This is a genomic window from Hydrogenoanaerobacterium saccharovorans (assembly GCF_016901815.1).
Classification (GTDB): domain Bacteria; phylum Bacillota; class Clostridia; order Oscillospirales; family Ruminococcaceae; genus Avimicrobium; species Avimicrobium caecorum.
Map to the genome: position 1 here is coordinate 1 of NZ_JACSNR010000010.1, position 112,825 is coordinate 112,825.

The following is a 112,825-nucleotide window of genomic DNA, read 5'->3' on the forward strand; positions in this document are numbered from 1 at the left end:
GGTTCGATTCCGGTCGAAGGCACCAAAAATAAGCGGGTTTAGCTCATCTGGTAGAGCGCCACCTTGCCAAGGTGGAGGTAGCGAGTTCGAGCCTCGTAACCCGCTCCATTTTTTTATTTGGCGTTGGCGCCATAGCCAAGTGGTAAGGCAGAGGTCTGCAAAACCTTCACCACCGGTTCAAATCCGGTTGGCGCCTCCAAAGAGATCCTGGTTTCGCAAGAGACCAGGATTTTTCTTTTGCCTTGCAATTTTATACCAACCAGTGGTAAAATTCATGCATCAAAATCCTTCCGGATTCACACTATACAAATGAATCCATTCTGAAAGGAAGCGATGATATGAAAAAAATAATGGCAGTTTTGCTGGCAGCACTGATGATGATGAGTCTGGCTGGCTGTACCCAGAATCAGGCGGGGAATGAATCTTCCTCTTCAGAGCAGGAGAGCTCCTCGGTGGCGGAAGTTCAGCCTCCGGTCGTGGCGGACGCAGCCCTCTACCGGGGGACTGTGACCGAAACCTCAGGCCAGCAGCTGACCGTAGAACAATATGACGGTCGGGATTATGGGGAAGTGGTCATTGTTTTCACCCTTCCGGAAGAGGTGGAGAACACCTTCCAGGAGGGAGAGTATGTGGAGATTTACTATGGCGCGCTCAAGGAGTCGGCTCCGGCCCAGGCTGATGCCATCTCGGTGAACAAGCTGGCAGATCAGGCTGAATCGGTGGTGACCAATGGTATCATCAAGGAAGTGACTACCAGTGAGGACGGCACTGTCACCGATCTGCTCCTGACCGATTCCAATGGGCAGGAAGTGGTGTTCCACATCAGTGAGAGCACACAGAGATCTATATGAACGCTGAGGACCTCAAGGAAGGCACAGAGATCAGCGTGCTGCACAGCGGTGCGTTTACCATGTCCCTGCCGCCCCAGGGCAACGCACTGGAGATCAGCCCCTGGCGGTACCAGCGGGAAGCGGCAGACGGCCAGGTTACAGAGTAAGCAATCACACAGGATACAGGGGAGAGGAGCATGGAGCACATTATCCATTCCATAGAGCCGGTATTTGATACGGAGTCCCGGGTTCTGATTCTGGGCACCATGCCGTCGCCCAAGTCTCGGGAGGTGCAGTTCTACTACGGGCACCCGCAGAACCGATTCTGGCGGGTCCTGGCGGCGGTGCTGGGGGAAGAGCTGCCCCAGTCTGTCCCGGAAAAGAAGGCCATGCTGCTGCGGCACCGGATCGCCCTGTGGGACGTGTTGGCAGAATGTGAGATCACCGGTGCATCCGATTCCAGCATCCGCAATCCGGTGGCAAATGATCTCTCTGTGATTCTCGACCATGCGCCGGTACAGGCAGTCTTTACCACCGGGGCGACTGCCTGGAAGCTGTATACCAGGCTGCAGAAACCCCATACCGGAATCGAGGCGGTACGGCTGCCTTCCACCAGCCCGGCTAACTGCGCTGTGAAGATGGAGGCACTGACCGAGGCTTACAAAGCGATCCTGCCCTGGCTGGAACCGGGCACATAGATAAAACAAAAAGGACGAGGAATGAATCCTCGTCCTTTTTTAGTTGGATCAGAGCCGGAATTACTTGGCTTTGTTTACGATCTCAACAGTATCTCTTGCAATGAGCAGCTCCTCGTTGGTGGGGATTACCCAAACCTCAACCTTGGAGTCGTCAGCAGAGATCTTCTGCTCGCCGCGTACCTTGTTCTTCTCTTCGTCGAACTTGATACCCAGGTATTCCATGTTCTCGCAAACTTCCTTACGCAGGTTGCCGTCGTTCTCGCCGATACCGCCGGTGAAAGCGATTGCATCAACGCCGCCCATAGCAGCAGCATAGCCGCCGATGAACTTCTTGATCTGGTATACCAGCATGTCCAGAGCCAGCTGAGCTCTGTGGTTGCCCTCGCCAGCAGCAGCGATCAGGTCGCGGCAGTCGCTGGAGATACCGGATACACCCAGGAAGCCGGACTTCTTGTTCATGATGTCAGACATCTCATCAGCAGTCAGGCCTTCCTTGTTCATCAGGAAGGTAACGATGGAGGGGTCGATGCCACCGCAGCGGGTACCCATGATGAAGCCGTCCAGAGGGGTCAGACCCATGGAGGTATCCAGGCACTTGCCATCCTTTACAGCAGTAATGGAGCTGCCGTTGCCCAGGTGGCAGACAATCAGACGGTCCTTACGGCCGGTCAGCTCAGTGTAGCGGCCGGAGATGAACCGATGGCTGGTGCCGTGGAAGCCATAGCGACGGATGCTGTACTTCTCATAGTACTCATAGGGGATGGGGAACATGTAAGCCTTTTCGGGCATGGTCTGATGGAAGGAGGTATCGAATACCGCAACCATGGGGGTATCCTTGCCGAATACTTCCTGGCAGGCCTTCATAGCGGTAGCCTGCGGAGGATTGTGCAGAGGGCCGAGGTCACGGAAAGCAAAGATATCCTCGATAACCTGATCGGTTACCAGAGTGGAAACCTTGTACTTCTCGCTGCCGTGGAGCACACGGTGACCAACAGCATTGATCTCATCCATGCTGTCGATAACCTTGCCTTCGCCGGTGGTCAGCATATCGATCAGAGCCAGGAAAGCCTCCTTATGGGTGGGGAAGGGCAGATTCTTTTCTACCTTCACACCATCTGCTCTCTTGTGCTCGATGCGGCCGTCCACGCCAATGCGCTCGCACAGGCCCTTAGCCAGAACGCTCTCGTCAGTCATATCAATGAGCTGATACTTCAGCGAGGAGCTTCCTGCGTTGATTACCAAAACCTTCATTGGGTAATTCCTCCTACTAAATTTTGTGATCTTGGATAAATAGCTTGACACTATATTTCACTATTCTATATTATAACACTGTAAAATAAAATTCAAGCATTTTGCGAGAGAAAGGGAGAAACCGTGAGGATTGCTGTAATAATCGCTGAATACAATCCGTTTCACAACGGACACGCTTACCATATTGCCCAAACCCGGAAAAACGGCGCTACACACATTGCTGTGGTGATGAGCGGCAATTTTGTCCAGCGGGGAGAACCGGCTTTCCTGGAAAAACATGTCCGTGCCCGGGCAGCACTGTCCGGCGGAGCGGATCTGGTGCTGGAACTTCCTCTTGCATTTGCCTGCGCTCCGGCCCAGCGGTTCGGACTGGGCGCTGTCTATGTGGCAGAGAAGATGGGCTGCGTGGACATGCTCAGCTTCGGCAGTGAATCCGGGGACCCTGCCCGTCTGGAACAGGCGGCAGCAGTGCTGGACACCCCGCAGTTCCGGGAGGCCCTGGCCCGGGAGCTGGAGTCCGGCGCGCCCTACCCGCAGGCAGTGAGCCGGGCTATGGAGCGGTGCGGCAGCGGCTTTGCCGGGCTGACTGCCTCACCCAATGATACCCTGGCGCTGGAATATCTCCGGGCGCTGCGTCAGCTGGGGAGTAAGATCCGTCCGATGGCAGTGCGGCGGGCCTTTGTGGAGCACGATGCTGAGGAGGCCGCAGAAGGCTTTGCCAGCGCCTCTCGGCTGCGTGCCCTTGCCCAGCCGGAGGAGATCGCCGCCTATGTCCCGGAGGCGGCAGCGCAGCTTTACCGTGCTGAACTGGAGGCCGGACATACCCCGGACCCCCAGCGGCTGGATGCGGCGGTTCTGGGGGTACTGCGCCGGCAGCAAAGAGAGGAGTTCTCCCGGCTGCCCGACCTCTCCGAGGGGATCGAAAACCGTTTCTGGAACGCCATGCGCAGCGGCAGCAGCATGGAGGAGATCCTCACTCTGGCAAAGACAAAACGCTATCCCCATGCCCGTCTGCGCCGCATGATGATGCATGCCTTCCTGGGCGTCACACGGGAGATGGCGGAGGAGCTGCCGGCCTATCTGCGGGTGCTGGGCGCCAACGAACGGGGCAGGGAGATCCTCTCGGTCATGGCGGGGACAGCCCGCCTGCCGGTTTCCGCATCGCTGGCAGAGCTGGAACGCTCCGGCCCTGCAGCGGCAGAACAGGCCCGGCTGGAGGCGATTTCCACCGACCTTTATCAGGGGATTCTGCGGTGTCCGGGCCCCTGCGCGACGGATTACACTGCACCGGCGATCTGGAATGCATGAAATGTTTCACTTTACTTCGCAAAAATCAGTGATATAATGGAACTACATATTTTTTTGAAGGAGTGATATAAAATGGACCAGCTGCTTACTCTGCTCTCCGCAGATGCCAGACTCACCAATGCCCAGCTTGCTGCGGCGCTTTCTATATCGGAGGAGGAGGTCGCCGCACGGATCGCGGACTATGAGGAACGCAAGATCATCAAGGGCTACAAGGCCATCGTGGACTGGGACAAAACCGACCGGGATTATGTCAACGCCCGGATCGAGCTCAAAGTCACTCCGCAGAAGGGGATGGGCTTTGAGGAGATCGCCGGCATCATCGCCCGTTTTGACGAGGTGGAAAGCGTCTATCTGATGAGCGGTACCTGTGATATTGCCCTCACTGTTACCGGCAAGACTTTCAAGGATGTAGCCATGTTCGTGGCACACCGTCTGGCACCGCTGGATTCGGTGCAGTCCACTTCCACCAGTTTTGTACTGCGCACCTATAAGGAACTCGGCGTCTTTGTGTCGTTCGATGAGATGGACGAAAGAGAGGTAGCCACCCTGTGATTGACTATAGCTCCCTTTTGTCCGAGAAGGTACAGGAGATCAAACCTTCTGGGATTCGCAAATTTTCCGAACTGGCTGCCGAGATGGGAAATGTGATTTCCCTGGGTGTCGGTGAGCCGGATTTTCAGACTCCCTGGGCCATCCGTCAGGCCGGCATTGAATCGCTGGAACGGGGCCGTACCCACTATTCACCCAACGCCGGTTTCCGGGAACTCAAGCAGGAGATCGACCGCTATTTGGAACGCCGCATGGGGCTTTCCTATTCCGAAGAGGAGACCATGGTCACCATCGGCGGCTCTGAGGCCATCGACATGATGATCCGCGCGGTGATCGATCCCGGCGATGAAGTCCTGATCCCCGAGCCCTGCTATGTATCCTATGATCCCATTGCCCGGCTGACCGGGGCGAAGGTTGTAAGCATTCCCACCCGGTTCGAGGACGATTTCCGCCTCACTGCCGAGGCACTCAAGGCAGCTATTACGCCCAAGAGCAAGCTGCTGATCTTCCCCTATCCCAACAACCCCACCGGCGGCATTATGGAGCGGGAGGATCTCGAAGCCATTGCGGAAGTGCTGCGGGATACCAATATCCTGGTGCTGTCTGATGAGATCTATGCCGAGCTCACCTATGGCGGCAAGAAGCATGTCTCCATCGCCTCCATTGACGGAATGCGGGAGCGCACCATTGTGGTCAACGGCTTCTCCAAGACCTATGCCATGACCGGCTGGCGTCTGGGTTATGCTGTCGGCCCGGCTCCGCTGATCCGGGAGATGATCAAGATCCATCAGTTTGCCATCATGTGCGCGCCTACCACCAGCCAGCTGGCAGCGGTTGAGGCGCTCCGCAGCTGCGATGAGGAAATCGAAGCCATGCGGGACGAATATGATATGCGCGGCAAGTACCTGGTGGGTGAGCTCAACCGCATTGGTCTGGAGTGCTTCCAGCCCCAGGGTGCTTTCTACGTGTTCCCGTCCATCCGGCGCACCGGTCTGAGCAGCGAGGAGTTCTGTGAGCGCCTGCTGCGGGAGGAACGGGTCGCTGTGATTCCCGGTTCCGCTTTTGGCGGCTGGGGCGAGGGACACATCCGTATTTCCTATTGCTATTCGCTGCAGCATCTGAAGATCGCTGTACGCAAGATCGAGAAATTCCTCAAAAAACTGGAAAGGGAAAAGCATGAAAACGGTCAAGGTTAAATGTCCGGCAAAGCTCAATCTCTATCTGGATATTACCCATCGCATGCCCAATGGGTACCACATCATGGAGATGGTGATGCAGGCGGTGAATCTGTTTGATACCGTCTATCTCACCCTCAACGACACCGGGGAAGTGACTCTCTCCATGGAGGACAGTCCCATCCCGGCAGACCAGACCAACATTGCATGGCGCTGTGCCCGGCTGCTGCTGGACGAAACCAAATCCCGCTATGGGGTGGAGATCCGCATCCACAAGGAGATCCCCTCGGAAGCCGGACTGGGCGGCGGCAGTGCCGACGGCGCCGGAGTCCTGGTGGGACTCAATGCGCTGCTGGGCTCTCCGCTCAGGACGGAACGCCTGATCGAACTGGGTGCCCGGGTCGGCTCGGATATTCCATTCTGCATCCAGGGCGGTACTGCCATGGTGCGGGGTTACGGCGAGATCCTCGAGGCACTGGAGCCCCTGGACGACTGCCGTATTCTGATTGCCAAGCCGGCGAAAGGAGTGCCCACAGCGGAGTGTTTTGCCCGCTATGATGCCTCTGGCAAGCCGTACGGGATTCCCGGTACGCCGCTGATCAAGAAGGCGATCAACGCCGATGACCTGTCGGCAGTGTGCAAGCTGCTCTATAACGCCCTGGAGGAGGCCGCTGACCTCCCGGAGGTGCAGGAGATCCGGCAGATCATGCTGGAATCGGGCGCAGCCGGAAGCCGGATGACCGGTTCCGGGTCTGCGGTATTCGGGATCTTCCCCCGCAGCGAACAGCTGGAAAACGCCTCCCGCACTCTGAAAAAGCTGGGTTATTATACCCGCCGGTGCAGCCCGGTGGAATATGGCGCCACCATCACTGAATAATTTCCATTGATCAGTGCATACTTCTGGTATTCATTACCGGAATGGATGCACTGATTTTTCTTTTTGAAGGGAGTTTTTCATTGTGAAAATCCACATCGGCCGGCTGGAGCTGGCAGCTCTGATCGGGTTGGTTATCACACTGGGGGGGTCCTCGGTGACTGGCTTTATGCAGGACTGCGCCGAGCTCCGGCAGGAGGTGCTGCGCATTCATATTCTGGCAGATTCAGACCGGGAGGCCGACCAGGCTGTCAAGCTGCAGGTGCGGGATGCCGTGCTGGAGGCGATCAATCAGGATTTCAGCGGCGACGGAACTCTGGAGGGGACCATTGCCTGTCTGGAAGGGGAGATGGGCCGCATAGAGGAAACAGCCAACGAAGTCCTGGCAGAGGCGGGCATGCCCTATCAGGCTAAGGCGGAGCTGACCGAGATGTATTTCACCACCCGGGAGTATGAGCGTGATGGCAGTACCTTCAGTATGCCTGCCGGGCGGTACCAGGCCCTGCGGATCACCCTGGGGAGCGGGGAAGGGCATAACTGGTGGTGTGTGGCCTACCCGCCCATGTGCATTGATGCCGCTGTGGAGGGACAGGCCGCGATGGTGGAACAGGAGATCCTGGAACTGGAGCAGACTCCGGTCTACAAGCCCAAGATGGCTCTGGTGGAGTGGGTGGAATCGCTGCGGGAAGCATGGGAACAGTGATACGGATTTTGCCGGAAACGCTTGACGGGATCAGCCTCGGTATTATATCATGGTAACCAGAAAACAAAAGGAGTTGGATACTATGAACTTTTCTGCTGCGGAATATACCCGTCAGGTACAGGAGGCGGCTGCCTATATCAAGGAGAAGCTGAACGGGCGCAAGCCTGAGATTGCCATTACACTGGGTTCGGGACTGGGAGACCTTGCCGAACAGCTGACCGATGCGGTGCAGATTCCCTATGGGGACATCCCGCACTTCCCGGTATCCACTGTCGCCGGACACAAGGGACAGTTTGTGGTGGGAAAGCTGGAGGGACGGGAAGTTCTCTGCATGCAGGGACGCTTCCACTATTATGAGGGCTATGACCTCAAGCAGGTGACCCTGCCGGTGCGTGTGATGAAGCTGCTGGGGATCGGAACCCTGATCGTCACCAATGCTGCCGGCGGCATCAATACCGGATTCCGTCCGGGCAATCTGATGCTTATTGAGGACCACCTCAACCTCACCGGAGAAAACCCGCTGATCGGCGAAAACCTGGAGGCATTCGGTGAGCGCTTCTTTGATATGACTGTGGCCTATGACCGGGAATACCGCACTCTGGCTGAAAATCTGGCTGCGGAGATGGATATTCCGCTGCAGAAGGGCGTCTATGCCTGGCTTACCGGTCCCAACTATGAGACCCCGGCTGAGATCCGCTATCTGCGCACCATCGGCGCCGATGCGGTGGGTATGTCTACCGTGCCGGAAGTGCTGGTGGCACGGCACTGCGGTCTGCGGGTCTGCGGTATCTCCTGCATTACCAACCTGGCTGCGGGTATGGGCGAGGGACTGCTCTCCCACGAAGAGGTCAAGGAAACCGCAGACCGGGTCAAGGTTGATTTCATCCGCCTTGTCACAGCCCTGACCAGCCGGATGTGAGGAAGTACAGTGGTACGCCCGGCTGTGGAATCGGATCGGTGGCGCATTGCGGAGATCCTGGTCTTTGCCAAACGCATGGCTTACCGTCCGATTTTTCAGGACGATTTTTACTCCTTCCATCTGCTCAATGTCCATGACACCGCACAGGAAGTTGACCCGTCTGCGGCGCTGGTGTGGGAAGAGGATGGCATCCTCAAAGGAGTCCTCACCTTCGGTCCGGCACGGGATCAGGACTGCCTGGACTGCTGTGAAGTATATGAGCTTTACATAGATCCATTCTTCCAGCGGGAGGGGATCGGTGGTCGCCTGATGGGTGAAGCACTGGCGAAGACCCGGAATCAGCCGATGGTGCTCTGGTGTCTGGAGCCCAACAGGGCTGCCCTGGATTTCTATCACAGCCAGGGCTTCTGTCCGGATGGCACCCGCAGGCTGGTGGAGGGTACCCCGGTATGGGAGATCCGCCTGCGCCGCCCTGCACCGGAACCGTTTTAACTGAATCAGATCCCGGATATCCCCTGTGTTTGCAGGGGATATTTATTTTTATCGGGAAAGGGTGCAGAATCCGGGAGCCTGGCACGGACAGTGATGATTTTCAGCATGAAAAGCTGACTGAGGCGGGACAGGCGGACGCACTGAGCCGGAAACAGACGCATAAGATGACAGTGTACCGCACTGCGGTACCAATCCACACGATCCTGCCGGTGATGACCGGTTTTCTCCGTCCGGGGCCAAAGCAGATGATTAGACTGCCAGGTCCCGGGGAATGCTATAGCTGTAAGCCGGTATCAGCGGCGGAAATGAAAAAATTCGGAGCGTGATGGAGCGTGACTGTCAAACGAGGTGAAATATACTATGCGGATCTCAGCCCGGTGGTGGGATCGGAGCAGGGCGGTGTCCGTCCGGTACTGATTGTGCAGAACGATGTGGGCAACCGTTACAGTCCCACTGTGATCGCTGCTGCCATCACCAGCCGGCAGGATAAAGCCAAACTGCCCACCCATATCGATCTTCCGTCCGGAGGCTGCGGCCTTTCCCGGGATTCGGTGGTGCTGCTGGAGCAGATCCGTACCATAGATAAACAGCGTCTTCGGGAAAAGATGGGCAGCCTGGATGATACGGCAATGAGCCGGATCGATCAGGCCCTTTCAGTGAGTTTCGGACTGCGCGGCGGTCCCAGACATTCCTGACGCAAAAAAATCCCTCTGGAAATCTTCCAGAGGGATTTTCTCATATACGAAGGGATCAGTTGTTGCGGTCCAGCCAGATGGATGCAATCTGCAGGGCAGGGTAGAGGCCTTCCCGTTCCGCACGCTTTACAATGCGGTCCTTGGGGTTGATGGTGGGGTCAGTTGCCATGCACTGGACAACGATCTTGTTAGCCAGTTCCTCATCGCCGTCCTTCACAGTGGACACGATATTCATCAGTACCACATAATCCTGACCGGGATCACCATAATAGATGGTGCGACCACTGCGGACCAGAGGTCTGCCGCGATACATGGTATATTCACTCTTTTCATTTTTCACTGCCATATTGAATTCCTCCTGTATCTTGAATGTTCTGAATATACATAAAAACCTGGGGTCTGATTGGTAACTGAAAACAACTGTTCATGAAATGAGATACTTATGTAGTATATATTATATCATATTTCCCGAGAAAGGTAAAGAAACCTGCCGATGAAAATTTCCCTGTGCCGGGAACGGAAATATCTTCCGCTGTATACAGGAAAGAAAACCGTCCATGCTAAAAAGGAAGCCAGACAGAGAGGAGGAAGAATATGATGATCGACAGAATTTCCCTGCTGCTTGTTATCATCGGCGCCCTGAACTGGGGCAGCGTAGCCTTGTTCCAGTTGGATCTGGTGGCCTACCTGTTCGGCGGCTCCGACGCCATGATCAGCCGTGTTGTCTATGCACTGGTTGCACTGGGCGGCATCTGGTGCATTTCTCTTTTGTTCCGGGAACCGTCTGCCCGTCAGATCCAGGATCACTGATCCGGGGCCGGGCAAAAAAGCCTTTAGCTTCTGAGTGGCTAAAGGCTTTTTTCATGCTTCCATTTTCCGATATACCGGGGCCGGAACTGATAGATATAGGCACTGATGAGCCCGGTCAGGGCTTTGTCATAATAAAAGAACATGAAGTTCCCCGCACCCAGCAGGAAGTAAAGCCCATACGGTCCGTATTCCATCATTTCATCAGCTACATACTGCATGCCCAGGAACTGAATCATCAGGAAGTATACCAGCACCATCATGCCGTTGAACAGGATATACTTCACAGCCAGTTCCACCGGGCGCAGACGGATCTGCTCGATCAGCCCCTTGAGGATAGGATAGTATCCGAAGAAGAAGATAAAAACCAGCGCCGCTTCCTTGTCCGGAGCGATAAACAGGCTGAGCAGCGATACACTCACATAGACCATGACCGCTGTGGCCCGGTTCAGTTCCAGTACGACCACCACCAGCAATGTCCCTGCCATGGCAGGCAGGGCATAGGTGGCAAAGGGGAATACTCCGGTGAGAAACATCAGCAGCAGGCAGAGGGAAGAGGCAATTCCGCCTGCGGCAATCTGTTTGCTTTTGGACATTGACAGCGCCCCCTGTCAGCAGCAGCGGATGAGGTCGCCGCCCATGCATTCACAGCAGCAGTCAGCGCAGATCAGGGAGGTGCAGAGGTCACAGGAGCTGCAGCCGGGATTTCCGCCGTAGGTGTAGGTGCGGTATCCGCCGGCCGGCCGGGCATTCTGGCGCTGCCACATCATCTGATTGAGCGCAGCGGTATACTCCATATTGTTGGGGTCCATGCGGTTGGCAGTCTGGAAATGCTTCATGGCCTCCTCCAGCCAGCCGCGCTTGTAATGGATCACACCCTTGAGATAATGCCACTCCGCATTGCGTCCGCTCTGGGGAATGCCCTCCAGCAGCTCGTCGGCCTCAATGATCTTGTTGAGGTTGATGAGCCGGCGGATGTCACCGAATTCCCCGGCATTGTAGCTGCTGTTATAGCTGTTGTAGCCGGCAGAGGAGGAATTGCCGCCTCCATTGCCCCGGGATACCCGCATCGACTGGATCATGTCGTAGGCTTCATTGATCTCCCGCATTTTTTCCTCTGCCAGGTCAGCCAGAGGGTTGTTGGCATAGTTATCCGGGTGATATTTTTTCGCCAGCTGCCGGTATGCCGCCTTGATCTCATCATCACTGGCATTGGGGGATACTCCCAGAACTTTGTAGGGATCAGTCATATTGTTTTCTCCTTCTTGGATACTATGGAATCAACCGTTTCCTTCATTCCCTGATAGAGAATATTGGCAAGGATCGGTTCAAAGCGTTTGAGTTCCAGCAGCTCAAAGGTTTTGGCTGCTTCGGCAATGGTCAGATACAGGGTGCCGATGGCATTTTCGATCTGCTCCGGCCCGGCGGACTGACCGACCAGGAAGGGATTGTAGTTGTCCTTTTCCCGGTCGTCCTCCAGATCGTCCAGGGCGTCGCAGAGATAGACATACCGTCCCATCAGGTATCCCAGCCGCTCCAGCACCCGCTTCTGCATCGGGTCGTCCGACAGGGTAGAGAGCAGTCCGCTCAGAACCCGTGCGGTAGGTTCGCTGGCAAGGTCCGCGGAGGCGGTGCCGGCGGCTTCAGTTTCAGCCTGCAGGCGCATGTTGTCCCCGATGAGCTGATCCAGCTCCGGTTGGCGTCCGGCTGCCTTCTGATAGGCCAGGCGTGCCGCCGGGTAGAGTGCCGCCGCCCGGAGCCGGCTGACAGTCCCGTGATCCTTGAGATCGTCCTCCAGCTTGTACCAGAGCATCAGCACGGCACAGTCACAGCAGCGGCTCTGGATTTCTCCGAGGTCTGCCATGATGCAGCTTTTCAGGGGATTGGCGGCACATTTGCGCCGGGTGTAAACCGGCTTGTCCTCCGCCAGAGCCATCATCAGTGCGGCAAGGAAGGTAAAATCAAAGCTCAGGGTCATCCGGGCAGCCGGACCGTATTCCCGGCCCAGTTCCCGGCAAAGCCCGCAGTAGATGGCCTTGTATGTTTCATACTCACTGATTTTCATGTCCGGTTTGTAGACACGGATATATCCAAACAAAAGCAGCCCTCACAGAAAATTGATCGTTTCAGACAGATATTTTAACTCAGTTCTGCAATAAATTGTACTATAAAGCAGGAGATAATTCATGAAATTTCTATGAACTGGAAGAACGCTGCCAGATTTTCCACCGGAACGGCCCTGGGGACCGTCCTCCGGATGACGAGCAGATTGCCAGCTTACAATTTTCAGGAGGATTTCCTGATTTTTCATGGATTGGATACAGATTTGATACAGAAAGGAATTGCAAGTTCAGGCCGGATGTAGTATGCTGTAAATGTCGAAATGCATTTTTCGACAGAATTCTGTAAAGCCGTCAAAGAGGTGATTGAATGAACTTTGGAGAAATGATGTCGGCTTTTCTGTGGCTGGCGGCGGCGATCATTTTGGCAATCGTAGAGGCGAACACGGTGCAGCTGGTGTCCATCTGGTTTGCGGTAGGCGCTCTGGCTGCAATGGTACCCGCGATCATCGGCATGGACTTTACAGCACAGTTTGCGGTGTTTACTGTGGTGTCCATTCTGGTGCTGGCAATTACCCGTCCGTTTGTCAAGAAGAAGCTCACGGTCCAGAAAACCGAAACCAATTCCAGGGCGCTGATCGGAAAGGTTGCCAAGGTGATCCAGCCGATCGATAATCTTCAGTCCCAGGGACGGGTCATGGTGGAAGATATGGATTGGAGCGCCCGCAGCGAGAACGGCGAACCGATCGATGTCGGAGAAGAAGTCCTGATCAAAGAGATCCAGGGCGTCAAACTGATTGTGGAGAAGATCTATTGATTGTTCCTGCCGGACAGTCAATAAAGAATATGGAGGGATTTTATTTATGCCGCAGTTGATTATGTTTCTGATCATTCTTGTCCTGATCGCTGTTGTAGTGGCACGCAATGTAGTCATTGTGCCGCAGGCAGCCGAGTATGTGGTGGAGCGTCTGGGCTCTTACAGCACCACCTGGGAAAATGGCCTGCACTTCAAGCTCCCGTTCATCGAGCGGGTTGCCAAGCGTGTCAGCCTCAAGGAGCAGGTAGTGGACTTCCAGCCCCAGGCTGTTATCACCCGTGATAATGTCACCATGCAGATCGATACCGTTGTGTTCTTCCAGATCACCGATCCCAAGCTCTATACCTATGGCGTAGAGCGTCCCATTTCGGCAATCGAGAACCTGACTGCCACCACCCTGCGTAACATCATCGGTGAGATGGAACTGGACCACACCCTGACCTCCCGTGATGTCATCAACAGCAAGATCACATCCACTCTGGATGTTGCCACTGACAAGTGGGGCATCAAGGTCAACCGGGTTGAGCTCAAGAACATTATTCCGCCCAGTGAGATCCAGGATGCCATGGAGCGCCAGATGAAGGCTGAGCGTGAAAAGCGTGAGTCGATCCTGCGTGCGGAAGGTGAGAAGCAGAGCCAGATCCTGGTAGCGGAAGGTAACAAGGAGTCGGAGATCCTGAAGGCAGAAGCTGAGAAGGAAGCCGCAATCCTGCGTGCTGACGCCGTGCGTGAGCAGAAGATCCGTGAGGCCCAGGGTGAAGCTGAGGCGATCAAGATGGTACAGCAGGCACTGGCTGAGAGTATCAAGGTCATGAATGAAGCCGCTCCCACCGAGCAGGTGCTGACTCTCAAGAGCCTGGAAGCCTTTGCAAAGGCTGCGGATGGTCGGGCAACCAAGCTGATTATCCCCAGCAATATCCAGTCCATTGCAGGTCTGGCAGCTTCGCTGAAGGAAGTTGTGGATACAGATGCAAAGCCGAAGGCATAAATTGTCTATTGGTAAAAACTGACGAATCCTGACAGAAATTTTTATTGAGTATTGCGGACCTCTACAATTCTTTGGTGTTTGCTGACCCTGAGATTGAAATGTGTGCAAAAATCATGTAAAATAAGAATAGAGTTTCTGAGAAGGGAGCGAATTTCGGCAATGATCGGAATCGGAATGTACAATTGTGGATTCGGTCAGGGCCGGAGTGCAGCCTTCCCGGGAATGCTGTCCAATCTGCTGTAATGATAACAGGCCGTGGCGTAGTGCGCCATGGCCTTTGTTATTTGTACCGGAAACAGGTAAATCCGGTCGATTGCAGCAATGGAAAAACAGGGAAAACAGGTAACAAAAACAAAAGGAGAAACAACATGATGAAAAAAGTTGCAGTGATCATGGGCAGTGACAGCGATCTGCCGGTTGTTCAGGGCGCGATCAGCAAACTGCGGGAGTTCGGTGTGGAAGTTGAGGCACATGTCATGTCGGCCCATCGCACTCCGGAGCAGGCAGCTGCCTTCTCCAAGAACGCCCGGGAAAACGGCTTTGGCGTTATCATTGCCGCAGCTGGCAAGGCTGCTCATCTGGCAGGCGTACTGGCTGCACACACCACCCTTCCGGTCATCGGAATCCCCATCAAGTCCTCTACTCTGGATGGTCTGGATGCCCTTCTGGCTACTGTTCAGATGCCTTCCGGCATTCCGGTTGCCACCGTTGCCATTGATGGTGCGGAAAATGCCGCTATCCTGGCAGTACAGATGCTCTCGCTGAGCGAACCGGCTCTGGCTGAAAAGCTGGATGCCATGAAGCGCAGCATGGAGGAAAAGGTACTGGCTAAGGATGCTGCTCTGGCAGAGAAACTGGCATAACAAATCAGGCGTTTTTTACGGAAAGGCAGGAGGATACAATGGGAATTCATGAAGAATGCGGTCTGTTCGGCATCTATGACGGCTCTGCTTCAGCCAATGTGGCACTGAGCACATATTATGGACTGTATGCACTGCAGCATCGTGGTCAGGAGAGCTGCGGCATTACAGTCAACGATGATGGCATACTCACTTCTTATAAGGATGTGGGTCTGGCCCATGAAGTTTTTGACCAGGACCGGCTGCTCTCGCTGGGGAAGGGCAAGATGGCAATCGGTCATGTCCGTTATTCGGGCGACGGCGTTGCCAACCGCCTGAATGCCCAGCCGCTGATGGTGCGCCATATCAAGGGGCCGCTGGCTGTGGCTCACAACGGCGCACTGATCAATGGTCATGAGCTCAAGGAAGAGCTGGAGATGACCGGCGCCATCTTTCACACCACCTGTGATGCGGAGATCATTGCCTATATGATCACCCGGGCGAGACTGGCTTCCAAGTCCATCGAAGAGGCTCTGGAAATTGCCATGACCAAGCTCAAGGGTGCATACTCTCTGGTCATCATGTCCCCCAAGAAGATCATTGCGGCCCGTGACCCCCAGGGCTTCCGTCCGCTCTGTCTGGGCACCATTGACGGCGGCTATGTAGTAGCCTCCGAGACCTGCGCTCTGGACAGCATCGGCGCCAAGTTCCTGCGGGATGTGGAGCCGGGTGAGATCGTGATCCTGGACGAAAACGGCCTGCGCAGCAACCGCACCCACTGCGGCGGCAAGACCGGACTGTGCGTCTTTGAATATGTTTACACTGCCCGTCCCGACTCGGTGATCGATGGTGTCAGCGTTCATGCTGCCCGTCTGAAGGCCGGTGCGATCCTGGCTCAGGAGCATCCGGTGGAGGCAGATGTGGTCATCGGCGTACCGGATTCCGGTCTGGATGCAGCCCTCGGCTATGCCCGGGAGAGCGGCATTCCTTACGGCATCGGCTTTATCAAGAACCGCTATGTAGGCCGTACCTTTATCCTGCCCACTCAGGCGGAGCGTGTGGAAGCTGTCCACATCAAGCTGAATGTTCTGGCAGATACCGTCAAGGGCAAGCGTGTCATCATGGTGGATGACTCCATTGTTCGTGGTACCACCAGCGCCAATATCGTCCGGATGCTCCGGGAGGCCGGCGCCACCGAAGTCCATATGCGGGTTTCCTCGCCGCCGTTCATCAATCCCTGCTACTTCGGCACCGATATTGATGACAAGGACAAGCTCATTGCCTGCAAGATGTCCATTGAGGAGATCGGCAAGCAGATCGGCGTGGATTCGCTGGGCTACCTGAGCGTAGACGGCATCAAGCGCATTGCTGAAGGCGCCCACTGTGATTTCTGTACTGGCTGCTTTACTGGCGTGTATCCCATCGAAGTGCCGGAGAAGATGCCGGTGGACAAGTTTTGCTACAAAATCAGCGAAGAAGTCTGACTTTATAAAATAACAGCCGTAAAACGGCAGAACGGAGATCGAATATGAGCAGTTACAGCGACAGCTATAAAGCAGCCGGTGTGGATGTTACAGCTGGTTACCGGGCTGTGGAACTGATGAAGAAGCATGTGGCCCGGACCGTCACTTCCGGTGTACTGGACACCATTGGCGGATTCGGCGGTATGTTTGAACTGGATCTCACCGGTATCGAAAAGCCGGTGCTGGTATCCGGTACCGACGGTGTCGGCACCAAACTCAAGATCGCGTTTCTGATGGATAAGCATGATACAGTGGGCATCGACTGTGTTGCCATGTGTGTGAATGATGTCATCTGCTGCGGTGCCAGGCCGCTGGTATTCCTGGACTATATTGCCCTGGGCAAGAATGTTCCGGAAAAGGTGGCAGAGATCGTTTCGGGTGTGGCAGAGGGCTGTGTCCAGGCTGGCTGCAGCCTGTCCGGCGGCGAGACCGCTGAGATGCCCGGCTTCTATCCCGAGGACGAGTATGACCTGGCTGGCTTCACTGTGGGCGTTGTGGACAAGTCCCGGATCATCGACCGGGAGCGGGTTCAGCCCGGCGATGTGATCCTGGGTCTGTCCTCTTCGGGCGTTCATTCCAATGGCTTTTCGCTGGTGCGCAAGGTCTTTGACCTCACCTCCAAAGAGGCAGTGGAGCGCTTCTATCCCGAGCTGGGCAGCACACTGGGCGAATGCCTGCTGGCTCCCACCAAGATCTATGTCAAGCCCATGCTGGAACTGATGCGTCAGGTACCGGTCAAGTCGGTGTCCCATATCACCGGCGGCGGTTTCTACGAGAATATCCCGCGGGCGCTCAATGACCGTGTCACTGCCCGGATCGACAAGGCATCGGTACCGGTACTGCCCATCTTCCGTCTGCTGCAGAAAACCGGCGGCATCAGTGAGCATGATATGTTCAACACCTTCAATATGGGCGTTGGCATGTGCGTGATCGTGGCTCCTGAGGATGCGGATCGTGCCATGGAGATCCTGCGCAGCCAGGGCGAACAGGTCACTGTGATCGGTGAAGTGGTTCCCCGTGGAGAAAGCGAGATTGAGATATGCTGAAGATCGCGGTACTGGTATCCGGCGGCGGCACCAACCTGCAGGCGCTGATCGATGCCCAGAAAGCAGGGAAGAACCCAAACGGCAGAATTGTGCTGGTGGTTTCCTCCAACAGCAAGGCCTATGCGCTGGAGCGGGCCCGTCAGCACGGCATTGAAACCGCAGTCCTGCCCCGGAGAAAATATGCCACCACCGAGGACTATGATCAGGCGCTGCTTGCCCTGATGCAGGAGCATGAGATCGACCTGATCGTTCTCGCCGGCTTCATGTGCATTCTGGGCAGCACCTTCACCAGAGCCTATGACCGGAAGATCGTCAATGTGCATCCGTCGCTGATCCCGTCCTTCTGTGGGGATGGGTTCTATGGACTGCATGTGCACGAAGCGGCGCTGGCCTATGGCGTCAAAGTGACCGGCGCCACTGTACATTTTGTAAACGAAGTGACCGACGGCGGGCAGATCATCATGCAGAAAGCCGTGGAAGTCCTTCCGGACGATACCCCTGAAACGCTGCAGCGCCGGGTGATGGAGCAGGCCGAATGGGAGATCCTGCCCCGTACCGTGGCGATGATCTGCAGCGGAGAGATCAAGTAACCCAATAAAATACTGGAAGAAAGGTCGATCAATATGAAAAAGAGAGCATTGCTCAGTGTTTCGGACAAGACTGGCATCGTAGAGTTTGCCCGTCAGCTGGAAGAGCTGGGATATGAAGTGGTTTCCACTGGTGGTACTGCCCGCACTCTTCAGGAGAATGGCATCGCTGTCACCGGTATTTCGGATGTGACCGGATTCCCCGAGTGCCTGGATGGTCGTGTCAAGACCCTGCATCCGGCTGTTCATGCCGGTATTCTGGCGATGCGCTCCAATCCGGAGCACATGGCTCAGCTGGAAAAGCTGGGCATTACCCCCATTGATGTGGTTGCCATCAACCTCTATCCCTTCAAGCAGACCATCCTCAAGGACGGCGTCACTCTGGAGGAGGCCATCGAGAACATCGACATCGGCGGCCCGACCATGATCCGTGCTGCCGCCAAGAACTGGCAGGATGTAGCTGTGATCGTTGACCCCGCTGATTATGACAGCGTCATTGAGGGGCTCAAGGCCGGCGAACTGAGCCGTGAGACCAAGTTCCGTCTGGCAGCCAAGGTATTTGAGCACACCGCTGCCTATGACGCCCTGATCTCGAACTATCTGAGAAAGCAGATGGGCGCCGATCCCTTCCCGGAAGAGCTGACCCTGACCTTTGAAAAGGTACAGCAGATGCGTTACGGCGAGAACCCGCACCAGAACGGCGCCTTCTACCGGGAGATCGGCAAGGCAACCAACACCCTGGCTGCCGCCAAGCAGCTCCACGGCAAGGAGCTCTCCTACAACAACATCAACGACGCCAACGGCGCACTGGATATTCTCAAGGAGTTCGGCACTGAAAAGCCCTGCGCTGTGGCTGTCAAGCACACCAATCCCTGCGGCGTAGGTATCGGCGAGACCATCCACGAGGCCTATCTCAACGCCTACAACAGCGACCCCGTTTCCATCTACGGCGGTATCGTAGCCCTGAACCGCAAGGTGGACATGGAAACCGCGGAGGAGCTGGCAAAGATCTTCCTGGAGATCATCATTGCTCCCGGCTTTGACGAGGATGCCTATGAGCGCCTTGCCAAGAAGAAGAACATCCGTCTGATGGAGCTGCCGGACTGCGCCAAGCCCAACGAACCCGGTACTCTGGATATGAAGAAGGTAGTCGGCGGCCTGCTGGTTCAGGAGCTGGATACCAAGCTGCTGGGTGATGAGCTAAAGGTTGTCACCAAGCGTGCTCCCTCGGAAGAGGAGATGGAGCAGCTGCTGTTCGCCTGGAAGGTGGTAAAGCAGACCAAGTCCAACGCCATCGTTCTGGCAAAGGACAGCGCTACTGTGGGCGTTGGCCCTGGACAGACCAACCGTGTAACCGCGCTGGATCTGGCTATCCGTTATGCCGGCGACAAGGCCGAGGGTTCGGTCATGGCTTCGGATGCATTCTTCCCGTTCTCTGACTGTGTGGAGCTGGCTGCCAAGCATGGCATTACTGCCATCATTCAGCCGGGCGGTTCCATCCGGGACGAGGACAGTATCAAGGCCTGTGATGAAGCTGGCATTGCCATGGTATTCACCGGCACCCGTCACTTCAAGCACTGAGTCAGGGGAGGATCAAGTCTGATGAAAATTCTGGTAGTTGGTTCCGGCGGACGGGAACATGCCATTATCCGGGCGCTCAAGAAGAGCCCCAAGGCGGAAACGATCTATGCTCTGCCGGGCAACGGCGGTATTGCGGCAGATGCCATCTGTGTGGAGGGCAGTGCCACCGACATCGACCGTGTTGTGAGCTTCTCCAAGGATAACGGCATCGACTTTGTCGTAGTTGCACCGGATAACCCGCTGGTACTGGGCATGGTGGATGCGCTCAACGAGGCTGGCATCGCCACCTTCGGCCCCCGTGCCAATGCGGCAATCCTCGAGGGCAGCAAGGTCTTTTCCAAGAATCTGATGAAGAAGTACGGCATTCCCACTGCCCGCTATGAGACCTTTGACGATGCCCATGCGGCAGTTGCCTACATCGAGAAGATGAATGAATACCCCGTTGTCATCAAGGCGGACGGTCTGGCTCTGGGCAAGGGTGTTATCATCGCCCAGAACTTTGCCGAAGCCCAGGACGCAGTCAAGTCCATCATGGAGGACAAGGCATTCGGCGCCAGCGGCAACCACATTGTTGTGGAACAGTTCCTGGAGGGCGTAGAGGTTTCGGTTCTGGCTTTCACTGATTCCAAGACAGTCAAGCCGATGATCTCTTCCATGGACCACAAGCGTGCAAACGACAACGATGAAGGCCTCAACACCGGCGGTATGGGAACCATCGCTCCCAACCCGCACTATACCGATGCCATCGCTGCGGAGTGCATGGAGAAGATCTTCCTGCCCACCATCCGTGCCATGGAACAGGAGGGGAGACCCTTCAAGGGCTGTTTGTACTTCGGCCTGATGCTCAACAAGAATGGCCCCTATGTGATCGAGTACAACTGCCGGTTCGGCGATCCCGAAACCCAGGTGGTACTGCCCCTGCTGGAGAGCGATCTGCTGGAGATCATGCTGGCAACCTACCATGAGACCCTGGCTGATATGGAGATCCGCTGGTCGGATAAGAGCGCTGCCTGCGTGATCCTTGCCAGCGGCGGCTATCCGGTCAAGTACCAGACTGGCTATGAGATCCATGGTCTGGATGCAGACGGTCAGTGTGAAGGTGCTGTGGTATACCATGCCGGCACCAAGCAGTCGGATGGAAAGTATCTGACTGCCGGCGGACGGGTTCTGGGCGTCACCTGCACAGGTGATACTCTGGAGCTGGCTCTGGAAGCCGCTTACAAGGCTGTAAAGAATATCAGCTTTACAGATATGCACTACCGTCACGACATCGGTAAGAAGGCACTTTCGCCGGAAAAGTTCTGATCCGGCGTTTCTGAAATACACAAAGCCCGCAGGTTTTGAAAGGAAATCCTTTCGGCCTGCGGGCTTTGTGCTGTATTGGGATAATTAGGATTGGGGGGCAGAGGTTACGATGTGGTAGTAGGTCCGGGCGGTGATGAGATAGACTCCGGTATAGAAGCCCAGGAACACCAGGGCGGAAACTGCCACACAGCCGATAAAGAGCGGCGTGTTGTGCATTTCAAACAGGGTCATGATCTTCTGCAGGGCAGGGAAGGCAAAGGCAATGTGTACCAGCGCCACAATGATGGGCAGGAAGAAGACCATCTGTACCTGCCGGCGGATGGAGGTGCGCACTTCTGCGTCACTGAGCCCCACCTGCCGCATGATCCGGAAACGCTGGCGGTCCTCATACCCTTCGGTGATCTGCTTATAGTAGATGATCAGCACGGTGGTGATGAGGAAGAGAGCCACGAAGAACAGTCCCACAAAGAGCAGGCTGCCATACATACTGTAAAAGTCGGTGCGGGCTTCGCTCTTGAAGCGGGTTCCGAAATTGCCCTCGGAGCAGTTCAGGTGGTCATACAGATTCTGCTGGAACAACCCGGCATTGACCGCCTCAATGTCGTAGTCAAACCAGAGCACATAGCTCAGGGTGGCGGATTCGTCCATCTGGCGGGCCCGCATCAGGGTATCCTTGTCCCGGAAGAAGAAAATCGGGTTGGAAGAGGCGCCGGTCTGGGTCAGATAGGTATTCAGGGCGTCCGATTCCGGAAGGGTGACAACGGTGAAATTACTGCCGTCGATCTGAAGGGTCATGCCCTCGGTGAAATCCTTGGTATGGAAGACCAGCACTTCCTGGTCAGAGAGGGTATAACTGCTGCCCAGCTCTGCATTGAGCTCATCCAGCAGGCGGTACTCCAGAGTCCGGTTGATCTGGCTTGTTTCATGGGTGCTGGTGATGACACTGCCGTTCTGATGCACATAGACAACGCATTTGGTTACTGTGATGGGGTCAAGCAGCTCCATATCATAGGACTGGGCTATCTCCTGGGTTGCCGCCAGAAGATCCGGCTCGGGCTCTTCCGCATACTTGTTGCGGTAGACAGTCACCGCGACCTCCCGGGGATAGAGGGAATCGAGCATATCCTCCTCGCCAATGTAGAGGCAGACACAGGAGGAGATGGTCACCAGCACAGCCGAGGCCAGAATGCAGATGTTTGCCAGACCCACAGCATTCTGCTTCATACGGTAGAGCATGCCGGACACATTGATGAAGTTATCCGGACGATAGTAAAACCGGCGGTTTTTCCGCATGGCTTTGAGCACCACAATGCTGAGGGCCGAGAAGATGCAGTAGGTGGCGATGATAACCAGAATCGTAGCCGGCAGGAAAATTGCCAGCACCATGGAGGGGTCCTGTACAGTCAGAGCCAGAGCATAGCCGGCGGTGAGGGTGCAGGCGCCGGTCAGCGCAATGAGCCAGCGGGACCGGGGCTCCTGCTCACCCTGGGAGGTGCGCCGGAGGATCTCGATGGGGTCGCTGCGGAAGATGCGGATCACATTGCGCAGCAGAACGATGCCCCAGGCCGCCAGGAAGAGGTAGACCGTGATATTGACAGCGCCCATGGGCACCCAGATTTCCAGGTCCACCGGCAGGCGGGTGATATTGAGCAGCAGCAGGTACATCAGCTGGCTGAACACAGCGCCGGCAAGGATTCCGCAGATGAGGCTGCCGATGCAGGAGAAGAGAATCTCCCAGAACAGCAGCAGACAGAGGTTCCCTTTGCCCAGCCCCAGTACCGAATAGAGTCCGAATTCCCGGGAGCGCTGCTTGATCACATAGCCATTGAGGTAAAAGAGGATCAGCACTGTGAGCAGGCCGCAGACCACCGAGGAGAGCATCAGCAGGACGGACATGGAACCACCGCCCTTAATGCCCGAATTGCCGACAATCCAGGTCATGGAGGAGAGAATATAGAAGAGCATCACCATCAGGGAAGCCGCCAGCAGATAGGGGACATAGAGGATCTTGTTGCGGCGCATCCCCGAAACTGCCAGCCGCGGATAGAAGAGAAAACTACGCATTGGTCCGGCCTCCTGTGGTGATGAGGGTCAGGGTGTCCACGATCTTCTGATAGAACTGATCCACGGTCAGGTTTCCACGGTACAGCTGATGGTAGACAATGCCGTCCTTGATGAACAGTACCCGCCCGGCATGGCTGGCAGCCCGGGTGGAATGGGTCACCATCAGAATGGTCTGACCCTGGCGGTTGATCCCCTCAAAGATGCGCAGCAGGGTTTCGGTGGATTTGGAATCCAGGGCACCGGAGGGTTCATCCGCCAGAATCAGCCGGGGATTGGTGATCAGGGCCCGTGCCACTGCCGCACGCTGCTTCTGTCCGCCGGAAACTTCATAGGGGTAGTGATCCAGCAGTTCGCCCAGTCCCAGCTGTTCGGACAGCATCTTCAGACGGCGGTCCATCTCCCGCAGGTCCATCCGATCCAGCACCAGCGGAAGCAGGATATTGTCCCGGATAGAGAAGGTGTCCAGGAGGTTGAAATCCTGGAATACAAAGCCCAGGTTCTTCCGGCGGAACTCCGCCAACCGCCGTTCCGGAATGGTGGAGAGTTCCTGGCCCTCCAGACGCACAGTACCGCTGGTGGGGCGGTCCAGTGTGGCAATGATATTGAGCAGGGTGGTTTTTCCGCTGCCTGACTCGCCCATGATGGCTGTGTATTCGCCATTTTCGATGGTGAAATTCACATCCGCCAGGGCCTGTACGGAATTGCCGCCGTACCGGGCTGTGTAGATTTTTTTGAGGTGGTTCACTTCAAGCAGCGACATAGTCAGTTCTCCTTAATGATGACAGCATTCAGATAGATTTTCTCCTGAACCGGCACCCGGTTGTGTGCCAGAATGGAATCGACTTTCTCTTCGGTGATCTTATCACAGCGCAGCATGCGCTCCAATACCTGTTTCTGCCGTTGGGCAGCCAGCTCCGGAGAGGCATCCAGCGAATAGACAGAGGGTGCATTGGGAATCCCAGCCAGAATGGTTGCTTCCCAGTCATTCATCTGACCGGGCTCCTTTCCAAAATAGCCCCAGCTGGCAGCGGCAACTGTTTCATAGCCGCTTCCGAAGTTGATGGAGTTGACATAGAGCGACAGGATGGTATCCTTGTCCAGCTCCCGTTCAATCTTCAGCGCCATGAATACCTCCGCAATCTTACGGGTCAGGGTCTTTTCCTGGGTAAAGTACTCATTCTTCGCCAGCTGCTGGGTGATGGTGCTTCCGCCTTCCGCAAAGGAGAGGGTCCGCAGGTCATTGAACGCAGCCCGTCCGATGGCAAGCAGATCCACGCCCGGGTGGGAATAGAACCGGTGATCTTCCACACTGATCACCGCATCCAGATAGATCTGGGGCAGTTCATCCACCGGGGTGTAGTCCGGCTTGGACTCGATCCGCTCAGCCATCTCCTGCACCGGACACTCCTCCAGAGCCTGGGCATAGAGTTCATACCCATCCTGGATCAGCATAACGGTGGGAATCGCCGCCAGAATCACCAGCGGCAGCAGGACATAGCGCAACATAAACCGAATGGTTCGTTTCATGACCGAACCCTCCTTTCATGTTCCATCATAAACCAAACGGGGATCGCATGCCATCGAATCGGCTTACAATCCCCGCCTGGTATCTTACACTTTTGAAAGGTTGGTCAGAAAATCTCCAGTTCATTCCGGGAGAAGTCCAGATATACGCTGGTTCCGACTCCGGGAGTGGACTCGATGCGCATCCGGTGCCCCAGCATCTCCAGGGTTTCCCGGCAGAGAGCCAGTCCGATGCCGGTGGAGCGGGTGCCGGAATGACCGTTCTGTCCGGTGTATCCCCAATCGGTCACCCGGGGAAGATCCTCCGGCTGGATTCCGATGCCGCTGTCCTGGATCACCAGTTCCGGACGGGAGGGGTCTGAAAGCCGGATGGTCACACCGCCCTGCCGGGTGTATTTGGCGGCGTTGCTCAGGATCTGTTCCAGAGCAAACTGCAGCCATTTTTCATCGGTGAGCACCGAAACGCTGATATTCTCGATCTCCAGCGACAGGTTCCGGGCGATGAAGAGCGGAGCCAGGGATTTGACTGTATTGCGGACCACCTGGTCCAGCGGACAGGAGGTGAGCAGCAGGTCATTTTCGGTGGATTTCAGCCTCTGGTACTGGAGTGCCATCTCCACATACTGTTCGGTTTTCAGCAGCTCGTTTTCACAGGCGGTACGGTCGATGGGCTCTTCCTGGATCAGCAGACGCAGGGCAGCCAGCGGTGTTTTTACCTGATGGGACCAGCGTGTATAATAGCTGTCGGAGCGGCGCAGGGCAGATTCCGATTCGGTTTCAGCCCGGGTGCTGCGTTCTGCCGTCCGCCGGAGAATATTCTGGTAGAGCTGCTCCATGGCGTCATGGGCCGGCGGGAGAGTTCCCAGCTGGACATCCGCGCCGTTCCAGACCACCCTAAGATACTGCATCCGCCGCCGGAACTGATGGCAGCCGATACCCAGAAACAGCAGAGCCATGGAGGAGATGAACAGGATCATATACCCGATGGCCTGGATGGGGATATGATAGAGGGAGGCAATGAGCGCAATGGAAAAGCAGCTTGCCAGATGCAGAAAGATGCTCCCTCTGACCCGGTACAGATATTGCAGCGTCAGTTTCAGCCAGTCAGTCATGTTCCTTCTCCTCAATCAGATACCCCAGGCCCTTCCGGGTCCGGATAAAGTCCCGCAGTCCCGCTTCCTCGAGCTTTTTGCGGATACGGGCAATGTTGACCGTCAGGGTGTTGTCATCGATGAAACTCTCATCATTCCACAGGGCCCGGATCAGCTCTTCCCGGGATACAGGGGAGTTTTTGTGCTCAAACAGAATCCGCAGGATCAGGAACTCGTTCTTGGACAGGGACAGCTTTTCACCGCCATACAGCAGCGCGGCCTCCTGCAGATCCAGCACCGCACCGCCGGCGTGGAGCTGGCTGGAAGTTGCCGGCAGATCGTACGCCCGCCGCAGCACAGCGCCGATTTTGGCGGTGGCAAGTTCCATGCCGAAGGGCTTGGCGATGAAATCATCAGCGCCCATGCTCAGGGCCATCACCTGGTTCATCTCGTCCGCGGCGGAGGAGAGGAATACAATGGGCACCCGGCTGATCTTCCGGATCTCGGCGCACCAGTAATAGCCGCTGAAATAGGGAAGGGTGATGTCCATCAGCACCAGATCCGGCTGTGCTTTTTCAAATTCCTGCATGACATGGTCAAACTCCTGCACATAGGTCGCCTTGTAGTTCCAGCGGGTCAGCTGGCGGGCCAGTGAGGAGGCAATGACCGGGTCATCCTCCACAATCAGGATTTTATACACAATCTCACTCCAGTCTGTGTTTTGGTTTTCTGTTCTAACAATACCGCACGATCCGCACCTCCGTCAATGAAAAATCGCAAATCTCAGCCAGGGCAAAAATGGCAATGGGAAGATTTGCTAAAATTTTAGCCAAAGTTACGGATAAATTTGTGCTGTATCTAAAAGTTAGTCATAACAAACAAAAAGGTTTAATAAATCATTGACAAAGTCGGGCGGGAGGATTATACTCTTAACCAAGATGGTTAGTTAAAGCTAACACATTGCAAGCATTGAAGTTGACAAAGCCGTTTGACAGAGGAGGAAATTATGATGCCGCTGAGTATGCTGTCGGTTGGTTCGACCGATACCATTAAAAAGATCACCGGAAAAGACGAAGTCCGCCGGTTTCTGTCCAGCCTGGGTCTGGTGGAGGGCGAGTGTGTGACAGTTGTTTCGGAGATCCATGGAAATCTGATCCTCGGAGTCAAGGATTCAAGAATTGCTCTTGATCGCAGCCTTGCCAACCGGATCATGGTGTAGGAGGAGTATGGTATGAAGACACTCAAGGATATTGCCCCGGGCAAAAGTGCCACAGTGGTTCGTCTGCATGGAGAAGGTGCGGTCAAGCGCCGGATCATGGATATGGGCATCACCAAAGGCGTAAATGTTTCGGTGCGCAAGGTAGCCCCGCTGGGCGATCCCATTGAACTGACAGTGCGTGGTTATGAGCTGTCCATCCGCAAGGAGGACGCTTCCGCCATTGAGGTGGAATAAAACCAGGCCATAAAGTTAGTCTATGCTAACATTAGTTACAGCGCTTTCCGATGGAAAGCTTGAGGAGGAGAAGGGATATGTCAATCAAAATTGCCCTCGCAGGCAACCCCAACAGTGGTAAGACCACATTGTTCAATGCGCTGACTGGTTCCAATCAGTTTGTAGGAAACTGGCCGGGCGTTACAGTGGAGAAGAAGGAAGGCAAGCTCAAAGGCCACAACGATGTGGTAATCACCGACCTGCCGGGTATCTATTCGCTTTCGCCCTATTCGCTGGAGGAAGTTGTGGCCCGGAACTATCTGATCCAGGAGCGTCCGGATGCGATTCTCAACATCGTAGACGGCACCAACCTGGAGCGGAATCTCTACCTGACCACCCAGCTGCTGGAGCTTTCGATTCCCACCGTCATTGCGGTCAATATGGCGGATATTCTGGCAAAGACCGGTGAGAAGATCAACACCGAAGAGCTGTCCCGCCGTCTGGGCTGTGATGTGGTGGAGATTTCGGCTATGAAGGGCACCGGCGTCAAGGAAGTGGCCGCTAAGGCTGTGGCTGCCGCCCGTTCCGGTGCCGCGCCCCGGTCGGAACATCACTTTGCCGCCGATGTGGAGGAGGCGCTGGCTTCCATCGAAGAGCGCCTGACCGGCGTTGTGCCGCCTGAGCGCAGCCGTTTCTTTGCGGTGAAGCTGTTTGAGCGGGACGAAAAGATTGCGGAGTCGGTGCAGGGTATCCCGGATGTGGGGGACATCATCGAGCGGGTTGAAACAGCCCATGACGATGATGCGGAGAGCATCATCACCAATGAGCGCTACAACTACATCTCGTCCATTATCCAGGGCTGTTATCTGAAGAAGGCAGCCCGCACCATGACCACTTCGGACAAGATCGACCGCTGGGTTACCAACCGGTTCCTGGCGCTGCCCATTTTTGCGGCGATCATCACCCTGGTGTACTTCATTTCGGTCACCACCGTGGGTGATGTAGTCACCAGCTGGACCAACGATGTTCTGTTCGGCGAGATCATTCCGCCGATGGTGGAGAACTTCCTGGTGAGTGTCGGCTGTGCCGAGTGGCTCCAGAGCCTGATCCTGGACGGTATTGTTGCCGGTGTGGGCGCAGTCCTGGGCTTTGTGCCCCAGATGCTGGTGCTGTTCTTCTTCCTGGCCTTCCTGGAGTCCTGCGGCTATATGGCCCGGATCGCCTTTATCCTGGACCGGATATTCCGTCGGTTCGGCCTGTCGGGTAAGTCCTTTATTCCCATGCTCATCGGCACCGGCTGCGGCGTTCCCGGCATCATGGCCTCCCGTACCATCGAGAACGACCGTGACCGCAAGATGACCATCATGACTACCACCTTCATTCCCTGCGGCGCCAAGCTGCCCATTATTGCCCTGGTTGCCGGCGCCTTCTTCGGGAATGCCTGGTGGGTCGGCCCCAGCGCCTACTTCGTAGGAATCGCCGCCATTGTATGCTCGGGCATTATTCTCAAGAAAACCCGCCTGTTTGCCGGCGATCCCGCTCCCTTCGTAATGGAGCTTCCGGCCTATCACATGCCCACTCTGTCCAATGTACTGCGCAGTATGTGGGAGCGTGGCTGGTCCTTCATCAAGAAGGCCGGTACTGTGATCCTGCTGTCCACCATCGTGATCTGGTTCACTTCGACCTATGGCATCGTAGATGGCTCCTTCACCGCTGTGGAGGATCTCAACCAGAGCTTCATGGCTGTAATCGGTCAGAGCTTTGCCTGGATCTTTGCACCCCTTGGATTCGGCGACTGGAAGGCAGCTGTGGCTTCGATCAATGGCCTGGTTGCGAAGGAAAACCTTGTTTCCACCTTCGGTGTCCTGTTCGGCTTTGCGGAAGTGGCAGAGGACGGCGCTGAGTACTGGGATCTGCTCCGATCCAGCATGTCGCTGGCAGCCGGTTATTCCTTCCTGGTATTCAACCTGCTCTGCGCACCCTGCTTCGCAGCCATCGGCGCCATCAAGCGTGAGATGAACAACACCCGCTGGACCCTGATTGCGGTAGGCTACCAGACCGTCTTTGCCTATGCGGTTTCGCTGTGTATCTATCAGTTCGGCACCCTGCTCACCGGCGGCGGCTTCGGAATCGGCACCATCGCAGCTGTGGCTGTGGCTGCCGGCTTCCTGTGGCTCCTGACCCGCCCGGACCCCCAGAAGAAAAAGGCTGCCAAGGTCACTGGCAGTCCGGTTGCAGCTGACTGATCCCATAAACCCCATCACCGGAACGTTTCAATAAAGGAGGAACGATACTATGTCTACATGGATCATTGGAGGCCTGGTTGCTCTGGCAGCAGTTCTGGCTGCCCGCAGCATCTATAAGGATAAAAAGGCAGGAAAGTGCAGCTGCGGATGCAGCACTGGATGCAGCGGCTGCTGCGGAACCTGTCACAGTAATCATCAGCCCAATGCCTGAGCAGGACCTGCCGCACGAAAGGAGAGGATAGCATATGACCCCACAGCTGAGTGCGACCCAGATCCGGTATCTGTTTGCCATCCGGGAGCTGGAGAAGCAAGGCGTAGTCCGACAGGGGCATATAGCGCAGAAACTGGGCGTATCTGATCCGAGTGCGCATAAGATGCTCCTCCAGCTGGAACGGTTGGAACTGATCGCCAAAAAGCGTTACTCCTCGGTGTTTGTCACCGAGAAGGGACGGGAGGCGATGGAACGGTATTACAGCAGCTATACCCGCATCCGGAAATTCTTCGCAGATGACCTCCGGCTTTCGGACTGCAACTGTGATAAGGTGACCTTTGCGATTCTGGGCGGACTGGATGAACAGGGCGCAGATGAATTCTGCGAACGGATCGTAAGCTGAAAGAATGAGCGCAGACCTGTGTAAAACGGGTCTGTGCTTTTTTTTCGCCGGGATCTGTGGTACAATAAAGTGCGTGAAAAGGAGGTATCCCGCTATGATCCGTTTGGCGGAGCGGCAGGACCTCGACCGGATCATGGAGATCTGGCTGGAGGGCAACCTGCAGGCACATGACTTTGTGGACCCGGACTACTGGATTGGTTGTTTTCAGGAAGTACGGGAAGCCATCGCCCAGGCTGATGTGTGGGTCTGGGACGAAAACGACCGGGTGGAGGCCTTTGCTGGTATGGTGGAGCATTACCTTGCAGGGCTGTTTGTATCCGGTGCGCAGCGTGGAAAGGGAATCGGCGGTCTGCTCCTGGAACATATCAAAGAGCAGCGTTTCCCTCTGACACTGCATGTCTATTCCCGGAATGCCGGCGCAGTGCAGTTCTATGAGCGGCATGGGTTCGGAACCGTTTCGGAGTATATTGATCCGGAAACCGGTCAGCCGGAACGGGAGATGATTTTCCCTCCCCGGTCATAACCCCAGAAATAAGGGCATAGAGTAGCTGTGGGTGATACAATGTGAAAACACGCAGCTTTTATGTCAATTCCATGATCCTCCTGACGGTGCTGATGATCCTGTTGGGGTCATTCTACAAGCTGGAGGAGGCGATCCCCACATCACTGTCCCGGCTGAGCCGTCCGACCATTATCCTGGATGCCGGTCACGGCGGGGAAGACGGCGGCGCAGTTGGAGTGGATGGGATCATCGAAAAAGATATCAACCTCTCCATTGCGCAGAATCTCCGGGATCTGCTGGTGATGAACGGTTACACGGTGGTAATGACCCGGGACAGTGACACCGCCATCTATGACCCTGGCATGGAGACTCTGCGGGAAAAGAAGGTTTCAGACCTGGAAAACCGTCTGGAGCTGATGAAGGAATATCCGGGTTCCATCTTTATCAGCATTCATCAGAATCAGTTCGGTTCGCCCATCTATTCGGGAACCCAGGTCTTTTACAGTCCCAATTCCCAGACCTCCCAGGAGCTGGCGCAGATCATCCAGGAACATGCCAAAGCAGACCTGGATGAGGAGAACAACCGCACCATCAAGGAAGTGGGCGATGAGATCTATCTGCTCTGGAATGCGTCGACAACGGCTGTCATGGTGGAATGCGGGTTCCTTTCCAACCCGGACGAGGCCCACAAACTGGTGGATGCAGACTACCAGAAGCGGGTGGCCTTTATGATCTTTGATTCTTTGAATGAATATCTGGGCGGATAAATCCCCGGAAGTGCAACAATACAGGAGTGTAAAACATGGCAAAATCAAAAACAGCATATGTATGCCAGAACTGCGGTTATGAGTCAGCAAAGTGGTACGGCAAGTGTCCGGAATGCGGTCAGTGGAACACCATGGAGGAGCAGCTCAAGTCCCCGGCTCCCATGGGCGGAAAAGCCGCTCAGGCAGCCCCGGTGGTAACCAATCTGGAGGTCAGCACCATCGATGCCATCTCCTCGGCGGAGGAGAACCGGTTCCATACCGACCTTTCCGAGCTGGATCGGGTTCTGGGCGGCGGCATTGTCAAGGGGTCTGTGATCATGCTCAGCGGTGAGCCGGGAATCGGTAAATCCACCCTGCTGCTGCAGATCTGCAAATTCCTCTGCCAGGGACTGCGAGTACTGTACATCTCCGGAGAGGAGAGTGCCCGGCAGATCAAGCTCCGGGCTATGCGCCTGGGAGTGGAAAGCCCCAATCTCTTCCTGGCTACCACCACCGACATCGACCATGTGGTTGCCGCCATTGACAAGGTGCATCCGGATATTGCCATCATCGACTCCATCCAGACCATGAGTCTTTCGGATCTTCAGTCCTCGCCGGGCAGCGTGACCCAGGTGCGGGAGTGTACCCAGCGGCTCATCTATACAGCCAAATCCGCGGACATTCCCATTTTTATTGTGGGACATGTAAACAAGGACGGCGCCATTGCCGGACCGAAGGTACTGGAACACATGGTGGACTGTGTCCTCTATTTTGAGGGCGAACGGCACCTGGCATACCGGATTCTGCGGGCAGTGAAGAACCGTTATGGCTCCACCAATGAGATCGGCGTCTTTGAGATGACCGACCGTGGCCTGACCGAGGTGGCAAATCCCTCCATGATGATGCTCTCCGGACGACCGGTGAATGTATCGGGTACCTGCGTGACCTGTCTGATGGAAGGCAGCCGCCCGATTCTGGCGGAGGTTCAGGCTCTGGTGACCAAAACCGCCTTTGGAAATCCCCGGCGTACAGCAACCGGATTTGATTTCAACCGGATGGCTCTGCTCCTGGCAGTACTGGAGAAACGGTGCGGATATTTCTTTGGTTCTCTGGATGCCTATATCAATGTGGTGGGCGGCCTGCGGCTGGACGAACCGGCTTCGGATCTCTCGGTGGCACTGGCACTGGTATCCAATCTCACCGACCGCCTGATCCCGGACGATCTGATCGCCATTGGGGAGATCGGCCTTGCCGGAGAAGTGCGGGCAGTCAATCATATCCAGAACCGGGTATCAGAGGCCTATCGGCTGGGATTTGTGTGCTGCATGGTTCCCAGGCACAACCTCTCCCAGCTCAATACTGAGCAGATGCCTGATCTGGAAGTAATCCCTGTTTCCAGCATCAATGAAGCCTGCAAAATCATTGGCAGAAATAAAACTGAATAAGACGATTATAAAATCCTCCCGGGTGGTTCAAACTAAAGCAGATGAACACCTGGGGGAATTTTTATGCATCGAATCTTGGTTCTGACTGCCGGCGGACTGTTGGCAGTGGGAGCAGCTTTGCTTCCGACCGCTTATTATCAGAATATACCCACAGCCCGGTATGTGACCGCTTCCACGCAGCCGGGAACAGAGTCGGTGAGCTGCAGCGGGCAGATCCTGGCCTTTGACCGGGCAGAGACTTACATCACTTCGCCAGTGGTGACCGGAGATGTCCTGGTGGAGGTGGGGGATCAGGTTGCGGCGGGGCAGGTGCTTTGCACAGTGGATCTGCCCGCCACTGGTCTGCTGATGACTTCACCGGAACTGACATCGGATTTTCTTAAAAGCTACCTGGAAAACCCGGAGACCTCCTCGCTGGAAAGTCTGCTGTCCGCTTCCAGCCTCGGGGAGCAGAGCGTGCAGCTGGCAGCCGCGCCGGAGTATGCCAGTGCTATCAATGGGACTGTTACAGCTGTGAATCTTCAGTCGGACAGTCTGTACAATTCCTCGCAGGCTGCCATTGTGGTGGAGGATCTCTCGGAACTGCGGGCAGAACTGTATGTGCCGCAGGCGGGTGTAGCGGGAATTGAGCCGGGGGATAAGGTACTCATTCAGGGGGCCGGGATCACCGGAGAGATCAGCGGGGAAGTGGTTTCCATCAATCCGTCTGCCATGCAGTCGCTGCAGAATGGCGCATTGCAGGTGCTGGTTCCGGTGCAGGTCCGGCTGACTTCCGATTCCAAGGGAGCCCGGCCTGGTTATGCTGTCACTGCGCAGATTCTTTCCCGTTCCAGTACCGATGGACTCTTCATACCCTATCAGGCTGTCTGTCAGGACGAGGAGAATCAGGAGTATGTCTGGCTGCTGTCCAATACCGGTGCGGCGGTCAGACAGCCCGTCACCACGGGGGAGGAAACCGCGGAAATGACCCAGATCCTCTCTGGGATTACCGCTGAGGACATTGTTCTGATCGGGGAAAACCTGCAATCGGGTCAGCCGGTGCGATTGGAGGGATATTATGAGGGCTGAGTGGCTGCTGTATGGAATGCGGAGCCTGATCCGCCGACGCCGGCGGCTGTATCCCACTCTGTTATCCATTTCCATTGGCATGATGCTGGTGGTGATTGTCAGCACCGTCGGTGAGATCGGGTCTGGGCTGGTGGAGGAGGAGATTCAGAGCCTTGGGGTGGGTTCAGTGACCATCACCGCCAATAAAACAGTGGCGGATATCCCTCTCACAGAAGAGAAGCTCAATACGCTGCGGGAACAGCCGACGGTGGAGTCAGCCTCGCCCATTGTGATGGCCTATACACAGATCGAACTCAAGGGAATCGTGGAGCAGTGCGCGGTCTGGGGAATCGACAGCGGCAGTACCCAGATTGTGGAGCTGGATCTGCTGCATGGGCGCCTGCTGGAGCCGGGCGATCTGAGTGAGAAACGGTCTGTCTGTGTTATCGACCGCAGTCTGGCGGAAAAGATCTACCAGCGCACCAACATTGTGGGGAAGAAGATCCAGATCATGCTGAACGGCTCCTATCAGGAGTTTGAGATCGTGGGAGTGGCAGAGAGTGGGGGAAGCCTGGTACAGACCATGCTGGACAGTTATGCGCCGGGCTTTGTCTATATACCCTATAATGTGCTGCAGGAGAACAGCGGAAAGTCCGGCTATGACCGTATCGCGGTGACCCTATCTGACCCGGAGGCGGCAGACCAGGAAGGGGAGAAGCTGGCAGATGCACTGGCCCGCCAGTATGGGGAGCAGGCAGACAGCTACACAGTGGAAAATATGTTCGCTCAGAAGCAGAAGATGGAGAATATCGCCGAGATTGTAAAATTGTCGCTGGTGGCGATTTCTGCCGTATCGCTGATGGTATCCGGGCTTGGTGTAATGACTGTCATGTCAGCGAGTGTGACCGAACGTACTCATGAGATTGGAATCAAAAAGGCAGTAGGAGCCAAAAATGCGGCGATCCTGGGAGAATTTATTGCGGAGGGCTGTCTGCTGAGCTTCTATGGCGCGATCCTCGGGCTGCTGGCCGGACAGGGCATTACCTGGATTGCGTGTCAGCTGCTCAGCCTTGAATTCCAGACCGACCCGACTTTGCTGACAGCCGGTGCTGTGATGACTGTGCTGCTGGGAACTGTGTTCAGCGCAAAGCCGGCACTCCGGGCGGCACAGCTCGATCCGGTCAAGGCTTTGGCTTCTGAATAGGTTTCGTTTTACTGAATCGCCCTGCGGCGGTTCGTACATATCTGCTGCAGGTTTGCATCTGTGGACTGGTTTGACAGAATTGCTGTGTCGATACCACAGAGCATGCTTCGGAAGAGGGAAAGTTCCTGAGTTATATCCTTGGGCAAAAATCGTATCAGTAATTTCGCTAAATTAAAATTTAGCGAAATCCGGGTAAGAAGAAAAAGACCATACAAACATAGAATTTGTCTAAATCATATATTGAGTTCAGTATTCACGCCACAGTACACGATTACCAATCACATTCTTTTGTCTGTACATCAGTGAGCATCCATGTAGCAGCATCTACTTTTGCGGTTGATCCGTCATTCATGGTTAAGTAGTAGGCAAGCACTTGGCTTCCATCTTCGGCAATATTTCTACTGACCCATACAGATTCCACATCATGGAAGTGTAAACGCCAATCTTCACCCTTTGCTATTAAGGAATTATTAAATGCCGGAACACCGTTGTCCTTATGGTTCCTCAAAAATTGCAAGAACATAAATTAAACCTCATTTTCTATCTGACGCTTACAATTCGGCGAGTATCCAGCTAAAGTTGTTAACCTGCCGCTCCAGGAAACCATGCACAGAAATAGGTTTCACCAACATGCAAGTATGAACTGCCAGAGCTTGTGCTTTACAATCTCTACAAGTTCCTGCCGGAAATAACTCTGGCAGGAACAAATACAGACTGCAAAATCGAAGTCTGTGATAAGTTCATAGATCTGGTAGAATGTGTTGGGCAGCAGCCTTTGCCAAAGCATCATGGCTCCAGAGTGCCGACATTTGCGAACACCCCAGATTCCGCCCCCCTTCCGAACGGCGCACCAACTCCGGGTGCAAGTATCATTGTCCCCCGTGCTGTCATTGCGCACACACAGCTGGCTTGCTGTGCTTCCTTGCTAAGTACTCAGTAGGGTATAATAATACCACTACCGGCTCGCTTACAGGAAAACCTCCCGCACACGGGTTAAAAGACCGACCAACACTATTTGATTATCAAAGTTCTGTAACAAAATTGTAAACGCATTATGGTATTAAATGCAAGTGATTTTTGCGCTTTTTGTCAGTATATACAATAAATAGCAAAAGCAGACAGGAAAAACTAACAATTTGTTAGTATTCTGTCTGCTTTTTATACGAATATTGGCTATTTTTCAAAACAATTAAAATATCCGTTGAACAGTTGTTTGTACTTTTCGCACTCGGCATCTGAATCATCTGCTACACAGTCAGTAACGATTTCTGGCTCTTCAAACTCTCCGAAACCATCTGGGGTGTTTTCAAGCTCCTCGCCTTCTGACATGGAGAGGAAAGACTCTTGAGGATTGTTGGGGGTGCCTGTCTGGATGTGTACTTCCATGTTGGAATCCATGGTCACGGTGATCTGGTGGCGATTACCACTTCCATAACGGATCACTGAGCCGTTAGGACTTCCCATCACATAGTTATAGATAGCACAAACCACGAATGAACTTGCAGCTCTTCTCGGTAAGGATTCCAAAATTTTATACGCAAGATCGTGCTTCTTATCTTCTCCCTCGGGCTTAAAGCCGAGATTCTTTTTTCGCCTCTCACTGGCTGGTGCGGACATACTTCTCACACTCCTTTACTTCCGCCGGGCTTTTAGGGCCATGTGGGCAAAGACCTCATACCCCTTGGCATTGGCACACACATCATCAACGATCTGAAATGCGCCAGTGTACTTTCCGGCCAGCTCCTGGATCGGTTCCTTGAGCAAGGCCGATCCACCGCCGCAGAACACGACATAGCTGGATCTCCAATCCTCTCCAGTTTCCCGGAACCCATCGAAGATCTCCTGCATGTGGCTGCGTGCAGCATAACGCACAACCTGCTTCTGCTCCTCGCTGAAGAAAGGCTGCTTGCCCAGAAGGATCTCATCGACCTGGCTTTCGGAAATTTTGCGGCCAAATCGGTTTTGCAGCTGGATAAAGATTTTTCCATAGAGGAAGATCACTCCCATATCCAGAGACGGCATAAGCGGATCAGGCGTTCCGTTCTCAATATGGATGGTATCGACTGTACCGCCACCAATATCAACAACTCGCAGACTTGAGTACTCAAGGATATTCTGCGGCAAGGTGAACAGCACGGAATATGCCTGCGGGCAGACAATCAGATCTTTAACTTTGACCTGATAGCTTACGCCGCCGGCTTGGAAGCGGTACAATCCGCCATTCTGCCGGAAATACTCCCGATAATGGTTCACTACCTCCTGATCTGCCATGTGCCCAGGGGGCAGGCCAACTGCCAGGGTGATCTCTGAGTTTGGACTCAGGTTTCGGTTTCGCAGCTCTTTAGCCAGCGCAATCATAGCAAGGTACAGATGGGCCTGGGAGCCACTCTTGTCACGCTCGTATGCAATGCGCTTATTGCTCACAAGGTAGTGTTCACCGTTCACCAGGAGGTATTCCTGTGGGTCTGCCGGCGCCACTACGGGCGTTCCGGTCAGCTTTTGGAGACCCGCCGGCGTGATGCTGCTTGCTGTTTTAATCAGTTTGTTCCCTATATCGCAACCGATGATGATAGAATTTTCCATTCCTATCTCCTCCTTCCATGATTATAATATCCACCAAGCGGTCCACACACAACCTGTTTTAGTCAAGATAAAATCGTCCCTATTTTCTAAGATTTTTCCAGCAATTCAAAGAAAGTTTCTGATGTGTTACTCTGAAGTTTCGAGTTAAATGTTGTTTTTTACCATATCATTTCGGAGTGCCGTTCTTGCAGAGTTCCAGAAAAGTCGATAAAATGAATGCGTAAAAAACATTGGAGGTGGAAAAGCAGTAATGGAAAGCATAAATTTTGCAATGCTCAAAGCGACCCGTGAGATGAAAGGCCTTACACAACGACAGCTTGCTGATCTGTCAGGAGTTTCCTCTAAACTTATTTCGGCTTTAGAAAATGGAAGCTACACAAGCAATCCTGGTGCTGATACCCTGCGGCGCATTGGTGAGGTGCTGCGTCCTGAAGAACCTGATTTTTTGCTCAAAAGCAACATCAGAAATATATCCGCACTTTTGAAGATGCTGGAAGATGATAAAAGTGTAGATCCACTACTCATCCGTTTAATGAAGGATTTGGAAGATATGTCCAAAACAAATGCGGTTGGCTATGTTTTGGCGGGCTGGAGTGGGTATGCTGGGAGAATGCGGATTTTGGAACTCCGTCAAAAAGGCTTGAGCTCCCTGGTCGATGCTATCGCAGAGATAGTCCAAACAGCAGAATTTGCAGCAAAGCCGAGCCATGAAGCAATGTGGAGAGATTTGATAATTAGTATCGAGGGACTCGTTGCCAAATTCCGGAGAAATGACAGTTTTGAAGGAATATCAGTATTCGAGGAGTCTCTGTACAGGCTCCGCCAGAGTAGAATTTCCAATGATCCCCGCTCTCGCCATGAGGCGCTGAGAGCTGCATTTTTCGCCGTCTATGATAAATGGGCTGAATGTTCAAGGGCAGAGCAGGTCGACAATATTCTGGCAGACATAGTATGTCTGCAGAGCTGGAAGGATACACTTGACAACCGTGAGACAGTGGGAATGTATCTTTTTGAATTTGCAAAAATAAAGGCAAAATACGAAAAGGAAGCAAAGTAAAAAAGAAAAAGCCGTATCAGAAGATACGGCTTTTTTGGTATGTGTGCTTTAGTCTGTCTCTGCTTCACAGGGAAGGCAGTTATCATGTGCTTCAAGATAGAGGGCCAGAAGGTGGTCGTCTATACCCTTACCTTTGTACCGTTCTTCAGGGAAAGAAATGTACATAGGTAATGGCTTCCCATCCTCATACTGGGGACGCAGTTTCTTCCTCATCTTGAGGATCACTTCCCGCAGAAGCTGTTCCAGATGATCCCGATCTCGACTGACATACGGGTTGGTGAATTTATCAAAGTCATAGATCTCAACGACCTTTTCTACTGGATATTGCTCCAGATATGATTCCAAAATCCCACGGATTTTCCCATAGTTAGTAGTACCAACTACACAGAAAAGTGCAAGATCATCCCGACCAGTCAAGCGTTGATAAAGGGAGCGTGAGACATAGCCTTTGATGGGGCCTTCTGTAATACAGATTATCCTCGGCGGTTCCTCTCCCCTTTCAATATGAACTTCACCAGTAGCGCTGATGCCATCCGTCAAAGTATCGATACCGCTTGAAAAGAAGAGGTATTTAGTTTTTTCGGTAGTGGCTTTGTTGAGCCGAATCTGCATTGATACTATCAGCCCATCTTTATTCCGTATCGGAACGAAATATCCTGGATTAGGACAGAAAATGCTCCACTGCAATTTTCCGTTCTCTCCCGCTACTTTGAAAAAGCCAGGGACATTTTCCAGGTTGATTCCTTGCTCCACCAGTTTTTGCGCAATGACGGTGCGTCCGAACATTGGTACAGATCGGAACATAATCCGCTCTATATCAGTGTCAGTCAACCCACGCTGATGCAGAGCTTCTCTGTGCGGTGCAGACAGACGCAGCTGTTTCAGCAAAGCTGTATAAGCAGCATTTCGCTGTTCAGCGCTTGCTATGGCTTTTTGGGGTGCCGCCGTGTCTGCTGCTTGCTTGGCGGTAATGACTTTTGCCCGAAATGTGGGGTCTTTACGCTGGATGTGCAAAATCCGTGCGAGTTCTTTAAGCCCCTGTTCCCTATCCTCTTCGGATGGGCGGTAGTAATCAGATTCGCTTTTACTTCTTACTGAAACAAGGTGTGGGTTTTGGAAGAGCAGGTACAAATCCAGCTTATCCCCGCCGGCGCCGCATTTTGCGCATCGGCAAACTCCACCGTGTCCTTTGGAAACATTGACATTCAGTTTTTTCTTTCCCCCACAAATGGGGCAATCGAAATTGCCTTGAGATGAATGAATTTTGGAGAGATCCAGCCCGACAAGACTCATCACATCATAAATCGAAAATTCGTCGAACACCTTTCTCCCTCCTTAACTTGGAAATTTTCGACTACATAGTATGGTTCAGTACGAGAGCAGCTGCATAGGACGGCACATTAGAGCCGAGGTAGAAAACCTTGCAGCTTTTCAGCGCTTGCTTACTTTTTTCTTCGCCCAGGATTTCAAATACCTCCCTGTATGTTTTCCCAGTCAGCGGACCGGTTTTAGTGGGATAGATCTGATCCAGTGCTTCTTCGGGGTTTTCACTCAGATACTTGATTGCCCAATACAAATCCGAATTTCTCATTTTAGTAGGCTTATCTGCGTTTATGAACATAGCTTCGGGGTCCTGGTTTGCGCTGCCAAAATAGGTTTCGTCCAGGACAGGAGTATCCGTCAGCGATTTCTGGGCTTCCGAGATCCAATTCCAGACCTTCTGCGCAGCATTTTCAGTAAACGAGCCTGTATCAGTAGCGGGATGGGAATCCTGCTGCTCAGTCTTTACCGGCTGCTGTGATGTCTCACGCAGAATGTCGACCAGAGAAAGCGGTGCCTTGGCAATGGCAGGGCTGTCGATGTTCAACATCTCACAGATATTCTTGGCTACATCGCTGCACTTAACATCGGAAGCATCAACGCTGAGAATCCCACCGTCTACAACCTCATGGGATTGCATTTCATAAAGGGTATAATCCCATTCATAGTTGTCCGGGCCGGATTCGGCACGCTTGGCAACATGGAGATAGTGCTTACCATTCACGGTAAACAGGGCTTCCGATGCATTCTGGGTGCTGTCTCCAAAGGAGAGCTGCTCTTTGGTGGTCGAGGTATCAGGCTGTTCTTCGGCTGCTTGATTCACCTTGTCTGCCTTACGGGTGCGACGGGTACGCTGCGGTTTCTCATCGTTCATGTCAATTTCAGAAATATCCACAACATTGGAAGGGGCATTCGCATCGACCCTCATCTTACCTTTAGGCGACTCCGGTGTGCAGACCTCCTGCTCTGCTCCATTAGGCTGTCCAATAGCGGGATTGGATTCAGAAGAGGCGATGGGCGCCGGGGAAATGATCTGGCTGTCTGCATCCTGACTCAGTGTATCAAGATCCAGCTGGCAGCCGTAGCCGGCGAAATCCAGCGCTCTGGAAATGGCCTTGCTTTCGGCAAACTCGATCAGCCGGTAGTTCGACGCATCCTGAGAGTCAATCTGGATGTTGGCCGTAGCATGGGCGCATGAGATTTCAACTCCCTCAATGAGGACCCGTGCTTTCAGAACAGCCTGCGTTTCGCTCATCGAGACGATCTCGGTCAGAACCGATCCCTTGTTTCCGTTCTGCAATCTGAACCACGAGAGCTGAGACCGCACCGGGAAGAATTTCCGGACCGGTTCGCCCTCTTCCCGAGGTGTTGACTCCTTTGTCAGCCTCGAAAGGTCCATGCCGGTGTAGTTGATTTTCTGCAGCTCCTCACAGCCGCCACGGTAAATAGAGTTTGTGCTTTCCATAATTTTTTCTCCTTTAACAAAAATTTTTTCTATGTAAAAAGGCGCCTGCCGCAAGCGGCAGCCACCTTGAATTTTCGTATAACAAAAAAGGCACGATCGGCCCAAAGGGCGCAATCGTGCCTAATTCTTTGTATCCTTCCGGCAGCTGGATCAGCTGCCGCACTTTGCTGCCTCCATGCAGGAAATCAGCGGTCATTTCTTCTGTGATGGTGGTATTGTATCCCTTTTTACTGCATACTGTCAAGAGAAAAAAAGAAAAGCCACCGAAAGGTGGCTTTCCCTTTTACATCTGACTCATCAGTTCTCTGATTTTGGGGCGTGATCCCTCTGCAATTTTCATAGCATCGCATGCCTGCTCAAAGCTGAGATGCAGGCTCTCCATGATGTTTTTTACACCTTCAGCTCTGCCTTTAGCTTCGCCCTCGGCTCTGCCCTTAGCTTCACCTTCAGCCCAGATCTCTTCTGAAATTCTGCACATACTCCTTACCCCTTTCTCATCATTCTTATAATACCATACCTGCTCCGCCAGCAGCGGATAGTTCATCTCTTCTGGGTCGGTACAGAAAAAGTCATGCATCAGATCCCCGATGCTATCCTCTCCACGGTACTGACCATTCACATAGATGATGTGTTCGTTATCATCAAATAATTCGCCCGTTTCCTGGATTACCCGTTCAATATGGTACATAGGAAACTTTTCTCCGAAATAGTCATTCTCCGTGATGAAAATAACATAGCTTTCTGCCAAATCCTCATATCTTTCTTTTTGTTTCGAGATGTATGAATCCAGCAGGCTGCTGTTATATCTCGCCCTTTTGGGGGCCGCTCCCGGATCTGCACGCTGAACCTCTATATCGTAATAGATCCCCGCAGTATCAGCTGCAAGTATATCCAGTACAACCGAGCGTCCATGAAGGTTTTTTAATTCCTTTTGAGATTCTACCTTCAGAACCTTCAGGTCATGATTCTGTAAAATGCAGCGAATCAGCAGCTCTGTGCACTGCGGATTCATAAATACTACCCGCATAAAGGTGTCGTCTATCAGACGGTATCTGCGAATCCATTCCAATTCCTTGGAATTTTCTGCTAAAGGCATATTTCCTATCTCCTTTACTATTTTATCTGTTTTTGTTTTGTTCGTCAATGCGCCGGCTCTCAGACTCCTTGCTTTCAGAAATATCTATATAAAAAGGCGCCTGCCGCAAGAGGCAGCCACCTTGGATTTTCTTATATAACAAAAAAAGGCATGACCGGCCCAGAGGGCGCAATCATGCCTAATTCTTTGTATCCTTCCGGCAGCTGGATCAGCTGCCGCACTTTGCTGCCTCCATGCAGGAGATCAGCGGTCATTTCTTCTGTGATGGTGGTATTGTATCCCTTTTTACTGCATACTGTCAAGTCTGGGATTACCACATTTTCTGCTTGAAACTCAGGCGGTGAGAGTTGCGTTCAGCTCCTCGTACTCAGCGATGAGCCGGTCAAGCTCTTCCTGTTTCTCAAACTTGGAATTTGAGATCAGATCCTGCGATGCATTCAGAGCCAGCTGGTCTGCACGCAGCTTCTCCTTGTACTCTTGCAGCTCATAATCCATCTGGTCGAATGTGTTGGCGGCAAAGTTCAAAGCGCCTTTTGCATTGAGGATCTGTGCGTTTCTTGAAAGAGCATGAGATGTGTGGCCGTTCAGGGCAACACTGAACGAAGCTCTGCTGAAGAAACTGTCAGCGGACTGGCTGGGAGTTGCAATGATCTCCAACCCGTTCAGCTTTCCCAGACTATCGCCATACTTCACCCTCTTCGCAATGATCTCCTGCAGCGCCTTGGCGGCCTTTTCTTTCTGAACAAGGTCGAGCAGATCATATTTCTGCCCGGCAAGCTCATAGAGATAGCTGCCACGGTATGCCCAGGTATCAGCGATGTCCTGTTCGATTGACGGGATTCGCTCCTCATATTGCTTGATTCGGTCCGGAATCGTTCTGAAAGCATTGGCGGTGACCTTTCTGATCTTGTCATCGTACCGGTGTTTCAGCGCCTGGAGCCGTGCGATCTCAGCTTCCAGCTTCGCACGCTGGAGAAACCGAGGATCTCCGGAAGAGATCGCCTTGATTTCCGAGTAGCTCAGAGCCTTGGCATCGACATCCTCCACGGTGCGGCGATCCAGGTCTCCACGCAGGATTTGCGCAATCATCTTCGCCTTGCGCTCTACGCACTGCCACATATAGGCGTCAAAGGAGCCCTCTGTGACATAGGTGAAAATGAAGGCAGTCTTATTCAGATTGCCCGGGCGCTTGATTCTGCCGAGCCGCTGTTCCACATCTTTGGGGGTCCAGGGCGTATCCAGCTCATGAAGGGCGATCAGGTGGCGCTGAACATCCAGCCCCTGCCCTACCGTTCCGGTAGAACCGATCAGGACACGGATCTGCCCGGCCTGCATCTTTGACTGCATGGTCTTGAACTGCGTTGCGGTCTTGTAGTCATGTGCAATCGCAATTTCATTTTCCGGGATTCCCATGTAGATGAGCAACTTCTTGAGTTCTGTGTAGACGGAAAACTCCTTATTCTGGTTCGGCACAGAAATATCACTGAAGATGATCTGCGTACTCCGGACATCGTTGTACTTGAAGTACAGCTCTGCGACCTTACGGGCACATTCGGACACTTTGCTGTGCGGGAAGTTCTGGGACAAAGGATCAATGATCCGCATATCCAAGGCTGCCTTCCGCCCGTCATTTGTGACGGAAAGCATATTGTCATTGGCCTGGATCGTGCCTTTTGTGCGAATCTCCCGTGCCCGTGTTACCAACAGGTCCATATAATTGCGCTGATCCTCACTCATAGGGCACGATACCGTTTCCTCGACGATATTGGGCGTCTCCATGTCGACGGCAGAAGAGGTCACGGTATCCATGAACTGAAGTACCATGTGCATCAACTCAGGGACATTCTGGAAGCTACTGACCCGCATGACCTGACGGAAACCCTTTCCGTTCTTGTCCAAGCCTTCCGGCGGCAGTTCCCATTCTGCTGTGACAACGGCGAAATTCTTGACCCAGTCTCGGAGGTTGTAGATGCCCTTACTGAACAAAAGGTCCTCCTGGAAGAATCTCTGTGCCGAAAACAGCTCCACGATGCTATTGACAATCGCTGTACCAGTAGCGAATACATATCCGCCTTTCCCGCCGTGCAGGCTGGAAAGGTACTTCGTCTTGTAATAGAGATCGGTCGCCTTATGGCTGCTGGAGCTGCTGATGCCCTGGACCGAGCTGCCTGACGGTGCTCTCAGGTTTTTGAACCCGTGAGATTCATCGACGAACAGGTAGTCAACCCCAAGATCCTCGAAGTTAAAATCCGCAGATTCGTTCGCCTCATAGCTTCGATAGAGATCATCCTGCAAGCTCTTTTCCAGTTTCGTCACCGGAGTTTCCTGGCAATGATTCTTTGCCTGGAAATTGTGCTCGATCGTTTCCCGGACAGTGTGGATAGGCGCCGGGATCGTGTCAAACGAGGAGGAACCCATGATGATGGCATCGTAATCGCCGATTGCTACCCGGGTCAGGAAACGCTTCCGGCGCTCCTTTCTCATGTCAGAAGGATCTGCAATCAGTACCTTCTTTGTAGGGTACAGGCGCATCATCTCACCACCCCACTGGGTCAGAAGGTTGTTCGGAACCAGGTAAAGCGGTTTTCTGATCCGCCCCAGCCGTTCAAGCTCCATACCAGCTGCAATCATGGTAAAGGTCTTGCCGCTGCCCACAGCATGATTGAGAAAAGCCCCGTTTTCCTGAATGATCCGGAATACGGCATTTTTTTGATGAGGGCGCAGCTCAATGTTCATGGACATTCCCGGGAAAGTCAGATGACTACCATCATAGGTCGGGACCACATAATCATTGAAGCTGCTGTTGTAGCTTTCTACGATCTCCCTTTCACGATCCGGGTCACTGAAGATCCATTCTGTGAACTTTTCAGCAATCAGATTGGCCTTTTCCTGTGCAGCTATCGTCTTTTCTGTGTTGGTGACGAACCGAGTTTTATCGCCTCCAGTATTCACCTTGTCATATACTGTAATACTCCGTTGGTTCAGCAACCGATCAAACAGCGCCAAGGCGCCCATTTCGGGGATACCATAAGTTGAGTAGATTACCACATTAGCTGGGGAGATGTAATGATTGCAAGCGAGGTGCCTTTTTCCATCGTTTTGATACTCAATACTGAAGAGCTCGTCAGTGTAAGGGTGACTTATCTGGCTCCCAAGAAGGTAATCGGCAAAATCGACGATGAATTTATCATCAACAAAGCTCGATGCCAGGGTGACATAAATGTCCTTTGATGGGATCGGATCGGGCAGCACTTGTTTCAGCGCTTCCACATTGATCTCAAATTCTGCTGAGTTTTCAGCCGCCTCCTGAGCCTCCCTGTACTTTTTCAAAACAGGTCCACTCAGGTATGCGGTGCGCAGAATCCATTCATCATCGGCCCCTTCGGAGTGAGGATTACGGAAAATCATGCTGCCTTCCAGCTCGCCCTGGACTTCTTCCACCGTTTTCTGGCAAAGCTGAGCGATAAAGGCAAGGTCGATCTTTCCGAGCCGGTCTATGCAAACAGCACAACCTTCCTGCAGGGTGTCGCAGGTAGAGACAAGTTTGTGAATGCACAGCGTCCTCTGCGTGAAGATCTCCGTTTTCTCGATTTTGCCATCCTCATCCTGGCGTTCCAGAGCGGCCAGGACAGATGCTCCAATGTCCTCCCGGAACAGCCGGAAATTGGCCCGGCTTGTCACGGGACCATACACTTTTACGAAACTATCATAAAGGCGGTTCAGCTTCTCTTGGGCCACCTCAATGTAGTCATCGTCCAGGTCACTCATTTCAGCTTTCAGGAGGCGCTCTGTCTGCTGCCGAATGGCTATCATACCTTTGACACGCTCCAAGGCCCGGCCTGTCAGCTTCTGCCGGATCATGCGGCTGTCGACTCGCTGATAGACTTCCCCATTTACCAGGACAAGTTCAAAATTGCGGACATTGGGATTGGCCGGAATGTATTCTGCATCCTCCGTTTCAGCATCGCTTTCTACCTCGTGGTAGATCCCTTCGATGCCCCATCCCAGGATCTGTGTTTCGATGTTTTCCTGGACTTCCATTTCCGGAAGCGACGGGTCGATCTTCTCAGTGTTACTCTTCCAGCTGTATGTTGGCCATGAGGATTTCCGGCTGTCCGATCTTTTCTGAAACAGGAACAGAAACCGAGAGGCACTTCTGATTCGGAATTTCAATCCACCCAGAAAATCCAGATGTGCCATGTTGGAAAGAGCGACCATATTGGCTCCTCTATCGAAAAAGGCGCTTCTGGCAGCGTTTTCATCCATCGTCATAAGGAGTACTCCCCCTGGTCTGAGCGCACGGTCCATTTTCAGAACCAACGCTGTTGTACCAGGTACCGGCACAGCATTCTGTCCAATCTCCAGTTCAGCAAAACTGGTTCTGCAGGGGATCTCTGCGATGATGGCATCATAGTAGCTGCTCTGCAGCGGATCGCTTTCAGAGAGAACAGGAACGGTCGGGTACAGAAATGACTCAATGTCCTTGAGGATCGGATCATCCGTTGACAGGTCGATCCGGCTCGATTCCCGCATCGTCTTATCCATCGCACGCAGAACGGCACCGACACCAGCTTCCCGAAGGAGGATATTGCCTTTCTCAAAGCCAATTCTCCCCAGGATACGGAAGATCGTCTCTACGATTACAGGGTCCTGGATATAGGGATATGGGAGCATACTGTTCGAGATGCTCAGTCCGTCCTCCGGGAAAGCATTCACGATCTGATCCTGTGGGCGGTACATCATGTCCACCAGATAGGTTCCGGTGTACCGGGCCAGCGTTTCACATTCACTTTCGGTAGCATACCGGTTATCCTTAACCAGGTCATGCAGTACTTTGAGGGCATCGATCGTCTGATCGAGACGCACGCTCATCAGTTCTTCCCAGGGCATAGCCGGTATGTCATACTCAACAGGTACCCCGTTCCGGACAGCGCAGTGAGTCGGTTCGGACATGTCTGCGGGCTGCAGCTCCTGATCCCAAATCACATCACATTGCACTGGTGAAGAGTCCATTTCTTCCTCAAACATATCTTCCCAGTCCAGAACATCGATTTTTTCTTTCATCATAATGCTTCTCCTTTTCTGAAGATTTTTGTGTTTTCTATGTAAAAAGGCACCCGCTGCAAGCAGCTGGCGCCTTGAATTTTCGTATAACAAAAAAGGCATGACCGGCCCGGAGGGCGCAATCATGCCTAATTCTTTGTATCCTTCCGGCAGCCTGGATCAGCTGCCGCACTTTGCCTTTCTCACGAAGAGATCAGCGGTCATTTCTTCTGTGATGGTGGTATTGTATCCCTTTTCACTGCATACTGTCAAGTGCCCAGGGCGCAGCTCTATTCTCCTTTCGTTTTCAAATGAACCGCTCACACTTTGTCCAAGCCCCGCTATTGTCAGGCGACAGCTTCAATTCCTCCCGAACGCTCTGGGGCAGCTGATGCAGATTGGCGTCTGTGTCATTCAGGTACAGCCAGCGCCAGTGCGCCAGGACAAATCGATCACACAAAAACAGGGTATCCTTCTTCGGCTGGAAGTTCTCAGCCTTCCGCTCTTCCTCTTCCAGGTCCAGTGAATTGTTCAGAATTACGATGTTAGCCAATTCCATAATGTCCTCCTTGTTGTTTTGGGGTGCATCGATGGGTGTTATTCCCAGATCCCCCGTTCGTTCTCCAGAGCGGATTTGATGCCCAGGAGTTTGATCCCGTCTTTTTCTCCAAAGATGTCGTACGGCAGGATTAACGCTTCAATGAACAGTCCATTTTTGATAGCCAGCATTGGAGACTTTGATCCCTGACGGATATAATAATCGCATTCGTTATCGATTGGAGCGAGATAGGCGCAGTTGATGGGAAGGATGCTGCCGCCGGTGTAGGAGCGGAACAGCCGGATCTCCCGATGGTCCATAACCAGGCTGATGGTCGCCCACATGGCTTTCTGATCTTCCTGCACCGGAAAGTCCTTCATCCAGTCAGAGATCACCCGATCCTCATCCTGAAATTTGATGGACGAAAAAGCACTGTTTTCCACTCCTGCTACCTGAGCCAGCATCTGCGAGGTGAATCCGCTGTTCCCGATCTGATAGGCCGCCGGCCCAAGCATGATCCACTGATTGGTTACAGTCCGTTCAGGGCGATCGGAAGAGACGATGTTGATGACATGAAATTTTTTTGCATTTTTACAAAGCGCAACAACCTTTTTCAGATTCACCTTTTCTCTTCCCCCTCTATTTTTTCCAAAGACAGAGTTCGGGTGTTTGTGTAACCCTGGTTCTCCAAAATGGTAGTCATATCCTGCATCGCATTCTGAAGATAAGTATTGTTGGTGAACTTATCCTGGATAGCAGTGCATTCGGACAGCTTTTGCTGTTCCATAGCCATAATTGCTTGCCGCTTATCAATCTCCTCCTGGATACTGCGCAGAAAACTGTCAGTATGATCGCACGCCCGAGAAGCATCTTCCTTTGTGTACCACTTCAGCCCAACAAGGTATCGCTTTAGTGACGCTCGCTTAGCCAAAGAGGTTCGTCGTAGCGGGATCTCGCCTCCACAGATCATACGGATCCGCTTTTCCAAAGTGCGGACCTCATTGACTGACTCCTCTGCTGCCATCAGTGCTCCCTTTGCGTCCCGGACACGGTATTTCATGCCATTGGCAACCTGCTCAAATGTTGATTCATACTGGCGTGATTTCAGATTTAGATGAAGCAGTTCAAAGTGGGGATCACGGTAGCTGATCCGAAGCGGCGCCTTTGGGTATTCCGGATTATACTCTACTACGCAGTTTGCCAGGGCAGGAAGTTTGGAAAGCTGGAAGGCAATCAAGTCATAGAGATCCCGTTCACTATACCCATAAAGCGTAAGAATAGCCTGGAGCAGGTTTGGCTTGTATGGATCAAAGAACTCGCCCAGGATGCGTGCTGGATCTTCTATAACTGCGCATAAGCGATCAAGCTCGGCATAGATCTGTTCGATCTGCTGATCAAAAGAATTTTTGTCCATAGTAAAAACCTCCTCAATAGTCATTGTAGTGCTGGGACCAAGAATTGAATATCTAAAAAAACCGCTTTTGCTTGTGCGGAAAAGAAAAAAGCCCGGGTAAACCAGGCTCTTTTCTTTTTCTCACAGATATTCCCGATTGAGGTTGGCAATGCTGTCACGCAGGGTATCGATGGTTTCTTCATCCAGCGTGACTTCATTGGAAGCATGAGCCAGGCCGGAGGAGATCATATCCCGGATATTCAGTACAGCCTTAACAGCACTGTCAGAAGAGATGCTCTTTACTACCGCTTCGGCCTGAGTCGAAGAGGAGATCGAGTTCTCGATCTGTGCGAGGAAACGCTGAAGATCTGCGGCATTCCTCTTGCGCAGTTCCTGCGCTTTCTTGCGCTGCTCCTCGGAAGCAGCAGGATTTTTCTCAATCAGAAAGATGTTCTTTTCAGTACAGAAAGCATTGTTCAGTGTCATGACTTTTCCCTTCCTATTCTCATATTTCAGTGTATGCCTGGTAAAACACCAGAGGATTATTTTTCGAGCGACAACTGGTATACTTGCTCAGCATTCTGCATAGCGACCTCGTAGCACGGATACAGTTCCGGGCTGCTTTCGCTGCACAGCTTTGCTGTCATCTGATACTCAGCGGTGTACTTCCAGATTACTTTCCAGAAATCCAGATTTGGCAGCTCGCTGCCGTTTTTCGTTTTCCATCCCCTGTTTGCATAGACACGCAGATAGCCCTTTTGGAACATCTCCACGATTGTGGAGTCAGATGTGCAGATGCAGATCGTTGTGTTCTTCCCGAGCTTCTTTCCCTTTTGGATCACATCCCGGATTGACCGGAGAAAGACCCTCTGCAAATTCGTTGCCTTTCCGCCACCGGACACTCTTGCTTCTTCCTTTCCCGTTGATCCATTGACAAGAATGGCACAATAGCCAACGCAGGCTCCATTCTCCCGGGCCTGGGCAGTGGCAGAAATGATCTTCCATGTCCCGGCTTCCGGCAAAGCCCCTTTAACTGGCTGATTGTCTTGTGTAGAAGGGCTTTGCTGGTTTTTCTGAGAGGTGCTTGTATTCTCGTGGATCAAGGAAGGCAGATTGTCCCACTCCTTGAGTTTTTGCTCACTGAGCTTAACCCATTGGAGCTGCAGGCGCAGGGCATTATCCAGTTCCTTTTTCGTCGCTTCAGCAGAGTGGTACAACTCCTCGAAGGAAAAACCGAAGAAGTAGTATTGCCCTGCACGGCAGATCGGTTTTGACAGCTCGTCTGTCCGGATAAACTGCACCGGGACATAGGCTGCCTGGAATTTGTAACCATCGCCTTTTAGCTCATAGTCATAGATCTTGCGTACTGAAACTTCCAAGTACCCCAATGACAGGCAGTAAAGCGGTTTTTTCTGTTTCGTAGGTCATTTCTCCTTTCTGTTCCGCAGGCCAGGATTCAAGGATTTTTACCGGCTTCTGCGGCCGGTGCATCTTCTTGATCTCGATCTGCGGTATTGTTCTGTATTCCCGCATAGGAATCACTCCTTTATGTAAAAAGGCACCCGCTGCAAGCAGCTGGCGCCTTGGATTTTCGTATAACAAAAAAGGCATGATCGGCCCAAAGGGCGCAATCATGCCTAATTCTTTGTATCCTTCCGGCAGCTACGAATGGCTGCCGCACTTTGCTGTTCCCAATGCAGGGGATCAGCGGTCATTTCTTCTGTAACGATGGTATTGTATCCCCTTTTACTGCATACTGTCAAGGTTTTTTCAGGTTTTCTGAGTACTGGCCCAAAGATATACTCAAATATGAGGTGATTTTATGCGAAAGGAATGGATTGGCCTGGTTGCCGGCCTGGCGTTTGCTTCCCTGACGGGATGCTCTGCCAGCAGCGATACTCAAGCGGCTGGGCAAGAACCAAGCAGCGTTGTATTCGATAGCGTATCGACCCATCTTGACTACGCTGCCATTACGGAAAATGTTGGCCCGATTGCATCAGTATCATGCTGGACTGAACCAGAACAAATTCCGGTTCGGGAGATCCTCGGCTGGTATCTTCGGTACTATGCTGAGTTATACAGTGATGCTGATGATCCGTTTGCGACATATCGGAGGGCTGATGATCCCGATCTCCTGCACATTGGAGCAGCCGATTTTGAACAAGCGGCTATGTCTTTTTTTGGTACGGATTCTGAGTATCTTCGGAACGAATCCGGTGGCTTCTACGATGAGGCCAGCAACGAGTACATCGTCCCGGAGACCCTGAAACAGGCATCTATATCCTGCACCGTGCGCAGTTCGGAGTTGTCCGGGGATCTGGTGCAGGTCCAGTTTGACCTTACTTCCCAAACATTGGGTCAGAAATCCTACTTACTGAGCATAGATCTCCAGAATGGTATGCGCTTCAAATCCTGCCAGGAGATCCTGGAGTCCAGTGCAGCCAATGAAGAGGAGAAAGGAGAATGAAGAAGTGAGCGACGCATCATTGACTACCCTGGGGGTCATCTTTCTGGTATGTCTGTTCTTCTGCACCATTAACAAAACACTGTCAAAGCTCATGGGCGGTGTCGGTTTTTTTCTGATCATCCTGATTATTTTCCAATCGAAAACCGGCACTACAATCATTGATTTTTCCCATATCGCAGAATGGCTCCTGAGTTTTGGACGGCGAGTGGCAGAATGGACTGAATCGAACCTTTTGCCAAGTCTCTCAGAGCTTGCCCGAGTGATTGAAGAAGGTTTCCTCAAATGAAAAAAAGCCGGAAGAGCAGGTGCGGCGCCTGTCTCTCCCGGCTTTTTTATGACACTTCAATCGTGCTGGATACAATCGTGTGGTCGATCCGGAGCCGTTCCAGTGTCTCAGATGTCAGATCCTGGCCGTCTCGGGGCTTCTTGAAGTAGAAATCATACTTCTGGCCGATCACGAACCGCCGATAGCGCTCATAGGTAAAGCTGATGGTTTGCCCGTTTTCCGTTGTAAAGATCACAGACTTTGCCCGTTTGAAGGCTGTCTGTGAGGTTGGATCGAAATACGCAACGGCACCCTCAAGGACCCCCAGAGGGCGAATGTCGGTGCAGGTCAATCGCATGACGAAGTACTCACCTTGACGGGCGATCTGATAGATCTGATAGCCATAGAAAGCACAGCCGATGGCAAGGAAGAACCCAGGAACAAGCAGCTGGTATTGTCCGGTCGAGATGGCCAGGATCAGCGCAAGCACTGACACCAGCGCCGCCAGCATCCCCCAAATTATGATCCGACTCATAAAAAATTTTGGCATAAAAACGCACCTCCTATCTTCAGTATAGGAGGTGCGTTTCGTTTGGAATACCTAAAACAATCCGAGAAAAAAGAAAAGCACTCTTTCGAGTGCTTCCCTTTTCGATCTTCTTTTCAGAAAATCAAATAGTATTGGTCAAGTAGAATATACCATGAGGTTGCCAAAATGTCAACACTCTTAGATAATTTTTCTTGACCTTTTTTCATTTTGCAGGAAATGATCCAGGTTCGTGTTGCGCTGCGTCTGGTTTTTACGCCGGATCGCATAGTCCAGAACAGCCTTCTGTCCGAACAAAAGGACCTTTTCCTTCCCACGAGTGATAGCGGTATAGATCAGGTTGCGGTACAGGACGATGGCCTGCGACCAGGAGAGCGGGATCAGGACCACTTTGAACTCAGATCCCTGGCTTCTATGGACCGTCAGGGCATACCCAAGCTGGACATTTTTCATGTCCTCATGGTCGTATGCAACGCTGCTGCCTTCATCGAAGTCAAAGCTGATGATGACCTTTTCCGGGTCATCTCCATTTGCTGGCCGGATTTCCCGGATCACTCCCATATCACCGTTTGAAGCGGTGTCGGTGTTCTTGCACTGGACGATACGGTCCCCCACATAGAAAGTGCGGTTGCCGATCGTTACCCTGGGAGTGCCAGGCGCATTCTGGAACATACTGCTCTGTACGCTCTGGTTGATCTGCTCAGACGAAAGCAGAATCTTAGTCCTGCGGGGGCAAAGTATGGCTACTTCTTTGATACCATACTGCTTGACCAGCTCCAAGTAGGTACGAACGACCTGTTCATGCGTTGGGAGATCGGCCTGTGAGCCGGCGCCCTTCATCGGCTGGCCAACTGTTTTCAGGCTGAAACTCCCATCGAAATTCAGGTGGGTGTCCCCTGCCCGGATCGCCTGGGCGTTCTTAACGATGGAGCTTGTCTCGCTCTGCCGATAGATCACATCCAGCCGAACGACAGGGATACAGTCCGAATCGATCAGGTCTTTGAGGATGGCGCCGGCGCCAATGGAGGGAAGCTGGTCCGTATCACCGATACAGAGGAACCGGGATCCCATCGGCAGTTTTTCAACGATGGCTGACATCAGCACATTGTCCACCATACTGCCCTCATCGATGCACAGGAAGCCGGTCTCATCGCTCATCATGCTGTGTCCAGAGCGTATGAGATCCTCCTCTCCTTCCCTGGGAGTCAGCCCTAAACCACGATGGATGGTGTAAGCCTGCTCCCCGGTGGATTCAGACATCCGCCTGGCTGCTTTGCCCGTGGGGGCCAGTAGCAGGACCTCCCGCTGATTGCAGAAGATGTGGTACAGGCGCAGGATTGCCACAAGGATCGTTGTCTTGCCTGTACCCGGGCCACCGGTGATGATGCACATTTTGTGCGTCAGCGCCGTCAGGACGGCCTCCCGCTGCTTCGACGCCAGGGTGATACCCAGTTCCTTCTCCACTTCCGAGAGCGCCTTTTCCAGGTCATGCAGGGGGATCTCATCGCTTTCCGGCAGCGGCGTATTGATATACTCCATCAGGCCGGCTGCGATCCCCTTCTCTTTCTCAAGGTCTTTCGCCAAATAGATCTCCTTGGTGCCATCTTCAAGAACATAGGGGGACGATGCCAGTTTGTTGGACATCAGCATCGCATTGATCTCTGTCATGACTGCATCCTTCTGGATCTGCTCCTCTTCCCTTTCAGCTCTGAGATTCAGCAGCTCCAAAGCCTTGGTAAGCAAGGTATCAGATCGGACGAACAGGTTCCCGTTCGTTTTTTCCTTTCTGATCGACTCAACCAGGGCAGCCTGGATCCTCAAGGGAGAGTTGAGCGGTGTCCCCAGCGATTCGGCGATCGAGTCTACCGTTGCAAAGCCGAATCCATTGACTTTACAAAGGCGGAACGGATCGTTCTTGACGATTCCCAGAGTGTTATAGGGGAACGCTTCATGGATCTTCTTGATTTTGGACAAGCTGATTCCATATTCCCCAAAGAACAGCGCAAGATCCTGAATTTCACGGGTTTTGCTCACAGATTCCGCAATATACTGAGCGGTGACATCACCAATGCCTTTCACCTCAGTAAGCCGTTTCGGATCATGTGTTACGATTTCTGGAGCTTCCTTACCAAAGGCGTCGTAGATCCTCTCTGCTGTTTTGGGACCGATCCCAGGGAACAGGCCTGAAGAGAGATACTCGATGATTGCATTCTTGCTTTTGGGTGTCTCTTCGGCAAAGCTGTGAACCTGTAATGCTGATTTGCCTTTTGATTTACGCCAGGCGCCCGTGAATTTCACGGTCAGCTGTTCCAGCTCGGGCAGGAAAACTCCCTTGGCTACAAAAGTGCCGCTCCGCAGAAACTCATCCGGTGTGTTCTCCGGCGCTTCGATGATCTCATAAAGGGAGATCCGGTACCCCTCATCATTACCCCAGAGGCGCCGGATAAAGCGCCCACGGATCATGCTCTGTTCTTCTTCTGTGATTTTTGCCATTTAGCTTCACTTCTTTCTTCCCTTCGGGACTTTCTTCTCTTTGCTTTTCACATACAGGCTCCGGCTGGAGGAGGACTGGATATACCCTTCCTTGCTCAACAGGTCGAATACCTCCGGATGCTCCTCTTTCAGACGATCCAGCCCATCTGCATTGACAGAACGGCGGTTCGTCACCGTGTAACCAGCCCGGTAAACGGTCAGGGCGCTCTCAAGAACGCCGGCATTACTCTTATTCCCCAGGAACTCAACCAGTGGAAGCTCGTTTAGGTCTCTCTCCTGCTCCTTGGCTTTAAGCAGTTCGTTCAGCTTGCTGATCTCCTGCCGGATCTCCAGCGATTTCTGGATAGTCGGAAGCAGATAGGTCGGTATCTGGGCGTCCTCATCGCTTTTAGGGCCTGCGCTGTAATAGCGAATCAGAGACTTTTTGAATGCGGTCGTGTCTGCTTCCATGGGTTCCGTGGGAGGGATGCCCTTCTGAACATTTTCCCAGAACTCATGAACGATCAGCGGGATTCTCTGCCGATCTTCGTCGGTCAGACTCACGCAGTAGTAAATCAGATCCTCCGACAGGTTGTTTCCGCCGTTGCTGTATGCCAGGATACAGTGAGTCATTCCACGGACCAGCATCCCGAATTTGCATTGGGCTACATGGCCCAAGTCAGGGGCTGCAAGGTGCTGGTAGAACTTCTTCTTTGATACCGTTTTTGCTTCAAACAGCACCAGCTCCCCGGCAGCCAGGTCGACGCCAGACACTCTTCTCGGCTGCTGCATCATGAAAATGCCGTCAATATCCACACGCATATATGGATACTGGATGCTTTCCACCATTCGCTTGTCCCGGATCGGGATCGCTCCCAGTTCCAGGCCGATGGTTCCCAGCATGACGGGTTCGAGAGCGTGGCCTATGTCGAGCCGGTACTTCGACAGGAGCGAGACCTCCTCGCTGATTTCATCCGGGTTTGTCTTATCGACAAACAGGTCAACTGCGGTCCGGAATGTACTCAAGCCCAGCAGGACCGGGAAATCCGATCCGCAAATTGCCTTTTTCCGCTCCCGCAGCCAGACTTCCCTTGATACATTCTCTGTATCTTCGAGAATTGTCCGGAACACATCTTTTTTTGCCATACCAATTCCTCTTTTCAGTGTAGTTTTTGCTGGCTTTCCCAGTCAGCTTTTGCTTGCTCTATATGAAAAGACACCCGCTGCAAGCAGCCGGCGCCTTGAATTTTCGTATAACAAAAAAGGCATGACCGGCCCAGAGGGCGCAATCATGCCTAATTTTTGTATCCTTCCGGCAGCCTGGATCAGCTGCCGCACTTTGCTGCCTCCATACAGGAGATCAGCGGTCCTTTCTTCCGTAATGATGGTATTGTATCCCTTTTTACTGCATACTGTCAAGCCTGGGAAGCGCAGGCCCTTCAGAGTGTGGGCATCGTCTCAAGGAGCTGCTCTTGAGCGGCTGCGGACAGTTCCTGCACTTCAGAGATCTTCTGTGTGAAGCTCTCCTGCTCCTCTTGGGTGATGACATACCCACTGATCTCGTTGAGCTCTGCGATGTAGTCGGCAAAAATGTCGATGCAGCGCTCCAGAAATACCTTTCTATCCATGTTCTTCACCTTTCTCATTCTTCGGGGCCAAAGAAATCGGGGATTTCTCTAAAACCTATGCTGTCAACGAACCATGCTGTCTTTTTCATATCCTCTTCCAGGACGATCACATCAGATACGGACAAGCTGTGCCCATGAAAGCCATCAGGGATTTCCATATTGAAAATATAGAAGATCTCTTCAAGCGTGAAAGTCTTTTCAAGTTCACCGGAATAGGCTGAAGCATAGTTGTCGCAGACCACCTTTTCACCGCTGTTGATGAATTTCTCATAGGAGAGGAACCTGACTCTGTTCAGATTGTCCTGGTCCTTGAGCTGGTAGATGTCAAGCCATCGCTTCCCCGGGTGATAGGTGCTGACAGCAAAAGCATTCTCACCATTGGACATGATGAGATACCGCCCTTGTGCTGCCATGCCTGCTCTGTGGTATCCTACGGCCTCCAACTGATTTTCCGTCAGGCAGACCACTGCAGCCTCCTTCTGGCCGGCGCCAGTGACGGAGTATGGCTCGCAATGGCCATCCGAATTGAAGTAGGGATTGTCCCATGCAGAGAAGGGGATCCCTATCCCGGGCTTATGAGTATCATCGATCAGGTCATACGGACGAACCATATCAAACCCTATTTCATGATCTGCTTTGGACAGAATCTCCATCACATCCAAATCGTCACGCAGTTGATCTATGATAGAAAAATCACTCACAAGGAAGTTCCTATTTCCACGGACATGAAGAATATCGATAGAACTCATACCGTTCATGTTTTCTATTCCCAGCGTCAGATGGGCGTATGGAACCCCATGTGAATCCACATCATTCTCAGCAAGATTGCATGGCTGCTTTCGCAGTTCAATAAACCGTGCTTTGGCTTCTTCAAATGTCTTATAATGCTCCAGAGGACTTCTGCTCTGAGGCACAGAAGGTACAGCCCAGGTCTTAATATCCGGGATAATATAGAACCCCCAGCTGTGCTTTTCCTGGCTTTCCGCTGCAATGCGCTTCCTCAAACAGTTCTCCGCCCGTTCCAACACCTCTGGTCCGATAGGCAGGCAATAGGGCGCTTTGATCTTAGTCGAAAAACCGCAACTGTTATAAACGAAATCAGCTTCATTCAGGCCACCCGCTATGAAGTAATTACGATAGTTTGGCGCATCAGTTTTGGCATCCCTAATAGCATAGTTAAGGCCTGTTTCAATATGCGCAAGGATCTCTCCCTCTACTTCGATCACAACATAGTACCAGCCAATGTAGCCATTCGCACCTGTACTAAGCTCTACGGAAAGAAGCCGGTATGGTTTCAGGCCAAGCGCCATGCTGCAAGCGTTATCGGCTCGCTCCTGGAAAAGAAGGCTATGGTATGCCAGCTGCTTTGTTATTTCAGTGATTTTAGGGTTGTACCACATCAGGCTTGCATCGACCATCTTTGTCTGAAGCTGCTTGGTTTTAGACTTGGGTGTAAGTGCGTTTCCCAGGAAGAGCTTTATTCCGCTGTCAAACAGAATTGAAACATCGCTCGTTCCTCTCCACTTTCCCGAGCAGGGGCTGGTAGTAATGGTTCCGGTGTTGTAGCCGAAAGTTCTGGCAATCACATCAATTTTCTCCTGCAGCGAAAGATCTTCGTAACAGGAATAGCATCTCTCCGCAATTCTCTCAAAGTGTTTCATAAATATCTCCTTTCAGTTTGCCTATATTTTAACGGCTGGTACCTGGGGCCTCGCCGTTATGGCCTTTTTTGCATAAAAAAAAGACACGATCTGCCCAAAGGGCATAATCGTGCCTATTTTTTTGAATCCTTCCGGCAGCCTGGATCAGCTGCCGCACTTTGCATCTCCCATGAGGGGATCAGCGGTCATTTCTTCTGTGATGGTGGTATTGTATCCCTTTTTACTGCATACTGTCAAGCCGGGGAAATACCGCCATTGAGATTACTGTTATTCTTTCAATCGATTTTTGTCTGCCCAGTCGAGATACCCATGCAGAACTGCATAGAATTTATCACTCTCGTTTAAGGTTCGCATAATTGCATCGATTTCTTTATCTTCTGTTTGGGGCTTATCAATTTCAAAAGACAGCAAATATCCTTTTAATACGGTATCCAAAATATGTGCCCATACATTGCAAACGAGCTTATGTTCATCGGACATACCAATACCATATTCGACATAGATTTGAACATCATCACGCCCAATATCGTTTATAGGCATAATAAATCGTATGCATGAGATTCTCTGAATATCAATTTCATCTAAATAAATTGGAAGGGATTGCATATATCTTGTTCTCCTTTTTACTGATGATAGAACTTTTTTATCTAATATCGCTTCTATCCGGCTTTTTTGGCTTGTCAAGCGATTTCCGACCTCATTTATTTCGGAAATGTCTATGCAAAACGGCGGCTTGGTGGGGGATTAAGCGACGAATCGGACCTGCTTCTTGAAGCGTCCCTTGGTGGCAGCAACCTCGATTTCGATGTAGTTATCGTACACACGGAGGATATTGCTGACAGAGTGGCGCTTGTCATTTACAAGCAGTGGGGTCCCATAGTGCTGCTTCTTCAGCAGCCATTCGCCTACTCCCTCCACGGCGAGGGACTCACACAGGCCCTCCTCATACTCATCCGGGTTCTGGACGATCACATCAAAGATCACATCTTTCGCAAAGCGGATCTCGTAGTCCTTCCCCAGCAGATTGACCTTGTGAGGGTGGTAATTTCCCATGTAGTACCGGAACAGAGGGTGGCAAGAGATGATCCTTTTACCAAGGCTGTACAGACTGGAAACAAAGGGTTGGGTCGTTCCCATGATTTTGGCGATCTGCTCTCTGTCATAGCCATATCCACGCAGTATGCAGATTCGGACTGCAGCTTTTTCATTGGCTGCCGACCGGCTTTCCCAGATATACTTGAGAATCTCCATCAGCTCAGTGGGGGCCTTGGACTCAATGGTAAACTGGTTGACCTCGCCATTACTGATTAGCTTTTCCAGCGCTTCAGGGGTGATGTCTGTATCCATCGAAAGAGTGGCAGTATCGGGATATTTGGACTGCATCTCAGCGATCATCGCATGGCGGATCACCTTTGCGGCGTAAGAGGAGAACTTGTAACCCTTGGACTCATCAAAACGCTGCGCTGCTCTCCAAAGACCGATCAGGCCCGCCTGGTATACCTCATCTATGTTGTTGCGGTTGATCCCACGAATGGACTTCATGCACCACTGGACCAGTTTCTGGTTCTCCCGAACGATTTTCTCAATGCGCTCCTTTTCAATTTCTTCCTGCGACTTGCATTGCTTCTTGGGCTTTGCCGGCGTGCAGACCGCAGGCTGATCTATATCGAAAAAGGAGAGCTGTTCATATTCCAATTCAGAGCCTGCTGCTTTTTTCAGGGCGTATTGCATACGAAAACTTCCTCCTTTTAGTAAAATGCTTCTTATTTATAATATACCTCATTTCAGAGCATTTAGCAAGATGTGCGCACAAAAAAACAGCCGTGCCATGGTACTGGCACAGCTGCTTTCGATGTCAGTTCTCTTCTGGGGTATCTTCGGCAAGGGCGTTCAAAAGCGCCACCCGCTGTCCCAGGTCGATCGAAGATCCGCCGTAGCTCTCTTCAAGGTAGTAAGAGAAGAGGGCATACGAGGTCTCCTTAATGATGCTTGGCTCCTCCCAGTATCCGAAGGCGTTCAGGAAATCGTGCTGGATCACCTTTTTCCCGAGATACGGGTCCTCAAACGACCATACCAGGGCAAAGGCGCCGTCCCCGTTCTCATCGCAGTAGAACTTCGGCGTGTACTGGACTGTGTCCATGTACTGCTGTCTCAGTCCCGCTATGTCGAAGTCATCGGGAAGGTCGAACCCTACCTTGTACATATCATCCTTGATCTTCTGTCGGAAGGCGCCACGCTCGATCAGAGCGTCGAGGTTCCCTTCCTTTGCCAGTTCGAGGATCTGATCCATGTCCTTGGACATGGCACTGCTCCTGGTCGCTTCTTTCGCCCCTCCTATGGCATTGTTCAGGAGGAGATCTCCGCCCCGTGTCCCATAGAATTTGATCCCGCCCCAGAAGAAGGCGTACTGGACAGTGGCGTCGCTCTCAAAGAAATAAGAGGTGCAGCTGTACAGCACCGGGACATCATCTTCAATGATGAAGCGTAGGCAGATAAAATCGGTTCCCCTCTCCACCTGTTCCAAATTCATACTGGCAATTTTTTTGGCTGCGCCTGTGCTTTGGAAGGGGGTGTACTTCTCCGTCTGATCGGCGCCGGCAGCCATTTCCTCTGCAGTCAGCGTCATGTACGGTGTAGTAACAGTCAGGTATACGCTGTACGAGTTCCCTTCCTTCGGGTCCCCGGCATAGCCGAGGATCTCATACTCCGTATACTGAGCCATGTTCCGGAAGGCATCCAGCATATCCTGGTTCTCTTCTACGGCTTCCAGCATATAGCGCAGGGGGTTGTAGGTCCCGCTATAAGTTCGGGCAGAGACCTGATCCACAACGCCCGGCTCCAGCGCCAGCAGCCTGGGCAGGAAATTCGCTATCCCTTCCTCGATCTGCTCTTTGGTAAGCGTGGTCGAAGGCGGGTCCTCATCGAAAGTGCTCGGGAAGATCTGCTCGTAGTTATAATCTTCCGGGTTTACATCCGGAAGGTCGGATGCCAGGTGGCTGTCCGAGGACTCGATCTGTTCGCTGTTCTCCTGCTGCGGCTTGTTTACTGGCGTCTGTTTGTCCACATCTCCGCCAAAGAAAAAGGTGGCACAGACCAGCGCTGCCAAAAGCAGCACAATAATCACTATGGCCTTTTTCCCGCCGAGATCAAGTTTGTTCAAGCTCATCATCTCCTCCTAAAAAAGGCAGGGTCAGGATTCTGGCCTTCTCGATAGCCACAACTGAACTGCCTGGTATATAAGGGTCCTCCCAGTAGCGGGAGTCATAGGAATGTTGCCGGTTGTCTCCCAGCATCAGGTATTCCCCTTCCGGCACTTCAAACTCCTGGCTCTGTCCCTGCCGCTGAAATTCAATGTACGATTCCTCCAGAGCGCTGCCATTCACAAAAACTGTTCCGGCCTCATCGATCCTGATTTCGTCCCCGGGCAGCCCGATCACCCGCTTGATAAGCAGCGCTCCATCCATCTGAAATACAGCAATGTCACCACGCTCTATTTCAGAAAACTGACGGCTGCCGATCAGGAGATCCCCGCCTTTCAGCGTAGGAGCCATGCTTGCGCTGGGCACATAGATCAGCATCCAGAATTTTTGCAGAATGATAGTCGGGATTATCATTGCAAGCAGCATGAGAAAGATCAGCTTTGAAAAGGAAACTGACCCTTTCAACTGAGCGGGGACACTGGCGGCCGATGCTCGACATATTCGGTGGCGTCCTCAGTCGCTTCCTCCAGCTCATCCTGATCCGGCAGCTCAAAGCCCAACGACCCTTCAAAACTTGGCTGGGTTGTTAGTTTGAGCTGGTCATCGATCTTCTGGGTCCCGCTCCCTTCTCCATCTTCGCCGAGCGACACATATTCACCGCCATCCATGTAGCCTTCCAGTGAGGACGGCATTTGCAGGTGATAGCCCTCCACCGTGTCCTCCGGAACATCCGAGTCCCTCACATAATCAAAATCAGCCAGGAGAATATCTTCATCGAGAATGTCTGAGCTGATCCATGCCTCGATCCCGGCCCGGGCAGTTACGGTATTCAGCGCCAGGGCACCCACCAGGACTGCCCCAGTGGCCACAGCAGCCACGGTGATACTCTTTCTCGTCATATACTGAGTATATGAGCGAACGGTATGCCGCAAAAAAGTAATGAACATTAACAGCATCTTTTCACCTCCCTTCAAATAGAGTATAGTCTGTCGCTTTTTGGTAAAATACCTGGATTGATAAAAAAAGACCGGGAAAACCCGGCCCTTTTTTATCAATCGAAATCATAGATTTCAAAGTCATCAGGAGAGGAAAGTTCAGCAGCTTTACGGCTCTTTTCCAGAATCCCCTTCCTGCGCTCGGCTTTGTACGGCTCGATCACATTCCTGATGAATGGGGCACCGTGGGTCATCTCCCAAACATTGAGATATGCCACAATGTCAATGAAAAATTTCTGGATCTCATCATCGGAAAGAAACTTGCGGACCTCATGTTCCGCCTTGAACTTTCCATTTTCAGAAGTGCCGGCCCTGATGGAAATTGCCCAGGGGTACTTCGCCTTCTGATTGTTTCTCATAGGCGTCCGGGTGATCCGAAAAACCTCTACCCGGTTGTTACCGAACGATGAGAAATCCTTGGTGGTGGACCAATCAAAGTTCCGTTCCGTCATTGTGAGCATCCCGATCTTTTCATGCAGCAGCCGGATCTCGGACGGATCCAAGTTGTAGGTCAAAAAGACGGAAGGATTGCTTTCAAAGTCGGTCAGGATCAGCTTGATGCGGCTGTACCGTGCGTGCAGACTCGCCGGGCATTTATCCGGATCACCGTTCAGGTCCGGGGGCTGCAAGTAGTCACAGGCGGCAATCAAGGTCTTTTGATTGGTGATGAAAGCGATCTGGCTTACATCGGGTTTAGTATTCTTTCCCATTTTCTTTACTCCTTTTATCGGATCTTCTTCAATTCCCGCTTCACTGTCATGGACAGGATTTTGGGGATCATGGAAAGGTCCGTTACATCAAATATTTGATCTCCGTAAATTTCGCACAGGTTGGGCATATCGCTCCGCAGGGCAGATGCAAACACCAGGATCCCGTTTTTCTGAGCATTTTTCAGGGATTTCTGCACATCCTCAATTCCCTCTTGCTGTGTATTATAGAGAGAAGGCAGGCCGTCCGAGATAATGAACAGCATCTTCATCGCCTCCGGACGCTCATTCAGAGCCTCCAGGGCGAAATTGATTGCTGCACCATCACGGTTTCCTCCCCCACATTCGATTGCCCCGATCCGATACCGGTCCTGGGGGTCATACTTCAGGAGGCTTGCTGCCACACCAATCTCAACGCAACCGCTGCCTGTCGTGTGATCTGCCACCATAACGGGGAATCCCATGCTGGTACAGAAGTCATAGAGGATTAGAGCGGTCCGCTTCGCTATATCCAGTTTGGAAAGCTGGATGTCCCCATCTTTCACTCCAGAAAAATAATCCATGGAACCGGAAGCGTCGATCAGCAAAGCCACTGCAACGGAAGGCAGAGCAGCAGGCGCTATGATCTGCGAGAAATATTTGCCATTCATGCGATACAGACTGCGGGTATCCAGCCTCTTTCCGAAAGCAAGTCCGCTGACCCGATAACCCAGCTGCGTCGTTTGGAAGAAACGGCTGAGTTCTTTGGTGAGCTTCTTGGCGATCGGTGCGCAAGTTGGCTTTACAGATGCGTACCAAAGCGGGTCCTCCTCCATGAGACGCTCAACCCGGATCGGAAAACTGTCCGCTGCGTTGGCCATGCTCTGGAGCTGCCGCTGGATCTCTGTACTTTCTTCCTGGGCGATCCGTGACTTGACTATCTCATCTATGACTTCCTGGAGTGGATCCTCCGAAGGAAGATCTTCCTCTTCCTGAGTTTCACAAGGATTGCTGTGATCGTCAGAATTGCCAGGACCGCCCGGATTCCCGTATTGTCCAGAAGTGGGGATCCGGCTCATCAGCTGAAGATTACCAGCCCCATCCCCCTGCGCATTGCGCAGAAATTCAGGGAGCGATTCGCCAACCACCAGGAGCGGTTCCAACAGGTCCCAGTTCTCGGTCATCAGGTTGGTGACAAGCTCCTTGCGCTTCATCGTGTCGGCGCAATCGGCGCCATCGGATAAGCGTGGAAGCCACAGCACAACCCGGTCATAGACTTCTTTCAGCTCGGGAATGGCTGCCAATTCCGGGCGGATCTCGCCCATTTCAAGGGCGTAGAGCAACTCATTGTAAAATATCCAGAGCGGCGGTAATTTTTTATCCTCCTGGATCTCCGATGATCCGAAGAGGGCACGGTTCAGTGTTTGCAAGGACCGCTTGATCGTCTTGGAAAAGGCCCGTGACAAGCACCTCTCGATGTACACATCTTCCAGCAGATTGTCGAACTGGTGGTAGATTTGGGCCACCAGGTCCCGGATCTGTTCGTTCTTCAGCTTTTTTGCGAGCTGCTTCAAACCTTTTTCATTCTCCGGGGTCACATCCATGTGCGTCGGGAACACCTGTCCCTGGAGAAAGGTTTCTCTCTGGATCTTCATGATGGAAAAATCCGTATAGATCCAGTGGGCAAATTCATGGAACGCCAGCCCATGGACACATTCGCTTCGCTCTGCCCTGGTTTCGAGAGCAGTGAACGCCGGATGTCCAGCGTTCAGTATGATCGTCCGCTTATCAGTTGCACCCGTCATCGACTGGGGATCAGTGTCCCAGATGATTTTGAGGTCGAATTTGAGGTTTTCCTGCCCGGCATTTTTCAGGAGAAAAGTGCCCAGGGTCCGAAGTTGTTTCTTGTACGCTTCAGACAGGAAAATATCCTCATCTGTCAGGGAGGATTTTGTGCTTTCAATGAACCTCTTGAGATCCGCCACACGGATCAGTGGTTTCGGCTTCTGCATGATCGTCCCTCCCTCAGATAATCTGATCCAAACAGCTGCGGACCGCCGCAACATCATCCGGATCTTCTCCTACGGATGGAAGCAGGGTGTAATCTGCAGCTGCACGCATATTGCCATTCAGAAGGACGGTTGCCTTTGCCCAGGCGATGATCTCTCTGGTACCGATATTGCCGCCGGAAAGTTCCAGCTGACAGGTCTCATTGATCTGCTCCGCAATCTTGACAAGCCCTGTGCATTGCCCCGCTGAGAGCTTGGGCACATGGTTCATGATGCGCTTTACCATCTCTTCCTGTGTCGGCTGATTCAGTTCGCATTTTAGGTCCAGTCTGGAATATACAGACTGGTTCCCCTCCACGGTGCCGTTATACCCAGGGTTCTGGGTAAACACCACGACTGAGTCGGGATGCCGGCGGATCACTTCTCCTGTGGACAGGTGCAGAACACCATTCTCCAGGATATTGTTGAGTCCCACCAGGACGCCCGGCTTCAGGATGCAGTTCATTTCCTGCAACTCGATGAGCCAGCCGTTCAGGAAGCCAAGGGTCAGGTCAGAGTACACGACCTTGAACTTCGGACTGCTACCAGTGAAGCATTCAGGCATCTGCTTGCAGGCGCTCATCAGTCTGGAAACCAGTACGGCGAAGCACTCATCCGACCCGACGCCAGGATCCTCTTTACCGGTCAGCGCTTTGAAGGTCTCCACCGGGAAGGCGGCGATGTCAAAGAAGCTGGGCAGCTCAAGTCCCGTGTCCTTCAGGGTATGGAGGATATACTCATAAAGCTCCTCACTGCTCTGGATCTCCGAATCTGTGTTCGGAACCAGCGTAGCTGTCAGGTCGAACAGCTCCATATCACTATGGCCTGTTACGACACCATACGGCAGCCCCAGCATAGACGCCAATGCCTTTGCCCCTTCGGTCTTACCTGATCCGGCAGGGCCTCTGAGCAAAATGTTGCGGAAGGGTCTGTCAAAAGCAGCCGATCCTGATACCATGCGGGCCATATCGAGAATTTCGGGAGACGGAACATACCAGTCCGGGATCGTAAGAAGCCGGCTCTTTTCTTCTGCAGAAAAAGAACGACCATTCGTGATCCGGAAATCCATGGTCTGCTGATTCGAGTGATCCGCCTTACCGGTTCTGAGATCCTCCCGGATCAGCTCCCTCAGTTCATTGGCAGGATAAGAGATCAGCGAATCGGTGAGTGTGACCGACGCACCAACAACAAGGCCGTCGGATAAATACCCGAGCTCTTTCTGCCCATCAAACACCTTGTTGAGTTCGGAAGTTTTGAGTACCGTATCTTCAACGATCAGATCATAAATTGTTTTTTTCCCCAGACTCTCCTTCAGGCTTTTATAGATCTCCTGAAAGGTATCCAAAATCGGACAGGTAAAATCCTCATCCACAGCGAAATACCAAAATTTCTGCTCATACTGTTCACGAAACTGCTTTACCAGATCAAGATATTGCAGAGGTTCGCCTTCAACCGATTTGATGAGGAGGAGCATGGAGCAGATCTCTTGCCGGACAAATGCCTCCGACAGGCTCACGCTCCCCCAGGACTTCTCGATGGGATCATACAAGGAGCCATGCACTATTTCAGATCCAAAGCGATCGTACTCCAAAAAAATGACTTTATTGGAGGACTTGTCGAACTTGGAGAGGAACAGATACCGGTGTTCCTTTTCTGCGCTGATATGGTACAGCGCATACTTGTAATCGAGCCGGTTGCCGCATACGGATGCGATGGCGTTCAGCACATGGATCGGGATCTGTGCTTTTTCGATGTCCTTCTTTAAGAGGGGGTCAGCTCCGGGATCATGTCATGCAGATCTTCGGTGTCAGACACAGGGAGAGTAACCAGTTGTGCAATGCTGTTTTTCATCTTTCATTTCTCCTTTTTGAAGAATTTTGTGTTCTTATATGTAAAAAGGCACCCGCTGCAAGCAGCTGGCGCCTTGGATTTTCGTATAACGAAAAAGGCATGACCGGCCCAGAGGGCGCAATCATGCCTAATTCTTTATATCCTTCCGGCAGCCTGGATCAGCTGCCGCACTTTGCATCTCCCATGAAGGAATCTGCGGTCATTTCTTCTGTGATGGTGGTATTGTATCCCTTTTTACTGCATACTGTCAAGTGTTTCAGGACCATTTCAGGCCGGAAATACCGATCGCCCGCTGCACACTGAAAGAAAAAAGACCGCCGGCTATGGGCGGTCTTTGAGTTGCTGATTCTGGGATCTTACCGAACGAGGTGAGTGCTGCTTACTGCCTTGTAGTGGCCATCCATCTTCATAGGCTCAACCTCCACTTCATTCAGCAAATACTCCCATGTGTACTTAGGATACAGCTGTCTGTCACTGCTGAGAATCGTGCGGTCATCAAAATGCACGGCTCTCCAGTCGTTGTCATCAATGAGTTTCATTTTCCTCTTTCCTTTCTATCTGGATCGTCAGGCGGTTTATCCGCCGATCCCGGTTTTAGTAGATCCTGCTGTACTGAGAGCTTTTGATTCGCTCCTGGAGCTTCTGATACTCCTGGTACTCTTCGCTGCCTTCATCTGCTGCCTCCATATTGTCATAGTCCAGGACCTCAAAGGTCACGGGTACAGTAGAATAGGCCCCCATCACGATCCCCTCCTCCACGACACAGATCACGGATGCAGGGTGATTTCCATGGGGCGCAGTGTCTCTGTTTGCTGTGATCTCACTGCACTGTTCCTGAGTATGCTCCAGAGAATCCAACCAGTCTCCATACCGCATATCATTCTGATTTTCTCGCATTGGCAGTCTCATTCCTTCCCACTGTTTTCGGTTTCACGCTGGGAATCCCACAGCGAAACAAGGGCCGTCTCATCCTCGGTCAGCTCTTTCCGCCATGCCTCGGTTTCCGGATCATCGCTTTCACCTTCCCAGAAAGCGTAAAGCTCGCTGACCCGTTTATCACCGATCGAAAGGCGCAGACTCAGATCTTGGATTGCGTTCCCGCAGCCCAAGCGACAGAGAAAATCGCTGATTGCAGCTGCAGCACCTCGATAGAACTCACGCTGCTTCTCATTCAGGCAAACCTGGGATGCCATGCTGAGATAAGTTTCCATACAGCTCCGGGCTTCCTGCTGAATTTCCTCTTTTGTGAAGGCTTCAACACTGGGAAGCCCACGCAGATCATCCATCACTACATCAGGATCGATTTTTTCATCCAGATGGAAATATGCACTGAACCACTCAATGGCATACTTTCTGCTAATATGGTCGGTATACATCTTTTTAACCTCCTAAGTTACCTTTTTCAGTTTTCAAAATACTTGCTGAACTTCTCGATATATTGCTGGTCGAGAGGGCCGAAATGATCGCCCTTGAGGCTCGTCAAAACGCAAGTGCCAGTGATGTAATCATAAGGCTTGCCATCCGGGCCTTTCAGATACTGATTGAGTGGCTTCCCCTTCAGTTTCCCTTCTATATCGCAGATTAGTGCGACCGGGTCAGTAAACGGACAGCGCGCTTCGATGTATTCAGTGCCGACCTCGGCCCGCAATGATTTCAGCGTGAAGGCGATCTCCTTGACATAGGGGGCCTTTCCAGGTTCGATCACCAGTGCGGGTCCCTTTTCCGACTCTCTCAACACCTCATCAGCCTGATTTTCAATGGACGCCATGATCTCGTCGTTCATGTAGATGGCGTTACTGTTCTCTCCCTGATAGCGCCAATAGACATCCTCAAGGGGATGGGAGCTTTTCAGCAAAGCGCTTGCTTGTTCAGCGGTCAGTTCGATGGTCTCCATGACCTCCATAATATCCTTGCGGACACTGAACTCGTAGCCTCGGTCAATGATCTCATCCGGTGACAAGGTTGTCAGCCAGCTGTGGTATGCCTCAAGTTCATTATGCATTTTCTTATACAGAGCGTCGATCAGTTTTTCTTCGTTCATTGTGTATACTCCTTTCGGCATCAGTTATGATAGGGCGGTTTAAGCGCACCCTACCTCCAGGCCATCCTGGTCCTGGCCCCAGCTCACAAGCAGCTCGTTATCCGGTGTCAGATCCGCAGCGATGCCTTCTTCCCGCAGGATATTCCGCAGACTGTTCAGCACCATAGCTTCGGTTGGCAGCTTGAGGGATTTGTACTCATTCAGATTGCAGGAATGGATCGAGGGATCGCAGCATGAGATCTCCGAAAGCACTTCAGCGACCTGCTCCTCTCCTGATGGCTTGTCTGCAGTGCTTACAGACCACCACTGCCTTGCTCGCCGATCGGCCTCTTCCTGGGTCATGGGTTTCTCTTGCAGCTCAATGGGAATGAACTGCTTCTGGTTCTGTGTTTTGTCCTGGGACACGCCCTGGGGTTCATCGCACCGCTTCTTCCGGCCCTTTACAAGGTACAGCCGGTCCAGCAATACAACGCCGATCCAAGCGGCCACAGCGGGCATCCACAGCATGGCCGCCAAGGCAGCCAGGCAAATCATCAGTCTGAAGATCCGACTCGGATTTGAAATTACATTCACGATAAAAGGTTTTTTCATTTTCTTCAGCTCCTTTTGCTCCTGCCATAGTACGCCTCATACAGACGGACCCCAAGTTTTCCACTTTGAAGGACCTCAAGCCGGCCAGTAACGATCAGATGCGCATTCTTGCACAATTTCATCTTCTCGATCTGGCTCGCTGTTTCGCCGAATGCAGTGCATATCATAGTCAGGTAGGTTTCATGGACATCTTTCGATTTCGGGTCTGTAAACATCCAGAACGCCGCTTTTTTGTAGTCGCCGTTGTCCTGGACAAACTCTGAGTTCGGGAATGGCCGCACGCCGCCCTCCATAAAGACCACAGATCTTCTGGGGGAGCTTTCGGTGCTGGCTTCTACGCCGTCAGCAACCAACTGGATCTTATCGACCTCTGCGCCGTTCCGATCCTGATAGCAATACCGGCGAAGCCGACCATCGACACGCAGCAGGCTGCCTTCCTTCACTGCATTTTCGATCAGCTCTCTCTGAGCTGATCTGGGATAGAACAGAATAAGCTCAAGCGAGGCACTGGTGCTGTCCGGGGTGCTTCCTTCGATGCGGCATTGGACTGTTTCCAGCCTTACCTTTCCGTTGTCATCCTGAAGGCACTGTACGGAAACAGGAAGCAGGTCTGCGATGATCTTACATGACATTTTCATCTCTCCTTTATGTTTTTCTATGTAAAAAGGCACCCGCTGCAAGCAGCTGGAGCCTTGGATTTTCGTATAACAAAAAAAGCATGATCGGCCCGGAGGGCGCAATCATGCCTAATTCTTTGTATCCTTCCGGCAGCGTGAATCGGCTGCCGCACTTTGCATCTCCCATGAAGGGATCAGCGGTCATTTCTTCTGTGATGGTGGTATTGTATCCCTTTTTACTGCATACTGTCAAGACTTTTCCTCTCCTTTGAGTGAATGTCCTGATCCTGGCTACTTATATCTTTTTATATCAAGAACGATTTGGAATGCCGTAATAAAATTACGGCATTCGTTGACTTGGCGCTTTGATATGGGGTATAATTAAGACGAAAGTGGGTGGGCAATATGTTAAAACTATTTGAAGTTACAGGATTCAAGAATTTTGAAAAAACCCTCCGGTTGGATTTCTCTGATGTTCGTGATTATAAATTCAACGATTTCTGTGTTGTAGATGGCTTACTCAGTAAGCTCATTGTTTATGGTAAGAACTCTTCTGGTAAGTCCAACTTGGGATTAGCACTTTTTGACATTGTGTCACATCTGACAACAAACAATGTAACACCAGGCTTATATGATTATTATTTGAATATAAATAACAAATCTGGATACGCAGAGTTTCATTATGTATTCAAGTTTGGTAACGATGAAGTCGATTATCGTTATCGAAAAAATGACAAGCAATCTCTTATGTACGAATTTGTTGCAATTAACGGAAAGCGCCTTTTCGATTACAATTATGACTTTGGCATTGGCAATCTGTCAGGTTTGGAAGCAGTAACTACAACTCTAAATCTTTCTTTCCGTGATAATGATTCCATGCTGAAATATGTCATCAATAATTCGGCTCTCCCAAACAATCATCCGCTTTACCAGATGCAGCGCTTTGTATCTCGCATGCTTTGGTTCCGCAGCTTGGATGAAAATCGCTATATTGGTTACAAGAAAAACAGCAAGGATTATTATGACTTCATTTTCAAAGAAAATATGCTCATGGAGTTTGAGTCATTCCTACACAAAGCGGGCATTCAGGAAAATCTGATTGCTATAAATGATGCCGATGGGACCAGGCGTCTGTATTTTGACACCCCAAAGCCACTGCCATTTTTCAAGGTAGCGTCCAGCGGCACAAAAGCACTTTACACTTTTTTCTATTGGTACAAAACCTCTGCTGATGTTTCCCTGATGTTCATTGATGAATTTGACGCTTTCTATCATTATGAGTTATCAGAAACACTTGTAGATCTGCTGGAACACAAGTCTGGCTTCCAAACAATCCTCACTTCCCATAATACGAACTTACTCTCCAATCGGATAATGCGCCCGGACTGCTATTTCATTCTGGCGCAAGGGGAACTTACATCGTTTGCCAATGCTACTGATCGGGAGCTTCGGGAAGGACATAATCTGGAAAAGTTGTATATGAGCGGTGAGTTTAATGGATAAGCAGAAACGGAAAATTCTCGTTCTGGTTGAGGGAGCAAAAACAGATGTTGCATTGATGGAGCGACTACTGTCTGTTTATGAAATTGACTTCAAATATGAAATCATCTCCTACTGTACGAATATCTACACGCTGTATCATGAGATGTTTGAGGATAATGATCCGGAGGATATGGACCTTCTCCAGTTACTGAAGTCCCGTGAAACTGATCCATCCAAAAAAGCGCTATTCGATGACTTCTATTCTGATATTCTATTGATCTTTGATCTTGATCCACAAGATTCTGGATTCGCACCAGAGAAGATCAGCGATATGGTGAACTATTTTGTAGAATCATCGGATATGGGAAAGCTGTATATCAATTATCCGATGGTTGAAGCGTTCTATCACATGAAATCTATTCCTGATGATGATTTCGATTCTTACTATGCCACTCTTAGCGAACTGCGTGAGGGAAACTATAAGGCTCGTGTGAATCGTGAAAACCGGAATCATGATTATCGCAAGTTTGCTGCAACTAAAGAAGAATGTAATATCGTTATTCGTAAAAATATCTCAAAAGCATGGGGGCTTATCCAGAAGGAATCGAGAGGAAACTTAATTCCAACACAAGGAGAAATCCTTGCAGCACAGCTGAATGATATTCAAAATGAAGAACGGGTAGCTGTTCTCAGTACTTGTCCGTTTTTCATCCCGGAATATAACCCTAAATTGATAGACTAAATCCAGATTACATCAAAAAAGAGACTGTTCCTGAACATTTTGTTCGGATACAGTCTCTTTTTATATTATTGATTGGCTCTCCCGCCTATTAACTCTGCTTCATGTATATGGCATTATCTCTGATAAAATTTAGAGAAGGATCAAGCAGCCAAGAGCTAAGTTATGCTGCAGGCAATATACTGGGTTTATGTGTTAGGAGGTATACTGTTGATATAATGGCAATCACACCAATACAACTTACTGCCGCCGGCCATCCATCAAGGTGAACAGAAATCGAGACTGAAGCATTGTTTGTCAGTTCTGAAGTGACACTATCAAAATACTCCGATCTATTTTCCATGGTCATTATCGAATCCTTTCATAAAATCCTTTTTTCCGAATTATTGTTCCTCCATTGACAGCTCCCCCTAAAGAACCTGCTGCTTTGTTCTTGCGATTGGGATCGTTTTCGTACAAGGCAATCAAGTGATGATAGGCATCTGTTATAGATAGGCAGTCCCCCACATTGGGAAATACTCTTAAAATCATTGTGCTGCTTCCCCTTCCTTTAATATTGCAATAATTCTACAGATACGATCCATAGACTCCGGATCTGACTTCTGCAGAAGGTGTGCAAATATAGCTATAGCTTCTAATTGATCTGCGGCAGTAAAACTCGCTTCATACGAATTGGCAGCGGGTATTTCCGTATATGTCAGCAGTCTCTTTCCAACGAGATATTGTTCATAATGAGTACTGCATTTCTTCAGCAAAAACATTGACATTCCACGAAGATGATTTCCGATTGCAAAGCTATGTACAATCTGCTCGGGTATTTTGATTTCAAGAGTTACCATATTGCTGTCGGAAACCATTGGCGTTTGAAGCTGTACATCATACCTCGAATAAAGGTTTAGCGAAATAAACTTGGCTGCATCCCGTAAATCTCTTAATGCATCCACTGCCCTTATGCGCGGGTCTGCAAATTCTATCCGTACAATTTTTGATACAAGCATTGCGGCGCCCCTCCTCCTCTTTTTATTACATTGTTATTCGCTGAACAATTATATCAATTACAAGCAAAACTGTCAAGGACCCCGCTACCCTTTTTGTTAAATTCTTTAGCTGAATAAAGTGGATCTATACTCTATTCAGAATCAAGTAATGTCTCCAGATCTTTGAAGATAATATGATAATAGGTGGCTTTATATCAAAATTGAAGTATGCGGAAAACATATCAAAATTAGCTGTCAAAAGGCAGAAAAGGCCACGATGAAAAGATATGGAAACAGACGATCGTTAGTTTCAATATAAAATTGGAGGGATTTTCATGATTTGGGGTTACGCAAGAAAAAGTCGCCCGACACAGAACATCGAGCGACAGATCAGAAATATCAAAGCAGCATACCCGGAAGCGATCATCGTCCAGGAGGCATACACCGGAACAACCATGTCCCGGCCTGAATGGAATAAGCTGGAAAAGAGGTTGGACGCCGGCGACATGGTCGTGTTCGACAGCGTATCCCGAATGAGCCGCACCGCCCAGGAAGGGGTCGAGGTCTACAAGAAGCTCTATGATGCTGGTGTGGCACTTGTATTTCTCAAAGAGCCGCACATCAACACCTCCGTTTTCCAGGAAGCGGCGCAGCGGCGCATCAACACGGTTATCAATACCGGCAGCATGGCCACGAACAATTTTACGGCTGCCATCATCGAGGCCGTGAACCAGCTGCTCATTGACCTTGCCCAGGAACAGATCCGGCTGGCCTTCGACCAAGCCGAGAAGGAAGTCCTCGACCTCCGGCAGCGTACCAGGGAAGGCATTGAGACAGCACGCTTGAATGGAAAGCAGATCGGCCATCTCAAGGGATCTACCTATACCACAAAGAAGAGCGTCCGGGCCAAGGAGCAGATCCGTAAGTACAGCCGGGCGTTCCAGGGCACGCTGGTTGACAAGGACTGCTGGAAGCTGATCGGCATTACCCCCAATACATATTATAAGTATAAGAAGGAGATGCTTGCGGAAGTGGCCGCCGGTGGGACTACTTCCTGCGAGGATCCGTCTGAGCGTGCTGTTGAGCCGCCAGGAAGGAAATGACCTTCTTTCCTGCCAGGTCCGGACTCTCCTGCTTCGGTGTGGCGTTCTTCCAGCCAGAGAACTGCGCACCGACCAGGGGAACCTCGGTCAGCGACAGGAGATACGGGGCGATCTTCGGGTCCCCATTTTTAGTCCGGCCCACTCGCAGCCGTCCCTCCACAAACTTGAATCTCCCCGGGTGGTCCAGCTTGACGCTCCGATTGTCGATGATGGACCGATAATCGTCCGGTGCCAGTGAGTCCTTCAGAAGCGAAGTCGATACCTCCCAGGGTTCAGCCAGCGGGAGCCGCTCCTCCATGAGCTGACGGCGGAATTTCAGCTCCCGCTTCGCCTGGTGCAGCGAGGAGAAGTACATCACATCAAAGTCGATCTTCCCATACGGGGCGGTGGGCTTGTAGCGGGTCGATTTTACGCAGTAGACTTTATTGTGCATCAGCTCGAAGATGACTTTCCTCTGGAGTCGAATGAAGTCCAGCTCGTCCTCTGACTCCGGGCCGACCTTCAGCATCCCTTCGATAAAGGAATAGAGATACAGGATCAGTTCATTTCGTGTCATGTTTTCAAAATCAATCACAGTTGTTCCTCCCAGTTTTTTCTCTCATCTACATTCTATCCCAAAAAGAGAAAAAAGGCGACCTATTGCGTGAACAATGGGTACGCCTTTTTTATGCTGGGGCTAAAAGAGTTGTTGGTTGCGACCAGACCGTGGAAGGAACATCTTTCAGGCGATCGGCGCTTGTCATAAGCGCTGATCTAACCCAGCGCCTACATTGTATTTATTTTTGTGCATCATGTCAATCTGCGGGACTGTAAATTTTATGTAAACCCGGTAAAAAAACAGATTTAGCAGACAGCTCCGCAAGGATATATTGTAAGTGAAGGGATTTTGAAAAGTAATTGATTATAGAGAGTATGCGGATCGCAGCCGCCTGCGTCACATACCTGGCTGGTACATAAATCTGAGTGAAAGCGAAAGGAAATGAAAATGAACGAGAATGCTAAGAGAAAGTACACCATCGCCCCGACCACCCAATTTCGGAAGGACTGCAAAAAGGTCCAAAAGCAGAGCCGAAAAAAGGAACTGCTCCAGAAGGTAGTGGATCAAATCGCCCAGGGGAAGCCCCTGCCTGAGAAGCACCGGGACCATGAGCTTTCCGGGATCTGGACTGGATACCGGGAATGCCACATTGCTCCAGACTGGATGCTGATCTACCGGCTCGACACAGAAGTCCTGGCTATGACGCTGGCCCGTACCGGCAGCCACAGTGATATTTTCCAATAAGGTGCTGCAAAGATGCATAGCCTGATAAAAGAAAAAGCCGCCATTGGCGGCTTTTCTTTTACCTAAAACGGAAGATCTTGGGGATCTCCATCAATTACTTCAAACCCCGAAAAGTCAAGGTCGTCAGTATCCTTGGAACGAGGAAGCTGTTCAGGCTTTGGCGGCTGTACCGGTGCTGCCACGGACTCAGTCTGATCCGAACTCTTCCGAGTACCACAGAACTCAAACTTGTCAACCTCAAATACCACCACCTTAACCGGGTACTGGCTACCCTCTATATTCCTTTTATAGCTGGTATAGTGGGCTTCCACAAGGAGCTCTGTTCCCTTCTGCGCTGCATACTTAGCCAGGTTTTCAGCTGTGGTACGATACGCAATAAAATCCGGATATTCTACAATCTCACCTTTTTGCGGTCCCGCATAGCGGGGACTGGCAAGAGAGAACTGACAAAACGGCAGCCCCCTCTCACTGTGCTCCAACTTGATCTCTCTGGTTAAACGCCCATGACATATCAATTTACAAAGCATTATTTATCCTTCTTTCTCTGTTTTAGAGTGGCTGTACGATTATGGCACCTTTACCATAATCCGTAAAATTCTTGGACAATGACTGCTGTATATCATCTGAAAGGATCAAGTGAGCGATACGCTCTAATTGATTGGAAAGATCACAGACTTCATAGTCATAGATCTCTTCAGCAAATATATCAGAATACTTACTGCAGACGAATACTGCTGTTCCGACAATCTTCTGGATCGGGAAATATGGAGATATTGTAGGAATTAAAAAGTTCAGCGGAAGATCCTTTCCCAATCCATCTTCGTCTATCAGAATCCACATGGTTTTTTCCGAGTTCATAGGAATACGCTCGATTGTTACTTTCCTTCCCAAAAGGGCTTCCCCCACATCGCTGAGATAGGTTGCTTCAACCTTTACGGACTCGATTGATTTTCCAGGTTCTTTCTTCAGAACTCTAAAGACTCCATTTTCCATTTTCATACCTCACTTTCAACAATTAAAAGGCATATCATCCTCAAGCTCGTCTGCCCGGGCGCTGACTGTCGTTTGACAGGGCTGCTCCAAATAGCAGAGTCTATACCATGGCATCAGCCAATACTTGGAGAGGTCCGTTTCATCTTCCCGGATCGGGTCGCTGAGAGTATCCCCAATTTTGATGAGTCCACAGCATCCAAGGATCGAGAGCTGGATATAACCCATCAGTCCTGCGATCGGGTCGATGTCCTGGCCTATCACGACGACATGATCAATCCATTGGAGTTCTGGATGTGCCTCATTAAGAGCATAGGCAATGTTGTTCACTCCGGCAATCAGAGTTGCACACGCCCCACAGGCAGGGTCGTTCAGATAGAACATCCCCTGCTGCTCGATCATACTCACCGAATTTTGGCACGAAATCATTGAGATAAGTTTACAGATATTGTACGGCGTAAAGTATTGCCCGGTCCAGTGGTTATTCAGGCCCAGGTTCATAAAGATCTCGCCAAGGAAATCCTGGTCAGGATTTTTGCCCAGTTCTATGGCTACCACATCAAGCAGGTGGTGCATCAATGCAACCTCCTCGCAAGTGAAATTCCGGGCGATCTCATTATAGGTGCGGGTCCGTTCCGGGGCGTTTGCCTGATCGTGCAAGTTGGAAAGCGCTATGGCATTGAGCATCACGAATGCCTGCCAGACCTTCCACAGATCGTATTTCCCATTGCCAATAGAACAGATTACCTTAGTGAAGTACGCATACGGATCTGGAGCGCCGGATCTGCTTACCATTTTCCTTACCTTCTTCATAATTTTTCTCCTTTCTGTCATGCCCATTGACGGGCCTTCAAATATTCTTCAGTATGAGCTGGGACGGGATACTGCGAGCATCGATGCCGGCGATACCCACGCAGTCCATCCGGGTGACTTCTTCCCCTGCGCATATCCCCGTTCTGATCCACAAAGGTCTGCTGGCTGGAGTCATCAGGGACAAAGCAGACAGCGTCCGGCTCTACCGGGATCGACCTTCCGCTCTTCTTCTGCCGGATCCATTTGATTTCCCGATGGCAGAACGCACAGTAACATTTCTTTCGGTTCGGGTTGTACATAGACATTTCTCCTTTTCTTCAGTTTTTTATGTAAAAAGGCACCCGCTACAAGTAGCAGGCGCCTTGGATTTTCGTATAACAAAAAGGCACGACCGGTCCCCAAAAGGGCGCAATCGTGCCTAATTCTTTGTATCCTTCCGGCAACTGGATCAGCTGCCGCACTTTGCTGTTCCCAATGCAGGGAATCAGCGGTCATTTCATCTGTGATGATGGTATTGTATCCCTTTTTACTGCATACTGTCAAGCCGGGAGTAAAACGGCTCTGGAAATGCCTTTACGGCATCGTTGCAGATGAGAAGCATGCGGAGCAAAACAGATTTGGTATAAGATTCGTGAAATAATTGTAAATTGTAATGCCAATGTGTTGTATTTGACTACATGGCAGCGTATAATAGAACCATAAGGAGGCGATACAATGGCAAGTTTGAATATGCGGATTGACGATGACCTGAAAGCAGCTGTCGATCTGATCTGCGATAATATCGGTATCACCACCACCGCCGCTGTGACAATGTTTCTCAAGCAGATGGTGCGAGTGAACGGGCTTCCCTTTGAGGTAAAAGCTGACCCGTTTTACAGCGCAGAGAACATGGCGGCCCTGGCGCAGTCGCTGGCTCAGCTCAAAAATGGCAAGGTAGTGGAAAAGAGCCTTGCGGAATTGGAGAGCATGGCAAATGGGTAATCTGACCTTTACAGAAAAAGCCTGGGACGATTACAATTACTGGCTCACCCAGGACCGGAAAACGCTGCGGCGGATCAATCAGCTGCTGGCAGACATCCAGCGAAACGGATATACCGGCATCGGCAAACCGGAGCCGTTAAAGGGTAATTTGTCCGGCCTATGGTCTCGCCGGATCGATGAGATAAACCGCCTGGTTTATGTGATTGAAAATGCCAGCGTGAAGATCATTTCCTGCCGGACGCACTACGGCGAATAGGCAAAAAAAGAGCGGGGGCTTTGCGCCCCCGCCTTTTTTGTTCTCTATCGCTGGTCATACGGCAGAAATTCGATTTTGACACGCATACCCATGCCGGCAGCCAGCCTTTGAAGCGTCCGCACAGAGGGATTTCCATTCCCACTTTCCAGCTTGCTGATGTCCGCCTGGGCAATGCCTGTTTTCTCCGAAAGCTGTTTCTGTGTCAGGCCGCTGCTCTTCCGGGCGTCAATGATCGCCTGCATGATCGAGAACTCCGCTTCCAGGGCTTCATATTCTGCCCGGAACTCCGGGTCCTGAAGCTGTTCTTCCACAAAATTTCTGAAACTTGCGTTTTCGGCCATTGTCAATTCCCCTTTCTGCTCAGATAATCTTCCCTGTACCGCTTGGCCTTTTCAATCTCGGCGGGCGGCGTTTTCTGCGTCTTTTTGATAAACCCATTTGTCAGGACCACAGTCCGGCCCACCACAAAGAAATAAAGCACCCGGGATATATCGGACCCCACCTTTGCCCGCAGTTCAAAGATCCCATCACCCAATGACTTGGAATAAGGTTCCCGCAGGTCTATCCCGTTGTGTTCCAGCAGCTCCACCGTGCGGACCATCTTGGCCCGCATTTTGGGTTCCAGGCTCAGTATAAAATCCCGTGCCGGGAATGTTCCGTCCGCCTTGCCGTAAAAAATAACCTCAAAACCCTCCACCGCAGAACCGCCTTTCACAATATGGGATAAATCCTATTATTATTGTATGGGATATAGCCTATATTGTCAAGAGCTTTCGGTAACGATGCCATCATCAATCAAAATTGTTTTTCTCGTTGCTATCATTCCAATATTTCTTTCACAGTATGAGGGCCGGAATTGTACTTTCTAAAATACTTACCGTATTTTTCAATGGCAGTCTTTATGTTCGGTGCAGGCTGCTGCACACCCTTCACATCAAGGTAGCTTGGCTGGAGCATCTGAGAAGGGTCATCCGCAAAAGCCCCACCGAAACACGCCATATCAAACATCTGCCCTGTTTCGGAATTACAGAAATGAGAAGCACTTATCTGTTCATTTATAGAACCCACATCATCTACCAGCCCAAAGCCAGATATATCATACCCGTCTCTGTAAATATCCCGCAAAGCGAAAAACAGGAGGTATGTACGGTCATCACAAATTTCCAGGAATGCGGGATATAGATATTCGGCGCAAGCACCGTTTTCCAGATCATATTCCTCCGAGAGCCAGAATACATCCGTTAAATCAAAGTTCCAGTATTGTGTGCCGAGAAAATCCTGAATCAGTTTTTGAAGGTCGCTGTTATCGGTGTTCCGTAGTAGGATTCTTGCACACTGGATAATGCCCGTTCTTTCACTCTCCAATACTTGATCGAAAAGTTCTGCATACTCAGGCAGCTGCTTCAGGACATATTCCCACTCTGTTCTGATTGCAGCCTTTTGCTCTGCTGCATTTTGAGAAAAGTCACTCTGCGTGGCAAGCAGCGTGAAGATTGATTCTTCCAGGCACCGCTTGAAAAGATCTTCCGGGGAGTCTATCTATTCACAAGAGGAGATGTTAGCCATTCCCGCCTCATTAACAGGAATCCACAGATAACCGATCTTCTCATAGAAAAACAGATCCCATCCCCATTCAAAGCCTTTGAAACCTGAAAGAGCATCGTCTACTCGTCTTATTTCCGGATTGCATGGTTTATAGAACATAATGATTTCTCCTTATTTTCAAATTCAAAGTCTATGCAGCAAGGCATAAGCTGGCTTATGCCCTGCTGCATAGACCACAGCTGTGCTGTGATCTATGGTTTTAGAAAGTTATACCAGATAGCCCACCACGACCAGCCTTCCGGCTTCGCCGTAAATGCTTCGGTCGCAAGTGGACAGGGTCAAAAGGCGGCTGCCTGCTGGCACGGTCTCCCCTGTCTGGATCACGGAGCGGTTCTGGAGAGCCTGGGTATATTCGGACTCAAAGGAGTTGGAACGAAAATCCTGGCGGTAAAACGCCTGGGCTGTATCGGAATCGCTCACATCAAACTGACACACGGCAAAGATCCGATAAACCAATGCCCCATCATCGGGAGTGAGCAGTTCTATTTCCGGGTTCTCCTGCCAGAAGGAAAGGTCTGTGTAACGAGGCAAGGCAGAGAACATCTTTGTACTGCCATCAAAGAAATTGTGGCCGTGAATGATGCTGTTGCCATCGCTGAAGTCCGGTGAGTTGGCGTAATCCAGGAACAGCGTCCCGGACACGCTCTCTTCACCGTAGAAATTTCGGCGCAAGTAGGTATCATTATCCGGCCCCTGTACGATCGGCTGGCTGATCCCGGCGCCCGGAATTTCGATCCAGGCAACCACATCGCCGTTCTGTGCCGTCAGGGAGCTGAAGTCTACCGCTGCGCCAGATACTCCTTGTGACCCATCAAGGGCCATAGCGGGCAGCTCTGCTGTCCCAGGCAGCGCATCGCTGCCTTCCGACCTGAGTACCTCTTCTGCCAGCTTCTCCAGCTCTGCCTGATCCCGCAGCTGGGACAGATAGAGTACGCCGCACCACAGTGCAGTGGCGGCGCAGAGCGCTGTCATAGCCAGGAGGATCCAGCGCTGCCAGTTACGCATCTTCGCCCTCCTTCTGCTTCCTGCGGGACTTGGTAATTACCAGGATCGCTATGCCGCCGAGCGCCCCGACAGCCGCAGTCGGGCCGAGGAAGATCGGGACCGGACCGATGCCAGTGTTGACGGTGCCCGCATTGCGCACGACATAGGGATCCTCCTGATTCATGTACTTATCGGTGATTTCCAGGCGGATGATCCTGCCGCTCGCCATGAACCCTGCCGGCGCCTGCAATTCTTCGATCGAGTACTCACCCCAGTCCAAGCGCTCAAAATAGAGCATCCCATCTTCTCCGGAAGTCTGGGTGTCAACAAGCTGCCCGTTTTCATCGTACAGACCGAATACGGCGCCTTCAAGGGGTTCACCAGTAAATGCAGAGATCTTTTTTACAGCAATCCGCACCGGTTCATCCGAGATCTCCTTGCCCCGGGCGGTCATATCGTCCTTGACTGTGAGTGTCCAGAACAGATTTTCCCGGGCAAACCCTTCCGGGGCATATCGCTCGTAGACCTGGTACTCACCCGGGTAGAGGCCAGTGACATAGAACTCGCCGTTCTGATCGGACCAGCCCTCCCATACCATGTTGTCATGCTTGTCGTAGATCTCGATGTAGCAGCCCTCCAGCTGTTCCTTGGTATCCTCGGAGTTGATCTTTTTCATAATGATCGGCGGATTGAGGATCTCCAGTTCACCCTGGGCCTTGTTGTTGGAGAGGTCGATGTCGGGGTAACTGTTCCCGTTCTTATCCTGCTGGTATTCAGGGATCACAGCGATAATGTCCACCCGCTCATAGGTGTCAACCGTGTCCACCTGGAAAAGGGTGATGAAATCGACGCTCTCGCCGGGCTGGAGCAGGTTGTCCAGCTTTACCCGGGTGCCGGTCACAGTCGATCCAGGTACAGCAAAGGTAGTGATTTCTTCATTCGGGAGTCGGTTGGCGGTTACAGTAGAGCCAGGGGTTTTATTGCTCATCAGGAGATAATCCGGGAACTGGAACTCTACCTCCGGGTAACAGGGAGCGGTGCCATGGTTGGTGACAGTCCAGGTAAAGGTTGCCCCCTGAGAGAGATACAGTGTCTGGTCCTCCTCCATCGGCTCACCCTCAAAGGTCACACCCTTCAGCTCAATGCCCAAGTCGATCCAGCGATACACAACGGTAACAGTTGAGGCATCCCGGACGCCGAAGGTCAGGATTGGATCGTACTGATCTCCCAGATAACCGGACGGTTCCTCGCCGGGCAGTGTCTCAATCTCGAAGTGATCGAAGATGTAGGAGCCGGTGTCCGGGTGCGGGATCTCGATGGTCCGGTTGCGGAAGCCCTCCAGCAGAGTGGGATTTGCTGGATCAAACTCGCCGGAGATGTCATTCCCGTTCATGTCCTCGTACTTCAGATAAACAGTGGCTCGGTAGTCGTACTTGACCTGGATCACACCGTCATAGCCGGCGTTCATCACTGCCAGATGGGATTCAGCGTTCAGGTTTACAGAGTTTCCGGACTGGATCGCCATGGAATTGAACTGGTAGTCCTCCAGCTCGGGGGTGGGGATCGTGATCTCATCCCCACGGTGTCCGGTGTACTCAAACGGATTTCCCACTGCGAGAGCGGCGGCGATCACATCGTTAATATTCTGCCCCAGGTCATCCACATACTCTACTTTGAACGATGCCTTGGCATGATACACGAGAGTAACGGTCGAGGCATATTCTTTGTTCAGCTTCAGATCATAGGAGATCTCATCCAGGAAGCCGGACTCCAGGCTGCCCTCGGGAGTGGTAATGAACATCTGCTCGAAATCATAGTCGGCCAGTACCGGGATCGCTACGGTATAATGCTCTCCTCGCAGACCGGCAATGATAGTGGCAGAGCCTTCCGGCATCAGGTCATCAATGGGGGCCCCCAGCTCATCGACATAGTGCACATTGACGCTGGCTTTGGCATGGTAGACCACCGTGACGGTGGATGCATTCTCGAAGCCCAGGGTCACTTCCTTGGCTTCCGCATCCAGGAATCCCGACTCAACCTTGCCGGCTTCCGTGCTGATGGACATGCTTTCATACACATAGTCCGCCATATCTGGTGTCTGTACCTGTACCTTATCGCCCCGATCGCCGGACAGCAGGAAAGCTGTGCCTTCCGGCATCAGATCATTGATCTCATTGCCCAGTTCATCCACATAGCGCACCGTTACATCGGCAAGCGCCTGATAGCGAACGGTAATGGTGCTGTCGTCACCAATCTCCATATTCACCTTCAGAGAATCCTTATCAGCACTCAGCAGTGTGCCGGAAGGGATTGCATCCGGGGTGATCTCAGCCGATTCGTAACGATAATACGGGTGCTGCGGGAGGGTGATGGTGTTGACGGTATTCCGGTAGCCGGCGGTGGACAGTTCGGCATTTTCAAACGGGATCGTGTCGCCCAGCTCATCGACATACTGGATCGCCACACTGCCCTTGGCATGGTAATGCACTTTGATGACCGAGTTGTATCCGGATTTCATGGTCGCCAAATGGGTTTCAGGGTCAAGCGATGCCGATTCATTTGGGCCTGCACCGGTGTCCGGATGGGTAATCTCCATGCTGATGAAATCATAATCCGTCAGTTTGGGGGTTGGAATGGTAATTTCATCGTCCCGGTGGCCGGTGTACTTAAAGGGAGTGGCTGTCATCAGATCGTTGATGCTGTTCCCATGATCGTCGATGTACTGCACCTCAAAGGACGCCTTCGCACGGTAAACCACCGTGATTGTCGAAGCATACTCCTTGTTGAGGGTGACAGTGCGCTGATCTGCATTCAGTGTGCCGGATTCCAATGCTTCCGGCGGAGTGGTGATGTACATCCGTTCATAGGTGTAATCCGCCATATCCGGGGTGGGAACGGCCAGTGTATTTCCACGCAGGCCGGAAAGCAGATCCACAGCGCCGGGAACGCCCGAAACATCAATGGGGTTGCCGAGGTCGTCAACATACCGGACATTCACGCTGGCCTTGGGCTGATACACCACATAGATGGTGGTGGCATCCTGGAAGCCCAGGGTGACTGTTTTAGCCTGAGCATTCAGTGTGCCGGAAACGGTAGCACCGTCTGTGCTGGAGTACATTCGGATATACTGATAGTTCGGCACATTTGGTGTTGGAATACTCTTCACATCTCCCCGGTATCCACTGTATTCCCCGGGTGTTCCTTCCGGTATCAGATCTCCCATCGGGTTTCCCAATTCATCAACATATTCCACACGGATTTTTGCTTTGGCTATGTACTCCACAGTCAGATCAGATCCGTTGCGATGATTGAGCTTGACACTTACTTGATCCTTATTGCTGCTGATAAGAATGCCAGATGAACCGATGTTACTCATTTCGGCTGAATCGTAGTCATACCAGGGATCAGTAGGCAGATTGACCGACTTGGTTTCATCCCGGTATCCGTCGATACCGGATGCAGCTCCGTCAAAGGCCACCGGCTGCCCGAGATCGTCCTGATACTGGATGCCCACATGGGCACGGGCACGGTAATGCAGGACGATTTTTGCGCTGTCATTAGTGTCTATTGCAAAGTAAACCTTGCCATTGTCCTCCTTCATGGTTGTGGCACCCGTATGCTGCACCAATTCAGCGCTCTGGTATTCATACCAAGCGATACTGGGCGGGGCGAACTCATAGGTGCGGTTATCCATGGCATAACAGGCAGTGTTAAATGTCGAGGGGGTGATGATATTTCCCTTTTCATCTCGACATTCGACCAGCATTGACCGATACGGTATGGTGACCGAAGCAGTACCTATGGCTCCACAGCCCTGCGTACACTGCACTTTGATAGTAACAGTGATCGGGGCTTCCAGCTTTTCAATGACCTGTCCGTTGGAGTAATTCTCCGAAATGAGCCTCGCCCGGCCGCCATGGTATCTTGCCTGGCTCGCTGTATGGGTAATCAGGACCGATCCGTCCTCTCGTGTCTGGTAGGACACCGAGAATCCAAAGGCGCTGTTGGCCGATGTACCGGATTCCGGTCTGAACGGAAGCAGCGTCACATCGTCACTCAACTCATATCCGCCATAGACTATATCATCCGCAGCGGTCAGCGTGATTTCAACCGGAACATGGATATTATCAAGCGTCATAGTATATTTTTTGCCGCTGATCGTGACATTGCCGGAAATGCCGTTCAGTGTGAACGGGCCGCTGCTGGTCGGTGCAATATCAGTATCCACATCGCCGGCGGTCACATTCAGGGCGGTGATTCTCGAACCATCCGCTACGGTCCAGCTCATAGTTTGGCTGCCATAGTCCTCTGCGATTGCCGAGGACTGCTCCAGAATAAAGCGGGCAGGGTCGTTGACGATGATGCTGACAGTATGCTTGATGTTGGGCGTAATCTCCATATCGGAAATGAGATGGTTGAGCTGAATCACATAGACGGGGCGCCCGGTCGGACCGCTGGACAGCTTCAGGCTGTAAGTCTGGTCGCCCAGGGTAAATTCCTCTTCGCCCGGGCCTACTGTTACCTGCTCATTCCCGTCGCTGATGGTAAAGGACTGGACCACTACGCCTTCTTTGAACTGGAAGGAAAAGGACGCATCGGCGCCGCCGGGGAAGATATTCTCCTTCTCCAGGGTACCTTCTTCGATCACCAGAGTCTCTTCCCGGGCGTTCACCGTGACAGTGACATTCTCTGGCAGGGTGCTGACGCCGTTGACGGTGATGAGGATGTCCTGGGTGATTCCGTCCAGAGACAGGGTCCAGTTGGATCCGTCCTGCAAGAGCGTACCAATCTGCCCAAACGCCTCGAACTCACCGGCATCGGTTACAGTAACCTTTTCTTCGCCGCACTGGAGTACCACAGATTCCAGTGCGCCATCGGTGCGGATCGACCACTGGGCTGTAAGGTCGCCGCCGCTGAAGGTCAGCGCAGTGTCCTCATCCAGATCGACCCATTCATTTCCTTTGATCTCCGCCCGCAGCGGTGCGCCCAGGATCTGAATTTCCGTGTCCTTCGTCAGTTCAGTCAGGTACAGGGTGTAAGTGCTGCCTCGCTGTTCGATCCTCCCGGTCTGGCCCTGGAACTCGAACCCACCCGGGCCAGTGACAGTGATTTCTTCTCCTTCACAGCTCAACTTTACAGAGGCCAGTTTACCGCCGGCGGCAATCGCCCAGGTGGCAGTCACATCGCCGCCGGATACGGTCAGGCCGGTATTCTGGTCCATCTCCACAAGGCCATTGTGGCTCACACTGACACGGATCGACTCGCCAGCCACTGGCTCACCCAGGATGCGGATCACGGTGTCCTTTGTCAGCCCGGTCAGATACAGTGTATAGTCGTTTCCACGCTGCTCCATCCTTCCAGTATGACCCTGGAACTCGAATCCGCCTGGGCCTTCAATGGTGACTTCCTCCCCATCGCAGCTCAGTGTCACCGAGGACAACACACCGCCATCCTTGATTGACCAGTTTGCGGTCACATCTCCGCCGTTGATTTCTACGCCAGTCTGGGCATCTATCTCCAACCAGCTGTTTCCCTGAACTTTGACATTGATAGAGTCACCCGGAACCTGGGCGTCTGATTCGCCCGCAAGGTCGATTTGGGTGTCTTTTGTCAGACCGGGCATCGTCAGGATATACGCACTGCCCGACTGCTCCAGTGTGCAGCTTTGTCCCTGGAACTGGAAGCTCCCGGTCTGCTTGATCGTGATCTCCTCGCCTTCACAGCTCAGTTTTACAGAGGACAGTTTGCCGCCAGCCTTGATAGACCAGGTGGCAGTCACATCATTGCCATCAATCATAACACCGGTTTTCTCATCCATCTCGATCCAGCCATCTCCGGTGACATTGATCTTGATGGATTCAGTCGGGACTTTCGGGACGCCGAATACCTGAACCGCCGTATCCTTTTTCAGGCCGTTCAGGCGCATGGTATAGGTATTGTTCACCTGTTCCAGGGAGCAGGACTGGCCCAGAAAATCAAATGTTCCCGTCTCGGTGACGGTCACGGTCCCGTCCTCATTGGAGACGATAACGGACCCCAGCTTCGCATCTTCCAGGACGGACCATGTGGCAACCACGGTCCCGTTTTCATAGGACAGCCCTTTTTCCGGATCAATGTCCACCCACTTGTTTCCGGCGAGGTTGACATTGACCTTTTGGGCCGAAAAGCCCAGGATTCCGATTTCGGTATCCTTTGCCAGCCCGTTTACTCGCAGAGTATAGATCCCGTTCACAAGCGTCAGCGTACAGGGCTTGCCCAGGAACTGAGTTTCCCCGGGCTGGTTGAGCGTTAAGGTCCCGTCCTCGTTGGTGATGGTTACGGAATCAAATGTACCGCCATTCATGAGCGACCAGGTAGCCACGACGGTATTCCCTTCGAGCTTGATGTCGGTGGACATGTCCATATCGATCCACTCATTGGCGCTGACGCTCACCTTGACCGGTGGGATCTTTGTCTCGCCCTGGATCTGCAGCTCGGTATCCTCAGCCAGCCCATGCAGCTGCAGGGTATAGATGCCGCCGGTCTGCTCCAATGTGCAAAGCTGACCGCCGAACTCAAAATCTCCTGTACCCAAGACGGTAATGGATTCGGTACTGTTGGAAATCCTGATGGTTGACAGGGCGCCGCCCTCCTTGACGGTCCAGACAGCTGTGGCATCGCTGCCCTCCACCGTCAGGCCGCTGTCCTGGTCCATGATTATCCATTCATTACACTTGGCATTGACGGTGATCTTCTGAGGCGGGGTAGCGGACTCGCCATTGACGGTAATCGTGAGATCGGTTTGAGGCTTGAGTATCTTCAGCGTATAAGTGCCGCTGGACTCAGTAAGGGAACACTCTTCCCCGCCAAAGGTAAATTCCTTCGGTTCAGTCAGGGTCACAGACTCGCCAGTGCTGCCTTCAATCATTGCAGAAGTGAATTTTCCACCGTCTGCAACTTTCCATGTGGCCGTAAGGATTTCGGTTTCTTCGTCGTAATCAAAGGTATTGCCCTTCTCGATCTCGATCCAGCCGTTGCTGGTGAGTTTGACATGGTACTCGGAAATCACTTCATCAACCACGATTTCCCCTTCTGCGTCAGGTCCGGCAGTGTCCTTGCCTGTGTCATCAATGACCAAGAGGCCGCTGTCCGGTTCCTCGGGGTCCTCTTCGGCCTCGGGAAGGCCGCTGTCCGGTTCCTCGGGGTCCTCCTCGGCCTCGGGAAGGCCGCTGTCCGGTTTCTCGGGGTCCTCCTCGGCCTCGGGAAGGCCGCTATCCGGTTCCTCGGGGTCCTCCTCGGCCCCGGGAAGGCTGTTGTCTGGTTTCTCGGGTTCTTCTTCGCTTTCATTATCCCAGACCGGATCTGTTTTGTCAGTTTGGGTATCATTCATCTCCCCTGTTTCAGGACCGTCTACTACCGAAGAAGTCGGATCCAGCACATCTGCAGTGGGGGACGCTGCAAAGCTGACTGCCTGGACTCCACCATGAGCCATTACCATGATCGCCGCAAGGATCAAAGCTAAAAGTCTACGGGGTTGGTTCTTGTCCTTTCGCATCAATGCAAATCTTCCTTTCTTCTAAAAAATTCTGAGTCGGCGAAAAGCCAAGGGCAGGAGGGCCATGCCCTGGCATGAAAAAGCAGCCATGCCCGCTATTCGCCGGCTTGGCTGCCATCTGTCTGTTTCTCATTCTGGCATCACCTCAATTTCCCCTTCCGACCCGTCTGAAGATGTTAACCTGGAAGGTCGGCATACCCGTTCTTCTATTGACCTGTTCCTCGACGATCCGGACAACAACCTGATCGCCAACCTCCGGGATCTCACGGCACCGGACACCGCCAGAGAGATAGGCGTAGCACAGCATACCGTTTGTTTTCAGCTGAAGGAAGAAGGCTTTGCTGGTCCGGGAGGTAATCACCGCCAGATACTCCATGCCCTCAACGATTCCTTTAGCCAGTCTTGTCTGCTCTTCAAGCTCCTTCTCATCATTTCTCATAGTGACGCCCAGCTTCAGCAGGTTGCCGTTTTCGTCCCGCTCCAGCTCGGTGATGTAGACCTCGATTTCCTGTCCAACCGACAGATAATCACTGATAGCCGAGACATAGCTCGCTCGAAAGCTATGGCGGGTGATGGAGTACGGCAGGCCAAACACATCAATGTAGGCGAAGTAGCGAAATACCGACAGCACGGTAGCGGGAACCTTGGAACCGACCGACAGCACATACTCACCTGCGGAGTTCTTGCGCCGGAACGCAGCGCCTGACCGGATCTCATTGGCCCTCTTGCGGTTTCCAATGATGATCTTATTCTCGTAGTACTGGATCACATAGAAGATCTTAGCGCCGATCATGCTCTCGAACACCCGCATCATCTTCCGGCGGTACTGCATATCGGTCTCATCTTCCTTCCGGCGAATCGTGACTCCCATATTCTCTTCATCGATCACCACCCGATAGCCGCAGTAGTCGCTGATGCTCAGAACAATCCTGCCGTTCCCTCTCAGGCGTACCGATTCGATCGTGCCCTCGATGATCCAGTTTTCACGCCTGGCATTCGATACCTGGATGTCATTGTTATCCAGGCCGGTTTCAACCCTTTCGGTCCGACCTGCCAGGACACTGTGCTTGATCTGCGGTTCGGGCTGCGACATCTGCTCCAGCAGCCTCCGGGCCTTCGTCTGCCGGCGGCCCATTGTGCGCCCGCTATGGTTTCCTTCTCCGTGGTTGAGGATCTCCTCCTCCTTGTCGATCTGACCTTCCACGGGCGCAGTCTCTGGATCCTCCTGATCCACGGCGTCATCCAGGGCCATATCTTCCAGCTCCTCTGTGCGCAGCATCTCATCGGCTGTTGTTTCTTCCATTTCAGCTTGGTTCAGGTCCTTTTCATTCAGAATATTTTCCATAATTTGTTCCTCCTTGGTCTCTATGCAATTTTATTCTCAACGGGCCGCATGGCCCTGACTGAGCAGTTAAGTGTGCAGGGCAAAAGAAAAAGCCTGCCGCCTGCACACTGCAAGCAACAAACTTTTCCGGGTTCTGACTATTATTTACAGCTTGCAGCCGCCTGTGAAGCTGCTTGCCTCATCGTCATCATCAAAGAACTTGGCCGGCTTGAGCTTTCTCATCGCCTGGGGAGAGGAATCCTTGGAAGGCAGCTTAGCGGCCGTCGGGGCCGGGGCTTCCACGGCCTTGGTGTCTGGTGCGGCTGCGGACCAGCTGGGCAGCTCGAAGTCATCCTGCATGGATCGCCATTCCGCCTCAAACAGATCCTCCAGGGAATCATCGCCTTGCAGGATCTCCATTTCATCGCCCTGGGCAGTACCCGGGGCTTCTTCAAAAGCATGGATTTTTTCGGGCGCCGGCTGGGAATCTTCGGGTATTTCGCCGGCAGCCCTGCCAGCGGGGGCAGTTTCTGGGGAGCAGTCGGTAGCGGGCTGTTCAAGGTCTTTGCTCTGGGTATCCTGGGTGTCCTGGGCGTCAGGCATTTTCCAGAAATCATCATCAGGATCGAAATCCTTTATGGAAATAGGCTCCCACTTTTTCGATTCGGGATCTCTGGTATAGTCGAATTTTTCTGCAAAGAGGATCGGCTGATCCTTGAGCATGATGATCTCAGTCTTTTGGTTATCTTTTGCCATTGTGAGGACCTCATTGTCTGTCAGCAGCTGACGGTGTGCATCGCCTTTACTCAACCGCTCTTCCAAGGTCAGATAAAGCGGGTCAAGTTTGTTATGGTTTTCACCCTGGTTTTCCGATACCGCAGTAGCATCGCCAGATCGCCATGCAACACGATCAACTGTTATGCGGTCATTTCCTCCCAGGTAAACAAAGTGGTCGCAGTTTCCCATAATCCGCTCATAGGTTGGGTACGGATAGCGTTCGATCAGGTCAGCCAGCGACTGACACAAAATGGATACATTCACTGCCCGGGAACGGGTTGTCGCCAATTTTTTCAGAAAATCGGGGATTTCACCGATATTGGGGAACTCATCCAGTATGACATTGACCGGTACTTCACAGCGCTCATTCTTTGTCTCAGTATCAGCATATTTTATTACCTGAATAAAGAACAAAGTGAAAAACAGACAAACTAAAAAGTCATAGGTTGCGTGCTGGTCAGGGACGATGGCAAAGTATGCGCATTTTTCCTTTCCTGCCAACTCAAGGTCAATGCCGGGATCATCGCCGCCGGTAATTCTCCGGATCTCTCCGTTCAAGAAAATATCCAAACGGAACGCCAGGCCTGCAAGCATATCTCCTGTGTTTTCGGGTCGGGATTTCATAAAGGCTCTGTATGCCTTGCTTGCAGGGTTCCCGGGATATTTCACCTGGATCTCTGTAAAGTCCTTTTTTATATCCTCCATGCTCATATTGGAGATGTAGTCATAGACTGCCGGGAAAGAAAGCTCGTCTTTTCCGTTTTTCCACATGATGTACTGCCGCAGAAGCAGCGCCTTCAGAAAGGCTCGCTCACCACGGCTCCAGAAGTCGCTTGTGCTTTCGCTGGTGTTCTGGATAATGACGAAGCTGATCTGCTCGACGATGCTGCTCGCTTCGTCATCGTCTGCGTTCTGCAACGCCCCCAGCAGGAAATTCCAGCGGCTGGAATGTTTGAGAGAAACCAGGTTCAAAGCAGCCACTCTGTAACCGCTTTTCCGAAGCCATACCGCCGAATCCCTGAAAAGCTCGCCCTTGGGGTCGGACACGACGATGCTCTCTCCCCGGCGGACGGCTCCGATGATCTTATTGCGGGCGATGGCACGGGATTTCATCGAACCGGCACCACCGATAGCAAGAAAATGTCGGTTATGTGGGGAGTTTAACGGCTGGCTGATAACCAGGCCGTCCTTTACCCCGATTATGTCGCCTTCTGCCTGTTCGCAATGGTTGACTGGGACGCAGTTGAAGCACTTGCGCATCCGCCGGTTGTCCATCAGCTCTGCAGTGCCAAAGGTACCGGACGATGAGAAGCGGAAGTTGCGGTCAGGATCCAATTTCGTGTTGGAGAACCTGGCCCCCGGGGAGAGCAGAAGGACCCCCAGCAGGATCACGATGATCGCTGCCTTGAGGAAAAAGGAGAGAAATGCCGTGATCCCTACGAATGGATTCAGGGAAAAGCCGCCGGCGCCTTTGTCAAAGACTGTTGTGAGTACTCCCAGCAGATAGAGCGAGAGCGGAATGCCAATCCAGAACATTTTGGGAGACTTCTGGTAATGATCCTTGATCCAGTTCCACCAATTCTTAAATCGCCACACTATTTCTTCCTCCATTTCACACATAGTATTTTCTTGGCAAGAAGGACTCGCCATAGTATTTCACTTCCGCATCGTACCGCAGCTGGAGCGCTTCTTCCCTCGTTTTGCGGTACTCGCTCATCACCAATTCCCCACGGACCCACAGCCGCACCTGCCATCGGTCACGCATACGGGTCACCCCTTCGATCTTGGGCGGGTGTTTCTTCAGGTACACCTTCTCGATTTGCTGGAGTTCTTTGAGCATGGGTTCGTAATACTGTTCGATCAGGCTTTCCCCCCAGTACTTCTTTTCGAGGTCCATGCGCATCTGCAACGCCTCCTGGACCGACTCAGTCATGTACATTGGTGCCCAGTATCCATCAAAATTGCGGGCCACGGCCCACATCAGGCGGTTGCCATACCACATGATCCCTTCAACGGTCGTTGCCCATTTGGTGTAAGACTCTGACTCGTACACCCGGACTTCCTTTTTGACTTCAGCGGGTAGCGGGGTCTTGCACCCACAGTTCGTGAGGCGTCCGCTCAAGAGCAGCCGCATCGGTGTCACAACGATGTTTCCGCAGGTACACTGGCACTTTCCAATCAGGTCGCCGGTGGTCTCCCCTTCTTTATGGCTCCACATAGCTTCTTTGACTATGATCGACCCGAACTTGCGGCCGGAGTACTTGCAGATCTCGTCCAGGAATCGATGGACTTCCAGATCATTCAGGCTGTTGTAGAAAGCGATGTCCCTTTTCATGATCCATGCTTTGGGGTTGACCTTGCCGATCGGTTTGATCCACCCGGGGGATTCTGTTTCTTTGCTCATCTTTTCTCACCTTCTTTCATTCTGCAAAACCCGCTATTTACTCATTCACGGTCGGATCGCCATAAATGAGGTTATTCTCCCTGAACTGTTCCTGGACATACTCTTCCAGATCTTCCTGGTCGAGAAACCACAGCCGGACGATCCTCTCAAGTTCACTTGTCTCAAAGACCTGGGTCCAGAACGGGCGCTCCCATGCCATGGTGATGACAAGGTACCGCTCCTTCCCGGGATTCATGGCCTTCTGGACAAGCCACAGTACCGTGTCGAGCCGCAGCACTGTCATATCGATGACTTGGGTATTGTCGATCAGTTCCGCCGCTATGAATCCATCATTTTCATAATGCCTCCTGATCTTACAGATCTCCCCACGCTCCGCCGCAGCCCGTACGATTTTCAACACCATGGCCTTCATGTATACGATCCAGTGCGGGAAATTCATTATAGCCAGCAACGGGATCGATTCCCGGATCACAGGGAGGTAATATGTGTTGGGGCAATCTCGCAGGTTGTAGGTGTTGTTGACCCGCTCCCGCTCCTTTGGGGTGATGTGGTAGCGCATGATGGAAGCCTGGGTCGTTTGAAGCACACTCAGCGCTGCCTTGAATGTATCGTCGCCCAGCAACAGGCGTCCTTCGACCTTTGGGGATACCTTTACTTCCCTCACCTTACCCTCATAGTCATTCTGAAGTTCGGTAATGCTTCTCTGATACACTGCCTGCGCCCAGTTGGTTGCCAACGCTTCCGCCAGCTCCTCGCCCCGTCGATTGATTGTGGGGGCAGTGCGTTCGGTGTTGTAGACCAGGTACAGGCCGCTTCCGGTGAAGATTGCAGCGCTCATGCGGGTGTAGGAGATCAGGTCGCTTTCCTCTGGGGTGCCTTTGCGCAGCGTCGTTTCGATTCTGGAAAGTTCTTGCAGTTCCGGGAGGAAGTACAGGCAGCCGACCGGCGTTTCACGGTACAGGTACTGTTTGGTGTCCATCGTCAGCTTGTAGGTCCGTCCCCGTTGCGGCTCGGTGTAGTATTGATAGACGCCTTGGTTATAGATGGAGTTTTCTTCTCCTCTGTATTTTTCCGTGTCCACAGCAGGAATCTCATCAAAAACTCTCCACGCTGGCGGCTTGCCAGCCGCCGTTTCGTCCACATCATACAGACTAAGCCGTGTAACCGGGGGTTTGAGTTGCCGGTGCGTGGTGTACCCCGCCAGCTCTGCCATCGCCCGGGTCTCTGACATGAGGGACATACGATAGACTTTGCGTATCTCATAGGACACATCATTCTCTTTTAGTTCCGTGTAGTAGCGTTTGGGATTCCGCTCTCGCAGGAATTGACGCCCTTCACTTCCCAGTGCATACCTTTTCCCCCAGACATCTCCCGGGATACCCGGTTCTCGCTTTCTCGTTCGACGCATCTCCTGATTCTTTTCCTTCACCTTTTCCTTCAGATTCATTTCCCTGAGCTTTCTTTCCTCCACCAATCCATGTATTTTCCGATTCTTCCAGTTCCGTGTCCCCGGCCACAGCATCAGCGCTCTTTGCGTTACCCATTCGCTGTCCGCAGCCCACCGTAAAAAAGCTGTCGAAGCTGCCGAACTCATTGCATTCCGTCCGGCATTTTTCTTCTTTTTCATGTTCTCCTGCATACTAAACTACGCCCTCCTTACGGGGTATGTCGAAAATCCCGGTTTTGTTGATAACTATGCCGGTTTTTACTGACCTGATAGTGTACAAAACGGTTTTTCCGCTTTTGTGAATATGTGTAGTATAAATTCTGTATAGTTTGAATAATCAATAGAAAATGTACACTATCAGGGCAAGCTGCTATTTGCAATGTACATCATCAGGACGGGTATTGCGTACAAATTGTGTGCTATCATGGCATACCGAATTTTAGAACTGGTCTAAATTATCCTGGGCCTCCTTTCTGGGTTCGGGCTGCTCATAAAGGGAGAAATCAAGCTGCCGGAAGATCTCGTTTCGCCGGCGCATCGGCCCTATGATAAATTCAGTACGGAATTGTGTATCCTCTACTCCCATCTGCATAAAGACACAGGAGCGGGGACTATCGTTGAAAAGCAGTGAAGATTGAAGGGCATTCAGCGTAGCGGAAACCTCGATGTTGTCATAGTCACGGTAGCGCCTCTGGACCTGCTTCAGGGTGAAGTGATGCACCAGGACAATGATGACAGGCCCCATACGAAGCATCCTGCCATGCTCGCCGGCATACCGATCCTGGAAGAAGCGGACAGCCTGCGACACTGACTCTGGCAGCGTGTAGCTGTACTTGGTCTTGATTGGCAGGAGCGTAGGCATCTCGACCCTGAGTACTTCGCTCTCTTCATCATAGCTGATATGGATGTCATCGGATATGCTCAGTTCTTTGGCATGAGAAAACCAGTCCGGTCCCGATTCTTCCTGCGAAACCATGTCAATGAGACTGCGGTATGAAGTGCGCAGGTCGTGGATGTACTTCTCGGTCGCCTGGGCCATCTGTGCAATGACATCCTCCGGATCGGAAGCCATAGGAAGCGTCTGGCAGAAGGCGTTCAGGCGGCGCTCGTAAAGATCGGTCCGTTCCAGTTCCCATAGAAGTTCTTCAGACATGGGACTTTTGGCATTTTCAGCAAGATCCTTCAGTAATTTCTGATACTTTTTCATTTTGCGACTCCTTTCATCTTACCCCTGGCTGCAAAGCCGACAGCTTCCGTTCTTCTCCAGGACATAAGCATAGGCAATAGAGGGGGATTTGATTTTTTCAAGCTGTACTTCCGATTCCAGAAGCAAGATATAGCGCTCATTGCGGATCATCTCGACTTCCTCATCCGTCAGTGGGTAGCTGTTGGCCTGATTGAACTGCAAAAGGTGTTCGTCCCGGATCCGGTTGTCCAGGTAAGTCTCTGCGCCCGAGGGACAGTAGGCGATCTGATACCTGCGATCCTCCCGGTGCATCACGATTTGTCCGACCCGTTCTGAGCCGAGCGACGGATAGTGGAAATCCGCCTGGGGCAGAAAGAGAAGCAGAAGCCACATACAGCGCTCCAGGGGCAAGTAACCCGGGTTGTTTATGACTTCGGCAATATCCTGAGTCCGGCTGGAGAAAAAAGTGCGTGTCCCGGGGTCATACCAACACCGCCGCATCTTCTTCTGGAACTGCTGGAGCATCCGCTTTGCCGTCTGCGGATCGAACCCATCCTCCCCCTCACCGCCCGCTACTTTACTGACGATTTCATAGAGTCGAACAATCTGATCCCGGTGCACATGGCCGTAGGTAACGATCAGGTCCTCAATGTACTCATTCCGGAGGCGCCGGTCTTTCTGAATATATCTCTGCCTATTAACCAAACTAAGTCCTTCCATGGTGTTTCCTCCTCTGTCTTTACAGCCTTACGGGGGCTGTTTCTCATGGGTGCAGTGCTTCATTCCAGTTGTGCGCACAAAGAAAGAACGCCCCGGGCGTTTGTGCGTACAAAGAACCCGAAGGCCGGGGTTTATGCGCACAAACCAAACCGAGGGCCGGGGTCTGTGCGCACATTTCTCTGTTTTGTACGCACAAACAAGAATTTTTTTGATTTTGTGCGTACAATCAGGAACCATTCAGGTAAATAAAGGGTCTTTTGTGCGTACAACCGGTGCGTTTGTGCGTACAATCAGGAAATAAAATGGATTAAAAAGGATTTGTGCGCACATTTTGCCGCCCCGGGGGCTTTTTGTGCGCACAGCCCTTGCCTGGGCCTCTTTGTGCGCACAAGCCTCCGCTGGTGGGGTTGAATCTTGTGCGCACAAGTTGCCGCCCTGGGGCGAATCCTGTGCGCACAAGCGCCTGTACCTATGAGAAACAGCCCTGAGTATCTCTCAGGGCCGCCTTCTGTGACTCTATTCTTCTTCTGCCAGGATCTCCGGCTCTTCACCTTCTCCCTCGCTGGCGCCAGAATGGCGCCGCTGCATCTCCTCCTCCATAATACTTGAAGTCTCCCGGTTGTCCGTGGTGATGAGGCGGTGTTCCAGCTTCGAGGAAATGATCCGGATGGGCACGCTGTTGCCGCTGCCGGTCAGCAGCGCCTCCCCAACTTCGAGGTTCATAATGGTTGCCTTCTCACTGGGCCGCAGCCCCAGAATGTCTGCCAGCTGGTTCAGAGCGCTCGTTTCAGTTGACATTATCATTCCCAGCGGGCTTGAGTTCAGAATCGCCGGCGCCATACCCACGGTAGGTTTTGTACATCTCCAGGACCGCCTGCGCCGCCATCGGCGGGGCACCCTTTCCGACCAGCTTCCAGATCTCATCGATGAAGATCCGCTTGTTTACCGTCCGGTCCTCCTTGACCTTATCATTTACAAGGTCAAGGGCAATGTAAATCGCTACTGGAAGCATCTTCGTATTATGTTCAAAGGCGCCCAGGTCCAGGACCGTATACATATTGTCCAGAGAGACATTGGTTGGTTTGGAGAAGTTTGAGGCGGAACCGGTGACATACTTTGACAGGATATTGCGTACCCGCTCCATACGGGCGTCACCTGCAAGCTCATCATAGAGATCCCGCAGCGTCGGCATGGGCCGGTAGTTCTCCGGGTCCTCCGGGTCAGCCAGGGAGCGGTTATCGTCTGTAATCCCGTACTTCCGGTAAGTTTTGATGATATGACCGTTCAGGAGCTGCTCCTCCTCGTTGGACAGATCTGGGATCATTATCTCAAAGAGCATTTCCAGAGAGGCGATCTTCTCGGACAGAATACTCTCTTCTTCTTCCTCTTCCCCGTCCAGGTACTTCGCCACCAGAGCAGCCCGCTCACTGGTCTTGCGAATTTCCATGACATTGATACAGCTCGGTGACCCGGGGCCAATGCGGATCAGCTGCCCGCCCATCGCCTTACAGCTGCGGCGGAACTCCTTGCCTTTGAGCGGTGCGATGATGATAACCTGGATCCCGCTCATGCGGGTGTGCATCGCCTGGATCAGCATATTGTAGGTCTTGCCGCTGCCCGAGGAACCCACAATGAAGGTGTGGGGCGCCTTGTAGCGGGACGAATCGAACACATTCGGCATTACCAAGGAGCCATTGGAGAGGTTTACACCCATGAGGATTCCGTTCTCATCCATCAGCTCATAGCTCGCATAGGGGTAAGTCGATGCCGCACCCATGGTGAGCATGTTGCGATGTCCCAGCCGGAAGATTGCCGGCGGCACACTGCAAAGCGGCAGCACTCCCAAAAAGGCGTCCTCCTGATGGTAGTTCGCTGGAAGGCAGCGCAGATCCATGTCCTCCATCATCTGACTGACTTCCCGCATCCGAGCAAAAAGCCCTTCTTCTGACATGGCAATCACTGTAATAATCGTCGTGACATAGAAGAAGTCCTGCCCTTCGCTCAAACCGCTCTTGATCGCATCTGCGGAATGGCTCTTACGCAAAAGCCAGTCATAGGTGTCTGAGTTGGTGGACTGTCCCTGCATCATACCGGATGAAAGGTTAATCTGCCGGCGGCTGGCCAGGCGGATCTTGTCCCGGTCCCCACGGTTGAAGAATACATCGACATCAATGCCTCCGCCAGCGTTGATGATATTGAACAGCCAACTACCGCCCACATAGCTCCTATACCCGTTGGAAGGAATATAGAGATAGCCGTAATACACTCCATCAACGACCACATACTTGGGGCTTGTCATGTCTATCTTGAGGGGGGCAATGAAGTCTGTCGCAGTCAGCCGCCGGTCCCCTTCAGCTGCCTGATCGTAGGCATACCGCACCTTGTCCTCAAAACTCATGCCAGCCACATTGAAGCGGTCCAGAAGGGAGAACAGGCAGTCGTAGATGTAGTCCACTTCGCTCTGTTCTGAGGTAAATTCGTAAACGACATTTCCACATCTTTTGAGCTGTTGCTTGACTCGCTTTGCGGCGTTTTCCAATTCAAACTTCCTCTGCTTATCGGTGGTGTTCCGGGTCGCAGTGCTTTCATCAAATTCAAGTACCATCAGGAACTGCCTGGTGACGCCGTTCTTGGTCGCATTGGTGCTAAGAGTGTTGATGTAGTCCTTCATCATGGCGATGAGGTTCTCATCCGTCTCCAGCTCCATTTGCCGCTCTACCCGGTCGATAAAGCCCTGCACATCTGCGGTCTTGGCCATCGTCTTGATCTGGATGTTCACCGGGCAGCTCCGCAGCAAAATGCCAAAATTCTCAATGGTCTGATTCTGCTGCTCTGCCGAGAGCATCTGGTAGTTAATGGGCGCCACAAACAGGATCTTCAGATACCGCCCACCTTTCGTAATGATACAGCGATCCTCGATCCGGTCGATGGGAATAAACTCCTGCGTCGAGACCTGCTTCTTGGCATCATACCGGGCGTCAGGCACCTTCGGGATCGACCGGACATAGCGCTTGCGGAAGTCCTGCTGGATACCCTTCCGGGCCTTCCTGGACAGCTTCTCCCCCGCCGCTATGCGGCGCTCGATCTCCTCCTTGGCAAGCTCATCGGCATGGGCAGTCTCGACCTTCTGCTTTTCCTCCAGCCGCTTGCGCACCTCGGCATTTTCCTCCTTGGTCTCTGCCTTCTCTTTTTTGTCCCGCTCCTTCTGAGCTGCCTTAACCTCCTTGATTTCATTCTGGATACCCTTCTTCTCTTCCTTGCTGCCGGCATCCTTCAGCTTTCTCTCCAGCTCCTGCAAGCGCTTGTCCAGCTCGTCCTGCGGAACATCTTCCTGCTTCTCGAACTGGTACTCCATGACTCGGCGGGACCGGCGGAAGTTCATGTAGGTCTTGAAGAACTGGGACAACGACTCGCCATTGTACCCCACCAGAGCCAGTATTCCGACCGGAAGGCAGAACACAATTATCAGGATCAGCTTGATCCCTATGTCCTGCACCGGGATCAGGTTCCAGATCAGCAGCGCCGGGATCAGCGCCAGGATCGCCGCCTCGATCCAGTTTCTCGCCGGCAGCCCGAAAGCCGAAGGCCCATCAAAAATATTGATGGGGATTTCATAAACGGCATAGCGTTCATCTTGCGGATTAGCCAAATTCTATCTTCCTCCTTTTACTTGGATCAGTCATAGGGACGCAGATAACTCAGATACTCGAAAAATTCCACCGGGTTCTGAGTCACATCTCCCACATGGAGCTGAAAATGCAGATGCGGGCCGGTGGAAAGGCCGGTCGAACCGACATACCCGATTACATCGCCGGCACTGACCCGATCTCCAGCCCGGTAGCTGCCAAAAGCACTCATGTGGCCATACATCGTAGCCACCGGCTCCCCATTGCTGTCCCCGTGATACACAACTATGTAATTTCCAAAGCCGTTCGGCATCTGTGCCGTAAACAGCACGACCCCATCCATTGCGGACAGGATCGGGGTCCCCGTCGGCGCTGCGAAATCGATGCCGGTATGCCAGGGATCGCTCGCAAACTGCCGTGGCCCATAGTGGCTCGACATGGGCGGATGGTCATACCCCTGCAGAGGGAACACAAAGGTTCCACCAGGGTCATACTCCATCCCGGACACTTTATCTTTCAGCTGCACCAGGGCGTTTGCGATGTTGTTGCCCACTGTGCCGCCCTGGATAGCGTCAGTGTAGTACCCGCCGTCTACCCACATACCAAAGTATTCATCACTGGTCGAGCCAAACAAGTCCGCAAGGTAGTTGGCCATTTCCGCTGCACGGTCAATCTGATCCTGATTTGCCCCTACTTTGTCTGCGTAAAAGGCTATGCCCCGGCCCTTGAGATCATAGGTGTAGTCAATAGTCACATGGGCAATGCGCCTGTAATACGGCAGGCCGTCCGGTGTATGATACTCGATTTCTTCCACCCAGGTATCCCCAACTGTGATACTGTACAGATCCTGCTGGATAAACTCCTGCCAGAACCCGTTCCACTTGGAATCGATCCAGGTCGTAAACTCACTGTACCAGCCGCCGGTGATCTTGTCCGCTACACTCTCGAAAATTGATGAAAACCAGTTTTTCTTTTGCGTGTCAATCAGGCTCAGAACCAGATTGATATTGGACTGTGCCGCTTTCTCATACTCTTCCACTGATCTCAGGAACAGCGTGCTTTTATGAAAGACCAGTGAATCATAGTCGCTGCTGTCCAGGAACGAACTCAGCTTGTCTCGCTCAGAGTCCTGCATCCTGATATGAGGGTACAGCGACGGCGGCTCTGTGACACCGGATACGCTTCCTCCAGCCTCAGCAAAGATCTTCGCTGTGTCCGCTTCAGCGGCTTCCTGCGCCCTCCAAATATCGTTGAGGTACTCATCTGAGATCATGTTGTAGTAGTTGTTGTAGGTCTCTTCAAGTACTTGCCGGTTCACTGTGGCGTCCGGATTATCAAACAGGAACGACGGGATACTCATGAAAAAGACCATGCAGACCGCAATCATCAGCGCAAAGCAGATAGCCACCTTGAGTATCCCCGGCAGGACCAGACCCGCTGCCGCTCCTGCCGCAGTTCCTGCCGGACCAGCCACCGATCCGGCGGTTGCCCCAGCGGCGGCTCCCGCAGCGGTTCCAGCCGATCCGCCGGCAGCCGCCCCAGCCGCAGTTCCGGCCGCTCCTTCCGCAGCGCCGGCAGATCCCGCCGCTGCTCCTGCTGTCCCTGCTGATCCTCCAAGCCCCGCTGTCCCTGTTCCGGATTCCGGAAATCCTGTTCCAAGGTCGGAAAGGCTGCCAGAACGCCCAGGTGCGCCACGGGAGCTGCCCTCCAGCGATGAGTCGGGTGATTTACCACTTGAGTCTGAGGCCCCTTGGCGGCCCTGTGAGGGGCCTTCTGGCCCGCCTCGTGCCTGATTGGCGGTTTGTCCTGTTTCATCTGTTTTTCCACCTGATTCGCCAGGCTTTCCGCCCGCACCATCAGCTTTATCGCCAGAGCTGTCTGGCTGGGCCGAGTAAGAGCTTCCCTGCCCTGGCTGGTAACCAGGGCCGTTTCCCCTTGAGATCCCTTCTGGGGCCTCTGGATGGCCTTGTGGACGATTGTGCGGTTTGGAGGAAGGACGGGAAGGGAAGCCCAGGTCTTTCGCAGTGTTTAGCCCTGTACGGAAATCATCCGCCATCTCTTCCCCTGCCTGCTTACTCGGTTCGCCATTGTCCATGCTCATGTGCCCTCTCACCTTCTTTCCATATCATCACCGTTTGACCTTGCTTCCATATCCAGGCACAGATCCAACTGCCTCGTCCTTCATCTTGCCAGCCCGGTTGCTGTCGATCGTTCTGACGGTCTTGTTTACCGGGTTGTTCATCTCGACAAAATGCCGCAGGACTCTCTGCGCATTGCTTACAGCCGCCGGATCCTCGGGATCTACGGTAGCGTGCATTTCTGCCAGGGACTGATTTCGACCAAACGGTATCGTGGTAGAATCCGTGTCACTTGCTTCCATAGGAATGACATAATAGCCACTCTTGCCGGTTCCATCGCCGACCATTCCCACTGCCCGGGACCGATCGAACCGTCCCGCTCCTTCTATCGCTTCCTGCGAATCCACCGCATTGGTGTGAACCATCTTAAATGCGACTGAGTTGCCGTCCTCATCTGTGTAGACGCCAGTGGCTATACCGCCTTCCACACTGTCAAAGGTGACGAAGGAGTCATCCTCGTACTTCTGCCCGGAAATGAAGGAGCTGTCACCATCGTCGGTGAAAGTAAATTCCTTCAGGTGGGGATTGTCAAACGCTGTGACGCCATTCATGGCTGCCGCTGCTTCAGGCCCCCGATAAGATGCAACCGGGGTGTACTTGCCATTTCCAGAAGTGATTCGCTCTGCACTGGTGGCCGCTGCACGAACCGCGGAAGTGGTGAGGCTGCTTTGGTGGATCTTACCCATGTTCTTGGGGTTGCCAAAGTGTTTGTTTGCCAGCTCATTTTGCTCACCTGCCGATGCCAGAACGCCGCCATTGACATAGTTCGTCTTGGCTGCCGTACCCTTCAATCCGGCGGTGATTCCTAAGCCGTTTGAGGTATCTTCGGTATTGGCACGGCGCTGGAGGGCGTTCGAGATCGCCTGCTGGCCCTTCATCACCTGCGAGGCTGCGCTGTCTCCAGAACGGAGCAGGGAGCCGGCACTAAACATGGCATTACCGTTCCCATGCCGCATCGTGTTGAACAAGCCAAGTTTGGAACCAGCCTGGGAGGCAACTTTCGATGCACCGGATTTGACGCCGTTCGTTATATCGTTCGACATGGAGCTGACGGCAGCCTTTATGCCGCTGACTGTACGGTAGCCACCTGCTGAGCGTGCAGCTGCATTCATATTTCCAACGGCGTTGCCTGCCGCACTGGCAAACCGTGACGCATAGCTGCCCGCAGAGCGTGCGGCGGCGCCCATGGTCCCAACAATGCCACCTGCAGCATTTGCAACCCTGGCCGAAGAGAGAAGATGGCTGAAGCCGCTGCCCAGGGAGCTGACAAGGTTTGGCCCGGTGTGAGCCGTATTCAGTCCAGCGATTCTCAGCAGAGTATCGAGCCGGGTTGCAAAACTCAGAAACGCATATCCGAACATCAGGATTGAAAGAACCGGGATATAGGTCGATTCAACCACCATTCCTCCAAGGTTCTCCATCAGCACCTGGCAGTAGCTCAAGAACATCCTCACCGTAAGAGTATTGAGCAGGATCAGGAGAGACTGGCCAGCAAACGCACGCATCCATGTAGATGCTATGTCCCGGCTCCCCTTGAAGGCCGCAGTCGATACAAAGAGCGGACCGATCAGGCAGATGAAGCAGTAGACGATGTAACGTTCAACCAGCTCCCCCAGCAGCAGTATAAAGCGGTATCCGAGCATGATGATCGCAATGATATAGATGATTGCCAGGAATCCGTTTTTCAGCCCGACTCCATCGATCACGAGACTTGCAACCATCGTGCTTGCCCAGTTTTCCTGATCCATCACTGAAGGGCCAAGCGGAAGATCTTCCACATAGTTCAGTGTGATTTGGAAGAACTGGATCACTATGTCGATGATGTCCGGCAGATTTATCACTACAAACCACGCCAGGATCACCTTGCCGATCACATGGATCGGATTTTCATACTCGACACCAAAAGGCGCCACTGTGCCCTTCGCCAGGTTCCAGACCAGGCCGGCACACAGAAAAAGCAGCCCCAGTGCGGTGAATACCCCACTGGCTACATCCGCAAAAGGGAATATTTCAAGGAAGGTTGTCATGCTGTATCCGATCGACCCCATCAGAGCTACAACCAGCCAATCGATAAAGTTGATGAATAGCCCTAAGAAGAAGCTGACGATACCCATTAAAATTCCCAACTGCTATCCCCTCCTTTCCCGCATCGCCGAATCAAATTCGGTTTCCACGCTTGCCATGGGAGTCCTTATAGCTCGCTGCGGTGTTGACCGATCCCATGAAGATCTCCCGGATACTGGGGACACAGAAGATCACCGCAATGACCGAGATCAGGCAGCAGTTCATGGAGAACCGGATGGGCGACCGTCCAAGCAGGCTCGACAGGAACCCTTCCTGCGGGAGAATATCATGCAGGAACAGCGAGTAGGCCGCAAAGCCGACCAGCGATGCAATGATAGCCACCGAGATGATGAGAATAATGCTTTTCTTTGTTGTGCTGCTCAATTAGAACAACTCCTTTCAAAAATATTATTTATTGAAAAAGGCTCGGTCGGATGACCAAGCCTGTTTCAAGCTCGCCCTGGGAGGTTAGGGCATTATCAGTACTGTTTTTTACTGGGAATCTACCACTACTGGTTATACTTCACCAGTTCCAGTCCCGCCGCCGGCAGACGAATTGAAGATCTGCGCAACGGTATCCAGGAACGCAGGACACAGCAGGAAGAAGATATACGCCAGGATAATGGTGCGAAGCGCCGCCCAAACTGCGGCGGTAGCCCGTGCGTTCCACAGCGGCACAACAACCAGGCCGATCATACAGAGCGAGATCGAAAGAGTTACGACTGTAAGAATAACATCCTGAACCTCAGTCAGAAGGGTCTGGAAAGCGTCCATGAGCTGAACGAACAGCGGGGTGCTTGCCGCATTGGCAGTGGCGATATTAAGCACGATCATGCCGAACATCGCTGCCCCCATGGCCATCGTAACTGTGCGCTGCGATACCGGATTTGTAAGATAGCAGCCAAACTTGATGAAGTCAGCTGCGGCGTTTTTGGAATACCGCTTTGCTGCGGCAATAATTTCCATTCTATCACTCTCCTTTTTTCAATCATTACCTTTGAGGGGGTGCGGCTCATATCCTCCCTCACACTCGCCGCACCGTACCCTCGCACCGTACCGTCCCCTGCTTTCCGGCGGCGGTACGGTGCGGGGACACGGTTGTGTCCTCGCTTGTTTTGGGCTGTTCAGGGGTTATACTGCCTGAGTGTCAGCGCCGTTCTCAATATACTTGCGGTACTCCGGATACTGCTCGAAGAAGTTCGGCCCGCCTGTCTGCGGCAGCGGCTTCTTGCCACCACTGCTGCCGCCCTGTCCGGGTTCTCCCTTGTAAACCACAGTGATCCAGGTATCCCGGTCATATACCCACTCACCGTTGCGGCGTCCGCCCACATCGGTGGTGTTCGTAAACCGGTATCCGTCCTCAAGCCCTTCATTTACCTGGACCTTGATGTACGGCTCGGTTTCGCTGGTGAAGCCTGCCGGTACGGTACCAAACTCCAGCTTGAAGTCGGTGACATACTCGGTGGAAGCCAGGCCAAGCGCATTTGCTGTCAGGTCGATGTTGTATTCGACATTGCTGTGCAGATTGCGCTCAATTCGCTGCCAGCCGGACTTCTTGTTGGTCTTGATGTAAACATCGTAGGTGAGGTCATTGCTCCAGGTGCCTGTGTTCAGCGACTGGATACGGACTGCGTCCGTCGGGAGCTGATCCCTCCAGTAGAAGTCATCCAGCTCGCAGTTGGAGCGGTTGGCTACCACCGGGAAGGTATACCGGATCACTTCGCCCGACATAGTCTCTGCCACGCCGCTCTTCTCAACCGCCACCTCAAGATCTACCGGGGTGTTCTCTACTCTGAAGCGAACCAGGTCTCCGCTGACCTTGAGTTCTGCGTAGAAGGGTTTTCCATCGGTGTAGAAATACTTTGGCGACTGTACTTCCCGAATCACAAACTTACCCAGGGGAAGATCCTTTGAAGTTGCGATGCCGTCCCGGTCGGTCACGATCCGGTCTACCTTTTCGAGATTCTCATTAAAGATGTCGAATACCGCCCCTTCCAGACCGTCACCCTTCTTGTCGCCGGTGATCTCGTTGTAACCGCTGGATACCTTGACGATCTGGATATTTCCGGTTGCCGGCTCGTTCTCGATCTTCAGCTCCGTGGTTGATCCAGACTTTACCTTGACGGTGTAGACCGTATCGTCAAGCACATGGTCCTTCGGCGCCTCGATTTCCCGAAGTTTATATGTGCCGCTCTGGAGCGAACTGCCGAAGATAATCAGTCCGTTCTGATCTGTGGTAAATTCGCCCAGCAGATTGTCCTTGCTGTCGTACAGCAGGAATGTTGCACCATACAGGGGTTCGCCGGTCACTGCATCCACCTTGAGAATGCGAAGTGTTCCCATCGGGGCGTTCTTGATCTCAACGGTGGTTGTCTTGCCGCCGACCAGCTCGACCATCTTTACGGTGTTGTCCAGGACGAAGCCGGAGGGCGCCTTCTGTTCCTGGATATAAACGGTTCCGGAGGGAAGGCTGCCACAGAAAATCTCGCCCTGGGCATTGGTGGTGTAGGTTCCGATCTCCAGCCGGTCATGGTCGTAGATCTTGAACACAGCACCCTCCAGCACCTGTCTGGTCTCTGCATCGATCTTGACGATCCGCAAATCCGAGTACGGGGTGTTATAGACTTCCAGAATGTTCAGCTTTCCGCCTTCCACCTCAACAATCTGCGGAGTGGGGTCCAGAATGTACCCCTCCGCCGCCTGGGTCTCTGTCACCAGGTACCGTCCCGGGGCAAGGTCCGGAATGAAGAAGGTACCGCTTGCGGAAGTAGTGTATTCTCCCAGGTCCTTCTCACCGCTTGCATTCAGCAGCTGTTTTACATTGAACCGTGCTCCGGCTACCGGCTTCCCGGTCAGGCTGTCCTTCTTGATGATCTCCAGTCCGGGTTTGGAGGTATTCGTCAGCGTCACGGTTGTGGACTGTCCGGCTGTCAGATTGACGGCATGACGGGTGGTGTCCAGTACATACCCATCCGGCGCCTTTGTCTCTGTCACAAAGACAGTTTCTTCCATCAGTCCCTCTGTTTCGGTAATCTCGATCTTGCCGTTTTCATCGGTGGTGTAGGTGCCGATCAGCTCGCCGTTCGCCTTTTCAATGCGGAACTGTGCGCCGCCCAGCGGCTTCATCGTATCCACATCCCGCTTTTCGATGATGAGGGACGGGTTCTTGAAGTTCTTGACCTCAACGGTGTGAGTCCGGCACTCCTGGAGTACGATCTCCTGGCGGTAACCAGAGTTACCGTATCCAGCCGGGGACTGTCTTTCTTCGACAATGTACGCACGACCGAGTTCCAGGTTTTCCAGCAGAGCTGTACCGTCCTCCCCTGTTTCAATATCCCAATACTGGTTCGTGATGGTATCCGTAATGCGGAATACCGCTCCCTCCAGCTTGATGGTCGAGTCATTGCCGTCAACCTTGATGACCTCGATCGCCGGCTTCTTCTTGTTCACGAAAGTGACGGTGTACTCCTTGTTATCGTCCTCGGTCGAAATGTAAATCGACTGGATTGGATTCTCGTCCAAAAGGAACCCAGTCGGAGCCTGGATCTCTTCGATTATGTAGGTATCAGTGGAAAGGTTTCCACGGTAGATCAGGCCGTTTTCGTTCGTCACATCACGGATCAGCACCTCACCGGAACCACGGCGCAGCTCAAAGACTGCTCCTGCCAGCGGCTTTCCGTCCTGATCCACCTTGCGAATGAACAGGCCGTCCTTCTTGTAGTTACGGATTTCTACATCAACCACATCACCGCTCTGGAGCGGTACAGTCTGGATTTGATCGTTCAGTGTGTACCCTGCCGGTGGCTGCGATTCCTGAATTGTGTATGTACCTGCAGGAAGGTTCTCAAACCTGGCCTGTCCGTTTTCATCGGTTGTCAGAGTCCGGTCGATACTGGATGCTCCCTCATCTACACCGCCCAGGTCTGCACCCTTCAGGTGAATGACAGCACCTGCCAGTACCTCACCTGTGTTGGCATCACGCTTTGTGACAATAATATCGCCAGAGTCACGGGTATTCACGAAAGTGACCGTTACCTCCCGGTCGCCTTCCACAAAGTCCGAGAACTCTTCCACCTGCGGCTCGCTTTCCGTCCGCTCCGTGGAGATATTACCCTCTTCATCAACATTCGTAACAATCGTGACAGTCCAGGTCTCCACATGAGTTACACGGGTGTAGGTCGGGCTGACAGTCTCGGTTTTGGGGGTGGGGTCCAGTTCATAATACTTGGGCGCCTTGGTCTCTTCCACAATGACCGTGGCTGGGTCGTGGTTGTTTTCCGGGTGCGTCCAGGTAAACAGCCGGGAACCGCCGTCTACCTCCCAACCCTCTGTTACCTGCTCGCTGCCATCACTGAACTTCACCGTGATCTTGAACTGGGCGCCGTCCAGCGGTCTGCCGTCCTGATCTTCCTTACGGATAGTGATCTGTCCGATCGCATCCGAATACTCGTAGGTCTTGGACTGGTGAACCTCTGTTACAATATCTCCGTCAGGTGTATCTTCTCCCTTGGGATTCACAAAAGTCACTTCAGCAGGGTTCTGAGGAGTATTTTCTTCCTTTACATCCACTACCTGGCTCGGCGTATCAGACAACTGGTACCCCGTCGGTGGAGCCGTTTCTGAGACAGTGTACTCACCTACTTCGTTTATGTACACCATAATTTCGCCTTTATTATTTGTTTTCAAGCCAGTTTTATTGAATCCAGAAGGGCCAGTCACACTGAAAGTTGCTCCTGAAAGGGTTGCTCCTTCCTCATTCTTCTTGATGATTTTGAAAGCATAACGGTTTTCTACCGGCTGGCCTATGGTATACACGATGATGTTCTGTGTGTGCGGAACATCTGTGTTTGTATAGATCCAGTAGCGTACATTGCTGGTATCTACATCGGGATCAAGGAGATCTTCGTTTGCGCCGGAAGCGCCCCAGTCAGTCACGCTGGAACTGAGCAGCTCGGCCCAAATCAGAGACTGGGCGGCGATGTAATCCGCCCGGTTTTTGCTGGATGCCTCATAGCTGGCGAGGATCTTCTTGATCTGCTCATCATTGCCCTCGCTATCCTGGACATAGTTGCCACCAGGCTGCTGACCGTTAAACTCTGCACAGAAGGCATCTTCGCCATCGTAGGTGATGCGATACAGGTCTGCATAGAAGTAGTATCCGCCAATCCAGGTCAGGTTAGAGCCATCTCCTGCACCGCCCCAGTTGTACGGTGTAAACTCTACTACACCGCCGCCACCGTCTCCAGCGCCCAGCGGAACAGGCATAGCCATGGTTGCTTCTGCCGCCGCCCGAAGGTTTGCTGCCCAGGGCAGCTCAACGCCGTTGACTGCGGGAGGTTCAGTGCCTTCCCCAGGGACAGCGGGAGTCTGCCCGTTTCCTTCCGGAAGATCCTGATCGGGCTGCTCGCCGCCCTCCGGGGTTTCAGGCAGGTTCTGGTCGGGGTTCTCCGGATCAGTCTCAGGCTTTTCTCCCTCCTCGGGGACTTCGGGGTTCTCGCCCTCTCCGGGAACTTCCGGATCAGTATCAGGATCTTCTCCCTCTCCCGGGATTTCCGGGTCCGGATTCTCACCATCCCCAGGGGCTTCCGGGTCCGGGTCGGGCTTTTCGCCTTCATCGGGATTTTCTGTGCCCTCATCCACGGGCGGAATCACCTCGATATTGTCCCAGCCCGATCCGGTTTCACCAGACAGGGGATCGTCAATCAGGCCGGCAGAACCGCCTGTGACTGTCATACTTGAGTCAGCCGCATAGGTCGTCACCTGGAACGAGCTGACTGCCATCATTGCTGCCAGAAGGAGCGCAAGCGCCCGTTTTGCCAGCCTCGGCTTTTGTGCCATATAGGTACTCTCCTCTCATAGTTTCTGTTTTGGGATATGAAAAAGCCCCTCCAAGCGCTTAGAGGGGCGGTCCATTTCTTCAGGGGGACCGGCAAGAGATCCTGGTTTTTGTCATTGTTCAGCTCTCCTTTCGGGTATAAAAAAAGCACTTCCGAAGAAGTGCTTTCTGTGTTCTTATTCGTTTGTCTTAGGCGTTGGCGTCCCAGCCAATGAACTCCAAAACCCAATGGAGCTTTCCATTTGCCTTATACACACCAACGCCCATGCAGTTGCCATAATCAGAGTAATCAGCCAAAATGGTTTCTCGGTGGCCCTTTGAGTTCATCCAAGCATCCACAACTTCTTCTGGAGTTTTTTGACCCATAGCAATGTTTTCAGCAAAAGAATAATGACTATACATGGTGCCATCATCACCATTTGGGCGTGTGTGAGAGAATTTATCTGACAATTCCTCCGCTCGAATTTGAGCGTATTCCATCGCTGTGTCATCCATAACGAACTTCGGCATACCGTTGGCAACACGCTCTTCATTTACCAGATCGAATACTTCTTGGCGAAGGTCCTCAATATCCACCTCCCCGGAGGAGCTGGAAGAAGAACCGCTGCTGCTCGATCCAGAGGAGCTGCCACCATCCAGACCCCGGTAGATGTTGAAGTTCTCGACAAACCATGCCTTCTGCTCATCAGCTTCAGCGTAGCTAAGTCCATTCTCATTGATGATCGTTCCCAGGTACTGGGTCGGAATATCACCAAGGAGTTTTCCATCTGCGGAGTAGAAGTAATAGGCACTCTTGCCGTTCAGCGTTGTGCCAGTCACCTTTACTGCCGGGGTGGTAGAGTCCTGAACATTGACTGTGTACTTAGCCAAAGGCCCCTTGCCGCTACTGGTGTTTGTTTTCTGGGTTGTGGGAGTGCTGGTAGTAGACGAAGGCGCCGAGGCCTGGCTGCTGGTCTGGGCAGTGTTGCCGGCAGCTGTCTGCGTATTGCCCTGGGCTGCTGTGCCAGTACCTGTACCTGCGCCGGTTCCAGAAGTGGTTTCGCCATTGGCGGCACTGGTATCGCTGGAAGTGCCGGACTCGGCATCTTCCTCGGATTCACCTTCAGCTTCACCGTCTGTTTCACCCTTCAGTTCATCCAGCTCTGCCTGGAGCTGCTCATTCTGCTCTTTTAGTGCATCGTACTCCTCCTGGGTTACGCTGCTGCTGGAGTTTTCTTCTGCCGGCTGCTGGTTGCAGGCGGTCAGGCTCACCGCCATCGCTGCCGCAAGCAGCACCACCAAAATCTTTTTGCTCATATATCTCTCTCCTTTTGTGGGTTCAGTGATTGATCGGGTTTTATCCCCTACACTTTCATTCTATCCGCCCCACATGGCAGGGTCAACCTGGTTTTTTGAAGCAAACAGGTTTTTTTCACAATTTTTTTGTGCTGCCAAATCCCTCACGGGGCGACAGAATACTCTTCCCTTGCAACGCTTAGTTTTCTCCAAACATATCGTCAATTAAGCCATTATCAATCATGTAAAGTGCCATTTCGCACACCCACTTTTCCAAACCACTGAGCAGAAATATCACAGCAGTCATCGTGAGAAAGTTCCAAAGCGTATAGTCAAACGGGGAAAGCCCAAATATCGTCATTTCCAGTTTCCACGGGATAAGGCCAACACAAATTATCATACTGGAAAAACTTGCGAGCTTCCAGGTTTCAAAAAATAACCACAGAGAATACTTCAAAATGATTTTTATCTTTTCCATCAAACAGTTACCTCCTCCTTCTGACATTAACTTCGTGTCAAATTGACACGAAGTTAAGATTTTGTCCTGGCACCCGGGAGCTGACCCTCTGATTTGCTTTCCCCTGGTGGCGTCTCTGGCTGCCCTGGGGCGCCCTCGACTGCTGGGCCAACTTCGTGTCAAATTGACACGAAGTTAAGATTTTGTCCTGACACATGGAAGCTGGGCCTATGTTCTGCTTTCCCTGGGGCGTTTCTGGCTGCCCTGGGGCGCTCTCGATCGCTGGGCCAACTTCGTGT

At 52.4% G+C, this 112,825-nt stretch carries 113 protein-coding genes and 2 tRNA genes; 41 read left to right on the top strand and 74 right to left on the bottom strand.

Features of this window, described 5'->3' with window-relative positions:
• The first annotated feature begins 32 nt into the window (after positions 1 to 32).
• From H9X81_RS09970 to H9X81_RS09990, 5 genes are all read left to right on the top strand, one after another.
• Positions 33 to 108: transfer RNA gene (locus tag H9X81_RS09970), tRNA-Gly, on the top strand.
• A 17-nt stretch (positions 109 to 125) separates the two neighbouring features.
• A tRNA-Cys gene (locus H9X81_RS09975) sits at positions 126 to 199 on the top strand.
• A gap of 139 nt (positions 200 to 338) precedes the next feature.
• Positions 339 to 851 (top strand): hypothetical protein, encoded by a 513-nt coding sequence (locus H9X81_RS09980; protein WP_204721647.1) that lies wholly within the window; start codon positions 339 to 341, stop codon positions 849 to 851.
• Positions 848 to 997, top strand: coding sequence for a hypothetical protein (locus tag H9X81_RS09985; protein WP_204721649.1), 150 nt, complete (start codon positions 848 to 850; stop codon positions 995 to 997). The genes H9X81_RS09980 and H9X81_RS09985 overlap by 4 nt, the downstream gene beginning before the upstream one ends.
• Positions 998 to 1,027: 30 nt before the next feature.
• Positions 1,028 to 1,528, top strand: coding sequence for a DNA-deoxyinosine glycosylase (locus H9X81_RS09990; RefSeq protein WP_204721651.1), 501 nt, complete (start codon positions 1,028 to 1,030; stop codon positions 1,526 to 1,528).
• A 60-nt stretch (positions 1,529 to 1,588) separates the two neighbouring features.
• On the opposite strand, the gene H9X81_RS09995 is transcribed toward H9X81_RS09990, so the two are convergent.
• Complete coding sequence (locus H9X81_RS09995) at positions 1,589 to 2,779, bottom strand: acetate/propionate family kinase (protein ID WP_177502767.1); 1,191 nt, start codon at positions 2,777 to 2,779, stop codon at positions 1,589 to 1,591.
• A gap of 123 nt (positions 2,780 to 2,902) precedes the next feature.
• On the opposite strand from H9X81_RS09995, the gene H9X81_RS10000 reads away from it, so the two are divergent.
• The 8 genes from H9X81_RS10000 (at position 2,903) to H9X81_RS10035 (ending at position 9,494) form a co-directional block, all read left to right on the top strand.
• A complete protein-coding gene (locus H9X81_RS10000; RefSeq protein WP_204721653.1) occupies positions 2,903 to 4,087 on the top strand; it encodes a nucleotidyltransferase family protein in 1,185 nt (394 codons plus the stop codon).
• 72 nt (positions 4,088 to 4,159) lie between these two features.
• The gene (locus tag H9X81_RS10005; protein WP_204721655.1) at positions 4,160 to 4,639 is read left to right on the top strand and encodes an Lrp/AsnC family transcriptional regulator; all 480 of its coding nucleotides are present in this window, start codon (positions 4,160 to 4,162) and stop codon (positions 4,637 to 4,639) included.
• Positions 4,639 to 5,832, top strand: coding sequence for an aminotransferase class I/II-fold pyridoxal phosphate-dependent enzyme (locus H9X81_RS10010; protein ID WP_204721847.1), 1,194 nt, complete (start codon positions 4,639 to 4,641; stop codon positions 5,830 to 5,832). The genes H9X81_RS10005 and H9X81_RS10010 overlap by 1 nt, the downstream gene beginning before the upstream one ends.
• Positions 5,813 to 6,688, top strand: a complete 876-nt coding sequence (gene ispE / locus H9X81_RS10015; RefSeq protein WP_204721657.1) for a 4-(cytidine 5'-diphospho)-2-C-methyl-D-erythritol kinase — start codon at positions 5,813 to 5,815, stop codon at positions 6,686 to 6,688. The genes H9X81_RS10010 and ispE overlap by 20 nt, the downstream gene beginning before the upstream one ends.
• A gap of 82 nt (positions 6,689 to 6,770) precedes the next feature.
• The gene (locus H9X81_RS10020; RefSeq protein ID WP_204721660.1) at positions 6,771 to 7,388 is read left to right on the top strand and encodes a stage II sporulation protein R; all 618 of its coding nucleotides are present in this window, start codon (positions 6,771 to 6,773) and stop codon (positions 7,386 to 7,388) included.
• Between the two features lie 82 nt (positions 7,389 to 7,470).
• A complete protein-coding gene (locus H9X81_RS10025) occupies positions 7,471 to 8,307 on the top strand; it encodes a purine-nucleoside phosphorylase (RefSeq protein ID WP_204721661.1) in 837 nt (278 codons plus the stop codon).
• Between the two features lie 24 nt (positions 8,308 to 8,331).
• Positions 8,332 to 8,799 (top strand): GNAT family N-acetyltransferase, encoded by a 468-nt coding sequence (locus tag H9X81_RS10030; protein WP_204721663.1) that lies wholly within the window; start codon positions 8,332 to 8,334, stop codon positions 8,797 to 8,799.
• Between the two features lie 332 nt (positions 8,800 to 9,131).
• A complete protein-coding gene (locus H9X81_RS10035; protein WP_177502774.1) occupies positions 9,132 to 9,494 on the top strand; it encodes a type II toxin-antitoxin system PemK/MazF family toxin in 363 nt (120 codons plus the stop codon).
• Positions 9,495 to 9,549: 55 nt separating this feature from the next.
• Here the strand turns inward: H9X81_RS10035 and H9X81_RS10040 are convergent, their stop codons facing one another.
• Positions 9,550 to 9,840: a hypothetical protein gene (locus H9X81_RS10040; RefSeq protein ID WP_177502775.1), complete on the bottom strand. Its 291-nt coding sequence runs from the start codon at positions 9,838 to 9,840 to the stop codon at positions 9,550 to 9,552.
• A gap of 248 nt (positions 9,841 to 10,088) precedes the next feature.
• On the opposite strand from H9X81_RS10040, the gene H9X81_RS10045 reads away from it, so the two are divergent.
• Entirely contained in the window at positions 10,089 to 10,304 is a 216-nt protein-coding gene (locus tag H9X81_RS10045) for a DUF378 domain-containing protein (RefSeq protein WP_430673035.1), read from the top strand.
• 38 nt (positions 10,305 to 10,342) lie between these two features.
• Here the strand turns inward: H9X81_RS10045 and H9X81_RS10050 are convergent, their stop codons facing one another.
• Genes H9X81_RS10050 through H9X81_RS10060 form a run of 3 tightly spaced genes read right to left on the bottom strand, consistent with a single transcriptional unit; the run spans position 10,343 to position 12,399 of the window.
• Positions 10,343 to 10,897 (bottom strand): hypothetical protein, encoded by a 555-nt coding sequence (locus H9X81_RS10050; protein WP_177502776.1) that lies wholly within the window; start codon positions 10,895 to 10,897, stop codon positions 10,343 to 10,345.
• A 15-nt stretch (positions 10,898 to 10,912) separates the two neighbouring features.
• Positions 10,913 to 11,551, bottom strand: a complete 639-nt coding sequence (locus H9X81_RS10055) for a J domain-containing protein (RefSeq protein ID WP_204721665.1) — start codon at positions 11,549 to 11,551, stop codon at positions 10,913 to 10,915.
• Positions 11,548 to 12,399, bottom strand: coding sequence for a DUF5685 family protein (locus tag H9X81_RS10060; RefSeq protein ID WP_275951275.1), 852 nt, complete (start codon positions 12,397 to 12,399; stop codon positions 11,548 to 11,550). The genes H9X81_RS10055 and H9X81_RS10060 overlap by 4 nt, the downstream gene beginning before the upstream one ends.
• Positions 12,400 to 12,731: 332 nt before the next feature.
• On the opposite strand from H9X81_RS10060, the gene H9X81_RS10065 reads away from it, so the two are divergent.
• From H9X81_RS10065 to purD, 8 genes are all read left to right on the top strand, one after another.
• Entirely contained in the window at positions 12,732 to 13,178 is a 447-nt protein-coding gene (locus H9X81_RS10065) for an NfeD family protein (protein ID WP_224762445.1), read from the top strand.
• A gap of 46 nt (positions 13,179 to 13,224) precedes the next feature.
• Positions 13,225 to 14,166, top strand: a complete 942-nt coding sequence (locus H9X81_RS10070; protein WP_177502779.1) for an SPFH domain-containing protein — start codon at positions 13,225 to 13,227, stop codon at positions 14,164 to 14,166.
• A gap of 371 nt (positions 14,167 to 14,537) precedes the next feature.
• Positions 14,538 to 15,029 carry a 5-(carboxyamino)imidazole ribonucleotide mutase gene (gene purE, locus H9X81_RS10075; RefSeq protein ID WP_191392593.1) on the top strand — a complete coding sequence of 164 codons (492 nt, stop codon included), beginning with the start codon at positions 14,538 to 14,540 and terminating at the stop codon, positions 15,027 to 15,029.
• Positions 15,030 to 15,067: 38 nt separating this feature from the next.
• A complete protein-coding gene (purF, locus tag H9X81_RS10080; protein ID WP_177502780.1) occupies positions 15,068 to 16,489 on the top strand; it encodes an amidophosphoribosyltransferase in 1,422 nt (473 codons plus the stop codon).
• Positions 16,490 to 16,533: 44 nt separating this feature from the next.
• Positions 16,534 to 17,574 carry a phosphoribosylformylglycinamidine cyclo-ligase gene (purM, locus tag H9X81_RS10085; RefSeq protein ID WP_204721669.1) on the top strand — a complete coding sequence of 347 codons (1,041 nt, stop codon included), beginning with the start codon at positions 16,534 to 16,536 and terminating at the stop codon, positions 17,572 to 17,574.
• Complete coding sequence (purN, locus tag H9X81_RS10090) at positions 17,568 to 18,164, top strand: phosphoribosylglycinamide formyltransferase (RefSeq protein ID WP_204721671.1); 597 nt, start codon at positions 17,568 to 17,570, stop codon at positions 18,162 to 18,164. The genes purM and purN overlap by 7 nt, the downstream gene beginning before the upstream one ends.
• 33 nt (positions 18,165 to 18,197) lie before the next feature.
• Positions 18,198 to 19,742, top strand: coding sequence for a bifunctional phosphoribosylaminoimidazolecarboxamide formyltransferase/IMP cyclohydrolase (gene purH, locus H9X81_RS10095; protein WP_177502783.1), 1,545 nt, complete (start codon positions 18,198 to 18,200; stop codon positions 19,740 to 19,742).
• A 21-nt stretch (positions 19,743 to 19,763) separates the two neighbouring features.
• On the top strand, positions 19,764 to 21,047 hold the full coding sequence (purD, locus tag H9X81_RS10100) for a phosphoribosylamine--glycine ligase (RefSeq protein ID WP_204721673.1): 1,284 nt from the start codon (positions 19,764 to 19,766) through the stop codon (positions 21,045 to 21,047).
• An 84-nt stretch (positions 21,048 to 21,131) separates the two neighbouring features.
• On the opposite strand, the gene H9X81_RS10105 is transcribed toward purD, so the two are convergent.
• The 5 genes from H9X81_RS10105 to H9X81_RS10125 all read right to left on the bottom strand — a co-directional run bounded on the left by H9X81_RS10105 (position 21,132) and on the right by H9X81_RS10125 (position 26,426).
• Entirely contained in the window at positions 21,132 to 23,111 is a 1,980-nt protein-coding gene (locus H9X81_RS10105; protein ID WP_204721675.1) for an ABC transporter permease, read from the bottom strand.
• The gene (locus tag H9X81_RS10110) at positions 23,104 to 23,871 is read right to left on the bottom strand and encodes an ABC transporter ATP-binding protein (protein WP_177502786.1); all 768 of its coding nucleotides are present in this window, start codon (positions 23,869 to 23,871) and stop codon (positions 23,104 to 23,106) included. Before H9X81_RS10110 ends, H9X81_RS10105 begins: the two co-directional genes overlap by 8 nt.
• Before the next feature lie 2 nt (positions 23,872 to 23,873).
• On the bottom strand, positions 23,874 to 24,638 hold the full coding sequence (locus tag H9X81_RS10115) for a biosynthetic peptidoglycan transglycosylase (RefSeq protein ID WP_204721677.1): 765 nt from the start codon (positions 24,636 to 24,638) through the stop codon (positions 23,874 to 23,876).
• 104 nt (positions 24,639 to 24,742) lie between these two features.
• Positions 24,743 to 25,747, bottom strand: a complete 1,005-nt coding sequence (locus tag H9X81_RS10120; RefSeq protein ID WP_204721679.1) for a sensor histidine kinase — start codon at positions 25,745 to 25,747, stop codon at positions 24,743 to 24,745.
• Positions 25,740 to 26,426 carry a response regulator gene (locus H9X81_RS10125; RefSeq protein ID WP_204721681.1) on the bottom strand — a complete coding sequence of 229 codons (687 nt, stop codon included), beginning with the start codon at positions 26,424 to 26,426 and terminating at the stop codon, positions 25,740 to 25,742. Before H9X81_RS10125 ends, H9X81_RS10120 begins: the two co-directional genes overlap by 8 nt.
• Positions 26,427 to 26,735: 309 nt before the next feature.
• Here H9X81_RS10125 and H9X81_RS10130 point away from each other — a divergent pair, with 309 nt between their 5' ends.
• The 10 genes from H9X81_RS10130 (at position 26,736) to H9X81_RS10175 (ending at position 34,962) form a co-directional block, all read left to right on the top strand.
• Positions 26,736 to 26,945, top strand: a complete 210-nt coding sequence (locus tag H9X81_RS10130; protein ID WP_345941544.1) for a FeoA family protein — start codon at positions 26,736 to 26,738, stop codon at positions 26,943 to 26,945.
• Positions 26,946 to 26,957: 12 nt separating this feature from the next.
• On the top strand, positions 26,958 to 27,179 hold the full coding sequence (locus tag H9X81_RS10135) for a FeoA family protein (RefSeq protein ID WP_177502791.1): 222 nt from the start codon (positions 26,958 to 26,960) through the stop codon (positions 27,177 to 27,179).
• Positions 27,180 to 27,256: 77 nt separating this feature from the next.
• Positions 27,257 to 29,404, top strand: coding sequence for a ferrous iron transport protein B (gene feoB, locus H9X81_RS10140; protein WP_204721686.1), 2,148 nt, complete (start codon positions 27,257 to 27,259; stop codon positions 29,402 to 29,404).
• Between the two features lie 49 nt (positions 29,405 to 29,453).
• Positions 29,454 to 29,615 (top strand): FeoB-associated Cys-rich membrane protein, encoded by a 162-nt coding sequence (locus H9X81_RS10145; RefSeq protein ID WP_191392571.1) that lies wholly within the window; start codon positions 29,454 to 29,456, stop codon positions 29,613 to 29,615.
• A 34-nt stretch (positions 29,616 to 29,649) separates the two neighbouring features.
• Positions 29,650 to 30,018 carry a metal-dependent transcriptional regulator gene (locus H9X81_RS10150; protein ID WP_177502287.1) on the top strand — a complete coding sequence of 123 codons (369 nt, stop codon included), beginning with the start codon at positions 29,650 to 29,652 and terminating at the stop codon, positions 30,016 to 30,018.
• 94 nt (positions 30,019 to 30,112) lie between these two features.
• Complete coding sequence (locus H9X81_RS10155; protein WP_204721688.1) at positions 30,113 to 30,541, top strand: GNAT family N-acetyltransferase; 429 nt, start codon at positions 30,113 to 30,115, stop codon at positions 30,539 to 30,541.
• Positions 30,542 to 30,582: 41 nt separating this feature from the next.
• The gene (locus tag H9X81_RS10160) at positions 30,583 to 31,287 is read left to right on the top strand and encodes an N-acetylmuramoyl-L-alanine amidase (protein ID WP_204721690.1); all 705 of its coding nucleotides are present in this window, start codon (positions 30,583 to 30,585) and stop codon (positions 31,285 to 31,287) included.
• A 35-nt stretch (positions 31,288 to 31,322) separates the two neighbouring features.
• Positions 31,323 to 32,711, top strand: coding sequence for a DNA repair protein RadA (gene radA / locus H9X81_RS10165; protein ID WP_204721692.1), 1,389 nt, complete (start codon positions 31,323 to 31,325; stop codon positions 32,709 to 32,711).
• Between the two features lie 63 nt (positions 32,712 to 32,774).
• Positions 32,775 to 33,779: an efflux RND transporter periplasmic adaptor subunit gene (locus tag H9X81_RS10170; protein WP_204721694.1), complete on the top strand. Its 1,005-nt coding sequence runs from the start codon at positions 32,775 to 32,777 to the stop codon at positions 33,777 to 33,779.
• Positions 33,769 to 34,962, top strand: coding sequence for an ABC transporter permease (locus H9X81_RS10175; RefSeq protein WP_204721696.1), 1,194 nt, complete (start codon positions 33,769 to 33,771; stop codon positions 34,960 to 34,962). The genes H9X81_RS10170 and H9X81_RS10175 overlap by 11 nt, the downstream gene beginning before the upstream one ends.
• Before the next feature lie 271 nt (positions 34,963 to 35,233).
• Here the strand turns inward: H9X81_RS10175 and H9X81_RS10180 are convergent, their stop codons facing one another.
• From H9X81_RS10180 to H9X81_RS10190, 3 genes are all read right to left on the bottom strand, one after another.
• A complete protein-coding gene (locus H9X81_RS10180; protein WP_204721698.1) occupies positions 35,234 to 35,485 on the bottom strand; it encodes a hypothetical protein in 252 nt (83 codons plus the stop codon).
• A 650-nt stretch (positions 35,486 to 36,135) separates the two neighbouring features.
• Positions 36,136 to 36,579, bottom strand: coding sequence for a hypothetical protein (locus H9X81_RS10185; RefSeq protein WP_204721701.1), 444 nt, complete (start codon positions 36,577 to 36,579; stop codon positions 36,136 to 36,138).
• Between the two features lie 15 nt (positions 36,580 to 36,594).
• Positions 36,595 to 37,545 carry a ParM/StbA family protein gene (locus H9X81_RS10190; RefSeq protein WP_204721703.1) on the bottom strand — a complete coding sequence of 317 codons (951 nt, stop codon included), beginning with the start codon at positions 37,543 to 37,545 and terminating at the stop codon, positions 36,595 to 36,597.
• Positions 37,546 to 37,795: 250 nt separating this feature from the next.
• Between H9X81_RS10190 and H9X81_RS10195 the strand changes: the two genes are divergently transcribed.
• Positions 37,796 to 38,602 (top strand): helix-turn-helix domain-containing protein, encoded by an 807-nt coding sequence (locus H9X81_RS10195; RefSeq protein WP_204721705.1) that lies wholly within the window; start codon positions 37,796 to 37,798, stop codon positions 38,600 to 38,602.
• A 48-nt stretch (positions 38,603 to 38,650) separates the two neighbouring features.
• Here the strand turns inward: H9X81_RS10195 and H9X81_RS10200 are convergent, their stop codons facing one another.
• The 12 genes from H9X81_RS10200 to H9X81_RS10255 form a co-directional block, all read right to left on the bottom strand.
• Complete coding sequence (locus H9X81_RS10200; RefSeq protein WP_204721707.1) at positions 38,651 to 39,925, bottom strand: hypothetical protein; 1,275 nt, start codon at positions 39,923 to 39,925, stop codon at positions 38,651 to 38,653.
• A 31-nt stretch (positions 39,926 to 39,956) separates the two neighbouring features.
• Positions 39,957 to 41,387: an LPD16 domain-containing protein gene (locus H9X81_RS10205; RefSeq protein ID WP_204721709.1), complete on the bottom strand. Its 1,431-nt coding sequence runs from the start codon at positions 41,385 to 41,387 to the stop codon at positions 39,957 to 39,959.
• Positions 41,388 to 41,400: 13 nt separating this feature from the next.
• Positions 41,401 to 41,631: a hypothetical protein gene (locus H9X81_RS10210; RefSeq protein WP_204721711.1), complete on the bottom strand. Its 231-nt coding sequence runs from the start codon at positions 41,629 to 41,631 to the stop codon at positions 41,401 to 41,403.
• Between the two features lie 39 nt (positions 41,632 to 41,670).
• Complete coding sequence (locus tag H9X81_RS10215) at positions 41,671 to 42,483, bottom strand: PD-(D/E)XK nuclease family transposase (protein ID WP_204721713.1); 813 nt, start codon at positions 42,481 to 42,483, stop codon at positions 41,671 to 41,673.
• Between the two features lie 131 nt (positions 42,484 to 42,614).
• Complete coding sequence (locus H9X81_RS10220; RefSeq protein WP_204721715.1) at positions 42,615 to 42,785, bottom strand: hypothetical protein; 171 nt, start codon at positions 42,783 to 42,785, stop codon at positions 42,615 to 42,617.
• A 31-nt stretch (positions 42,786 to 42,816) separates the two neighbouring features.
• Positions 42,817 to 47,550 (bottom strand): DEAD/DEAH box helicase family protein, encoded by a 4,734-nt coding sequence (locus H9X81_RS10225; RefSeq protein WP_204721717.1) that lies wholly within the window; start codon positions 47,548 to 47,550, stop codon positions 42,817 to 42,819.
• 283 nt (positions 47,551 to 47,833) lie between these two features.
• The gene (locus tag H9X81_RS10230) at positions 47,834 to 48,085 is read right to left on the bottom strand and encodes a hypothetical protein (protein WP_204721719.1); all 252 of its coding nucleotides are present in this window, start codon (positions 48,083 to 48,085) and stop codon (positions 47,834 to 47,836) included.
• A gap of 38 nt (positions 48,086 to 48,123) precedes the next feature.
• Positions 48,124 to 48,687 (bottom strand): hypothetical protein, encoded by a 564-nt coding sequence (locus H9X81_RS10235; protein ID WP_204721721.1) that lies wholly within the window; start codon positions 48,685 to 48,687, stop codon positions 48,124 to 48,126.
• The gene (locus tag H9X81_RS10240) at positions 48,684 to 49,478 is read right to left on the bottom strand and encodes a hypothetical protein (protein ID WP_204721723.1); all 795 of its coding nucleotides are present in this window, start codon (positions 49,476 to 49,478) and stop codon (positions 48,684 to 48,686) included. The genes H9X81_RS10235 and H9X81_RS10240 overlap by 4 nt, the downstream gene beginning before the upstream one ends.
• 120 nt (positions 49,479 to 49,598) lie before the next feature.
• Positions 49,599 to 49,943 carry a hypothetical protein gene (locus tag H9X81_RS10245; protein ID WP_204721725.1) on the bottom strand — a complete coding sequence of 115 codons (345 nt, stop codon included), beginning with the start codon at positions 49,941 to 49,943 and terminating at the stop codon, positions 49,599 to 49,601.
• A gap of 56 nt (positions 49,944 to 49,999) precedes the next feature.
• Positions 50,000 to 50,836: a hypothetical protein gene (locus H9X81_RS10250; RefSeq protein WP_204721727.1), complete on the bottom strand. Its 837-nt coding sequence runs from the start codon at positions 50,834 to 50,836 to the stop codon at positions 50,000 to 50,002.
• Positions 50,808 to 51,092 carry a hypothetical protein gene (locus tag H9X81_RS10255; protein WP_204721729.1) on the bottom strand — a complete coding sequence of 95 codons (285 nt, stop codon included), beginning with the start codon at positions 51,090 to 51,092 and terminating at the stop codon, positions 50,808 to 50,810. The genes H9X81_RS10250 and H9X81_RS10255 overlap by 29 nt, the downstream gene beginning before the upstream one ends.
• 187 nt (positions 51,093 to 51,279) lie before the next feature.
• On the opposite strand from H9X81_RS10255, the gene H9X81_RS10260 reads away from it, so the two are divergent.
• Both H9X81_RS10260 and H9X81_RS10265 read left to right on the top strand, forming a co-directional pair.
• Positions 51,280 to 51,924, top strand: a complete 645-nt coding sequence (locus H9X81_RS10260; RefSeq protein ID WP_204721731.1) for a hypothetical protein — start codon at positions 51,280 to 51,282, stop codon at positions 51,922 to 51,924.
• A gap of 4 nt (positions 51,925 to 51,928) precedes the next feature.
• Entirely contained in the window at positions 51,929 to 52,210 is a 282-nt protein-coding gene (locus H9X81_RS10265) for a hypothetical protein (RefSeq protein WP_204721733.1), read from the top strand.
• A 46-nt stretch (positions 52,211 to 52,256) separates the two neighbouring features.
• Here the strand turns inward: H9X81_RS10265 and H9X81_RS10270 are convergent, their stop codons facing one another.
• The 20 genes from H9X81_RS10270 to H9X81_RS10365 form a co-directional block, all read right to left on the bottom strand.
• Entirely contained in the window at positions 52,257 to 52,739 is a 483-nt protein-coding gene (locus tag H9X81_RS10270; protein WP_204721735.1) for a hypothetical protein, read from the bottom strand.
• 177 nt (positions 52,740 to 52,916) lie between these two features.
• Positions 52,917 to 55,229 carry an SF1B family DNA helicase RecD2 gene (gene recD2 / locus H9X81_RS10275; protein ID WP_204721737.1) on the bottom strand — a complete coding sequence of 771 codons (2,313 nt, stop codon included), beginning with the start codon at positions 55,227 to 55,229 and terminating at the stop codon, positions 52,917 to 52,919.
• A gap of 6 nt (positions 55,230 to 55,235) precedes the next feature.
• Positions 55,236 to 56,354, bottom strand: coding sequence for a YqaJ viral recombinase family protein (locus H9X81_RS10280; protein ID WP_204721739.1), 1,119 nt, complete (start codon positions 56,352 to 56,354; stop codon positions 55,236 to 55,238).
• A gap of 293 nt (positions 56,355 to 56,647) precedes the next feature.
• Positions 56,648 to 56,854: a hypothetical protein gene (locus H9X81_RS10285; protein ID WP_204721741.1), complete on the bottom strand. Its 207-nt coding sequence runs from the start codon at positions 56,852 to 56,854 to the stop codon at positions 56,648 to 56,650.
• Positions 56,851 to 58,497 carry a YodL domain-containing protein gene (locus H9X81_RS10290; protein ID WP_204721743.1) on the bottom strand — a complete coding sequence of 549 codons (1,647 nt, stop codon included), beginning with the start codon at positions 58,495 to 58,497 and terminating at the stop codon, positions 56,851 to 56,853. The genes H9X81_RS10285 and H9X81_RS10290 overlap by 4 nt, the downstream gene beginning before the upstream one ends.
• 267 nt (positions 58,498 to 58,764) lie before the next feature.
• Positions 58,765 to 59,103 carry a hypothetical protein gene (locus tag H9X81_RS10295; protein WP_204721745.1) on the bottom strand — a complete coding sequence of 113 codons (339 nt, stop codon included), beginning with the start codon at positions 59,101 to 59,103 and terminating at the stop codon, positions 58,765 to 58,767.
• Positions 59,104 to 59,241: 138 nt separating this feature from the next.
• On the bottom strand, positions 59,242 to 60,228 hold the full coding sequence (locus H9X81_RS10300; protein WP_204721747.1) for a sigma-70 family RNA polymerase sigma factor: 987 nt from the start codon (positions 60,226 to 60,228) through the stop codon (positions 59,242 to 59,244).
• A gap of 124 nt (positions 60,229 to 60,352) precedes the next feature.
• On the bottom strand, positions 60,353 to 61,657 hold the full coding sequence (locus H9X81_RS10305) for a hypothetical protein (protein WP_204721749.1): 1,305 nt from the start codon (positions 61,655 to 61,657) through the stop codon (positions 60,353 to 60,355).
• Entirely contained in the window at positions 61,644 to 62,123 is a 480-nt protein-coding gene (gene lepB / locus H9X81_RS10310) for a signal peptidase I (protein ID WP_204721751.1), read from the bottom strand. The genes H9X81_RS10305 and lepB overlap by 14 nt, the downstream gene beginning before the upstream one ends.
• Before the next feature lie 35 nt (positions 62,124 to 62,158).
• The gene (locus H9X81_RS10315; protein WP_204721753.1) at positions 62,159 to 62,596 is read right to left on the bottom strand and encodes a hypothetical protein; all 438 of its coding nucleotides are present in this window, start codon (positions 62,594 to 62,596) and stop codon (positions 62,159 to 62,161) included.
• Between the two features lie 152 nt (positions 62,597 to 62,748).
• The gene (locus tag H9X81_RS10320; RefSeq protein WP_204721755.1) at positions 62,749 to 63,402 is read right to left on the bottom strand and encodes a hypothetical protein; all 654 of its coding nucleotides are present in this window, start codon (positions 63,400 to 63,402) and stop codon (positions 62,749 to 62,751) included.
• Positions 63,403 to 63,416: 14 nt separating this feature from the next.
• Positions 63,417 to 65,390 (bottom strand): hypothetical protein, encoded by a 1,974-nt coding sequence (locus H9X81_RS10325; RefSeq protein WP_204721757.1) that lies wholly within the window; start codon positions 65,388 to 65,390, stop codon positions 63,417 to 63,419.
• A 13-nt stretch (positions 65,391 to 65,403) separates the two neighbouring features.
• On the bottom strand, positions 65,404 to 67,152 hold the full coding sequence (locus H9X81_RS10330; protein WP_204721759.1) for an AAA family ATPase: 1,749 nt from the start codon (positions 67,150 to 67,152) through the stop codon (positions 65,404 to 65,406).
• A 481-nt stretch (positions 67,153 to 67,633) separates the two neighbouring features.
• Positions 67,634 to 67,816: a hypothetical protein gene (locus H9X81_RS10335; RefSeq protein WP_204721761.1), complete on the bottom strand. Its 183-nt coding sequence runs from the start codon at positions 67,814 to 67,816 to the stop codon at positions 67,634 to 67,636.
• Positions 67,817 to 67,871: 55 nt separating this feature from the next.
• The gene (locus tag H9X81_RS10340) at positions 67,872 to 68,174 is read right to left on the bottom strand and encodes a hypothetical protein (RefSeq protein ID WP_204721763.1); all 303 of its coding nucleotides are present in this window, start codon (positions 68,172 to 68,174) and stop codon (positions 67,872 to 67,874) included.
• 8 nt (positions 68,175 to 68,182) lie between these two features.
• Positions 68,183 to 68,653: a hypothetical protein gene (locus tag H9X81_RS10345; RefSeq protein WP_204721764.1), complete on the bottom strand. Its 471-nt coding sequence runs from the start codon at positions 68,651 to 68,653 to the stop codon at positions 68,183 to 68,185.
• 26 nt (positions 68,654 to 68,679) lie between these two features.
• Positions 68,680 to 69,318: a DUF3846 domain-containing protein gene (locus H9X81_RS10350; RefSeq protein WP_204721766.1), complete on the bottom strand. Its 639-nt coding sequence runs from the start codon at positions 69,316 to 69,318 to the stop codon at positions 68,680 to 68,682.
• A 39-nt stretch (positions 69,319 to 69,357) separates the two neighbouring features.
• Complete coding sequence (locus H9X81_RS10355; protein ID WP_204721768.1) at positions 69,358 to 69,909, bottom strand: hypothetical protein; 552 nt, start codon at positions 69,907 to 69,909, stop codon at positions 69,358 to 69,360.
• 5 nt (positions 69,910 to 69,914) lie between these two features.
• Positions 69,915 to 70,541 carry a single-stranded DNA-binding protein gene (locus H9X81_RS10360; RefSeq protein WP_204721770.1) on the bottom strand — a complete coding sequence of 209 codons (627 nt, stop codon included), beginning with the start codon at positions 70,539 to 70,541 and terminating at the stop codon, positions 69,915 to 69,917.
• A gap of 13 nt (positions 70,542 to 70,554) precedes the next feature.
• Complete coding sequence (locus H9X81_RS10365; RefSeq protein WP_204721772.1) at positions 70,555 to 70,779, bottom strand: hypothetical protein; 225 nt, start codon at positions 70,777 to 70,779, stop codon at positions 70,555 to 70,557.
• Between the two features lie 152 nt (positions 70,780 to 70,931).
• Here H9X81_RS10365 and H9X81_RS10370 point away from each other — a divergent pair, with 152 nt between their 5' ends.
• Entirely contained in the window at positions 70,932 to 72,029 is a 1,098-nt protein-coding gene (locus tag H9X81_RS10370; RefSeq protein ID WP_204721774.1) for an ATP-binding protein, read from the top strand.
• Positions 72,022 to 72,750: a hypothetical protein gene (locus H9X81_RS10375; RefSeq protein WP_204721776.1), complete on the top strand. Its 729-nt coding sequence runs from the start codon at positions 72,022 to 72,024 to the stop codon at positions 72,748 to 72,750. Before H9X81_RS10370 ends, H9X81_RS10375 begins: the two co-directional genes overlap by 8 nt.
• 345 nt (positions 72,751 to 73,095) lie before the next feature.
• On the opposite strand, the gene H9X81_RS10380 is transcribed toward H9X81_RS10375, so the two are convergent.
• Both H9X81_RS10380 and H9X81_RS10385 read right to left on the bottom strand, forming a co-directional pair.
• Positions 73,096 to 73,278 carry a hypothetical protein gene (locus H9X81_RS10380; protein WP_204721778.1) on the bottom strand — a complete coding sequence of 61 codons (183 nt, stop codon included), beginning with the start codon at positions 73,276 to 73,278 and terminating at the stop codon, positions 73,096 to 73,098.
• Positions 73,275 to 73,745, bottom strand: a complete 471-nt coding sequence (locus H9X81_RS10385) for a hypothetical protein (protein WP_204721780.1) — start codon at positions 73,743 to 73,745, stop codon at positions 73,275 to 73,277. The genes H9X81_RS10380 and H9X81_RS10385 overlap by 4 nt, the downstream gene beginning before the upstream one ends.
• Before the next feature lie 314 nt (positions 73,746 to 74,059).
• Between H9X81_RS10385 and H9X81_RS10390 the strand changes: the two genes are divergently transcribed.
• On the top strand, positions 74,060 to 74,827 hold the full coding sequence (locus H9X81_RS10390) for a recombinase family protein (RefSeq protein WP_204721782.1): 768 nt from the start codon (positions 74,060 to 74,062) through the stop codon (positions 74,825 to 74,827).
• Here the strand turns inward: H9X81_RS10390 and H9X81_RS10395 are convergent.
• The gene (locus tag H9X81_RS10395; protein WP_204721784.1) at positions 74,772 to 75,401 is read right to left on the bottom strand and encodes a hypothetical protein; all 630 of its coding nucleotides are present in this window, start codon (positions 75,399 to 75,401) and stop codon (positions 74,772 to 74,774) included. The two genes, H9X81_RS10390 and H9X81_RS10395, sit on opposite strands and share 56 nt — an antisense overlap.
• Before the next feature lie 411 nt (positions 75,402 to 75,812).
• Between H9X81_RS10395 and H9X81_RS10400 the strand changes: the two genes are divergently transcribed.
• Positions 75,813 to 76,109 carry a type II toxin-antitoxin system YafQ family toxin gene (locus H9X81_RS10400; RefSeq protein ID WP_204721786.1) on the top strand — a complete coding sequence of 99 codons (297 nt, stop codon included), beginning with the start codon at positions 75,813 to 75,815 and terminating at the stop codon, positions 76,107 to 76,109.
• A gap of 62 nt (positions 76,110 to 76,171) precedes the next feature.
• On the opposite strand, the gene H9X81_RS10405 is transcribed toward H9X81_RS10400, so the two are convergent.
• From H9X81_RS10405 to H9X81_RS10420, 4 genes are all read right to left on the bottom strand, one after another.
• Positions 76,172 to 76,636 carry a single-stranded DNA-binding protein gene (locus H9X81_RS10405; protein ID WP_275951276.1) on the bottom strand — a complete coding sequence of 155 codons (465 nt, stop codon included), beginning with the start codon at positions 76,634 to 76,636 and terminating at the stop codon, positions 76,172 to 76,174.
• A 22-nt stretch (positions 76,637 to 76,658) separates the two neighbouring features.
• On the bottom strand, positions 76,659 to 77,102 hold the full coding sequence (locus tag H9X81_RS10410; protein ID WP_204721790.1) for a hypothetical protein: 444 nt from the start codon (positions 77,100 to 77,102) through the stop codon (positions 76,659 to 76,661).
• 15 nt (positions 77,103 to 77,117) lie between these two features.
• A complete protein-coding gene (locus H9X81_RS10415) occupies positions 77,118 to 77,912 on the bottom strand; it encodes an N-6 DNA methylase (protein ID WP_204721792.1) in 795 nt (264 codons plus the stop codon).
• A gap of 174 nt (positions 77,913 to 78,086) precedes the next feature.
• Positions 78,087 to 78,455, bottom strand: a complete 369-nt coding sequence (locus tag H9X81_RS10420; protein ID WP_204721794.1) for a hypothetical protein — start codon at positions 78,453 to 78,455, stop codon at positions 78,087 to 78,089.
• Positions 78,456 to 78,626: 171 nt separating this feature from the next.
• Between H9X81_RS10420 and H9X81_RS10425 the strand changes: the two genes are divergently transcribed.
• Positions 78,627 to 78,893, top strand: coding sequence for a type II toxin-antitoxin system RelB/DinJ family antitoxin (locus H9X81_RS10425; RefSeq protein ID WP_204721796.1), 267 nt, complete (start codon positions 78,627 to 78,629; stop codon positions 78,891 to 78,893).
• A complete protein-coding gene (locus tag H9X81_RS10430) occupies positions 78,886 to 79,149 on the top strand; it encodes a Txe/YoeB family addiction module toxin (RefSeq protein WP_204721798.1) in 264 nt (87 codons plus the stop codon). Before H9X81_RS10425 ends, H9X81_RS10430 begins: the two co-directional genes overlap by 8 nt.
• 44 nt (positions 79,150 to 79,193) lie before the next feature.
• Here the strand turns inward: H9X81_RS10430 and H9X81_RS10435 are convergent, their stop codons facing one another.
• The 22 genes from H9X81_RS10435 to H9X81_RS10540 form a co-directional block, all read right to left on the bottom strand.
• On the bottom strand, positions 79,194 to 79,490 hold the full coding sequence (locus tag H9X81_RS10435) for a helix-turn-helix domain-containing protein (RefSeq protein ID WP_204721800.1): 297 nt from the start codon (positions 79,488 to 79,490) through the stop codon (positions 79,194 to 79,196).
• 2 nt (positions 79,491 to 79,492) lie between these two features.
• Positions 79,493 to 79,846: a type II toxin-antitoxin system RelE/ParE family toxin gene (locus H9X81_RS10440; RefSeq protein ID WP_204721802.1), complete on the bottom strand. Its 354-nt coding sequence runs from the start codon at positions 79,844 to 79,846 to the stop codon at positions 79,493 to 79,495.
• A gap of 122 nt (positions 79,847 to 79,968) precedes the next feature.
• Positions 79,969 to 80,514 carry a hypothetical protein gene (locus tag H9X81_RS10445; protein ID WP_204721804.1) on the bottom strand — a complete coding sequence of 182 codons (546 nt, stop codon included), beginning with the start codon at positions 80,512 to 80,514 and terminating at the stop codon, positions 79,969 to 79,971.
• A gap of 174 nt (positions 80,515 to 80,688) precedes the next feature.
• Entirely contained in the window at positions 80,689 to 80,853 is a 165-nt protein-coding gene (locus tag H9X81_RS10450; protein WP_204721806.1) for a hypothetical protein, read from the bottom strand.
• Positions 80,854 to 80,961: 108 nt separating this feature from the next.
• A complete protein-coding gene (locus H9X81_RS10455; protein ID WP_204721808.1) occupies positions 80,962 to 81,759 on the bottom strand; it encodes a class B sortase in 798 nt (265 codons plus the stop codon).
• On the bottom strand, positions 81,752 to 89,272 hold the full coding sequence (locus H9X81_RS10460) for an MSCRAMM family protein (protein WP_204721810.1): 7,521 nt from the start codon (positions 89,270 to 89,272) through the stop codon (positions 81,752 to 81,754). Before H9X81_RS10460 ends, H9X81_RS10455 begins: the two co-directional genes overlap by 8 nt.
• A gap of 145 nt (positions 89,273 to 89,417) precedes the next feature.
• Positions 89,418 to 90,617 (bottom strand): S1 RNA-binding domain-containing protein, encoded by a 1,200-nt coding sequence (locus H9X81_RS10465; RefSeq protein ID WP_204721812.1) that lies wholly within the window; start codon positions 90,615 to 90,617, stop codon positions 89,418 to 89,420.
• 144 nt (positions 90,618 to 90,761) lie between these two features.
• Positions 90,762 to 92,984: a VirD4-like conjugal transfer protein, CD1115 family gene (locus H9X81_RS10470; protein ID WP_204721814.1), complete on the bottom strand. Its 2,223-nt coding sequence runs from the start codon at positions 92,982 to 92,984 to the stop codon at positions 90,762 to 90,764.
• Between the two features lies 1 nt (position 92,985).
• Positions 92,986 to 93,708 carry a hypothetical protein gene (locus tag H9X81_RS10475; RefSeq protein WP_204721816.1) on the bottom strand — a complete coding sequence of 241 codons (723 nt, stop codon included), beginning with the start codon at positions 93,706 to 93,708 and terminating at the stop codon, positions 92,986 to 92,988.
• Between the two features lie 106 nt (positions 93,709 to 93,814).
• Positions 93,815 to 95,416 (bottom strand): hypothetical protein, encoded by a 1,602-nt coding sequence (locus tag H9X81_RS10480; RefSeq protein WP_204721818.1) that lies wholly within the window; start codon positions 95,414 to 95,416, stop codon positions 93,815 to 93,817.
• Between the two features lie 247 nt (positions 95,417 to 95,663).
• Positions 95,664 to 96,431, bottom strand: coding sequence for a hypothetical protein (locus H9X81_RS10485; RefSeq protein ID WP_204721820.1), 768 nt, complete (start codon positions 96,429 to 96,431; stop codon positions 95,664 to 95,666).
• Between the two features lie 18 nt (positions 96,432 to 96,449).
• On the bottom strand, positions 96,450 to 97,130 hold the full coding sequence (locus H9X81_RS10490; protein ID WP_204721823.1) for a DUF5697 family protein: 681 nt from the start codon (positions 97,128 to 97,130) through the stop codon (positions 96,450 to 96,452).
• 516 nt (positions 97,131 to 97,646) lie between these two features.
• Entirely contained in the window at positions 97,647 to 97,928 is a 282-nt protein-coding gene (locus H9X81_RS10495; RefSeq protein ID WP_204721825.1) for a hypothetical protein, read from the bottom strand.
• Positions 97,918 to 100,779: a hypothetical protein gene (locus tag H9X81_RS10500; protein WP_204721828.1), complete on the bottom strand. Its 2,862-nt coding sequence runs from the start codon at positions 100,777 to 100,779 to the stop codon at positions 97,918 to 97,920. The genes H9X81_RS10495 and H9X81_RS10500 overlap by 11 nt, the downstream gene beginning before the upstream one ends.
• Before the next feature lie 26 nt (positions 100,780 to 100,805).
• Positions 100,806 to 102,164 carry a peptidoglycan DD-metalloendopeptidase family protein gene (locus H9X81_RS12030; RefSeq protein WP_204721830.1) on the bottom strand — a complete coding sequence of 453 codons (1,359 nt, stop codon included), beginning with the start codon at positions 102,162 to 102,164 and terminating at the stop codon, positions 100,806 to 100,808.
• A complete protein-coding gene (locus H9X81_RS10510) occupies positions 102,143 to 102,451 on the bottom strand; it encodes a hypothetical protein (protein ID WP_204721832.1) in 309 nt (102 codons plus the stop codon). Before H9X81_RS10510 ends, H9X81_RS12030 begins: the two co-directional genes overlap by 22 nt.
• Positions 102,452 to 102,884: 433 nt before the next feature.
• Entirely contained in the window at positions 102,885 to 105,020 is a 2,136-nt protein-coding gene (locus H9X81_RS10515) for a hypothetical protein (protein WP_204721835.1), read from the bottom strand.
• Positions 105,021 to 105,051: 31 nt separating this feature from the next.
• The gene (locus tag H9X81_RS10520) at positions 105,052 to 105,342 is read right to left on the bottom strand and encodes a hypothetical protein (RefSeq protein WP_204721837.1); all 291 of its coding nucleotides are present in this window, start codon (positions 105,340 to 105,342) and stop codon (positions 105,052 to 105,054) included.
• 132 nt (positions 105,343 to 105,474) lie between these two features.
• Positions 105,475 to 105,924, bottom strand: a complete 450-nt coding sequence (locus H9X81_RS10525) for a hypothetical protein (RefSeq protein ID WP_204721839.1) — start codon at positions 105,922 to 105,924, stop codon at positions 105,475 to 105,477.
• Positions 105,925 to 106,089: 165 nt separating this feature from the next.
• On the bottom strand, positions 106,090 to 110,796 hold the full coding sequence (locus tag H9X81_RS10530; RefSeq protein ID WP_204721841.1) for a SpaA isopeptide-forming pilin-related protein: 4,707 nt from the start codon (positions 110,794 to 110,796) through the stop codon (positions 106,090 to 106,092).
• Positions 110,797 to 110,983: 187 nt separating this feature from the next.
• The gene (locus H9X81_RS10535; protein WP_204721842.1) at positions 110,984 to 112,090 is read right to left on the bottom strand and encodes a CAP domain-containing protein; all 1,107 of its coding nucleotides are present in this window, start codon (positions 112,088 to 112,090) and stop codon (positions 110,984 to 110,986) included.
• A 178-nt stretch (positions 112,091 to 112,268) separates the two neighbouring features.
• On the bottom strand, positions 112,269 to 112,547 hold the full coding sequence (locus H9X81_RS10540; protein ID WP_204721844.1) for a hypothetical protein: 279 nt from the start codon (positions 112,545 to 112,547) through the stop codon (positions 112,269 to 112,271).
• Between the last annotated feature and the right edge of the window lie 278 nt (positions 112,548 to 112,825).

Bases quoted from the DNA above. Each gene is read 5' to 3' on its own strand.
- H9X81_RS09980 (WP_204721647.1), top strand. From the start codon at position 339: ATGAAAAAAATAATGGCAGTTTTGCTGGCAGCACTGATGATGATGAGT.
- H9X81_RS09985 (WP_204721649.1), top strand. From the start codon at position 848: ATGAACGCTGAGGACCTCAAGGAAGGCACAGAGATCAGCGTGCTGCAC.
- H9X81_RS09990 (WP_204721651.1), top strand. From the start codon at position 1,028: ATGGAGCACATTATCCATTCCATAGAGCCGGTATTTGATACGGAGTCC.
- H9X81_RS09995 (WP_177502767.1), bottom strand. From the start codon at position 2,779: ATGAAGGTTTTGGTAATCAACGCAGGAAGCTCCTCGCTGAAGTATCAG.
- H9X81_RS10005 (WP_204721655.1), top strand. From the start codon at position 4,160: ATGGACCAGCTGCTTACTCTGCTCTCCGCAGATGCCAGACTCACCAAT.
- ispE (WP_204721657.1), top strand. From the start codon at position 5,813: ATGAAAACGGTCAAGGTTAAATGTCCGGCAAAGCTCAATCTCTATCTG.
- H9X81_RS10025 (WP_204721661.1), top strand. From the start codon at position 7,471: ATGAACTTTTCTGCTGCGGAATATACCCGTCAGGTACAGGAGGCGGCT.
- H9X81_RS10040 (WP_177502775.1), bottom strand. From the start codon at position 9,840: ATGGCAGTGAAAAATGAAAAGAGTGAATATACCATGTATCGCGGCAGA.
- H9X81_RS10045 (WP_430673035.1), top strand. From the start codon at position 10,089: ATGATGATCGACAGAATTTCCCTGCTGCTTGTTATCATCGGCGCCCTG.
- H9X81_RS10050 (WP_177502776.1), bottom strand. From the start codon at position 10,897: ATGTCCAAAAGCAAACAGATTGCCGCAGGCGGAATTGCCTCTTCCCTC.
- H9X81_RS10055 (WP_204721665.1), bottom strand. From the start codon at position 11,551: ATGACTGATCCCTACAAAGTTCTGGGAGTATCCCCCAATGCCAGTGAT.
- H9X81_RS10065 (WP_224762445.1), top strand. From the start codon at position 12,732: ATGAACTTTGGAGAAATGATGTCGGCTTTTCTGTGGCTGGCGGCGGCG.
- H9X81_RS10070 (WP_177502779.1), top strand. From the start codon at position 13,225: ATGCCGCAGTTGATTATGTTTCTGATCATTCTTGTCCTGATCGCTGTT.
- purE (WP_191392593.1), top strand. From the start codon at position 14,538: ATGAAAAAAGTTGCAGTGATCATGGGCAGTGACAGCGATCTGCCGGTT.
- purF (WP_177502780.1), top strand. From the start codon at position 15,068: ATGGGAATTCATGAAGAATGCGGTCTGTTCGGCATCTATGACGGCTCT.
- purM (WP_204721669.1), top strand. From the start codon at position 16,534: ATGAGCAGTTACAGCGACAGCTATAAAGCAGCCGGTGTGGATGTTACA.
- purN (WP_204721671.1), top strand. From the start codon at position 17,568: ATGCTGAAGATCGCGGTACTGGTATCCGGCGGCGGCACCAACCTGCAG.
- purH (WP_177502783.1), top strand. From the start codon at position 18,198: ATGAAAAAGAGAGCATTGCTCAGTGTTTCGGACAAGACTGGCATCGTA.
- purD (WP_204721673.1), top strand. From the start codon at position 19,764: ATGAAAATTCTGGTAGTTGGTTCCGGCGGACGGGAACATGCCATTATC.
- H9X81_RS10105 (WP_204721675.1), bottom strand. From the start codon at position 23,111: ATGCGTAGTTTTCTCTTCTATCCGCGGCTGGCAGTTTCGGGGATGCGC.
- H9X81_RS10110 (WP_177502786.1), bottom strand. From the start codon at position 23,871: ATGTCGCTGCTTGAAGTGAACCACCTCAAAAAAATCTACACAGCCCGG.
- H9X81_RS10115 (WP_204721677.1), bottom strand. From the start codon at position 24,638: ATGAAACGAACCATTCGGTTTATGTTGCGCTATGTCCTGCTGCCGCTG.
- H9X81_RS10120 (WP_204721679.1), bottom strand. From the start codon at position 25,747: ATGACTGACTGGCTGAAACTGACGCTGCAATATCTGTACCGGGTCAGA.
- H9X81_RS10130 (WP_345941544.1), top strand. From the start codon at position 26,736: ATGCCGCTGAGTATGCTGTCGGTTGGTTCGACCGATACCATTAAAAAG.
- H9X81_RS10135 (WP_177502791.1), top strand. From the start codon at position 26,958: ATGAAGACACTCAAGGATATTGCCCCGGGCAAAAGTGCCACAGTGGTT.
- feoB (WP_204721686.1), top strand. From the start codon at position 27,257: ATGTCAATCAAAATTGCCCTCGCAGGCAACCCCAACAGTGGTAAGACC.
- H9X81_RS10145 (WP_191392571.1), top strand. From the start codon at position 29,454: ATGTCTACATGGATCATTGGAGGCCTGGTTGCTCTGGCAGCAGTTCTG.
- H9X81_RS10150 (WP_177502287.1), top strand. From the start codon at position 29,650: ATGACCCCACAGCTGAGTGCGACCCAGATCCGGTATCTGTTTGCCATC.
- H9X81_RS10155 (WP_204721688.1), top strand. From the start codon at position 30,113: ATGATCCGTTTGGCGGAGCGGCAGGACCTCGACCGGATCATGGAGATC.
- radA (WP_204721692.1), top strand. From the start codon at position 31,323: ATGGCAAAATCAAAAACAGCATATGTATGCCAGAACTGCGGTTATGAG.
- H9X81_RS10170 (WP_204721694.1), top strand. From the start codon at position 32,775: ATGCATCGAATCTTGGTTCTGACTGCCGGCGGACTGTTGGCAGTGGGA.
- H9X81_RS10175 (WP_204721696.1), top strand. From the start codon at position 33,769: ATGAGGGCTGAGTGGCTGCTGTATGGAATGCGGAGCCTGATCCGCCGA.
- H9X81_RS10180 (WP_204721698.1), bottom strand. From the start codon at position 35,485: ATGTTCTTGCAATTTTTGAGGAACCATAAGGACAACGGTGTTCCGGCA.
- H9X81_RS10185 (WP_204721701.1), bottom strand. From the start codon at position 36,579: ATGTCCGCACCAGCCAGTGAGAGGCGAAAAAAGAATCTCGGCTTTAAG.
- H9X81_RS10190 (WP_204721703.1), bottom strand. From the start codon at position 37,545: ATGGAAAATTCTATCATCATCGGTTGCGATATAGGGAACAAACTGATT.
- H9X81_RS10195 (WP_204721705.1), top strand. From the start codon at position 37,796: ATGGAAAGCATAAATTTTGCAATGCTCAAAGCGACCCGTGAGATGAAA.
- H9X81_RS10205 (WP_204721709.1), bottom strand. From the start codon at position 41,387: ATGGAAAGCACAAACTCTATTTACCGTGGCGGCTGTGAGGAGCTGCAG.
- H9X81_RS10215 (WP_204721713.1), bottom strand. From the start codon at position 42,483: ATGCCTTTAGCAGAAAATTCCAAGGAATTGGAATGGATTCGCAGATAC.
- H9X81_RS10225 (WP_204721717.1), bottom strand. From the start codon at position 47,550: ATGATGAAAGAAAAAATCGATGTTCTGGACTGGGAAGATATGTTTGAG.
- H9X81_RS10230 (WP_204721719.1), bottom strand. From the start codon at position 48,085: ATGGAATTGGCTAACATCGTAATTCTGAACAATTCACTGGACCTGGAA.
- H9X81_RS10240 (WP_204721723.1), bottom strand. From the start codon at position 49,478: ATGGACAAAAATTCTTTTGATCAGCAGATCGAACAGATCTATGCCGAG.
- H9X81_RS10245 (WP_204721725.1), bottom strand. From the start codon at position 49,943: ATGACACTGAACAATGCTTTCTGTACTGAAAAGAACATCTTTCTGATT.
- H9X81_RS10255 (WP_204721729.1), bottom strand. From the start codon at position 51,092: ATGATTGCGCCCTTTGGGCCGATCATGCCTTTTTTGTTATACGAAAAT.
- H9X81_RS10260 (WP_204721731.1), top strand. From the start codon at position 51,280: ATGCGAAAGGAATGGATTGGCCTGGTTGCCGGCCTGGCGTTTGCTTCC.
- H9X81_RS10270 (WP_204721735.1), bottom strand. From the start codon at position 52,739: ATGCCAAAATTTTTTATGAGTCGGATCATAATTTGGGGGATGCTGGCG.
- recD2 (WP_204721737.1), bottom strand. From the start codon at position 55,229: ATGGCAAAAATCACAGAAGAAGAACAGAGCATGATCCGTGGGCGCTTT.
- H9X81_RS10280 (WP_204721739.1), bottom strand. From the start codon at position 56,354: ATGGCAAAAAAAGATGTGTTCCGGACAATTCTCGAAGATACAGAGAAT.
- H9X81_RS10285 (WP_204721741.1), bottom strand. From the start codon at position 56,854: ATGAGAAAGGTGAAGAACATGGATAGAAAGGTATTTCTGGAGCGCTGC.
- H9X81_RS10290 (WP_204721743.1), bottom strand. From the start codon at position 58,497: ATGAAACACTTTGAGAGAATTGCGGAGAGATGCTATTCCTGTTACGAA.
- H9X81_RS10295 (WP_204721745.1), bottom strand. From the start codon at position 59,103: ATGCAATCCCTTCCAATTTATTTAGATGAAATTGATATTCAGAGAATC.
- H9X81_RS10300 (WP_204721747.1), bottom strand. From the start codon at position 60,228: ATGCAATACGCCCTGAAAAAAGCAGCAGGCTCTGAATTGGAATATGAA.
- lepB (WP_204721751.1), bottom strand. From the start codon at position 62,123: ATGCTGCTTGCAATGATAATCCCGACTATCATTCTGCAAAAATTCTGG.
- H9X81_RS10315 (WP_204721753.1), bottom strand. From the start codon at position 62,596: ATGACGAGAAAGAGTATCACCGTGGCTGCTGTGGCCACTGGGGCAGTC.
- H9X81_RS10320 (WP_204721755.1), bottom strand. From the start codon at position 63,402: ATGGGAAAGAATACTAAACCCGATGTAAGCCAGATCGCTTTCATCACC.
- H9X81_RS10325 (WP_204721757.1), bottom strand. From the start codon at position 65,390: ATGCAGAAGCCGAAACCACTGATCCGTGTGGCGGATCTCAAGAGGTTC.
- H9X81_RS10335 (WP_204721761.1), bottom strand. From the start codon at position 67,816: ATGAAACTCATTGATGACAACGACTGGAGAGCCGTGCATTTTGATGAC.
- H9X81_RS10340 (WP_204721763.1), bottom strand. From the start codon at position 68,174: ATGCGAGAAAATCAGAATGATATGCGGTATGGAGACTGGTTGGATTCT.
- H9X81_RS10345 (WP_204721764.1), bottom strand. From the start codon at position 68,653: ATGTATACCGACCATATTAGCAGAAAGTATGCCATTGAGTGGTTCAGT.
- H9X81_RS10350 (WP_204721766.1), bottom strand. From the start codon at position 69,318: ATGAACGAAGAAAAACTGATCGACGCTCTGTATAAGAAAATGCATAAT.
- H9X81_RS10355 (WP_204721768.1), bottom strand. From the start codon at position 69,909: ATGAAAAAACCTTTTATCGTGAATGTAATTTCAAATCCGAGTCGGATC.
- H9X81_RS10360 (WP_204721770.1), bottom strand. From the start codon at position 70,541: ATGTCATGTAAGATCATCGCAGACCTGCTTCCTGTTTCCGTACAGTGC.
- H9X81_RS10370 (WP_204721774.1), top strand. From the start codon at position 70,932: ATGTTAAAACTATTTGAAGTTACAGGATTCAAGAATTTTGAAAAAACC.
- H9X81_RS10375 (WP_204721776.1), top strand. From the start codon at position 72,022: ATGGATAAGCAGAAACGGAAAATTCTCGTTCTGGTTGAGGGAGCAAAA.
- H9X81_RS10380 (WP_204721778.1), bottom strand. From the start codon at position 73,278: ATGATTTTAAGAGTATTTCCCAATGTGGGGGACTGCCTATCTATAACA.
- H9X81_RS10385 (WP_204721780.1), bottom strand. From the start codon at position 73,745: ATGCTTGTATCAAAAATTGTACGGATAGAATTTGCAGACCCGCGCATA.
- H9X81_RS10390 (WP_204721782.1), top strand. From the start codon at position 74,060: ATGATTTGGGGTTACGCAAGAAAAAGTCGCCCGACACAGAACATCGAG.
- H9X81_RS10400 (WP_204721786.1), top strand. From the start codon at position 75,813: ATGAACGAGAATGCTAAGAGAAAGTACACCATCGCCCCGACCACCCAA.
- H9X81_RS10405 (WP_275951276.1), bottom strand. From the start codon at position 76,636: ATGCTTTGTAAATTGATATGTCATGGGCGTTTAACCAGAGAGATCAAG.
- H9X81_RS10410 (WP_204721790.1), bottom strand. From the start codon at position 77,102: ATGGAAAATGGAGTCTTTAGAGTTCTGAAGAAAGAACCTGGAAAATCA.
- H9X81_RS10415 (WP_204721792.1), bottom strand. From the start codon at position 77,912: ATGAAGAAGGTAAGGAAAATGGTAAGCAGATCCGGCGCTCCAGATCCG.
- H9X81_RS10425 (WP_204721796.1), top strand. From the start codon at position 78,627: ATGGCAAGTTTGAATATGCGGATTGACGATGACCTGAAAGCAGCTGTC.
- H9X81_RS10430 (WP_204721798.1), top strand. From the start codon at position 78,886: ATGGGTAATCTGACCTTTACAGAAAAAGCCTGGGACGATTACAATTAC.
- H9X81_RS10435 (WP_204721800.1), bottom strand. From the start codon at position 79,490: ATGGCCGAAAACGCAAGTTTCAGAAATTTTGTGGAAGAACAGCTTCAG.
- H9X81_RS10450 (WP_204721806.1), bottom strand. From the start codon at position 80,853: ATGTTCTATAAACCATGCAATCCGGAAATAAGACGAGTAGACGATGCT.
- H9X81_RS10455 (WP_204721808.1), bottom strand. From the start codon at position 81,759: ATGCGTAACTGGCAGCGCTGGATCCTCCTGGCTATGACAGCGCTCTGC.
- H9X81_RS10460 (WP_204721810.1), bottom strand. From the start codon at position 89,272: ATGCGAAAGGACAAGAACCAACCCCGTAGACTTTTAGCTTTGATCCTT.
- H9X81_RS10465 (WP_204721812.1), bottom strand. From the start codon at position 90,617: ATGGAAAATATTCTGAATGAAAAGGACCTGAACCAAGCTGAAATGGAA.
- H9X81_RS10470 (WP_204721814.1), bottom strand. From the start codon at position 92,984: ATGGAGGAAGAAATAGTGTGGCGATTTAAGAATTGGTGGAACTGGATC.
- H9X81_RS10475 (WP_204721816.1), bottom strand. From the start codon at position 93,708: ATGAAAAGGGACATCGCTTTCTACAACAGCCTGAATGATCTGGAAGTC.
- H9X81_RS10480 (WP_204721818.1), bottom strand. From the start codon at position 95,416: ATGCAGGAGAACATGAAAAAGAAGAAAAATGCCGGACGGAATGCAATG.
- H9X81_RS10485 (WP_204721820.1), bottom strand. From the start codon at position 96,431: ATGAAAAAGTATCAGAAATTACTGAAGGATCTTGCTGAAAATGCCAAA.
- H9X81_RS10490 (WP_204721823.1), bottom strand. From the start codon at position 97,130: ATGGAAGGACTTAGTTTGGTTAATAGGCAGAGATATATTCAGAAAGAC.
- H9X81_RS10495 (WP_204721825.1), bottom strand. From the start codon at position 97,928: ATGTCAACTGAAACGAGCGCTCTGAACCAGCTGGCAGACATTCTGGGG.
- H9X81_RS10525 (WP_204721839.1), bottom strand. From the start codon at position 105,924: ATGGAAATTATTGCCGCAGCAAAGCGGTATTCCAAAAACGCCGCAGCT.
- H9X81_RS10530 (WP_204721841.1), bottom strand. From the start codon at position 110,796: ATGGCACAAAAGCCGAGGCTGGCAAAACGGGCGCTTGCGCTCCTTCTG.
- H9X81_RS10535 (WP_204721842.1), bottom strand. From the start codon at position 112,090: ATGAGCAAAAAGATTTTGGTGGTGCTGCTTGCGGCAGCGATGGCGGTG.
- H9X81_RS10540 (WP_204721844.1), bottom strand. From the start codon at position 112,547: ATGGAAAAGATAAAAATCATTTTGAAGTATTCTCTGTGGTTATTTTTT.